The organism is Ruegeria sp. CDSA193 (genome assembly GCF_059611885.1).
The window spans coordinates 113525-228867 of record NZ_JBXWPN010000002.1; the positions used below are offsets into that span (position 1 = coordinate 113525).

The 115343-nt window shown below is 55.6% G+C and carries 99 protein-coding genes, 1 tRNA gene and 4 pseudogenes (2 of these 104 running past the window's edge); 64 read left to right on the forward strand and 40 right to left on the reverse strand.

Annotated features, from left to right (window positions below):
- Nucleotides 1-312, reverse strand: partial view of a lytic murein transglycosylase gene (locus AC2FLG_RS03570; protein WP_496705035.1) — the 5' portion only. 924 nt of this gene lie to the left of the window's left edge; only the first 312 of its 1236 coding nucleotides appear in the window; its start codon is at nt 310-312; the stop codon falls past the left edge of the window.
- A gap of 183 nt (nt 313-495) precedes the next feature.
- Between AC2FLG_RS03570 and AC2FLG_RS03575 the strand changes: the two genes are divergently transcribed.
- The 4 genes from AC2FLG_RS03575 to AC2FLG_RS03590 are packed head-to-tail and all read left to right on the forward strand — an operon-like array spanning nt 496 to nt 4493.
- Complete coding sequence (locus AC2FLG_RS03575) at nt 496-1458, forward strand: cytochrome ubiquinol oxidase subunit II family protein (protein WP_496691546.1); 963 nt, start codon at nt 496-498, stop codon at nt 1456-1458.
- On the forward strand, nt 1455-3545 hold the full coding sequence (locus AC2FLG_RS03580; RefSeq protein ID WP_496705037.1) for a cbb3-type cytochrome c oxidase subunit I: 2091 nt from the start codon (nt 1455-1457) through the stop codon (nt 3543-3545). The genes AC2FLG_RS03575 and AC2FLG_RS03580 overlap by 4 nt, the downstream gene beginning before the upstream one ends.
- Nucleotides 3542-4174, forward strand: coding sequence for a cytochrome c oxidase subunit 3 (locus tag AC2FLG_RS03585; protein WP_142639822.1), 633 nt, complete (start codon nt 3542-3544; stop codon nt 4172-4174). Before AC2FLG_RS03580 ends, AC2FLG_RS03585 begins: the two co-directional genes overlap by 4 nt.
- A gap of 10 nt (nt 4175-4184) precedes the next feature.
- Nucleotides 4185-4493, forward strand: coding sequence for a cytochrome o ubiquinol oxidase subunit IV (locus AC2FLG_RS03590; RefSeq protein ID WP_496676890.1), 309 nt, complete (start codon nt 4185-4187; stop codon nt 4491-4493).
- Nucleotides 4494-4509: 16 nt separating this feature from the next.
- Here AC2FLG_RS03590 and AC2FLG_RS03595 read toward each other — a convergent pair whose 3' ends face one another.
- Complete coding sequence (locus AC2FLG_RS03595; protein ID WP_496698343.1) at nt 4510-4872, reverse strand: fluoride efflux transporter FluC; 363 nt, start codon at nt 4870-4872, stop codon at nt 4510-4512.
- The gene (locus AC2FLG_RS03600; RefSeq protein WP_496702680.1) at nt 4869-5366 is read right to left on the reverse strand and encodes a fluoride efflux transporter FluC; all 498 of its coding nucleotides are present in this window, start codon (nt 5364-5366) and stop codon (nt 4869-4871) included. Before AC2FLG_RS03600 ends, AC2FLG_RS03595 begins: the two co-directional genes overlap by 4 nt.
- An 87-nt stretch (nt 5367-5453) precedes the next feature.
- On the opposite strand from AC2FLG_RS03600, the gene AC2FLG_RS03605 reads away from it, so the two are divergent.
- From AC2FLG_RS03605 to AC2FLG_RS03615, 3 genes are all read left to right on the forward strand, one after another.
- The gene (locus AC2FLG_RS03605) at nt 5454-7034 is read left to right on the forward strand and encodes an FMN-binding glutamate synthase family protein (protein WP_496702146.1); all 1581 of its coding nucleotides are present in this window, start codon (nt 5454-5456) and stop codon (nt 7032-7034) included.
- 61 nt (nt 7035-7095) lie between these two features.
- Nucleotides 7096-7635, forward strand: a complete 540-nt coding sequence (locus tag AC2FLG_RS03610; RefSeq protein WP_496702421.1) for an RNA polymerase sigma factor — start codon at nt 7096-7098, stop codon at nt 7633-7635.
- Complete coding sequence (locus AC2FLG_RS03615) at nt 7632-9569, forward strand: vWA domain-containing protein (RefSeq protein ID WP_496705039.1); 1938 nt, start codon at nt 7632-7634, stop codon at nt 9567-9569. Before AC2FLG_RS03610 ends, AC2FLG_RS03615 begins: the two co-directional genes overlap by 4 nt.
- Before the next feature lie 19 nt (nt 9570-9588).
- On the opposite strand, the gene AC2FLG_RS03620 is transcribed toward AC2FLG_RS03615, so the two are convergent.
- From AC2FLG_RS03620 to AC2FLG_RS03635, 4 genes are read right to left on the reverse strand one after another with little or no spacing between them, the layout of a single operon-like run.
- A complete protein-coding gene (locus AC2FLG_RS03620) occupies nt 9589-10221 on the reverse strand; it encodes an ABC-type transport auxiliary lipoprotein family protein (RefSeq protein WP_246097221.1) in 633 nt (210 codons plus the stop codon).
- A gap of 14 nt (nt 10222-10235) precedes the next feature.
- Nucleotides 10236-11552, reverse strand: coding sequence for an MlaD family protein (locus AC2FLG_RS03625; protein ID WP_271949005.1), 1317 nt, complete (start codon nt 11550-11552; stop codon nt 10236-10238).
- A 5-nt stretch (nt 11553-11557) separates the two neighbouring features.
- On the reverse strand, nt 11558-12373 hold the full coding sequence (locus tag AC2FLG_RS03630) for an ABC transporter ATP-binding protein (protein WP_271949003.1): 816 nt from the start codon (nt 12371-12373) through the stop codon (nt 11558-11560).
- A gap of 1 nt (nt 12374) precedes the next feature.
- On the reverse strand, nt 12375-13499 hold the full coding sequence (locus tag AC2FLG_RS03635) for an MlaE family lipid ABC transporter permease subunit (protein ID WP_496691555.1): 1125 nt from the start codon (nt 13497-13499) through the stop codon (nt 12375-12377).
- 191 nt (nt 13500-13690) lie between these two features.
- Here AC2FLG_RS03635 and AC2FLG_RS03640 point away from each other — a divergent pair, with 191 nt between their 5' ends.
- The 7 genes from AC2FLG_RS03640 to AC2FLG_RS03670 all read left to right on the forward strand — a co-directional run bounded on the left by AC2FLG_RS03640 (nt 13691) and on the right by AC2FLG_RS03670 (nt 22396).
- Complete coding sequence (locus AC2FLG_RS03640) at nt 13691-14095, forward strand: SxtJ family membrane protein (protein ID WP_496689252.1); 405 nt, start codon at nt 13691-13693, stop codon at nt 14093-14095.
- A 16-nt stretch (nt 14096-14111) separates the two neighbouring features.
- A complete protein-coding gene (locus tag AC2FLG_RS03645; RefSeq protein ID WP_142636421.1) occupies nt 14112-14261 on the forward strand; it encodes a DUF5989 family protein in 150 nt (49 codons plus the stop codon).
- Between the two features lie 4 nt (nt 14262-14265).
- A complete protein-coding gene (locus AC2FLG_RS03650; protein ID WP_142636420.1) occupies nt 14266-16101 on the forward strand; it encodes a carbamoyltransferase family protein in 1836 nt (611 codons plus the stop codon).
- A gap of 72 nt (nt 16102-16173) precedes the next feature.
- Entirely contained in the window at nt 16174-17706 is a 1533-nt protein-coding gene (locus AC2FLG_RS03655; protein WP_496705040.1) for a sulfatase-like hydrolase/transferase, read from the forward strand.
- 104 nt (nt 17707-17810) lie between these two features.
- Nucleotides 17811-19676, forward strand: a complete 1866-nt coding sequence (locus AC2FLG_RS03660; RefSeq protein ID WP_496705044.1) for a PAS-domain containing protein — start codon at nt 17811-17813, stop codon at nt 19674-19676.
- A complete protein-coding gene (locus AC2FLG_RS03665) occupies nt 19676-20377 on the forward strand; it encodes a response regulator transcription factor (protein ID WP_142636417.1) in 702 nt (233 codons plus the stop codon). Before AC2FLG_RS03660 ends, AC2FLG_RS03665 begins: the two co-directional genes overlap by 1 nt.
- A gap of 252 nt (nt 20378-20629) precedes the next feature.
- Nucleotides 20630-22396, forward strand: coding sequence for an ABC transporter ATP-binding protein (locus AC2FLG_RS03670; protein WP_142636416.1), 1767 nt, complete (start codon nt 20630-20632; stop codon nt 22394-22396).
- 77 nt (nt 22397-22473) lie between these two features.
- Here the strand turns inward: AC2FLG_RS03670 and AC2FLG_RS03675 are convergent, their stop codons facing one another.
- The 5 genes from AC2FLG_RS03675 to AC2FLG_RS03695 form a co-directional block, all read right to left on the reverse strand.
- Complete coding sequence (locus AC2FLG_RS03675) at nt 22474-23784, reverse strand: HlyD family type I secretion periplasmic adaptor subunit (protein WP_496705046.1); 1311 nt, start codon at nt 23782-23784, stop codon at nt 22474-22476.
- Complete coding sequence (locus tag AC2FLG_RS03680) at nt 23768-25915, reverse strand: type I secretion system permease/ATPase (RefSeq protein ID WP_496705048.1); 2148 nt, start codon at nt 25913-25915, stop codon at nt 23768-23770. The genes AC2FLG_RS03675 and AC2FLG_RS03680 overlap by 17 nt, the downstream gene beginning before the upstream one ends.
- On the reverse strand, nt 25912-27135 hold the full coding sequence (locus AC2FLG_RS03685) for a TolC family protein (RefSeq protein WP_496705050.1): 1224 nt from the start codon (nt 27133-27135) through the stop codon (nt 25912-25914). Before AC2FLG_RS03685 ends, AC2FLG_RS03680 begins: the two co-directional genes overlap by 4 nt.
- A 137-nt stretch (nt 27136-27272) precedes the next feature.
- Nucleotides 27273-28067 (reverse strand): SapC family protein, encoded by a 795-nt coding sequence (locus AC2FLG_RS03690; RefSeq protein ID WP_496705052.1) that lies wholly within the window; start codon nt 28065-28067, stop codon nt 27273-27275.
- A 60-nt stretch (nt 28068-28127) separates the two neighbouring features.
- Nucleotides 28128-31958: an Ig-like domain-containing protein gene (locus AC2FLG_RS03695; protein WP_496705054.1), complete on the reverse strand. Its 3831-nt coding sequence runs from the start codon at nt 31956-31958 to the stop codon at nt 28128-28130.
- A gap of 212 nt (nt 31959-32170) precedes the next feature.
- Between AC2FLG_RS03695 and AC2FLG_RS03700 the strand changes: the two genes are divergently transcribed.
- Nucleotides 32171-34222, forward strand: a complete 2052-nt coding sequence (locus tag AC2FLG_RS03700; RefSeq protein ID WP_496705055.1) for a beta-propeller fold lactonase family protein — start codon at nt 32171-32173, stop codon at nt 34220-34222.
- A 12-nt stretch (nt 34223-34234) separates the two neighbouring features.
- Here AC2FLG_RS03700 and AC2FLG_RS03705 read toward each other — a convergent pair whose 3' ends face one another.
- Together AC2FLG_RS03705 and AC2FLG_RS03710 are read right to left on the reverse strand one after the other, a co-directional pair.
- The gene (locus tag AC2FLG_RS03705; RefSeq protein ID WP_496691565.1) at nt 34235-35551 is read right to left on the reverse strand and encodes an HlyD family type I secretion periplasmic adaptor subunit; all 1317 of its coding nucleotides are present in this window, start codon (nt 35549-35551) and stop codon (nt 34235-34237) included.
- Entirely contained in the window at nt 35551-37290 is a 1740-nt protein-coding gene (locus AC2FLG_RS03710) for a type I secretion system permease/ATPase (protein WP_416383920.1), read from the reverse strand. Before AC2FLG_RS03710 ends, AC2FLG_RS03705 begins: the two co-directional genes overlap by 1 nt.
- A 426-nt stretch (nt 37291-37716) precedes the next feature.
- On the opposite strand from AC2FLG_RS03710, the gene AC2FLG_RS03715 reads away from it, so the two are divergent.
- Genes AC2FLG_RS03715 through arcC form a run of 5 tightly spaced genes read left to right on the forward strand, consistent with a single transcriptional unit; the run spans nt 37717 to nt 43663 of the window.
- Nucleotides 37717-39123 carry a YfcC family protein gene (locus AC2FLG_RS03715; protein WP_496705056.1) on the forward strand — a complete coding sequence of 469 codons (1407 nt, stop codon included), beginning with the start codon at nt 37717-37719 and terminating at the stop codon, nt 39121-39123.
- Between the two features lie 9 nt (nt 39124-39132).
- Complete coding sequence (locus tag AC2FLG_RS03720) at nt 39133-40470, forward strand: amino acid permease (RefSeq protein WP_496702706.1); 1338 nt, start codon at nt 39133-39135, stop codon at nt 40468-40470.
- Entirely contained in the window at nt 40467-41696 is a 1230-nt protein-coding gene (locus AC2FLG_RS03725) for an arginine deiminase (protein ID WP_496691568.1), read from the forward strand. Before AC2FLG_RS03720 ends, AC2FLG_RS03725 begins: the two co-directional genes overlap by 4 nt.
- 29 nt (nt 41697-41725) lie before the next feature.
- Nucleotides 41726-42727 (forward strand): ornithine carbamoyltransferase, encoded by a 1002-nt coding sequence (argF, locus tag AC2FLG_RS03730; RefSeq protein WP_496705057.1) that lies wholly within the window; start codon nt 41726-41728, stop codon nt 42725-42727.
- A gap of 3 nt (nt 42728-42730) precedes the next feature.
- The gene (arcC, locus tag AC2FLG_RS03735) at nt 42731-43663 is read left to right on the forward strand and encodes a carbamate kinase (protein WP_496698379.1); all 933 of its coding nucleotides are present in this window, start codon (nt 42731-42733) and stop codon (nt 43661-43663) included.
- Here the strand turns inward: arcC and AC2FLG_RS03740 are convergent.
- Nucleotides 43660-43905, reverse strand: coding sequence for a hypothetical protein (locus tag AC2FLG_RS03740; RefSeq protein WP_496698381.1), 246 nt, complete (start codon nt 43903-43905; stop codon nt 43660-43662). The genes arcC and AC2FLG_RS03740 overlap by 4 nt on opposite strands.
- 25 nt (nt 43906-43930) lie before the next feature.
- Here AC2FLG_RS03740 and AC2FLG_RS03745 point away from each other — a divergent pair, with 25 nt between their 5' ends.
- From AC2FLG_RS03745 to AC2FLG_RS03765, 5 genes are read left to right on the forward strand one after another with little or no spacing between them, the layout of a single operon-like run.
- On the forward strand, nt 43931-44449 hold the full coding sequence (locus tag AC2FLG_RS03745; RefSeq protein ID WP_496705058.1) for a DUF4178 domain-containing protein: 519 nt from the start codon (nt 43931-43933) through the stop codon (nt 44447-44449).
- Complete coding sequence (locus tag AC2FLG_RS03750) at nt 44446-45747, forward strand: DUF4178 domain-containing protein (RefSeq protein WP_496705059.1); 1302 nt, start codon at nt 44446-44448, stop codon at nt 45745-45747. The genes AC2FLG_RS03745 and AC2FLG_RS03750 overlap by 4 nt, the downstream gene beginning before the upstream one ends.
- Before the next feature lies 1 nt (nt 45748).
- Nucleotides 45749-45913 carry a hypothetical protein gene (locus AC2FLG_RS03755; protein ID WP_496689284.1) on the forward strand — a complete coding sequence of 55 codons (165 nt, stop codon included), beginning with the start codon at nt 45749-45751 and terminating at the stop codon, nt 45911-45913.
- Between the two features lie 10 nt (nt 45914-45923).
- The gene (locus AC2FLG_RS03760) at nt 45924-46148 is read left to right on the forward strand and encodes a DUF350 domain-containing protein (protein ID WP_496705060.1); all 225 of its coding nucleotides are present in this window, start codon (nt 45924-45926) and stop codon (nt 46146-46148) included.
- Nucleotides 46145-47686, forward strand: coding sequence for a polyamine aminopropyltransferase (locus AC2FLG_RS03765; RefSeq protein WP_496705062.1), 1542 nt, complete (start codon nt 46145-46147; stop codon nt 47684-47686). The genes AC2FLG_RS03760 and AC2FLG_RS03765 overlap by 4 nt, the downstream gene beginning before the upstream one ends.
- Here the strand turns inward: AC2FLG_RS03765 and speD are convergent.
- The gene (speD, locus tag AC2FLG_RS03770; RefSeq protein ID WP_281995110.1) at nt 47657-48058 is read right to left on the reverse strand and encodes an adenosylmethionine decarboxylase; all 402 of its coding nucleotides are present in this window, start codon (nt 48056-48058) and stop codon (nt 47657-47659) included. The two genes, AC2FLG_RS03765 and speD, sit on opposite strands and share 30 nt — an antisense overlap.
- 326 nt (nt 48059-48384) lie before the next feature.
- Between speD and AC2FLG_RS03775 the strand changes: the two genes are divergently transcribed.
- On the forward strand, nt 48385-49557 hold the full coding sequence (locus tag AC2FLG_RS03775) for an ATP-binding protein (RefSeq protein WP_496705064.1): 1173 nt from the start codon (nt 48385-48387) through the stop codon (nt 49555-49557).
- A gap of 410 nt (nt 49558-49967) precedes the next feature.
- Nucleotides 49968-51989 carry a DEAD/DEAH box helicase gene (locus AC2FLG_RS03780; RefSeq protein ID WP_496693766.1) on the forward strand — a complete coding sequence of 674 codons (2022 nt, stop codon included), beginning with the start codon at nt 49968-49970 and terminating at the stop codon, nt 51987-51989.
- A gap of 382 nt (nt 51990-52371) precedes the next feature.
- On the opposite strand, the gene AC2FLG_RS03785 is transcribed toward AC2FLG_RS03780, so the two are convergent.
- From AC2FLG_RS03785 to AC2FLG_RS03795, 3 genes are all read right to left on the reverse strand, one after another.
- Nucleotides 52372-53973 carry a BCCT family transporter gene (locus AC2FLG_RS03785; protein WP_496698393.1) on the reverse strand — a complete coding sequence of 534 codons (1602 nt, stop codon included), beginning with the start codon at nt 53971-53973 and terminating at the stop codon, nt 52372-52374.
- 29 nt (nt 53974-54002) lie between these two features.
- On the reverse strand, nt 54003-55082 hold the full coding sequence (locus AC2FLG_RS03790) for an extracellular solute-binding protein (RefSeq protein ID WP_496705066.1): 1080 nt from the start codon (nt 55080-55082) through the stop codon (nt 54003-54005).
- 847 nt (nt 55083-55929) lie between these two features.
- The gene (locus tag AC2FLG_RS03795) at nt 55930-56964 is read right to left on the reverse strand and encodes an AraC family transcriptional regulator ligand-binding domain-containing protein (protein WP_496705067.1); all 1035 of its coding nucleotides are present in this window, start codon (nt 56962-56964) and stop codon (nt 55930-55932) included.
- A gap of 332 nt (nt 56965-57296) precedes the next feature.
- Here AC2FLG_RS03795 and AC2FLG_RS03800 point away from each other — a divergent pair, with 332 nt between their 5' ends.
- The gene (locus AC2FLG_RS03800; RefSeq protein WP_496705068.1) at nt 57297-57761 is read left to right on the forward strand and encodes a hypothetical protein; all 465 of its coding nucleotides are present in this window, start codon (nt 57297-57299) and stop codon (nt 57759-57761) included.
- Nucleotides 57762-58446: 685 nt separating this feature from the next.
- Here the strand turns inward: AC2FLG_RS03800 and AC2FLG_RS03805 are convergent.
- Nucleotides 58447-59541 carry a tyrosine-type recombinase/integrase gene (locus AC2FLG_RS03805; RefSeq protein ID WP_058281578.1) on the reverse strand — a complete coding sequence of 365 codons (1095 nt, stop codon included), beginning with the start codon at nt 59539-59541 and terminating at the stop codon, nt 58447-58449.
- A 353-nt stretch (nt 59542-59894) separates the two neighbouring features.
- On the opposite strand from AC2FLG_RS03805, the gene AC2FLG_RS03810 reads away from it, so the two are divergent.
- From AC2FLG_RS03810 to AC2FLG_RS03835, 6 genes and pseudogenes are all read left to right on the forward strand, one after another.
- Complete coding sequence (locus AC2FLG_RS03810; RefSeq protein ID WP_131726293.1) at nt 59895-60329, forward strand: helix-turn-helix domain-containing protein; 435 nt, start codon at nt 59895-59897, stop codon at nt 60327-60329.
- Entirely contained in the window at nt 60329-60916 is a 588-nt protein-coding gene (locus AC2FLG_RS03815) for a hypothetical protein (protein WP_058281576.1), read from the forward strand. Before AC2FLG_RS03810 ends, AC2FLG_RS03815 begins: the two co-directional genes overlap by 1 nt.
- A 573-nt stretch (nt 60917-61489) precedes the next feature.
- Nucleotides 61490-61744, forward strand: a pseudogene (locus tag AC2FLG_RS03820) (IS110 family transposase); the annotation flags it as partial.
- Nucleotides 61738-61824, forward strand: a pseudogene (locus AC2FLG_RS03825) (RidA family protein); the annotation flags it as partial. The pseudogenes AC2FLG_RS03820 and AC2FLG_RS03825, both read left to right, overlap by 7 nt.
- A 4-nt stretch (nt 61825-61828) precedes the next feature.
- Nucleotides 61829-61915, forward strand: a complete 87-nt coding sequence (mobC, locus tag AC2FLG_RS03830; protein ID WP_367575553.1) for a plasmid mobilization relaxosome protein MobC — start codon at nt 61829-61831, stop codon at nt 61913-61915.
- A 125-nt stretch (nt 61916-62040) separates the two neighbouring features.
- Nucleotides 62041-62340, forward strand: a pseudogene (locus AC2FLG_RS03835) (IS3 family transposase); the annotation flags it as partial.
- Nucleotides 62341-62401: 61 nt separating this feature from the next.
- Here the strand turns inward: AC2FLG_RS03835 and AC2FLG_RS03840 are convergent.
- Nucleotides 62402-62827 carry an Lrp/AsnC family transcriptional regulator gene (locus tag AC2FLG_RS03840; RefSeq protein ID WP_496676975.1) on the reverse strand — a complete coding sequence of 142 codons (426 nt, stop codon included), beginning with the start codon at nt 62825-62827 and terminating at the stop codon, nt 62402-62404.
- A gap of 113 nt (nt 62828-62940) precedes the next feature.
- Here AC2FLG_RS03840 and AC2FLG_RS03845 point away from each other — a divergent pair, with 113 nt between their 5' ends.
- The 8 genes and pseudogenes from AC2FLG_RS03845 (at nt 62941) to AC2FLG_RS03880 (ending at nt 70973) form a co-directional block, all read left to right on the forward strand.
- Complete coding sequence (locus tag AC2FLG_RS03845) at nt 62941-64113, forward strand: pyridoxal phosphate-dependent aminotransferase (RefSeq protein ID WP_496676978.1); 1173 nt, start codon at nt 62941-62943, stop codon at nt 64111-64113.
- A 25-nt stretch (nt 64114-64138) separates the two neighbouring features.
- The gene (locus AC2FLG_RS03850) at nt 64139-64885 is read left to right on the forward strand and encodes an SDR family oxidoreductase (protein ID WP_106607289.1); all 747 of its coding nucleotides are present in this window, start codon (nt 64139-64141) and stop codon (nt 64883-64885) included.
- A 12-nt stretch (nt 64886-64897) separates the two neighbouring features.
- The gene (locus AC2FLG_RS03855; protein WP_106607288.1) at nt 64898-65740 is read left to right on the forward strand and encodes a fumarylacetoacetate hydrolase family protein; all 843 of its coding nucleotides are present in this window, start codon (nt 64898-64900) and stop codon (nt 65738-65740) included.
- A gap of 169 nt (nt 65741-65909) precedes the next feature.
- Nucleotides 65910-66638, forward strand: coding sequence for an SDR family NAD(P)-dependent oxidoreductase (locus AC2FLG_RS03860; RefSeq protein ID WP_106607586.1), 729 nt, complete (start codon nt 65910-65912; stop codon nt 66636-66638).
- A 33-nt stretch (nt 66639-66671) separates the two neighbouring features.
- Complete coding sequence (locus AC2FLG_RS03865) at nt 66672-67337, forward strand: RraA family protein (protein WP_106607287.1); 666 nt, start codon at nt 66672-66674, stop codon at nt 67335-67337.
- Nucleotides 67338-67375: 38 nt separating this feature from the next.
- On the forward strand, nt 67376-68524 hold the full coding sequence (locus AC2FLG_RS03870; protein WP_106607286.1) for a fumarylacetoacetate hydrolase family protein: 1149 nt from the start codon (nt 67376-67378) through the stop codon (nt 68522-68524).
- A gap of 12 nt (nt 68525-68536) precedes the next feature.
- Entirely contained in the window at nt 68537-70042 is a 1506-nt protein-coding gene (locus AC2FLG_RS03875) for an aldehyde dehydrogenase (NADP(+)) (RefSeq protein WP_496705071.1), read from the forward strand.
- An 18-nt stretch (nt 70043-70060) separates the two neighbouring features.
- A pseudogene (locus AC2FLG_RS03880) lies at nt 70061-70973 on the forward strand (dihydrodipicolinate synthase family protein).
- Nucleotides 70974-71192: 219 nt separating this feature from the next.
- Here the strand turns inward: AC2FLG_RS03880 and AC2FLG_RS03885 are convergent.
- A complete protein-coding gene (locus AC2FLG_RS03885) occupies nt 71193-72203 on the reverse strand; it encodes a LacI family DNA-binding transcriptional regulator (RefSeq protein ID WP_106607283.1) in 1011 nt (336 codons plus the stop codon).
- Nucleotides 72204-72400: 197 nt separating this feature from the next.
- On the opposite strand from AC2FLG_RS03885, the gene dctP reads away from it, so the two are divergent.
- The 11 genes from dctP (at nt 72401) to AC2FLG_RS03940 (ending at nt 85370) form a co-directional block, all read left to right on the forward strand.
- Nucleotides 72401-73402, forward strand: coding sequence for a TRAP transporter substrate-binding protein DctP (dctP, locus tag AC2FLG_RS03890; RefSeq protein ID WP_496676989.1), 1002 nt, complete (start codon nt 72401-72403; stop codon nt 73400-73402).
- An 81-nt stretch (nt 73403-73483) separates the two neighbouring features.
- On the forward strand, nt 73484-74071 hold the full coding sequence (locus AC2FLG_RS03895; protein WP_496676992.1) for a TRAP transporter small permease: 588 nt from the start codon (nt 73484-73486) through the stop codon (nt 74069-74071).
- Nucleotides 74065-75357 (forward strand): TRAP transporter large permease, encoded by a 1293-nt coding sequence (locus AC2FLG_RS03900; protein WP_496676995.1) that lies wholly within the window; start codon nt 74065-74067, stop codon nt 75355-75357. Before AC2FLG_RS03895 ends, AC2FLG_RS03900 begins: the two co-directional genes overlap by 7 nt.
- Before the next feature lie 148 nt (nt 75358-75505).
- Nucleotides 75506-76771: an FAD-dependent oxidoreductase gene (locus tag AC2FLG_RS03905; RefSeq protein ID WP_496676997.1), complete on the forward strand. Its 1266-nt coding sequence runs from the start codon at nt 75506-75508 to the stop codon at nt 76769-76771.
- A gap of 31 nt (nt 76772-76802) precedes the next feature.
- Entirely contained in the window at nt 76803-77951 is a 1149-nt protein-coding gene (locus AC2FLG_RS03910; protein WP_496677000.1) for a mandelate racemase/muconate lactonizing enzyme family protein, read from the forward strand.
- Nucleotides 77948-78862: a dihydrodipicolinate synthase family protein gene (locus tag AC2FLG_RS03915; protein ID WP_496705072.1), complete on the forward strand. Its 915-nt coding sequence runs from the start codon at nt 77948-77950 to the stop codon at nt 78860-78862. Before AC2FLG_RS03910 ends, AC2FLG_RS03915 begins: the two co-directional genes overlap by 4 nt.
- Before the next feature lie 30 nt (nt 78863-78892).
- Nucleotides 78893-79993, forward strand: a complete 1101-nt coding sequence (locus AC2FLG_RS03920; RefSeq protein WP_496677006.1) for an Ldh family oxidoreductase — start codon at nt 78893-78895, stop codon at nt 79991-79993.
- A gap of 320 nt (nt 79994-80313) precedes the next feature.
- Nucleotides 80314-81561: a sarcosine oxidase subunit beta family protein gene (locus tag AC2FLG_RS03925; protein ID WP_106607585.1), complete on the forward strand. Its 1248-nt coding sequence runs from the start codon at nt 80314-80316 to the stop codon at nt 81559-81561.
- An 11-nt stretch (nt 81562-81572) separates the two neighbouring features.
- Nucleotides 81573-81860, forward strand: coding sequence for a sarcosine oxidase subunit delta (locus AC2FLG_RS03930; protein WP_106607275.1), 288 nt, complete (start codon nt 81573-81575; stop codon nt 81858-81860).
- A complete protein-coding gene (locus tag AC2FLG_RS03935; protein WP_496677010.1) occupies nt 81857-84814 on the forward strand; it encodes a sarcosine oxidase subunit alpha family protein in 2958 nt (985 codons plus the stop codon). The genes AC2FLG_RS03930 and AC2FLG_RS03935 overlap by 4 nt, the downstream gene beginning before the upstream one ends.
- Nucleotides 84807-85370: a sarcosine oxidase subunit gamma gene (locus AC2FLG_RS03940; RefSeq protein WP_142638799.1), complete on the forward strand. Its 564-nt coding sequence runs from the start codon at nt 84807-84809 to the stop codon at nt 85368-85370. Before AC2FLG_RS03935 ends, AC2FLG_RS03940 begins: the two co-directional genes overlap by 8 nt.
- A gap of 453 nt (nt 85371-85823) precedes the next feature.
- Here the strand turns inward: AC2FLG_RS03940 and AC2FLG_RS03945 are convergent, their stop codons facing one another.
- From AC2FLG_RS03945 to AC2FLG_RS04015, 15 genes are all read right to left on the reverse strand, one after another.
- Entirely contained in the window at nt 85824-86030 is a 207-nt protein-coding gene (locus AC2FLG_RS03945; protein ID WP_496676962.1) for a hypothetical protein, read from the reverse strand.
- Between the two features lie 228 nt (nt 86031-86258).
- A complete protein-coding gene (locus tag AC2FLG_RS03950) occupies nt 86259-87260 on the reverse strand; it encodes an ABC transporter permease (protein ID WP_299664546.1) in 1002 nt (333 codons plus the stop codon).
- A gap of 10 nt (nt 87261-87270) precedes the next feature.
- Complete coding sequence (locus AC2FLG_RS03955; protein ID WP_299664544.1) at nt 87271-88026, reverse strand: ATP-binding cassette domain-containing protein; 756 nt, start codon at nt 88024-88026, stop codon at nt 87271-87273.
- 19 nt (nt 88027-88045) lie between these two features.
- Nucleotides 88046-89278 carry an ROK family transcriptional regulator gene (locus AC2FLG_RS03960; protein WP_299664541.1) on the reverse strand — a complete coding sequence of 411 codons (1233 nt, stop codon included), beginning with the start codon at nt 89276-89278 and terminating at the stop codon, nt 88046-88048.
- 75 nt (nt 89279-89353) lie between these two features.
- The gene (locus AC2FLG_RS03965; RefSeq protein WP_299664539.1) at nt 89354-89998 is read right to left on the reverse strand and encodes an AAA family ATPase; all 645 of its coding nucleotides are present in this window, start codon (nt 89996-89998) and stop codon (nt 89354-89356) included.
- Nucleotides 89991-90842: a PfkB family carbohydrate kinase gene (locus AC2FLG_RS03970; RefSeq protein ID WP_299664537.1), complete on the reverse strand. Its 852-nt coding sequence runs from the start codon at nt 90840-90842 to the stop codon at nt 89991-89993. The genes AC2FLG_RS03965 and AC2FLG_RS03970 overlap by 8 nt, the downstream gene beginning before the upstream one ends.
- Nucleotides 90839-91912 (reverse strand): class II fructose-bisphosphate aldolase, encoded by a 1074-nt coding sequence (fba, locus tag AC2FLG_RS03975; RefSeq protein WP_299664535.1) that lies wholly within the window; start codon nt 91910-91912, stop codon nt 90839-90841. The genes AC2FLG_RS03970 and fba overlap by 4 nt, the downstream gene beginning before the upstream one ends.
- 10 nt (nt 91913-91922) lie before the next feature.
- Nucleotides 91923-93410: a family 43 glycosylhydrolase gene (locus AC2FLG_RS03980; protein ID WP_299985811.1), complete on the reverse strand. Its 1488-nt coding sequence runs from the start codon at nt 93408-93410 to the stop codon at nt 91923-91925.
- An 80-nt stretch (nt 93411-93490) separates the two neighbouring features.
- The gene (locus AC2FLG_RS03985; protein ID WP_299664530.1) at nt 93491-94567 is read right to left on the reverse strand and encodes a sugar ABC transporter substrate-binding protein; all 1077 of its coding nucleotides are present in this window, start codon (nt 94565-94567) and stop codon (nt 93491-93493) included.
- A gap of 627 nt (nt 94568-95194) precedes the next feature.
- Nucleotides 95195-96091, reverse strand: a complete 897-nt coding sequence (locus AC2FLG_RS03990) for a sulfotransferase domain-containing protein (RefSeq protein WP_496705074.1) — start codon at nt 96089-96091, stop codon at nt 95195-95197.
- Between the two features lie 633 nt (nt 96092-96724).
- The gene (locus AC2FLG_RS03995) at nt 96725-98299 is read right to left on the reverse strand and encodes a relaxase family protein (protein WP_496677021.1); all 1575 of its coding nucleotides are present in this window, start codon (nt 98297-98299) and stop codon (nt 96725-96727) included.
- Nucleotides 98293-98721 (reverse strand): plasmid mobilization protein, encoded by a 429-nt coding sequence (locus tag AC2FLG_RS04000; RefSeq protein ID WP_082643591.1) that lies wholly within the window; start codon nt 98719-98721, stop codon nt 98293-98295. The genes AC2FLG_RS03995 and AC2FLG_RS04000 overlap by 7 nt, the downstream gene beginning before the upstream one ends.
- A 19-nt stretch (nt 98722-98740) precedes the next feature.
- On the reverse strand, nt 98741-99661 hold the full coding sequence (locus AC2FLG_RS04005) for a hypothetical protein (protein WP_496677025.1): 921 nt from the start codon (nt 99659-99661) through the stop codon (nt 98741-98743).
- 24 nt (nt 99662-99685) lie between these two features.
- Nucleotides 99686-99762, reverse strand: a tRNA-Pro gene (locus AC2FLG_RS04010).
- Between the two features lie 115 nt (nt 99763-99877).
- Entirely contained in the window at nt 99878-100993 is a 1116-nt protein-coding gene (locus tag AC2FLG_RS04015) for a THUMP domain-containing class I SAM-dependent RNA methyltransferase (protein ID WP_496701835.1), read from the reverse strand.
- Between the two features lie 276 nt (nt 100994-101269).
- Between AC2FLG_RS04015 and AC2FLG_RS04020 the strand changes: the two genes are divergently transcribed.
- Genes AC2FLG_RS04020 through nqrF form a run of 6 tightly spaced genes read left to right on the forward strand, consistent with a single transcriptional unit; the run spans nt 101270 to nt 107130 of the window.
- On the forward strand, nt 101270-102613 hold the full coding sequence (locus tag AC2FLG_RS04020; protein ID WP_496705076.1) for a Na(+)-translocating NADH-quinone reductase subunit A: 1344 nt from the start codon (nt 101270-101272) through the stop codon (nt 102611-102613).
- 5 nt (nt 102614-102618) lie between these two features.
- Nucleotides 102619-103827, forward strand: a complete 1209-nt coding sequence (locus tag AC2FLG_RS04025) for an NADH:ubiquinone reductase (Na(+)-transporting) subunit B (protein WP_496701836.1) — start codon at nt 102619-102621, stop codon at nt 103825-103827.
- Nucleotides 103820-104635, forward strand: a complete 816-nt coding sequence (locus tag AC2FLG_RS04030) for a Na(+)-translocating NADH-quinone reductase subunit C (protein ID WP_496705077.1) — start codon at nt 103820-103822, stop codon at nt 104633-104635. The genes AC2FLG_RS04025 and AC2FLG_RS04030 overlap by 8 nt, the downstream gene beginning before the upstream one ends.
- Nucleotides 104635-105288, forward strand: a complete 654-nt coding sequence (locus AC2FLG_RS04035; RefSeq protein ID WP_142636378.1) for an NADH:ubiquinone reductase (Na(+)-transporting) subunit D — start codon at nt 104635-104637, stop codon at nt 105286-105288. The genes AC2FLG_RS04030 and AC2FLG_RS04035 overlap by 1 nt, the downstream gene beginning before the upstream one ends.
- Nucleotides 105288-105896 (forward strand): NADH:ubiquinone reductase (Na(+)-transporting) subunit E, encoded by a 609-nt coding sequence (nqrE, locus tag AC2FLG_RS04040; protein WP_142636377.1) that lies wholly within the window; start codon nt 105288-105290, stop codon nt 105894-105896. The genes AC2FLG_RS04035 and nqrE overlap by 1 nt, the downstream gene beginning before the upstream one ends.
- 10 nt (nt 105897-105906) lie before the next feature.
- Complete coding sequence (nqrF, locus tag AC2FLG_RS04045; RefSeq protein ID WP_281972904.1) at nt 105907-107130, forward strand: NADH:ubiquinone reductase (Na(+)-transporting) subunit F; 1224 nt, start codon at nt 105907-105909, stop codon at nt 107128-107130.
- Between the two features lie 53 nt (nt 107131-107183).
- On the opposite strand, the gene tviB is transcribed toward nqrF, so the two are convergent.
- On the reverse strand, nt 107184-108467 hold the full coding sequence (gene tviB, locus AC2FLG_RS04050; protein ID WP_496705079.1) for a Vi polysaccharide biosynthesis UDP-N-acetylglucosamine C-6 dehydrogenase TviB: 1284 nt from the start codon (nt 108465-108467) through the stop codon (nt 107184-107186).
- Nucleotides 108468-108472: 5 nt separating this feature from the next.
- Nucleotides 108473-109486: a GDP-mannose 4,6-dehydratase gene (locus AC2FLG_RS04055; RefSeq protein WP_281995105.1), complete on the reverse strand. Its 1014-nt coding sequence runs from the start codon at nt 109484-109486 to the stop codon at nt 108473-108475.
- Nucleotides 109487-109645: 159 nt separating this feature from the next.
- On the opposite strand from AC2FLG_RS04055, the gene AC2FLG_RS04060 reads away from it, so the two are divergent.
- The gene (locus AC2FLG_RS04060; RefSeq protein WP_496705081.1) at nt 109646-110416 is read left to right on the forward strand and encodes a metallophosphoesterase family protein; all 771 of its coding nucleotides are present in this window, start codon (nt 109646-109648) and stop codon (nt 110414-110416) included.
- Nucleotides 110417-110419: 3 nt separating this feature from the next.
- Here the strand turns inward: AC2FLG_RS04060 and AC2FLG_RS04065 are convergent, their stop codons facing one another.
- On the reverse strand, nt 110420-110944 hold the full coding sequence (locus tag AC2FLG_RS04065) for a CBS domain-containing protein (protein WP_142636370.1): 525 nt from the start codon (nt 110942-110944) through the stop codon (nt 110420-110422).
- A 363-nt stretch (nt 110945-111307) separates the two neighbouring features.
- On the opposite strand from AC2FLG_RS04065, the gene AC2FLG_RS04070 reads away from it, so the two are divergent.
- From AC2FLG_RS04070 to gpmI, 4 genes are all read left to right on the forward strand, one after another.
- On the forward strand, nt 111308-112333 hold the full coding sequence (locus tag AC2FLG_RS04070) for an FAD:protein FMN transferase (protein WP_496677047.1): 1026 nt from the start codon (nt 111308-111310) through the stop codon (nt 112331-112333).
- A gap of 14 nt (nt 112334-112347) precedes the next feature.
- Nucleotides 112348-112584, forward strand: coding sequence for a (Na+)-NQR maturation NqrM (gene nqrM, locus AC2FLG_RS04075; protein WP_271948901.1), 237 nt, complete (start codon nt 112348-112350; stop codon nt 112582-112584).
- A gap of 66 nt (nt 112585-112650) precedes the next feature.
- On the forward strand, nt 112651-114324 hold the full coding sequence (locus AC2FLG_RS04080) for a sulfatase-like hydrolase/transferase (protein WP_496705082.1): 1674 nt from the start codon (nt 112651-112653) through the stop codon (nt 114322-114324).
- Between the two features lie 103 nt (nt 114325-114427).
- Nucleotides 114428-115343, forward strand: partial view of a 2,3-bisphosphoglycerate-independent phosphoglycerate mutase gene (gpmI, locus tag AC2FLG_RS04085; RefSeq protein WP_496705084.1) — the 5' portion only. Its footprint extends 602 nt past the window's final position; the window shows 916 of its 1518 coding nt (coding positions 1-916); it begins with the start codon at nt 114428-114430; its stop codon lies off the right edge, out of view.

Below are 115343 nucleotides of genomic sequence, written 5' to 3' on the forward strand. Positions count from 1 at the left end.
TCCGACAGAAGTGGCCCCCTGAACCGAACCAGCGTTGAAATAGCGCCCGGGTGATCCGAACTCGGCCTGCTTTTGTTCCTTGGGAACCGCTGTTGCCGTACCCGGTGGAACCAGGTCTGGCAGTTTCCAGTTCAGCGTGACGCCGTTGAAGGCCCTGTTCATCGTGCGTTTTGAAACACCCTCGGATTTCGCCCGCGCCCAGACCGTGTGTTTCAGCCATGACTGAAACTGAGCCTCGATCGCCGCACGATCCTGTGCTGTCGCACTTGTCGACAGGTAGCAAAGTCCAAGAGTAAGGATTAACCAACGCATTATCCTATGATCTCACCCGCGATCTACTTTAAGTCAACCTACCAGAACGGCGTTTCTGCCGCTGTGATCAGGGTGGCAAGATCAAATCTCGGGAAACAGGCAGAGCTGCGTAAAAATCCTTGTGAATTTTCAGGACTCTGCCGATAGTTGTCCCAATCAATTTTGAAATGAGGATGAACAGGCGTGACATATTCCAGACCGTCTTTTGCATCCTTGGTTGTCCTGTCTGCCGCTATCGCAGGTCTTGGCTTTGTGCCGGTTGCCGAAGCCAGCAACAATTTCTTGGACCCTCAGGGACCCGTCGCCGCCCTTCAGAAAAGCCACCTTTTACGTGCAACTGTTCTGATACTGGTCGCAGTTGTTCCGGTTCTGATCCTGGTGCCTTTGATTGCCATACGGTATCGAAGGCGAAAGGAGGGGCAGGCAGACTATCGACCGGAATGGGATTTTTCCGCCCGGTTGGAGTTTCTCATGTGGGGTATCCCGGTTGTTATTGTGGCCATCCTTTCATTCTATTTGTGGAAAGCCACCCACCGGCTGGACCCTTACGAGACCTCATTCGGAGAAGAACCGGCGCTGAAAGTGCAGGTTGTTGGTCTCGACTGGAAGTGGCTGTTCATCTACCCCGATCTTGGCATCGCCAGCGTCGGTGAGATGGGGCTCCCGGTCAACCAACAGGTGGCTGTCACACTGACAACGGATACGGTGATGCAGTCCTTTATGATCCCGGCGCTGGCCGGACAGATTTATGCCATGCCGGGGATGACGACCAAACTGCACCTTGTCGCCGATAGGCCCGAAACTATGCAGGGCGAGAACACGCAATATAACGGGCGTGGCTTTACCAAGCAGAAATTCAAAGCCATTGCCATGGCGCCTCAGGAGTTCAATGAATGGGCCGAGAATGTCCAGGCAAACGGGGTTCCGTTGAGCGCTGAAACATACCGAACGCTTGCCATGCGAACGGACCGGGACGAGGTGCAGGCCATGTTGGGCACTGATCAGATGCCGACTGATGCGCTGTATTTCACGCTAGCCGATGGTGATCTGTTTCAGTCGATCCTGCACCGCTATCACGGGGCAACACCCTTGCCTGCCGATCAGCAACCGGGCACTGCCGAATATGGTCAGGAGAAAACACAATGACCGATGTCGAGACTGGTTTTTTCGGCCGTCTAAACTGGGATGCTTTTCCGATCACCGGGTTGATCCAGTCGCCCAACGCGAATGAGATCGTGGCAAATGCCGCGGCTGGGATTGTGATTGTAGGTGTCATTGCCGTTGTGGGGCTGCTGACATGGTTTCGTCTGTGGGGGCCGCTGTGGCGTGACTGGCTGACCAGCGCCGACCACAAGAAGATCGGCATCATGTATATCGTCTTTGCCATCGTGATGCTGGCGCGGGGGGTTCTGGAAGGCGTTGTCATGCGCGCCCAGCAAGCCGCTGGCCCGGGCGAAGGCTTTCTGGAAGCCGAGCATTTCGCCGAGCTTTTCAGTACCCATGGCACGATCATGATCTTCTTTGTGGCCGTTCCGTTTGTGTTCGGCGCCGCCAATTTCCTGATCCCGCTGATGATCGGCGCCCGCGACGTGGCATTCCCGGTGATGAACCAGATCAGCCTAGGCCTGACCGTGTCCTCGGGCATGATGCTGATGGTTTCCCTGGTGGTCGGAGAGTTCTCGACCGGGGGCTGGACGTCCTACCCACCCTTTACCGGTGCGGCCTTCAATCCCGGCGTTGGGCCGGATTATTGGATTTGGGCCATCGTCGTATCGGGGATCGGAACGACACTGACCGGGATCAACTTTGCCGTTACGATCTACAAGATGCGCGCGCCGGGGATGCAGTTCATGCGGTTGCCGATGTATTGCTGGACGATCATCTGCAGCTCGATCCTGATTGTCTTTGCCATGCCGCCGCTGGGTGTTGCGGCGCTGATGCTGGCCGCAGACAGATATCTGGACTTTCACTTTTTCACCAATGACCTTGGCGGCAACATGATGAACTATGCCAACCTGTTCTGGCTATTCGGACATCCAGAAGTCTATCTGTTGGTCCTGCCCGCCTATGGTATCTATTCCGAGGTTTTTGCGACCTTCTCGGCCAAGCGCCTGTACGGGTACAACTCCTTGGTGATTGCAACGATGTCGATTGCGGTGCTGTCCTTCACGGTCTGGCTGCACCACTTTTTCACTATGGGCCAAAGCGCGCTGATCAATGCGGTGTTTGGGATTGCCACGATGCTGATCGCCATACCGACTGGCGTGAAAGTCTATGATTGGATGGCCACGCTGTTTCGCGGGCGTATCCGGTTCTCGGTCCCGATGCTCTATGGGTTGTCTTTCCTGATGCTGTTCGTGATCGGAGGGTTGTCGGGCGTCATCCTGGCCAATCCGACCATCGACTATCAGGTGCATAACACCCTGTTCCTGGTCGCGCATTTTCACAATGTGCTGCTGCCTGGCGTCCTGTTTGGCCTGCTTGCGGGATACAACTATTGGTTCCCCAAAGCCTTTGGTTTCCGCCTGAATGAAGGCTGGGGACGGATATCTGTCGCGTTGTGGACCGTTGGGTTCATGCTGACCTTCCTGCCGCTTTATTTTGTCGGCCTGATGGGGATGCCGCGTCGATCTTACAGTTGGGAAGATCCCAGCTTTCACCCCTATATGATCGTCGCCGTGCTTGGGTCTATGGTCATTCTCGCAGCGCTTCTGTCGATCATTGTCCAGCTTTGGGTCAGCATTCGAGACCGGGAAAAAACCCGCGTTCCGGTTGGCGACCCTTGGGATGGGCGCACGCTGGAATGGTCAATTCCGGCACCGCCGCCTCCGTATAACTTTGCAATCATTCCGCATGTGACCGACCGGGATGATTTTGCCGCCGCAAAAGAGCGCGGCAACGCCTATCCGTCCCTTGATGCCTATGAAGATATCCTCATGCCACGCAATACGGCGATCGGGTTCGGTCTGTGCGTGCTCAGCGGTATCTGGATGTTTGCCCTGGTCTGGTGGATCTGGTGGCTGGCTATTGCGACGACAGCCGCGATGTTGGCGGCTTTCATCGCCTGGACTTTCAGAACCGACACCGAAGAGGTTATTCCGGCCGAGCAGGTCCGCAAAGAGCATGAAGCCTGGCTTGATCTCGTGCGCGCATCGGCTCCGGTCAATCGCGATCATGAATACGCGCCCGAGAACCGCGGCCTGGCCCGTCCCGATCTGGAGGCCACTACATGAAACGCGCGCCGACACACAGCTATCCGGGCCTAAACTTGGGCCGACGGCATCCGGGTGCCGACAAGGCCAGCGAAGTGGTCACCTTTGGGTTCTGGGTCTTTCTGATGAGCGATCTGGTCTATTTCGGCCTGATGTTCGCGATCTATATCACCATGATCGACGCGCAGGCGGGTGGGCCCGGTCCGCATGAGCTGTTCGACCTGACCAGCATTTTTGCCCAGACCCTGATCCTGTTGACCAGCAGCCTTACAGTGGGCCTTGCGATGCTGGCGTTGAAATACAACCTGCCACGGCCCCGTATCGTGCTTTGGTTCGCGGTAACTCTGGTTCTGGGTCTCAGCTTTCTGGTACTTGAGATACGTGACTTTCTGGCTATGGCGGAAAAGGGTGGCATTCCACAGCGCAGCGGGTTTCTGTCAGCGTTTTACGGGCTTGTGCCGCTGCACGGGCTGCATGTCGCTGCGGGGTGTCTGTGGTTGATCGTTCTGGGTATTCAGCTGCGTGTGTTTGGTCTAACCGACGTTCTGATGTCACGGGTGGTTCGTCTGGCCCTGTTCTGGCATTTTCTCGACCTCATCTGGATCGGCATAATCACGATCGTCTATTTCGGAGGGCTGACCTATGGATAGGCGCAGCGAAATGCACCGACGTGAACGCCGCCGATATGTGATTGGCTATGGCGGATCGCTGCTGCTGACACTGGCGGTCTTTACCATTGCATATACGTTCGGGATCGAGACCAAGGGCGTTTATTTGTCGATCGGTTTGTTGGGGCTGGCGCAGTTGATTGTTCAACTGGTGTATTTCCTGCATATCGACCGTCGACGCAGCAGCCGCGAGGACCTGGACCTGGTCCTGTTTTCCACGATGGTTCTATTGATCATCATTGTTGGGACGGTCTGGATAATGGGGAATCTGGCGGTGCGGATGCATACCTATCCGATGTAGGTCCGGCTGCACCGGATCAGCGCATCGCCATCAGCCCAAGCCACAGCGCGCCCCAACACAGCAAAAGGCTCAGCGCGATATTCCCCGCCGCCGTAGCGATTGTGCGTTCGCGCCGCAGTTCCAGTGACTGGTAGGCAAAGCTGGAGAAAGTTGTGAAGCCGCCACAAAAGCCGAACACCAGGCGCTGTTCCTCCTGGCTGACGCCCGTCGGTCCGCCCAGATACCCGACCCAAAGCCCAAGCAACAGACTGCCAAAGACGTTCACGATCAGCGTTGCAACGGGCAGGTCATGGCGAATTCGAATGGCGATCCAGTGCCGCAGAACCGCGCCCAGACCGCCGCCTAAACCAAACATTGCATGCAGATAGAGATCGCTCACTCTGACGACCTCCGCGGGGAAAAGCGACGCCCGGCGGTTTCACCCAAAATCGCCGCAAAAAGACCCGCCACAATTTCCAAACCCGCTGCGGTTAGGGCAAGCCCGAAACTGACCTCTGCCAGACGTTCCAATTCCGCAACAAATGAGGAAAACGTAGATAACCCGCCACAAAACCCAACCGCGCCCAGATGCAGGACGTGCGCATGTACCCGGTGTCGGATGGCGTATAACCAGCCAAGCACAAAGCATGCGGCTATATTGATTCCAAAGGTCTCGGTCAGGATCGGCAGGCCCGAGATCCCGAGCGACAACGCTTCTCTGACCAGTGACCCAGTCGCGCCACCCGTGAAAACGGCGCAGAACATGAGAGCCGTGGCCAATGCTGTTTGCGATTTTTTCACAGCCAATGATCCTGCCCGCGTTGCCCTGCCATCCGGGATACCGATTGGCGCGGCCGGGATCAACTGCGCATGGCGGATCACAAGTTTCACCATTTACGTGATTTCGGGCGTAAAGGCTTGCGTGCAATCGCGAATTTGTACCACGGTGACTCAGCTAACAGCCACAGTGGGAGAGCACGAATGATTATACGCAGACTCTATTACGTGTTGAGCCTCGTGTGCCTGCCACTGACAATCGTGGCCGGGTTTTTCTGGCCCCCGGCCCATTGGCTGCTGCTTTTCCTGATCCCATACGCGGTGGTCGGGCTATATGATATCCTGACCACAAGGCATAACGTGCTGAACAACTATCCGGTTCTGGGGCATTTCCGGTACATGCTGGAATTCGTCAGCCCAGAGATACGGCAATATTTTGTTGAAACCAACGAAAACGGCCGTCCCTATAATCGCATCATTCGCAGCCTGGTTTATTCCCGTGCCAAAGGGCAGGTTGATACCCAGGCATTTGGAACCCAATACGACATCCAAACCGTTGGATACCACAGGGCCAATCACTCGCTCGCGCCCAAACAGGTGCCGGAAAGCGAAGAACGGGTGATGCTGGGCGGGCCGCAATGTTCCCAACCCTATAGTGCCTCGCGCCTGAACGTTTCAGCGATGAGCTTTGGGGCCCTCAGCGCCAATGCAATCCGAGCATTGAATGGTGGGGCAAAGGATGGAGGTTTTGCGCATAATACGGGTGAGGGTGGTCTGTCGCCGCACCATCTGGCCGAAGGTGGCGATATCATCTGGCAGATTGGCACTGGGTATTTCGGATGCCGCGCACCGGATGGCGGGTTCGACAAAGACAAATTCACCGAAAGAGCCAGGAACGAGGTCGTCAAGGCGATTGAAATCAAGCTGTCGCAAGGGGCCAAGCCCTCGCACGGGGGGGTGTTGCCTGCGGCCAAGGTGGATGAAGAGATTGCGCAGATACGCGGTGTTCCCCTGCATCAGGACGTGATCTCTCCGCCAATTCATTCCGCATTTGACGGACCTACCGGCTTGATGAATTTCGTTCAGAATCTGCGCGAGATGTCGGGTGGCAAACCTATTGGGTTTAAGTTGTGCATTGGTCGTCCGTCCGAGTTCTTAGCGATATGCAAAGCCATGCTGGAAACAGGCATCCTGCCTGATTTCATCACCATTGATGGTGCCGAAGGCGGCACGGGCGCGGCCCCTGTAGAATTCACCAACCGGTTGGGCATGCCTTTGAACGAGGCGTTGATTTTCGTGAATAACTGTCTACGCGGTGTGGGTTTGCGCGATAAGATTCGCATAATTTGCTCGGGCAAAGTCGCCACAGGCTATGACATCATCGAGAAATGCGCGCTTGGGGCCGATATGTGTAATGCGGCAAGGGCAATGATGTTTGCAGTGGGATGCATTCAGGCGCTTCACTGCAACACAAACCGATGCCCTTCCGGCGTGGCCACACAGGATCCGGTACGAGGCCGCGCTGTGAATGTTCCGCAAAAAAGACAACGGGTACATCGCTATCACGACGCGACATTAGAGAGCTTTCGCGAGTTGCTGGGCGCCATGGGCAAGGAAAAGGTCTCCGAACTTCACCCTTCGGACATCCTTCGGCGTACTGCAGATGAAAGAGATCGCTCTTATGCTGAACTCTATTTGCATCTTGAAGAAGGCGCTTTGCTGAAGGCTCCGCTTCCGGATGAATATGCAGAGGACTGGAATCGCGCATCGGCGGATCATTTCTGATTTTTTTGTGTGCATTGCCAAGGATTGATGTTTTTGGTTCGTCTTACCCATTGTGATGCGCATGAAAACATCGGATGAGAATCTGGCAAAGGCCGCTGCTGCAGGGGACGCTGATGCGTTTGCCACGCTATTGGCACGCCACTACGACACGGTCTTTCGGTTGGCTTTTCGACTGACAGGACGCGCGGATCAGGCCGAAGATCTGACGCAGGATATATGCGCCGCCTTGCCGTCAAAGATCGTAGGTTTTCGTGCCGAAGCCCGGTTTACGACATGGTTGTACCGTGTTGTTGTCAATGCAGCCGAGGATGCACGCCGTCGCGCGACCCGTTACACGCGGGCGGCCCACGGCTGGGGGTATGTGGAACAGATGCGCCGGGCCGAGGTGCAGGAAACGGCCGAGGCTGTCGATTGGTTGCAACGGGCCATGCGGTCCTTGCCGCAGGACTTGCAAGACACTCTGGCCCTGACCCTCGAGGATGAGATGACCCATGCAGAAGCTGCAGAGGTGCTGGGTGTTTCCGAAGGGACAGTGTCCTGGAGGATGTCAGATATCCGCAAACGGCTGCGAGCCTTGCGGCAAGAGGAACTGGCACAATGACCGATGAACTGGACAAGCTGAAGATGCTGATGGACGCCGCCACGCCGACCCCGGATGCGTCGCGACGGATTGAAAATCTGAGCCAGGCGCAAAAAAAATTCGATAATATCCAAGGATCGACCTCTGCGCGACGTCCCACTGTCAAGCGCGGCCTCATAGCCCGCCTGACAGAAGGAGCGAAAGCCATGTTGAATGCCCTCTCTTATCGCGGTGTCCTGACCGCTACCACCGCAGTTGCTGCTGTGGCTCTGATTGTGATCTTGCCGCAGACGCGCGACGAGGTTGTTGCGCCACTGCCCTGGTCCGAGGACCGCGCCGACGCACGGCAGGAGTCTGACCTATTGGTGGCGGATATGCCCGAGGCCAATCTCGAAGAACCAGTTGTTGAGGCGCCTGTTGTGATTGAAGAAACAATCGAACCTTCCGCCAAGAGGCAGGGGGCCGTTGCGCAGCTGGGGGCTGCGGACCTTTTACAGCGCGCGCCGGCATCGGCGGTCGGGAAATTTGACCTTCAACATGAGACTGTTCCCGCGCCGGAACAGAATACCGAAACTTTCGCCAACGCGGACAGCAACTCGCTGAAGATCACGACGGACGAACCGGTTTCGACTTTTTCGATTGATGTAGATACCGCCTCTTACGCCATTGTTCGGTCGTCTTTGATGAATGGCCATCTGCCGCCCAAGGATGCGGTGCGGGTTGAAGAGATGGTGAACTATTTCCCCTATTCCTACCCGGCGCCTGATGGGGCGGAACCGTTCCGTTCTACGATCACCGTGACACCGACGCCTTGGAATGAGGGGACGCAGCTTGTTCATGTCGGCATCCAAGGGGTCATGCCCCAGATCGAAGACCGTCCTCCATTGAACCTGGTTTTCCTGATCGACACATCGGGCTCAATGCAGGATGCTAACAAATTGCCGCTGCTGAAACAGTCTTTCAGGTTGATGCTGTCTGAACTCAGTCCGGAAGATCAGGTTTCGATCGTCACCTATGCGGGAAGTGCCGGGCAGGTTTTGCCACCGACCGCGGCAGCCGAAAAGACGACCATTCTCTCAGCCCTCGACAGGCTCGAAGCCGGTGGCTCGACAGCGGGGCAGGCCGGGTTGCAGCAAGCCTATCAAGTGGCAGAAGGTATGGCTGCGGACGGTGAGGTGACCCGCGTAATTCTGGCCACCGATGGCGATTTCAATGTGGGTCTGTCAGACCCTGATGCCCTGAAGGATTTTATCGCCCGCAAGCGCGACAGTGGTACATTCCTAAGCGTTCTGGGTTTTGGCCGAGGCAATCTGGACGATGCCACCATGCAGGCTCTGGCCCAGAACGGAAACGGGCAGGCGGCATATATCGATACGCTGGTTGAGGCGCAAAAAGTATTGGTCGATCAACTTACCGGGGCGCTTTTTCCCATCGCCAACGACGTCAAAATCCAGGTCGAGTTCAACCCGTTACAGATCGCTGAATACCGTCTGATCGGTTATGAAACCCGATCCCTGCAGCGCGAGGACTTTTCAAATGACAAAGTGGATGCTGGTGATATTGGAGCAGGTCACACTGTAACGGCGATCTACGAGGTCACGCCAGTTGGTTCCGATGCGATCAGAAACGGCCCGTTGCGGTATGCTGAACAATCCATATCGGATGATTCAGCGGAAATTGGTTTCTTCAAAATGCGTTACAAGCTTCCTGGTGAAGATCAAAGCAATCTGATGGAGCAGCCTATTTTACCCGGACAAGGGACAGTCACGGATGACATCCGCTTTTCCTATGCGATTGCAGGATTTGGTCAGTTGCTCCGGGGCGGAGAATATCTTGGCGGCTGGTCCTATGCGGATGCCATTGATCTGGCCACGCTGTCCCGAGGTGAGGATTCTTTCGGATATCGGGCTGAAGCTGTCACCTTGATGCGTCTGGCCCAGACGCTGGCTGAGTAAGGCCCGGGCTTGGGAGTAACTAGAATGACCTAGGGTTGTTGGCTGTATGGGTACTAATTCTACGAATGCTCCATTCGACAGCATCCCGCATAGTTTTACCCAGAGCAACGTCAAAGGCAGTAACCAGATCTTCGGTCTGGTTACTTTTGGCAATTACGTTCTCTTGGAACGAATTCGATGCGATGATTTTGTCGTCGAACTCGTCCACGATCTTGATATTCATGCGAACTTCGACGCGTACGGTCGAGCTTTCACCATCCTGGTTAACGACAATGCCCTGAAACTCGCGTAGATCGGGAACAATCACATAATCCGGACGAAGCCCCACGGTCGAACGACCCACGGCGGATACCCGTCCGCTGTTTTCATAGCTTTCGACCAAAAGAGCCTGGACGATCAGCGGCGCGCGATCCACCCATCTGGCACGCGGCAGATATTGAACCTGCAAAGGTGTCGGCTGAACTGCAATTTGATCGGTATTTACCGCGGCAGTCGCGGTTGGCTCTTGGACCACGATCTGTTTCTGGATGCGCGGCAGCGAAGAAGAAAACGTGCTTTTGGGTGTCAGCAGATAGAGATCATTGGGTTCTGAGGCCTGCCGCAGCGTTTCCAGTCCGGTACACGCCCCCAAAGACGCCAAAACTGCGGTCATTATCAAATGCCTGATCATTGACGATACTCCGAGGCTTGGGTCCCAAGAAGGAAACGGGCGGGGTCGCGTTCAACTTTGTCCACCAGACGATCGAGGCTGATCACCAGTCGTTGGGATTCTTCTATGAAACGCGTGAATTGTGGCAGGCCAACCCGCATGAAATCGGACAGTTGACGGCGATTGTCCTGAACGATGCCGTCGATCGTTCCCAAAAGTTCCGAGGCCGATTTGGACGCGCTGAGGATATCGGCTGAAATATCATCAAGCCTGTCTGTCACTTTCGTCACCGTGGACGCCACTTGGTTGGCGGCATTGCGGACATCATCCATGACGACGCCGATATCTTTGTTGATCACCTCATTGGCCGAGTCAAATGCGCGTTCAGCTGAGGTCAAAGTGCCCTTTGCTGTTTCCATCGCACCAGTGACGGAGCCAAGCGTTTTGTTTGCGTTCACGAAAGTCTCGGAAACCGTGGCCAGCGCGACGCGCCCATCTTCGGTCAGGACCGTAAGGTGGTCTGCCAGGGTCGAGGCCCGTTCGATGAAGGGCTGCAGATCCTGCTGCATGATGCGATCTGCTGCGTCAAAAGTATCTTTTGCGCTGTCTAGGGCCGATACAGCCGTGTCGGATGCGGTTTTCAGGCTATTTAATGTATTTGTTCCGGCTTCCAGCGTTGTTTCTGCGGTGTCTGCCAATTTTTCGAGGCGTTTTGAGAAGGCTGAAATTTCTTTAGCTGCGCCACCCAAATCTGAGGACAAGTTTTCGAAATCTGCAAGGGTTTTGTCCAACCTTCCGGTGGCCGAAGATACGTTCTCCAGAATCTGAGATACCTGCTGGCGGTTCTTGTCATCCACCACCTTGTCGATATCCTCGATCAGCGTAATCGCCTTTTCCAACAGTTTAGGGGCACCTTCGAACAAGGACTGGATGGTGCTGCGTTTGCTTTTGATAAGGCTGTCCTGCTCTAGTCGTTTGGCCGATGCCGAACCTCCGGTCAGTTCCACATAGCTGACCCCGGTGACCCCAAGCGATTGTAACTGGGCGACGGTATCCTCGGTCACCGGGATACTTGCGTCTACTTCAATGCGGACGCGCACTTTGGATGGGTGCTCGTCATCCAAGTTAAGGGAGATTACCTGCCCGACTGGCAGTCCGTTGTAACTGACGCCACCTGCCGCAGACAGGCCGGAAACATTGTCGAACAGTACATTGTAATAGGCGTATTGCCGGGAAACCTCGAATTTGGCCAGCCATAGAAAAAAGCCAAACGCACCCAGTATTCCAGCCAGGGTGAATGCACCGATCAGGATATAATTTGCTCGGGTTTCCATGGGTGTTACCTGTCCTGACCCTTTTTTTGTGCTGCGCGCGCCCGGGGGCCGGTGAAATATTCTTGGACCCAAGGATGATCGACTTTGGTCATCTCTTCAATCGGACCATCAACCAGAACACGTTTTTCTGCAAGAACTGCGATCCTGTTGCAAATCGCATAAAGGCTATCCAGATCGTGCGTGACCATAAACACAGTCAGACCCAGCGCTTGCTGGAGCTCGCCAATCAGGTCGTCATAAGCAGCGGCGCCGATGGGATCCAAACCGGCCGTTGGTTCATCAAGAAATACGATCTCAGGGTCCAGCGCCAGCGCGCGCGCCAAAGCGGCACGTTTGCGCATCCCGCCCGACAGTTCGGACGGGAATTTGCCACAGCTCAGCTGCGGCAGTCCGACCAAGCTGATTTTCAAACCGCCAAGCGCCGACATAAGGCTTTCACTAATTCCTGTATGCTCGCGCAGGGGGGCTACGACATTCTGCAACACGGTGAGCGACGAGAAAAGCGCGCCGTCCTGAAAGGCGACGCCCCAGCGGCGTTCGATGCGCCGCCTCTCTTGTTCGGGGCCGTTCAGGACGTCGACGCCCAGAACTTCGATGCTTCCCGCAGCCGGCTTGTTCAGGCCGACGATGGTGCGGAGCAAGACGGATTTGCCCGTGCCCGAGCCGCCGACAATGCCCAGTACTTCGCCCCGCCAGACATCCAAATTCAGATCCTGGTGCACGATCTGCGGTCCGAACCGGTTGGTCAGATTGCGGACCCGTATCACCGCCTCGCGCTGGGTGTCGCCAATCGGCATCTGTTCGCGGGTTACACCGTCCATTTCAGACCCCCAGTACCGAGAAAAAGATCGAGAACATGGCATCCAGCGCGATCACCAAGAAGATCGCCTGGACCACGGACGCGGTGGTTCTTTGCCCAACACTTTGTGCCGATCCTTTAACCTGTAAGGCCTGCCAACAGGCGATGATACCGATGACCAGCGCAAAGAAAGGTGCCTTGATCATACCGATGGCAAATTGCCAGATGCCGGTGTTTTCCTTGAGGCGAGTCACGAACATTCCGGGGCTGACTCCAAGGTCGATCCAGCTCATAAGTCCGCCGCCAATCAAGGCGGCGATATCGGCGATGAACCCTAGGATTGGCAGCATGATCAGCAACGCTACAACGCGTGGAATGACCAGAACCTCGATCGGATCCAGGCCCAGCGTCCGCATGGCATCTATTTCTTCTTGCACCTTCATCGAGCCGATGGAAGCTGTAAAGGCAGATCCCGAGCGACCCGCAACAATGATTGCCGTCAACAAAATGCCCAGCTCACGCAGCACAGAGATCGAGATCAATTCGACCACGAATATCTCGGCCCCGAACTGTTTGAGCTGCGTGGCCCCCTGAAATGCTAGTACAACACCGATCAGAAAACCCATAAGGGCAACGATCGGAATCGCTTTCAAACCGGTTTCTTCCATCTGCGATACCAGCGCAGCCCGCCGCAGACGCCGCGGCATCAAGATTGTGCGGACCAACCGATGTAGCGTCAGGCCCAGAAACTCAAGCAACGACAAGCTGTCTTTCCAGCCACCAACTGTACGCTCGCCGACACGTGCCACCCAATCCAGAAAATCTGGCTTTCCGGGATCAGGGGCGGATTCGTCCGGCATGTTGCGGGAAACCGTTTCGATCAGCGCGGAATGCGCGGCGGTTGCACCGTGCAGCTCGACCTGCCCGCCGCTGGACTTCACCTTGCGGACAAGGCTGGCAATCAGCCAAGCCCCGCCAGTGTCGAGTGCCTTAACGCCTGTCAAATCAACTATGACCGTTCCGCCGTTGGGATGGAAATTTGCGAATTCACGCTCAACCATATCCAGCGATTGGGTGTGAAGATCACCCGATATCTGCAGGTGAACCTGATCCGTATCCAGGTCAGTTGTGAATGTAGGCGGGGTCATGGGGGTATCTGATGTGAATCTGCATGGTGCTGCAACGGGTTTTTGTCACGCTTCAAGTATTTAGCCATCAGGCGATGCAAGATGGCATTCATCGCAAGAATGATGGTGTGAGCTTGCAAAAGGCTTGTTTCGGCAACCAGTAGTGTTATTCTTTGCGCAGGTTTTTTGTTTGGTTATTTTGGTTGTGTTCAATGTCTGATCATCACGCGAAGGTAGAAGTCGAAATCGGGTCCGAACGGGGCTTTGGTTACGTCTTCACCGCTGTCTTCTTAATTATCGCTCTTTGGCCCTTGTGGGGCGGAGGGTCGGTGCGCCTGATCCCAATGGTTATCGCTGGGGTTATTCTGGCTTTGACAGTTTTTGCACCCGCTACTCTGAAGGTGCCGAACCGGCTTTGGTTCAAACTCGGCATGCTTTTGGGTGCGATTGTGGCCCCAATCGTTATGTTTTTGGTGTTTATCACTACGTTTGTCCCGTTTGGGCTGGTTACGCGCCTGTTGGGAAAAGACCTGCTGTCACAGAAACTGGACAGTTCATCAGATAGCTACTGGATTGTTCGTGAAGAGCAACCCGGCAGCATGAAACAGCAATTTTAACAAGGGAGTACCAGGCGTGACATTCGTATCCGAGCTCTGGTCATTTATGAAAGTCAGAAAGAAATTCTGGCTGTTGCCCATTCTGATCGTTTTGGGTGTGTTTGGTGGATTGATCGTGTTGAGCCAAGGCTCGGCGATTGCACCTTTCGTCTACACGTTGTTCTGATCACATGGCATACATTTTAGGTATTTCGGCGCTGTATCACGACAGCGCAGCGGCGTTGCTTTGCGACGGCAAGATCGTTGCGGCCGCGCAGGAAGAGCGTTTTACACGGCGCAAACACGACCCCGGATTTCCGGTAGAAGCCATCAATTACGTGCTGGCCGAATCGGGGGTTGCGCTTGAAGACGTCGACAATGTGGTTTTCTACGACAAACCGTTTCTAAAATTCGAACGGTTGATCGAGACTTACATTGCGGTGGCGCCACGCGGGTTCAATTCCTTCCGCATGGCAATGCCGGTCTGGCTGCGAGAGAAGCTGTTTCTCAAGGATCTGCTTGCAAAGCAGCTTCGCAAAATCGACCCGGAATTCGATCTCGAAAAACTGCTGTTCGCCGAGCACCACATCAGTCACGCGGCCAGTGCGTTCTATCCTTCGCCCTTCGAAGACGCGGTCGTGCTGACTGTCGATGGAGTCGGAGAATGGGCAACCACCACCGTGGGTATTGGTCGCGGCAATGAGCTGACCATGGTGAAAGAGTTGCATTTCCCGCATTCGCTGGGTCTGCTGTATTCTGCATTCACCTATTACACCGGGTTCAAGGTGAATTCTGGTGAATACAAGGTCATGGGCTTGGCGCCCTATGGCGACCCCAAATACAAGGATCTGATCCTTGAGCATCTTGTCGACCTGAAAGAGGACGGTTCGTTCCGCCTGAACCAGAAGTATTTCAATTATACAGCTGGTCTGACCATGACGAGCAAAGCGATGGAAGAGCTGTTCGACCAACCGGTTCGAAAAGCCGAAACCGACCAGCTGACGCAGTTCCACATGGATATTGCCGCCTCGGTTCAGGCCGTGACCGAAGAGATCATGCTGCGGATCACTCGGGACCTGGCGAAAGAGCATGGTATACGCAACCTCTGCATGGCCGGAGGCGTTGCTCTGAACTGTGTCGCGAATGGCAAAATCCTTCGCGATGGCGCCTTCGACAATGTTTGGGTGCAGCCTGCAGCGGGTGATGCGGGCGGGGCGCTGGGTGCTGCCTATGCGGCCTGGCATCAAGAGCTAGCGCAGCCGCGGCAAGTGACCTCGGGTGATCAGATGCTGGGGGCCTATCTTGGTCCGCGTTATGAAGATGACGACATAGCGCAAGAACTGGCGGCGGCCGGTGCGAAGTTTTCCACCTATGAAAATGGTGAGTTGATTGACCAGACGGCGCAGGCGCTGGCTGACGGTAAGGCCGTTGGTTGGTTCCAGGGGCGGATGGAATTCGGGCCGCGCGCGTTGGGTGCCCGCTCCATTCTGGGCGATCCACGGTCAGCTTCGATGCAGAAAACGCTGAACCTGAAGGTCAAGTATCGCGAAAGCTTCCGCCCATTTGCTCCATCTGTTCTGCGCGAAGACGTAGCCGATTGGTTCGAACTGGATGGCGACAGCCCTTACATGTTGATTGTGGCGGATGTGCAGGAAAAAATCCGGCGCAAGATGACCGAGGAAGAAGACGCTCTGTTCGGGATTGAAAAGCTGAACGTCAAACGATCTGACATCCCTGCTGTGACCCATGTTGATTATTCTGCCCGTATCCAGACAGTCCACCAAGAGACCAACCCAGCCTATCACGCGCTGATTTCAAAGTTCAAAGAACTGACCGGATGCTCTTTGGTGGTGAACACTTCATTCAACGTGCGCGGCGAACCGATTGTGTGCACGCCCACCGATGCGTTCCGCTGTTTCATGGGAACGGATATCGAGGTCCTGTCCATCGGGAACTGCCTGTTGCGTAAGGAAGATCAGGATCCCGCACTTAGGGAGAATTACGAGACAAAATACGAGCTGGACTAATCTGTTGCGCAAGCGGCGGAACCGCGACACAGTCTGCCCCTGAGACCTATTTGGTGGAATCGGGGGCAGGGAATGCGGCAGCGCGGAAATGTCTTGTTTGTCGTGATTGACCAGCTTCGGGCAGATTGTCTGACCGGCGCGCTGGCCGAGCATGTCAATTTGCCTAATTTGCGCGCTTTTATGGACGAGGCCGTCACGTTTCAGCGCCATTTCTCGGTTACTAACCCTTGTGGCCCGTCGCGTGCGTCCATCCTGACCGGGCAATATGCGATGAATCATAGATCGGTTCGCAATGGAACGCCTTTGCGGCACGACACGCCAAACATCGCAACCGAGATGCGTAAGGCGGGATATCTGCCCTTGCTCTACGGGTATACCGACACCTCGGCTGACCCACGGGTTTACGATGCCAATGACCCGATCCTGAAATCTTACGAACGTCCCATGGAGGGGTTTGAAGAGGTCGTGGAAATGCGGCTTGAAGAATCTTATCCTTGGCGCGCCGACTTGCTGAAAAAAGGTTACAGGTTCGACACATACTGGGATCTGCACAAACCTGTTTCAACCTCAGGTGAGCCGTCCAAATTGAACGACCCGGCGGTGTACCGCGCCGAAGACAGCGACACCGCCTTTTTGACCAACGCTTTTCTGGACAGTATCGCGGCCTTCGGCGACCAAAGCTGGTTTGCGCATCTGACCTATATCCGGCCTCATCCTCCTTTGGTCGCACCCGCTCCCTATAACGATATGTACGATCCCGTCGCGTTGCCGGGGCCAGTTGGTCATGTCAGCCCAGAAGATGAACAGGCAATACACCCGTTTTTTGGGCCAACGATGGCGCGGTATTCGGCTTCGGATTTCGTTTTGGGTTTTGATGAGGTGCAACCCTCCACGGCCAATATTCAGGCGCTGCGCTCTGTTTATCTGGGCCTTGCAACAGAGGTCGATTATCATATCGGCCGCGTTGTCCAGTTTCTCAAGGACAGCAATCAATATGATGAGACATTGATCGTAATCACAGCTGACCACGGTGAAATGCTGGGTGATCGACATAGCTGGGGTAAGATGACCGTCTATGACGCAGCTTATCACACGCCTTTGCTGATCCGGATGCCAGGCAATCAGGCGCAGGCCGGAGCCGTGGTGACGACACCGACCGAGTCGATTGACATCACGCCAACCATTTTGGATTGGGTGGGCCAGAGTATCCCGAATTCTATGGATGGGCGGTCTTTGATGCCGTTTCTGCAGGGGCAGGGACCCAAGGATTGGCGAAGCTTTTCTTTCAGCGAGCTTGACTTTGCCGAGCCGGATAATCCAACCCTTTGGCAACAGGAATTGGGAACGGGTAGTAGCGATTCATGCCTGTCCATCTTGCGTGACGAACGGTTTACGCTGGTCGAGTTTGCGGCAAACCTGCCACCGCTTTTGTTTGACCACCTGCGTCGCGGCGAAATGGAAAACGTGGCGAGCAACCCGGAATACGCAACAGACCTGGCCAGGTTGGGGCGCGAGATGCTGCGGCACCGTATGCGAAATATGGACCATACGCTTTCCCTGCATTCCATCACCAAAGAGGGGCCAAAATCCAAGCTCAGGCATTAGCCGGGAATGTTGCCCTGTCTCTGCTACACCTGCGATCAATCTGATGTTACGCATAGCTTCAGAGAGGGGGCAGATTGAACATCACAGATAACCAGATAAAGGCAATGACGACAGCTGGGCTGAATCTGATCGGTCAGGCGTTGTCGATCTACGACAGTCAGTTGCGGCTGGTGCTTTGCAACCGGCCTTTTCAGGTGATGTTCGACCTTCCGGATGATCTGGTCCGGCCGGGTGCGTTGTTCCGCGACACAATACATTTTTTGGCGAGCATCGGCGAGTATGGCCATGATGAGGATGTCGAGGACATCGTCGCACATAGGGTCAGTCAAGCCCTCACTTTTGAACCGCACTATATTGAGCGCGTCAGGGCGAATGGGCAGGTGATCTCGGTCGAGGGTGCACCGCTGCCCAACGGCGGATGGGTAACGGTCTATACCGACATCACGGATACCAAACAGGCCGAAGCGCTATTGCGGGCGCGTTCCGAAGAATTGTCGGACGAATTGTTGACCCGGGCCGAGGAAATGGCGGCGACCAACCGAAAGCTAGCGTCGACCATTTCGGCTTTGGAAGAGGCAAAACGTCAGTTAACCGAAATCGAAGCCCGCACCCGGATGACAACCGAAATGATGCCAGCGCATATTGCGCATCTGGATGCCGATGGGCGGTACGATTATTCCAATCGCAAGCTCAGTTCGGTTTTGCCCGGCCGACCCTCTGAGATTCTTGGGATGCATATTTCTGACGCTTTGGGACCGGCCGCATTTGCGCGGATCGAACAGAACCTGAACCGTGCCTACGACGGGGAAGCCACGGTATTTGAATTCACAGAGGGTCAGGATTCACGTCGAATCCGTGTTTCGTTCACGCCCGACAGCGAAGGCGGTGTCTATGTGATGTCAGTCGACATCACTGAAGAAACGCAAGCCCGTGTGGCCCTGCAACAAACACGCCGCCGGGAAATGGCGGCGCAAATGACAAGCGGTCTTGCGCATGATTTCTCAAACTTGCTGACAATTATACTGGGGATGCAGGCCAAGCTTGATAAAATGGACCTGCCGGAAGGCGCACAAAAGCTGGTGGCCGCCACGCGCCAGACTGCTAAACGCGGCGGGCAGTTGCTGAACCGCATAGCAGGCATGACCGGCAATCGAACACCGCATCCCAAAGCCACGGATATGCGTGCTCTGCTCGAGGATTTGCGTATTCTCGCCACGCCGTCACTGCCGCGTGGCATGGGGCTTTCGGTCGTGAATACATTGCCGGATGTGGCACTTATGTTGGATCAGGGGATGATGCAGGACGCAATCCTGAATCTGGTGCTGAATGCGCGAGATGCCTGCGGAGAAACAGGTCAGATCACGATCAGCGCGCATACGATTGGTGGAACCTGGGTCGAGATTTCCGTCTCGGACACAGGGCCGGGCTTTTCGGAAGAAGCGCTTGGCAAGGCACTCAATCCTTTCTTCACCACAAAGGGTGACAAGGGATCGGGTTTGGGTTTGCCCATGGTTTACGATACGGTCAAACTGACCGGTGGAAATCTGAGCCTGCGCAATACACCAAGCGGCGCCATGGTGGTTCTTCGGTTACCATACCGCGCCGCGCCGCCTGCGCTGGAAGGGCTGGTTCTGTTGGTTGAAGACAGCAGCCAACTTCGTCGGAATTTCCGTGATATGCTTGTGGAGATGGGGTTCACCGTGATTGAGGCGACCTCAACCGATGAGGCGCTTTCATTGGTGAACCAGATCGAAGACATCGCATTGATATTGTCCGACATTCGGCTGGAAGGAGCAGAGACAGGGCTTGACCTTTTGCAGAAAGTGAACCCTTCCTTGCCGTGTATTCTAATGACATCGCTGCCTTATTCCGACCCGCTGCATCGTCAGGCACTGGCTTTGGCACCAGTTCTGCGCAAACCGTTCACACAAGCGCAGCTTACTGCCTTAATCCGAAATGAGGCCGCATGATGAACCAACCGCTGGTAACCATCTTAGATGATGAGCCTGAGATACGTCGTATCCTGACCGACACACTGGAAGAGGCGGGGTTCCGCACTCAAAGTTTTTCCCGTGCTCGTGAATTTGAAGCATCGTTGAAAAGAGTGGTGCCCGATGTGTGTCTGGTCGACCTGTCTTTGCCGGACACAGACGGCTTGGCACTTGTTCATCGCCTGGCTTTGGAACAAGGTGCCGCAGTCATCATTATTTCGGGGCGGGCACAGGTACAGGATCGTGTCACCGGATTGGAGCTTGGCGCGGATGACTACATCACCAAACCCTTTGATCCAGCCGAAGTGGTCGCTCGTATCCGGGCGCGGCTTCGATCATCGCGGGCACCAGCGCCTCAGTCAGAGATCGCAGAATTCAACGGCTGGACCGCGTATTTCGACCGCTATGTTCTTGAAGATGGTTCCGGATCAGAAACGCCGTTCAGCCACGCCGAGGCCGAGGTGTTACGTCTGTTTCTAGATAGTCCTAAACGATTGATCAGCCGGTCGCAGATGCAAGAAGCGCTCGGGGGAGGCGCGGGCGACAGCTTTGACCGGGCCATGGACGTGCGAATATCCCGATTGCGAACAAAACTGGGCGAGGACCCCAAGAACCCGCGATTGATTAAAACCATCTATGGGGCAGGGTACATCTTTTTGGGCGACGTCGCCTGGCGATGATGATGACGAAGCTGGGTGCACCTAGCATTCGGTGTGAAACGGGCTCATAAGCTGTCGGAACGTAGGGGCGCTAAAGTAGATATTACGGTCGCCACCCCGTTATTGTCGGTCGCGTGTTGATAATCTGTCGGCAGGCACTGGATTCTCGGCACAGTCAGGCATAACTAACACAACCGCGCGGTTCTTTGGCTAAGGCTAACTTGGGTTGAAACGTGATCAGATATCGAATTCGAAAAGGTTTTGGAGCGTAAAATGATCAAAGAGACCTTAGCGAACTGGCGATCCAGCCATCTCGGTCGACTTTTGAGTGAAAGTCTTCGGAAGCAGGGTTGGTTGTACGGTGTTGCCATGGTGGCGATGATTGTCGTCGCAGCAACAACTGCGGGAACCGCATGGATGATGGAGAACATCGTCAATGCGATGACCACGCCTGAGATGAAGTCGCAAGTCTACCTGATTGCCGCAGCGGTCGTCGGCTTGTTTTTGAGTAAGGCTGTCGCCTCTTATATCCAGTCAATCTTTCTGGCGCGTGCGGGAAACCGGATCATCGCGGTGCAACAGGAAAGGCTTTACAATAAGCTGCTGAAACGCGGTGTTGGTTTCTTTGCTGAAACAGAATCGTCCAACCTTCTTATGCGCGTAACTCATGGCGCTCAGGCCGCGCGGCGGCTTATCGACGTCATGGTGACCAGCTTCGTTCGTGATGCCCTGACATTGGTCGGCCTCATCTTCGTGATGATTTACCAGGAACCTGTACTGTCAATTCTGTTCTTCTTTGTGGGTCCCGTTGCGCTTTTGAGTGTGCGTTACATCCTCAAAGGTGTGCGGTCGATCATGCAGTCAGAAATGAAGGCGCTGTCTGAAATCATCAAGGTTCTGCAGGAAACATCTGCGGGCATTCGGGTCATCAAGGTTTTTGCTTTGGAAGACAACATGACTGACCGTATGAATGGGGCGATCAGGTCGGTTGAAAAACGGGCGAACTCAATTTCCAGATTGCAGTCGATTGCCAGCCCGTTGATGGAGCTTCTGGCCGGTGTCGCGATTGCGGGTGTTCTGATCATCAGTACCCTTGATATTACCGGCGGCGAACCGACTTCTGCAGGTCAGCTGATGTCATTCATCACAGCCCTTTTGATGGCTTATGAACCCGCCAAACGCCTGTCAAAAATGCGGGTCGTGATTGAAACGGCCCTGGTACCAGTGGGGATGATGTTCGAGCTGCTCGATCAGGAAGACCCGATGGTCGAAAGCGTGAACCCTGAAAAGCTGAAATCCGGCCCGGGTGAAATCCGTCTAAACAACGTGACGTTCGGCTATCAGGGTGAGCAAAAAGTAATCCGAGATATGAACCTGACCTTCGAGGCAGGCAAGACGACAGCTCTGGTGGGTCAGTCCGGTGGTGGCAAGTCCACGATTTTTGGGTTGATCATGCGGTTTTATGATCCCGATCAGGGCAAGGTCGAAATCGATGGCCAAAACCTTGTCGATGTAAGTTTTGCCTCTTTGCGCCGGAAGATCTCCTATGTGGGCCAAGACACGTTCCTGTTCTCGACAACCGTGATGGAGAACCTTCGTTTTGCGCGACCTGGTGCCACCGATGAAGAGGTGATTGAGGCCGCAAAGGCTGCCCATGCTGATGTGTTCATCTCACAACTGCCAAATGGGTACGATACGCAGGTAGGCGAAAACGGCGCGTTTCTTTCTGGAGGTCAAAAACAGCGTCTGGCGATCGCGCGGGCAATTCTACGCAATGCCGAGATTTTGCTTTTGGATGAAGCCACCAGTGCTTTGGATGCGGAATCTGAGGCGCTTGTTAAGGCTGCGCTGGACAAGTTGACCGAGAATGTAACAACCATTGTAATCGCACACCGGCTTTCAACTGTGCTTCAGGCAGATACCATTATGGTTGTTCAAGACGGTGAAGTTATCGAACAAGGCAACCTTGATGCGCTAATCGAACATAACGGGACGTTCCGCCAACTGTTTGACCAGCAATTCAAGCTTCCGGGATCCTAAGCTCAGTCCGAATGGGCGGGGCCCCACATAGATTCTGAACGGCATCGAGAAGTAATGGGCGTTGGCCCGGTCAATTACTACTCACGAAGAGCCTGATCTTTGACTTTGACAATCGGCTGCAGCAGGTAGTCCAAAACGGTTTTCTTGCCCGCAAGAATATCCACCTCGGCAATCATGCCGGGAATAATTTCAACCGCTACTCCGTTCCCATCCAACATCGAGTGGTTGGTCCGGATTTCCACTACAAAAACTTCTTCATCGTCCCGCTCAGATCGCGTCACGGTATCAGCCCCGATACGGATAATTTGCCCGTCCAAGGCCCCGTATCGAGCAAAATCATAGGCAGTAATCTTGATCCGAACCAACTGTTCAGGGTGCAGAAATGCGATGTCTTCGGGGCGGACATAGGCTTCGACCAACAAAGACTCATCCAGCGGTACAATTTCGATCAGTTCCTCACCGCTCCGTGCCATACCGCCTATGGTCGTGCGGTGAATGCGATTTACGATGCCGCGTACCGGCGACCTGATCTGCGCCTGTTCCGCTCTGTTTCGTAAGGCTGGCAGTGATGGTTCCAGAGTAGCCAGTTCCGCAGTTGCCAATGCAAGTTCGGTCAAAGCCGCGCTTCGAAACCTGCTTTGTGTCGCCCGAACCCGATCATCGATTTCCTCCAATCCTGTCTTCAGACGGTTGGTAGCGGCTTCAGCCCTGGTCCGGCGGCCTTGCCACTCAGCCTCGCTGCGTCGCAATGACAATAGTGTCGTGGCGGGTTCCATCTGCTGTTCTACTAGGGGGGTAATGATTGCCCGTTCCTCGGCCAGAACTTTCAAGGTCTCGGCCGCGGTCACCGTATCGACAAGCCCTTCTTCGTATTCTCTTAACCGCTGTTTCCGTTGGCTCATCAGAATTGAGATTTCTGCCTGCAACTCTGATCGCCGGCCTTGAAACAGAGCTGTCTCAGACTGAACAACAGTCGGCGCACCTTGGACCAGGATCGTATCAAATGTCAGCTCGGTCCCGTCTATCTCAGCTTGCAGGCGCTGGGATCGGGCTCTCAAGCCATATGCACGCTGTTCCTCTTGGCTGAGCTTGCTGTCGATTTGGGTGGTATCGAACTCCATCAGCAACTTCCCCTTTTCAACAACCTCGCCTTCTCGGACATTCAATGACTGCAGAATGCCGGACTCCGTAGCTTCAATCATCTGAACATCCGCCGACGGCACGATGCGGCCTTCTACACGGGTGACATCATCAAGTTCAGTGAAATGGGCCCAAAACGCTGCTGTCGCCAGGAAAGTCAGGATTACCAAGAGAAGCAATGAACTCCTGACCGGTGACCCGCCTCGCATTTCCCGGGCAAGCGAGGCTAGGTCATGATGATGCGACATTCAGATGCCTCCGTTGCTTTCCGGAATGCTGTGACAGTATGCTTTTTGGTCCATCTACCCGTACTTTGCCGCCCTCTATGACGATAACCCTATCGACAAGTTCCAATAGGCTGGTTCGATGGGTTACGATCAGCATAGTTGTGTCGGGGGTCGCCTTTTTGAGCCGCTGTATGACCTCAGCTTCGGTTTTGACGTCCATGGCACTTGTTGGCTCGTCCAGAAGAAGAACCGGAGGTTTACCAATCAAGGCTCTGGCCAAGGCGATCGCCTGCCGTTGTCCCCCTGACAATCCCTCACCGCGCTCTGCCAGATTTTGGTCATAGCCTCCGGGATGGCGAGAGACAAAATCCTCGACCCCAGCGACTTGCCCCGCCCAAATCAGGTCCTCATCCCTTGGCCTGATTGCGCCGCTTTTGATATTGTCGCGGATTGACCCGGAAAACAGCCAAATATCTTGCAGAACAGAGCCGATATTGCGCCGCAAATCACCTGGATCAATTTGTCTGATATCGACCCCATCCAATTGAACAGACCCGGCGTCTGGATCGTACAAGCCAAGCATTAGCCGCGCGACCGTGCTTTTCCCCGAGCCGATCGGACCAAGGATTGCAACCTTCTCTCCGGGCGAGATGGTGAATGAAACACCGGACAAGACGTTGTCGTGTTTTTCGGGATAAGCAAACTGGATATTTTCGAAGGTTAATCTCCCTTCAAAGTGATCGCGACTGATCCAGCTCCGCCCTTCGGGGCGTTCACTGTCGGCCTGCATTAAGGCATTAAGGTTTTGATAGGCATTTCGGGCCTGATTAACCCGTGTCAGGGTCTGTGCCAGTTGCCCAAGAGGCGCAAGAGCCCGCCCGGTCAACATGACCGAAGCAACAAGCGCGCCCATGCTTGCCTGACCATCCATCACAAGAAAAACACCGTAGAAAACGATAAGGACCTGGGCGGCCTGTTGGGTAAATCCGGTCAGATTCAAGGCAAATTGAGTCACTGCCCTGCTGCGCGCGCCATGTGATGACTGAAGCTGTATGGCAGCCTCCCACCGCGACCTCATGAGCCGGGCCGCCGCTGTCGTTTTTATGGTCTCCAACCCGGATACAGTTTCGACCAGAACCGATTGCTTGGATTGACCATCGATGAAGCTTTTCTCGGCAAGGCGAGAAAGTATAGGTTGCACGATGATGCCTGCTAGCAAAACGACAGGCACAGCCAGAGCTGGAACAAGTGCAAGTGGGCCACCGACCAAGTAAATGACAAAGACAAACAATGCTATGAAGGGTAGATCCACGACTGCCACCAAGGTGGCGGATGTGAAAAACTCACGGAGTGTCTCAAATTCACGAATGGTGCTGGCCATGGCCCCTGTCGAACCTGTGCGCGCCTTCATGCGAATGTTGAGGACCTGGTCAAAGACTCTACGGCCCATCGAAATATCTGCTTTCTGGCCAGCCCGATCTATGAATCCTGCCCGCAGGAGTTTGAGCACGAAATCAAAAAGCAGCGCGATCCCAACACCTGCTGTCAAAGCAATCAGAGATTCTGTGGCTTCGTTTGGCAAAACACGGTCATAGACGACCATGATAAAGACCGAGGTAGATAGACCAAGCAGATTTGCCAACGCCGCCGCAAGCGCAACCTGAGTGTAAGACCAACGATTTGCCGCCATAGCGGACCAAAACCAGTGGCCCGAAGCAGAACTGGACCCCGTGGCTAAATCCTCACGGTGATTGCGCCGCAGCAGGATCGCAAACCCTGTATAGACTTCTGATAGATCGGTTTGCTGAATTTGACCTATTTCCGTGCCAACCTCCGGATCATAGATCAGAACCCGACCATTTGAGGTTCGGCCATGAAACACAACGGATTTTCCCCCTTCAAGAATCAACAACGCAGGAACCAAAGTGTTGTCAAAAGCTGACAAAGCCCTTCTTCCGTATCCCGCCTGGACCCCAACACGCCGTGCCAGTTCCAATGAATCGCGGATTGTAAGCTCTCCGTTCGAGCCTGTTTGAGCCGCGAGAATCCCGGCAAAAGTGATTGGACAGTCAAGATGGGCCGCAGCGTGCATCAGGCATTTTTCAAAGCACGATAACTCGGGCGTTGCGAAGGCAGGTGTCAATTGTTTCATTGAGAACCTTCAACGGAACTGATTGAAATACCAAGGAGATCCAGGATGTCACCAGTCAAACTAAGGATTGCGTAGTCTGTCAGGAAATAGTTCTGTTCGGCTAGGATAAGTCTTTCCTGTGCATTCACATAGTCGCGCTGTGCGTCAAGGATTTCGATCAGACTGCGTCGTCCGATTGTGAATTGCGCTCGCGCCGCTGCAACACTGTCAGCATTCGCCTGCGCAGCTATTCGCGCCTCTCTAAGCCGTTGTGCTCCAGCAATTTGGTCAGCGCGAATTGTGTCCAGCTCTCTTTGTATTTCTCGCGTTAGGGATTGATGAACGAATTCCGCTTCGCGAACTTTGGCTTCAGCCGCGGTGATGGCGGCACGGCGCTGTCCAGTAGAGTCCAGCTCATAATTAAAGGACAGGTCGACCCCGAAATTTGCGTCATTGCTATCATCGCGATCCGCAAATGCCGAAACATTCACGCCGGGTTGACGGCGCGCCAAAGCGGCAGCACGTTCTGCCTTGGCGGCAAGCAGGGCCGCTTCTGAGCGTCGAATCTGCAGGCTTCCCGTTACGATACTATGATCCGATTGTGAGATCGTCGGCGCTTTGACTGGGGGTTGCAGATCACCTGACGGGCTGCCAAAAACTTCACGAAAACGGGCATCGGCGAGGTCCACTCTGGCTTTTGCATCCGCCAGTCGCGTCCGTGCATCGGCCATCCGCGACCGCGCTGTCAATACATCGGCGTTCGAACCAGCGCCTAATGCAGCCCTCTCGGAAATTTGTTGAACGAGCTGTTGGTGGACTTCCACATTTTTCACCGAAATATCCAGGATTTTCCGTAAATCCAAGACCACTATATAGGCCTCAATCGCAGCCAGAGCGGTTGCCGAGGCTGTTGATAACTGGCCGCCGCGACTTTCAAAAACCCGTGCTTTTGCAGCAGTCAAATCACCGGATGCGGCCCCCCCGTCATAAACGAGCTGTGAGATCCGCAGATAAGGGGTCACGTTGGCTGTGTCCGAGTCTACCCGCTCGGATCTGGCGTTGATTCCAAGTGAAACCTGCGGAAGAAAGGCCCCTTTTGCCGCGTCATGGTTGGCTACTGCCACATCCAGCGCGGACATAGATCGCGCCAGGTTGGGGCTGGTCTCGACGGCGTGCCGTACGCGCTTGCCAAAGGAACTGGTGATCAGTTTCTGAGATGGTTCATGTGTGCGGAAACCCACGGCCCCGGTCGAAAAAGAAGCCTTGACCCCGGCAATGTCAGGTGGCTGGGTACAGGCCGATACTATGCTGAAAGAGAGAGCAGAAATCAGAAAACTCAAAAAGCGACCGCATGTGGGCATTTGTCATTCACACTTCATTAGGGCCAGATTACGTCATCGGTTTGGGCTTGGGCGAATGCACTCATGAAACCGGTAAGTTCTGAATTTTCGGTGTATTTTACAGATGCACCGGCCTGGGAAATCTGCTTTTGCGCCTGAAAAAGCCATCTGAGATTGGATAATGAAGCCTGATGGCCATAGATCAGGCGTAAGCCTTTTGTTTCGACCAGTTCAAATTTGCGTTTTGCCGATAGCTGTTCCAGGCGTGCAGAGTTGATTTGCAACCAGTTATGTGCAGAGCCTAATTCCAAATTGCCGCTCAAAGGCTCAAACAGCCCAAATGCGTCTATCATCTTGCAAATTTCGGTTGTTCTAATCTGAGAGGTTGCGCGCGCTTTCAGGAAGTTTTGAACTTCTTTCAATTCAGTGCCGAGCGTATCCGGAGCTGAAAAAAAGGGATTGTCAGAACACTCTTCGGTCAACAGGCCCGAACCTTCATCTACGACCAGCTGAAAGGTGCTGCCGCTATCCAGCCGGCGGCACGTAAAAGGATGACTACGCAGTTCGGACGGAATATAGCTGGCCAGCCAACGCCCTTCTGTTGAAACAAATGGCGAGGGTTCACCAGCAAGAAGTGAATATACCGCAATCGGTTCAATTTCTGGGCCGGTCCTGCGAAACACGATCGGAAAAGTGGCTGCAATCTGGAGCACCTCTTCTTCCACGATCACGCTCTCGGTGCGTTCAGCTGCAAAGTCATAAGATGTGAAACGCTTCCAATACCGATGACGGTGACGGTTGAAATTGATCGGAACTAGGCCATTCTGTGCCATTTCTACCTCTTGAAAATCGAAAGTACTGCCACCCGCGTAGGGCGGCAGCGTAGTCGAGCGTCAGGCACTGGCCCCGGTTGGATCGGTATGCAGAATATTGTCAGCAGTAAGCCCGCTGAGGTCATCCAATCCGGTGAAATGGGCCACCGTTTCGACTGTCGCCGCATCGGATGCGGAATAGTCGACCTTGACCAGCACACTGTCAGTTCCATCCGTAGCCAGGACATAGATCTCGTCACCTGCTTCGGCGCCGGTAAGGCTTTCGACCGCTGTCTCGATGGTTTGAGCCGTCAGATCGCTCAGCTCTGTCGTCAAACCAACCACTCCGGTGTCCGCGCCTAGTGCATCCCCTACTGAAAGCGTTTCCACACCGGTTCCGTCGCCGCGCAAGCTGCCGACATCCAATCCACTGAACATGATCGCATCAGCGGTGTCAGTCGCGGGTCCAGTCGTGAAGCCAGTGATCGTATCAACGCCATTTGCTGTTGGGTCCGGCTCGAACACGACAATGTCCCGACCAGCACCTGAGACATCCACTGTGTCATCGCCGTCCTGGCCACGAATGACGTTGTCGATGTCGGTTGCAATCAATGTGTCGTCGCCTGACGTCCCGATCTGCAGCACCGATGGACCACCATCCGGAGTCGTCAACGTCAGAACAATCGGTTCAGAGGCATCTAGAACTGTCATCGTGAATGTGACGATGGGTTGGGACAGGTCGGAATAGGTGGTCGCCGCGCCAGCAAAACTGACGGCTGATCCACTCACCGGGTTCGTCAGGAACAAATCGAATGCCCCATTCTCGACATCTGATCCGGTGTCAAACGTCACCACTGAGGGATCGAAACCCAGTTCGGCTGTGATCGCCAGGCCGCTGGACAGATCCGTATCAGGATCTGCGTAGATTTCAAATATGACCGTTGATCCACTTTGTCCGGCTTCAGTGATCACATAGGCTGCAGGTTCATGGGCCGTGTTTTCATCCGTAACTGGCAAAGGGTCGGGTCCACCTGCCACAGATACCGTTGCGCCAAAGTCCAGATCATCTCCCGCCTCGACCGATGCAAAGGTGGCCGCACTTACCGCCAGTGTCCAGGTTCCGTCGGCGCCGACCGTAGCGGTTCCAACTGACACGGAATTCAACGTCACATCTACAGCCTCGCCTGCGGCAAGGCCTATTGACGTGCCAGAGACAACGACTCCTGAGTTTTGGGCGTCATCCAATGAAACGGCACCGTTTGTTCCGGTGTCATTGATTGTCAGGACAGGCCGGAAATCCGTGGTTAACGGGGTGGCGGCGGCGGTAGAGATGTTGCCGGCGGAATCCGTAACCGTCGCTGAAACCTGGAAGGTTGTGCTGTCTGCCAACGCTCCCAAGTCACCTGACGGAACGGTTGCTGACCAGGTGCCACTTGAGGCGGTGCCGGTATAGGATTGCCCGTTCAGTGTGACTGTAACCGTTTCCCCATCGGCGGCATCTGTTGTGCCGGTGATCGTCAGGTCACTATCTTTTTCGGATACATCCAGCTCTGACCCGACCGAAAGAGGGTCGATGGTGACCGCTGGTGCTGTATAGTCTGTGTCAAAACTGGTTGATGTCGCTGTTGTGTTCCCAGCCGCATCCGAAGCAGATGCCTCGACATCGTAGGTTTCGCTATCCTGAAGTCCGGCCAAATCCGCGGCTGAGGCGGTATAGGTCCAGGACCCGCCCATTACGGTCGCCGTGCCGGTGACGTCAACTGTGCCATCCTGCCGAACGATTTCTACGGTCACAACCGTGCCGTCTGCCGCATCGGAAGTTCCGGACACCGTAAGGTCGGTTCCTTGTTCTGCTGCGTTCATGACAGCACCATCCGACAACCCGGTGATGGAAACCGCCGGTGCTGTGAAATCCGTTGTGAAACTGCCGCTGGCCTGCAGGGCCGGATTGCCAGCCGCGTCAGAGACATCTGCGGTAACATTGACGGTTGCTGCATCGGACAGGGCAGCAAGATCTATCGCCGGGACGGTCGCCGACCAGGTACCGCCAGAGGCGGTTGCGGTGTAGTCCTGCCCATTCATGGAAACGGTTACGGTTTGACCATTCTCAGCATTCGTCGTGCCAGAGATCGTCAGATCAGTGCCCTGTTCGGCTGCATTCATGACAGCGCCATCAGAGAAGATGTCGATGCTGACTGTTGGCGCACTGGCATCCTTAGACAGGGGCACACTTGCCTGCGGCGCTGACAGGCCGTCTGTGTCAAGCACATCCGCCGTGATCGTGAAATCGCCCCCATCTGCCAGCGATGCAAGATCGCTTGCAGGGACGGTGACGCTCCAACTGCCGCCGCTGACCGTACCGGTGTAGGTTTGTCCATCCAGGGTGACTGTCACCATCTGGCCGTCCTGAACGTTTCCTGTCGTGCCAGAGATTGTCAGATCAGACCCGGTTTCGGCAGCGTTGAGGACCGCACCAACGGACAATGGCGCGATATTCACCGAAGGCCCCGTCAGATCGACCGGTACCGAAGCCGTGGCCGGGACCGATGGGTTGCCTGCCACATCGTCAACGACAACACTTACCGAGGCCGGATTTCCGGTGGAGAGCGAGCCGAGATCGCCGCTGGGGATGGTAACACTCCAAGTGCCACCCGATGCGGTGCCGGTATATGTCTGGCCATCGAAAGTCACGGTGACCGTCTGCCCGTCTGCGGCGGATGTCGACCCGGTGACAATCAGGTCAGAGCCGATGTCCCCCAGGCCAATCGAACCGCCAGAGACCGGATCAAGCGTGATCGTTGGAGCGCTAAAGTCTGTGTCAAAGCTTGCGCTTGTCTGTATCGCCGGATTTCCTGCGCGGTCGTCGACATCGGCAGTCACTGAAACGGTCACCCCGTCAGGCAGGGCGGCCAGGTCTGTGGCCGGCACGGTAACACTCCAGTGGCCGCCGCCATTCACTGTCCCAGTATAAGTCTGCCCGTTTACAGATACCGTTACTGTTTGACCTCTCTCGGCGTCAGAAGTGCCCGAGATTGTAAGATCAGTCGCTTGCTCGGCGGCATTCAGAATGGCCCCGTCCGAAAAGCCCGTAATGCTGACCGTCGGTGGAAGAGTGTCCACATCGAATCTTACCGTTTCGACCGATACTTCCTCACCCGCTCCATCCAGGTTGCGAACGGTGACTGTTGTCACACCTTGAGGAAGGCTAGCCGCCTCAACCGCCGTAAGGGAAATACTCCAACTGCCATCTGGATTGGGCGTTGCCGTCTTGGTCAGTGACCCGATTGTCACCTCGACCGTTGTGGTTCCGGTCGGCGCCATCAGGTTTGCGCTGGCGCTGTTCAATGCGTTCGCTTGCAGACCAGCAAGGTTCAGGCTTTGGAAATCCGGCGCAGGCGACGGAGCCTCGTCATTTCCACCGCCGCCGCCACCACCTCCTCCTGCTGCGGCTGCACCCGCCAGACCAAGGCCCCCCAAAACAGCACCGGCGCCGCTAACGCCACCAGCGGCTGCTGCGGCTCCCCCGGCTTCGGCGGCCAGTGCGAATTGCGCGACTTCCGCCGCCGCATCTTCGGCAATCATGATGGAGCCGCCGTCCAGGATATGAACATTCTCTGCCGAGACCAAAATCGTGCGCCCATCTTCCAGTTTGAGAAGAACATCGCCATTTGCCAGTAGCTTTGCGCTGTTAACGCCGGGAATCGCATCAGCGAATTGGAAGGTGTCCAGTTCTTCGGTCGTGGCCTGTGCCAACGCAGGAAGGGCAAGCAAGGCCGAACTTAGGCTGCCTGCGATGCCGCGCCCGACCCAGCGGCGCATTTTGTTGTCGATCCACTTGCGTATCTGTTGCCGCTGACCCGCATCGGGCCGGGTACTTGCAGGATTGCGTGTCATATCAGGTGTTTTGGTCATCTTGCCCTCACATGCTGTTTCCGCGCTGAAATCATGGGCAGCGACGTTTTGTTCATGTGTGTTGCCCATCGGATGTTCATGCGGTCGGACCAGAAAAAATTGTGTTAAACTGAAACCGAACTCCTCGTTTTCACCACAATCCCGCTTTGGTATTGGACCGGGCATCAGATCATCCTGTTCAAGAGCCAGATTTTGGCGTGGGGTGATTTGGTATGATGCTTCAGTTCGGCGGAGTAGTTGCAACAGGGAGCGCAGCGCTCGATTCAGGTATCGGCGATACGGCTTTAGAAACGTTTAACGGGGAAACGTATCTGTACAGCCTGACCGGACAGGGAGGGGGCATTGTTGTATGGCACCTCGTCGAAGGCGCGGTTCCCCAGCAGCAAGACATAGAATATTTCAGTGGTACAATCTCGGGCACAGTTGGACGTTCCGGGGTAACGGTTTCTCTGTTGGGGGGCGATCACATCGTTCTGGATGTCAGGTCCGCAACCGGCCTTGTCAGCTACGAAATCCTTCCAGACGGAACTATCGGAGAATTACAGGAAACCGGGACCCTGAGCGGTGGGGGTGGCTATTCGGCCTTAGTGCAGGTTTCCTTTGGATCGGTCGACATTCTGGCCGTGGCGCAAGAGGGCAGCGGGTTGATTTCGACCTATACGGTCGGCTCAGACGGCTCACTGACCTTTGCGGGGGCCGTTGCAGGTCAGGCCGACTCGATCCAGACCGCTTACTCCGGGTCGGATCATTTTGTCGTCGCAACCGACGCTACCAGCAATTCGATAACGACCTATTTGGTGGACAGCAGCGCGGGAACCTTGAGCCTCGCAGATTCTGGCGATGGGGTCTCGACTTTGGGCATTGGCGCCCCAACGGCCGTCGAAATTGTGCAGGCGCATGGCCATTCCTGGGTCATCGTTGCTGGCAGCGAAAGCAACACGATCAGCGTCATGGAGCTGTCTGGTGATGGCCGGTTGATACCCACCGATCATGTGCTGGATACACTGAATACCCGCTTTGAATCGGTTCAGGACCTGGCCGTGGTCGAAGTGAATGGTCAGGTGTTTGTCGTGGCCGGGGGAGGCGATGATGGGGTGACACTGTTTACCCTGACACCGGATGGTCAACTGGTCTATCTGAACAGTTTTGCCGATACGTTGAGCACCGGGCTGCAAAATGTCGAATCGCTCAGCGTGGCCCATGTCGGGGACGAAATTCAGATCTTTGCCGCCTCACAAGAAGAGGCCGGGTTGACGCAGCTTACTTTTTCGGTCGCTGACCTGGGTATCGTCGCGGACGGTTATGGGACAGTCACTGGCACCGCGCAGAACGATATGCTCAGTGGCAGCATCCTTGATGCCTCTCTACTTGGCGGCGGCGGCGATGACATCCTGATAGCGGGGATTGGGGCCACTACGATGACCGGCGGTTCCGGGTCTGATATCTTTGTGATGCAGACCGGAACCGCGATGACAACGATTACCGATTTTGAAGTCGGATCGGACAGGCTGGATCTGTTTGACTATCCATTTCTGCGCTCACCTGGACAGCTCACTTTTACGTCCACCGCGCAAGGTGCGCAGATCGAGTATCTGGATAATGTGGTTCAGGTGTTTTCGGCGTCAGGTGCTCCGCTGACCAGTTCAGATGTCTTCGGCGCCGGATTTGGCGGGCCAGACCATATTCCGGTGGATTTGAACGGTTTGGGCGGGCTCGACCCGGACAGTTCGGCAGGCATTCAAGGGGATATTACCATTGATTCACAAGCTGCAAATCCCGGCCTGTCAAACGCTGAAATACGTTTCAACCCGGAAGGGGGCGGCGCGGTTAGTGTCCAAGCCGACGATGAAGGGAGGTTCGATCTGGATCTGCCTTCGGGCACATTTATCGGTGAACTGGATATCATAAAGTCCTATTCGGCTGGGACCGGCGAGATCACCGCTCTGGACGCATTGCAGGTCTTGCGACTTTCCGTGGGACTGGACCCGACATGGGGGCAGGCAGCACCGGAAAACCTGATTGCGGCCGATATAAATCAAGATGGCCTCATCAACGCTCTGGATGCGCTAGCTATCTTGCAGATCGCCGTCGGATTGCCCACAGCGCATGAGGCAGAGTGGGTGTTTCTGGACGCAGATGCCGATTTGTCGGGGATCACAAGTTCAAACGTGACCTACGAAACCGGTATCGATGTCGTCGCGGTAGACGGAGTGATCACGACTGACATGACTTCGATCCTGTTGGGCAATCTCGAAGCGGTTTAAAGACGACGGAATCTATTCCCGGAAGGCCCTGTTAAAGTAATCGGCCATCGGTTTTATCAGATATGAAAACGGGGATCGCTCGTCCGTCTTGATCATCGCTTCGACTGGCATGCCGGGTACAAGGCGTTGCCCGTTCAGGCGCTCGATCTGGTTGGCATCAGGTAACATTTCAGCGCGATAAAATGTGTGTCCGGTGTTCTCATCAGTGAACGTATCGGCAGAAATCGTGACAACATGCCCTTCGATTTCGGGGGTTTCGCGTTGGTTGAAGGCGGGAAATCGCAGGAGGGCGGGCTGCCCAATATACACTTGGTCCACATGAATCGCATCTACGCGAGCGGCAATCAGCAGAGGAATTTCCTGTGGTACGACATACATCATCGGTTCTGCCGGTTGTACAACCGAATGCAGTGCAAACACCTGGCTTCCATAGACAGTACCGGAAACCGGCGCCCTAATATCCAGCCGCGATAGACGAACAGCAAGCGAGAGCCTGCGTTCAGACAGTTCGGCGATTTTCGATTGCGCATCGCGTAAGGCGGTGATTGCTTCTTCGCGGCGTGTCGCCTGCAGTTCTACAATCTTGATCTCGGTTGCCGCGATTTGGCCTTTGAGCCGCGCGGCAGCCGCTTCGAGCCTGCCTATTTCACCTGTCAGGCTGGCTTCTTCGCGTTGCAAGGCGGAGACCCGACTGGCTTGTGTCAGACCGCGTTGAAGCAGGCTTTGCTGGTCCTGCAGCTCCTCTTGTATCAGATCGACCTGACGGCGCAGCGAGACCAGTTGCGCCAAGGTGCCCTCGATCTCGCTTTCTATCTGAATGCGTTGCTTGCTCAACTGCTGAGTCTGCTGATTTAGGGTATTCAGACGTGCCTCGAACAGGCGTTGCTGGCCGGCGATCAGCTCAGGGTCAATGTCTTCTTGTTTCTGTACGTCGTTCAGCGCGGATGTCAAAACAATCAGATCAGTGCCATCGCGTTCGGCCTGAAGCCGCGCCTTTCGGACGAGTAATTCAAACAGCTGCGCCTCAACGATGGTCTTTTCCGAGGTCAGAAACGTGTCATCCAGACGTAACAGAATGTCGCCGCCGGTGACGGAGTCACCGTCGCGCACAAAAATCTCGCCGACCACGCCACCGTCTGGATGCTCGACTACCTGGCGGTTGCTTTGAACTTCGATGACGCCCTGCGATACAATGGCGCCTGCCAGCCTGGTCTGCACCGCCCAAAAGCCCAACCCGCCGACTAAAATAGCCAGTGCGAGAAACCCGACCAGAGCAGGAAATGTAATGCGCCAAACAGGGCGCGTGTCATTATGATTGGGCTTTTGCATTACTCACCCACCCGTGCCAGACCTTTTTTGATCGCATTTGCGTTCTGAACCATGGCGCTTAGCACCTCATCGCGGCTGCCGGATTTCACGACCTGGCCATTTTCAACAACAGCAAGATCGTCGCATTCCGAAATGGCCTGTGGTCGGTGCGTCATGATGATGGCTGATTTACCCGCGGCCTTCAGTTCTCGGATCGCGGTGTTCAATGCCTCAGTGCCATCAGCATCCAGAGCCGAGTTCGGCTCGTCCAGGATCAGTAGGACAGGATCTCCATACAAAGCGCGCGCCAGAGCAATACGTTGCTTTTGACCACCCGACAGTTGACTGTCATTGCCTTCCAGAAACGTGTCGTACCCCTTTTCCAACGTCAGGATCAGGTCATGTGCCTTGGCTTTTTTGGCTGCAGCGATGACCGCTTCCGAATCCGGGTTTTGGGACATCCGGGCGATGTTTTCGGTCACTGTTCCGTTGAACAAAGTGACTTCCTGCGGCAGATAGCCGATGTGTTGGCCCAAATCATCAGTGCCGTATTGATCCAGCGTAGCGCCTCCAAGCCTGATTTCGCCAACGGCCGGTTTCCACAATCCTAACAGGGCCTTGGCAAGCGTGGATTTTCCTGACCCGCTTTTGCCGATCACGCCCAAAGCTTTGCCCGGTTCTAGTTTCAGTGAAACGTTCCTGAGTGTCGGTAAATCGGCGCCGGGTGGTACAACGGTCAGTCCTTTGGCGATCAGGCGCGCATCTGGTACAGGCAATTTGGTCCGGTCCGGCTCGGGCGGGGTGGTGTCCAGGAATCGGTTCAGTGAAATCCACGCAGATCGCGCACGCTCCACCAATGCCCATTGGCCCACCGCCTGCTCGACCGGGGCCAATGCGCGCCCAAGCAGGATGGACCCTGCAATCATTGCCCCAGGGGACAGTTCGTTTCTTAAAACCAGCAAAGCGCCCAATGCCAGCATGGCAGATTGCAAGAACAGCCGCATCGACTTGGTTAATGAGGTAAAGCTTCCGGTCCAATCGCTGGCCGAGATGGTCTGTCTCAGCGCATCGGTCCTCTGGGTCAGCCAGCGTTGCGAGATGTCGTGCTGCATTCCTTGCGAGCGGACAACTTCTGCGGCTTGTCTGGCATGTTCCGAGAATGAGCCTGCCCGCGCCGAGGCCTGCTGCGCAGCGGCAACCTTTCTATGAGTGAGCGCCTGATTAAGCAGAGCGATGACAATCAGGATCGCGCCACCCGCAACCGCAAGCCATCCAAGCATCGGGTGGAATAGGAAGATTGCTGCCAGAAAAACCGGTGTCCAGGGGATATCCATTACGGCCAGCAAAACAGGTGAGGAACACAGGTTCTGGATTGCCTCAAGGTCGCGCAAGGCAGTGGCTGGGGCTGCACGGGCCTGCGGAACAAGAGATTTTCGCAGCGTTGCCTCGAACACCCGCTCGTCCAGTTGCGACTGGAACCTCGCTCCGAACCGCGCAACGATACGTCCTCGCGCAAAATCCAGCATGGCCATAAGGCTATATAATAGAGCGACAATCAGAAACAGCGCCGTGAGGGTTTCAACCGCCCGAGAGGCAAGGACCCGGTCATAAACCTGCAGCATGAATAAAGGCCCCGTCAGCATCAGCAGGTTGACAAAGATGCTGAACAGGAAGGCCAGTGCCAGAAATGACAGCCCCTTGTTGCGCACCTTGCGCAACTCATGTCTGGCAGGCAGGGACCTGGGAATTTCAGAGCTCACGTTGTTAGCCTTGGGTTACTGTTCGATACGGGCATTTGCGCCTTAATTTCTTGCACATTAGCCTTTGGTAAGCCTAATGCAAATGTGCGACTTCCCGGTTCAGGGAAATGGGCTGATATGTCAACATGATCACCACAGTCTCAAGCGGGTTTCTGCCAGACTGGGGCGATGGATCGCAAGGTGCTAAACGTTGCACTCAAATGAGCAACTTACGATCTGTAGGAAAGCAAAAACTGACCAACCTGAATCCGGCGTCAGCCTGAATTCTATTGATGCAGGTCAATGCGCAGCGCCAGCGAATGGCGTTCATGTAGAACCGTTCAGGTCGCCTCGGGGTCATTCATCCTTTGAAATCTCATATTGAGACTGTATGAAGGGACCGGAAGTTTCGAAACCCAATCTCAGCTCTTTTAGGAGTTTGATGACATGAAGCTCAAGTTTCCAACTGCATATACAATTCTGTTTGCGTTGATAGCACTGGTCGCCATTGCAACCTGGTTTGTTCCCGCTGGCCAATATGACCGCGTCGCTAACAAAGCCCTGGGACGCGATGTTCCGGCACCGGGCAGCTATCAGGTTGTCGAGCCCAATCCGCAGGGGTTCTATGATGTCGTACTGGCCCCTATCGGGGGGTTTTATGACCCTGTCAGTTATGAAGCGCGGGCGATTGATGTTGCACTTTTTGTGCTGGTGATTGGCGGTTTTTTGGGAGTTGTAACGCGAACCGGGGCGATTGACGCCGGGATTGCGCGCGCAATGGTGCGTCTAAAGGGGCGCGAGAAATGGATGATCCCCATCTTGATGGCCTTCTTTGCTGCGGGGGGCACAATCTATGGCATGGCCGAAGAGTCACTGGCTTTTTACGCGCTGATCATCCCAGTGATGATTGCCGCGCGCTATGACGCGGTAGTGGGTGTGGCCATCATCATGCTGGGGGCGGGGGTTGGCACGCTGGGATCGACGATTAACCCGTTTGCCACAGTCATCGCCTCGGATGCGGCGGGGGTGCCCTTCACCAATGGCATAATGCTGCGCTTTGCGCTGTTGCTGGCATGCTGGTTGGCCTGTGTGGTCTTTGTCATGCGATATGCAGCCAAGGTCAAAGCCGATCCGGATCTGTCCATCGTTGCCGACAAGCGCGAAAGCAATGAGGCGCATTTCCTCAAAGGTGGCCGCACGGGCGGTGAAGCTCCGACCTTTACGAGTATGCATGGGCTGATCCTTTTGATCTTTGCGGCCAGCTTTGGCGTGATGATCTGGGGTGTCGCGGCAGGAGGCTGGTGGATGGCCGAGATGTCCGGCCTGTTCATTGTGTCCTCGATAGTCGTGGGATTGATCGCACGGATCGGGGAAGAGGAATTCACCTCGACCTTCGTTGACGGTGCCCGGGATTTGCTGGGCGTTGCGCTGGTGATCGGGATCGCACGCGGGATCGTAGTGGTCATGGACGCAGGAAACATCACCGATACCATTTTGTATTGGGCAGAAGGTGCCGTGGATGGTTTAGGCAAAGTGGCCTTTATCAATGCGATGTTCGCCTTGCAGGGGCTGTTGTCCTTCCTCGTCCCGTCATCTTCGGGCTTGGCGGTTCTGACGATGCCAATCATGGCGCCGCTAGCAGACTTTTCCGGCGTAGAACGGTCTTTGGTCGTGACGGCCTATCAGTCAGCCAGCGGTTTGGTGAACCTGATTAACCCCACCTTTGCGGTGGTCATGGGCGGGCTTGCCCTGGGGCGTGTGCCCTATGAACGCTGGCTCAGTTTCATGTGGCCGCTTTTACTGATCCTGATCGTCATCATCATGGCCGGGCTCAGCCTTTCCGCGTTGGCATGAGGTCGCATTATGCCCACCGACACCCGATCTAAACCCAAAGGAACCCTTGGGTTCTGGATGTGCACCGCGCTGGTGGTGGGCAATATGATCGGGTCCGGTATTTTCCTGCTGCCGTCTTCTCTGGCCGCGTTCGGGCCAATCTCGATGGCGGGATGGGTTCTGACCGCAGGAGGCGCGATTGTTCTGGCGTTAATCTTCGGGCGACTGGCGCGATTGTCTTCAAATACCGGTGGGCCATACGCTTATGCGCGCGAGGGCTTTGGTGATTTCGCGGGCTTCCTGATTGCTTGGGGCTATTGGATCGCGCTGTGGTCTGGGAATGCCGCCGTTGCCGTCGCCTTTGCTGGCTATCTCAGCTTTATGGTACCCGCCATCGGGGAAACTGCGCTGGCGGGGTTGGCGGTTTCTCTGGGAGCGATCTGGCTGCTCACCTGGGTCAATCTGCGCGGCGTGCGGCAGGCCGGGATTGTGCAGGTGGTGACCACGGTGATGAAACTGGCCCCGCTGCTGGTGCTGATCCTGCTGGGACTGTCCCATGTCCAACCGGCCAACTTCCAGCCGGCCAACCTTAGTGGAATGTCGAACATTTCGGCTATCTCGGCCTGCGCGGCGCTGACGCTTTGGGCCTTTGTGGGGCTCGAATCCGCAACGGTTCCGGCGGACGATGTCAGGAACCCTACCAAAACGATCCCTCTTGCGACGATTGTCGGAACCTGTGTTGCCGCATTGGTCTATATCGCCACGACCTATGTGGCGCTTGGGGTAGTGCCATCCGGCACGCTGTCCGGAAGCAACGCACCGCTGGCGGATGTTGCGCATGTGATGTGGGGGTTTGGCGGTGCGGTATTCATCGCGGCCGGGGCCTGCGTTTCGACCTTCGGCACGCTCAACGGATTTGTGCTACTTACCGGGCAAGTGCCACTGGGCGCTGCCCGCGACGGGTTGTTCCCGGCCGGTTTTGCCCGGGTGTCACGGACCGGTACGCCTGCATTTGGCCTGATCTCCTCAAGCCTGCTAGCCAGCGCTTTGATCGCTATGAACTATACCCGATCCCTGGCTGAACAATTTGAATTCATCATTCTGTTGGCCACCCTATCCACGCTGGTTCCCTACCTGCTGTGCGCAGGTGCCGAGATAATGATCCGCGCAAAACGCAAAGAACGCACCCGCCTGCCACCGCAGGCCTTTGTGCTGGCGGGTCTCGGTTTTGTCTATTCATTCTGGGCGATTTTCGGCGCTGGAAAAGACGTCGTTTTCTGGGGCGTCCTGTTGCTGTTGGCTGGGTTGCCCATCCATGTCTGGCTGCGTTGGCAGTCCGGCGCGATTACATCAAAGGAGATATCATGACTGGATTTGGCACACATTCCGAGATTGGGAAACTTCGAAAGGTGATGGTCTGCGAACCGGGTCTGGCCCATTCCCGCCTGACCCCTGGCAATGCGGCTGAGTTGCTATATGACGATGTCCTTTGGGTGCACAAAGCCCGCTCTGACCATGCCGATTTCCGCATGAAGATGGAGGATCGCGGGGTTCAGGTTTTAGAATTCCAGACGCTGCTTGCAGAAACGCTGAAGGACAAGGGAGCCCGTAATTGGGTTCTGGACCGCCGCATTACCGAAAATCAGGTGGGCGTCGGTATGCTGAATGAGCTGCGCGGCTGGTTGGATGAGATGGCGGCCAAGGATCTGGCCAGATATCTGATCGGCGGCATCGCGGTCGAAGATATGCCGTTCAAACCCTCAGGTATGTTCGGCAGCTATCTGGGGCCATTGGGCTTTGTGATTCCACCGATTCCAAATACGCAGTTCACTCGTGACAACAGTTGCTGGATCTATGGCGGCGTGACGGTCAACCCGATGTACTGGCCGGCGCGGCGCCCCGAAACCCTGTTGGTGACCGCGATCTACAAGTTCCACCCCGAGTTCCGCGACGCAGATTTCGAGATCTGGTGGGGTGACCCAGACAAGGATCACGGCGCGGCCACGGTCGAAGGCGGTGATGTCATGCCCTGGGGCAATGGCAGTGTGTTGATTGGCATGGGCGAACGCACCAGTCCGCAGGCGGTTGGTCAAGTCGCCCGCGCTCTGTTTGCCAAAGGCGCGGCGGAGAGGGTTGTTGCCTGTCAGATGCCCCGCAGCCGCGCGGCTATGCATCTGGATACAGTGTTCAGCCATTGCGACCGCGAGACCGCGACTGCCTATGTTGATGTCTGTAACGACATCCAGTGCATCAGCCTGCGCCCCGGAAACAAAGAGGACACGATCGACTTCCGGCGCGATGACAAACATCTGTTCGATGTGGCCGCCGAATGCCTGGGGATCAAATCTCTGAACATCGTTCAGACAGGCGGAGACGCATTCAATCAGGAACGCGAGCAGTGGGACGACGGCAACAACGTGGTGGCGTTAGAGCCCGGCGTGGTCGTTGCCTATGACCGCAACACCTATACCAACACGCTGCTGCGGAAGGCGGGGGTCGAGGTGATCACGATCTCGGGCTCGGAACTGGGGCGTGGACGCGGCGGCGGGCATTGCATGACCTGCCCGATCTGGCGTGACCCCGTGGACTATTGAACCCGATTACTGAAAAAGGAGATTGACCAATGGCATTTAACATCAAGGGCCGCAGCTTTCTGAAACTGCTCGATTTCAACCAGCGTGAGCTGCGTTATCTGCTGGACCTGTCGCGCGATCTGAAGCGCGCAAAATATGCGGGGTCTGAAATCCAGCATCTAAAAGGCAAGAACATCTGCCTGATCTTCGAAAAATCCTCGACCCGGACCATGTGCGCCTTTGAAGTGGCCGCGATGGATCAGGGTGCCGGTGTCACCTATCTTGGGCCCTCGGGGTCACAGATCGGGCATAAGGAAAGCATGAAGGACACTGCCCGCGTGCTGGGCCGCATGTTCGACGGCATTGAATATCGCGGTTTTGGGCAGGAACTGGCGGAAACTCTGGCCGCCAATGCGGGCGTGCCGGTCTATAACGGGCTGACCGATGAGTTCCACCCGACCCAGATGCTGGCCGATCTGCTGACCATGCAGGAATATGGAGAAAAGCCCCTGCATGACATCAAATACGCCTACGTGGGCGACGGGCGGTCCAATATGGGCCATTCGCTGATGATCGCGGGCTGCATGATGGGGATGGACGTCCGCATCGCCGCCCCACGTGATCTGTGGCCGTCCGACGAATTCCGCGGTCCGGCAGAAGAAGCCGCCGCGCGTTACGGCGCGACGCTGACCATCACCGATGATCCTGCGGCCGCCGTGGATGGCGTGGATTTCATCCACACCGATGTCTGGGTCTCGATGGGCGAAGCACCAGAGGTCTGGGACAGCCGGATCAAGCAGCTGACCCCCTATCAGGTCAATAGCGCGCTAATGACGGCGGCAAACAATCCAAACGTCAAATTCATGCATTGCCTGCCCGCCTTCCACAATACCGAGACTAAAGTGGGCGAAGATATCCACGAGAAATTCGGCATCACCGAAATGGAGGTCACCGAAGAGGTATTCGAAAGCCCCGCCGGTATTCAGTTTGAACAGGCTGAAAACCGGATGCACACGATCAAGGCGGTTCTGGTCGCCACATTGGGGGCCTGAGCCATGCGGATCGTCGTCGCCCTTGGGGGCAATGCGCTGCTGCGGCGCGGTCAGGCCCTGACCGCCGAGAACCAGCGTGAAAACACGGCCATCGCCGCTCAGGCGCTGGCCACCATTGCCGAGGGGAACGAGTTGATTGTGACCCACGGGAATGGCCCTCAGGTGGGATTACTGGCCCTACAGGGCAACGCCTATAAACCGGATGAGGCCTATCCGCTGGACGTGCTTGGGGCGGAAACCGAGGGCATGATCGGGTACATGATCGAGCAGGAGTTGGGCAACCGTCTGCCGCCCGAGACGCCTCTGGCCACGCTGCTGACCATGATTGAGGTCGATGCCAAGGATCCCGCCTTTGACGACCCCACAAAATTCATCGGTCCGGTATATGACAAACCCGAGGCTGAACGAATGGCCGCCGACAAGGGCTGGCAAATTCGTGCGGATGGTGACAAATGGCGACGGGTTGTTGCCTCTCCGCTGCCGAAACGGATTTTTCAAATCAGGCCGATTAAATGGCTGCTGGAACGGCAAACCGTGGTGATCTGCGCCGGTGGCGGGGGCATTCCCACGGCCTATACTTCTCCGGGTTATCTGGAGGGGATAGAAGCGGTGATCGACAAGGATCTGGCCTCGGAGCTGCTGGCCCGAGAGGTCGGGGCCGATTTGTTCATTTCGGCAACGGATGCTGATTGTGCCTATCTGGACTGGGGTACCGATACTCAGCGTGGCATAAAAGCCGCCTCACCAGAGGCCATGGCCAAGTTCAATTTCGCCGCCGGTTCGATGGGCCCAAAGGTCGAGGCCGCCGCCCAGTTTGCGCGGCTTACCGGCAAATCCGCAGCCATCGGCGCACTGGCCGATCTGGCGGATATCGTTGCGGGCAGGAAGGGCACAACCATAAGTAAAGACGCAGCTGAAATCCTATTTCACGACTAACTCAGATGATTGCTGGGGCTGACGGCATCTCTAACATAACCGCCAGCATGTTCAGTCCCACCTAAGTGGTTCTGTTTGAATTCTGGCAACAAGGGCGAGGCGGCACCGGGCGTGTATTCTCCAGAACCAATAACGGCTTGAACTTTCATTTTCTTTGCGCGACTTGAAAGCATGAAGACTTTGAACTGTCCAAACTGCGGTGCGCAAACCCCGATTGCGCTGAAAGGGATAAAGGTTGCCACCTGTGCGTCCTGCGGTACGACGTTGATGATCAATGATGTCCAGGTTCAATCGGCGGGCCAGCAGGGTGAGATGCACGATGCACCGCTTTTGTTCGGGATAGGCGATCAAGTGCAACTGGGTCGAACGTCGACATTGATTCTTGGTCATGCGCGCTATTCCTACGGGCGGGGGTTCTGGGATGAGTTCTGCGGTGTCGATGGTGATGGCCGCACCTGCTGGATATCGCTCGATGAGGGAGATGTCGTTCGGCAGAAACGCTTGACCGAAAAGGACACGCCGAAATTCATGCCTCCGTTCAAGCTGGGCGAAACGCTGGATTTCGACGCGGCCACATTCACGGTTACCGAAGTTGAATATGCCGAATGTATCGCGCTGCGTGGACAATTCGATGAGGTGCTTCAGGTCGGGGAAAGCCATGAATTCGTGAACGCTTCCGCCGGGGACGAGGCTTTGTTGTCCGGCGAATTCTGGCCCGGTCATGCGATCTGGTTCTACGGTCGGTGGTACGACGCATTTGACGTGAAGGTTCAGCGGCATCCATGACCCGAGATCCAAGTCTTCTTTCGATCAACTGCACCTGCTGCGGCGCCGGTCTGGATGTACTGGGCGGTGGCCGGGTGATCGTGCAGATATGTTCGTATTGCGGGGCCGAGCTGGATGCACAGAACAACTATCGGACATTGCGGCAGTTCAAGGATCAGAAACGCCCGGAAACCCCGCTTTCGATTGGGATGAGTGGGTCGTTGTATGGTGCCGAGTTCACCATAATTGGTCTGATCGAACATGCCGAGCGCTGGGGCGGACGGGTCTACCAATGGATAGACCATCAGCTCTATTCGCCAACTCACGGCTATGCCTGGCTGACGCTTGAGGCGGGGCATCTGGTGTTTTCCAGACGCTATCGCGGATCGGCCTGGATGTCGGAGCGGTGGGTTGAAACAGCGGAATCTCCTCCCTCTGTGACGACCGAGGATGGGCGCTTTGTGTATTACGAGACCACCACAAGCGCGGTCACCTATGTCGAGGGCGAATTCACCTGGACGCCTTCACTGGGCGAAAAGACAACGACGATTTCAGCGATGTCTGATACGGCGATGCTGGGGTTTTCGACCACTGGGTCCGAACGCGAGACCTATCGCTCGTTCTATGTTTCGAAACAGCAGGCCGAAGCAGCTTTTGGGGTTTCATTGAACCTGAACCCACATCGGGTGCATCCGCTGCAACCTTTCATCGAGGGCCCAAACTATAGATTTTTGCTGGTCGTATCATTCGTGTTTACGATCCTCTGTCTTGTGATGGCGGTCTCCTTCTCTCAACGATCAGGAGAGAGGGCGATAGAGCGTCAGGCGCTAAAACGTGGCGACTTCCCGGCCGAGATCACAATCCCGCTTGAAGCCAATAGCCAACTGACGAAGGTTTCCTTTTCGGGCAATGTTGAAAACAGTTGGATCTATCTGGACATCGAGCTGCTTGATCCGGACGGAGAGCCGGTGTTCCAGGCGGGTCGGACGATCGAATATTACACCGGCCGCGACTCGGACGGCACATGGCGTGAAGGCAGCAAATTTGCGAGCCTGACGTTTCGGCCAGATCGCACGGGTGACTACACATTGGCACTGGACGTGCCAGAGCAGGGGCTTTGGACCGGGTCGGGCGTAGGCCATGTACCGGGGCAGCCGTTCAGCCAGTTGCAAGTCAGAGTTATTACCGGACTGTCCAGTGGTCTTTGGTCATTCGCGCTGGCAGGGATGTTTGGGGCACTGTTCCTGTTCCAGTTTGGGCGCCAATGGTTACATCAACGCGCCCGGTGGTCAGGAACAGACTGGGTAGATGAGGATTAAAGTGACAGCCTTCAGGATCATTTTCATCGTCATTTCAACCCTGGCCGTGGCCGCCACGGGTTATGTCTCGTGGCATGGGTATTGGGCCGAAAGCCGTGACTTGGACACTTCGGTTCGGGTCGGCAGCGGTGGCGGCGGGTACTATCGGTCAAATCGGATAAAATAGTGAGGAATCAATGGATTATATAACAACAATTCAGATTGCAGAAATCATCAGCACGATCTTTTATACCCTTCTGGGCGTCACACTGATGTGGGTTGTTTGGAAGGTGATCGACTGGATGACACCCTTCTCGGTCGTCCACGAAATCGAAAAGGATCAAAACATCGCGCTGGCGATCCTGATTGGGCTGCTGTTTGTAGCGGTGTCCATCATCATTGCGGCCGTCATCTTGTCATGACCCCGCCCCGCGCGGTTGAGGCGCGCGCCGCGTGGTTGCTGCTGGCCACTTTTCTGGTGGCCGTCGCCGGGCTTATCTACGAGCTGATTGCCGCCACCTTGTCCAGTTATCTGCTGGGGGATTCCGTCCGCCAGTTTTCACTGGTAATTGGCATCTTTCTGTCGGCGATGGGAGTAGGTGCTTGGCTGTCGCGCTTTGTCTCGGATGCGTTTTCCGGTTTTGTCTGGGCGCAGATCCTACTGGGCATCGTTGGCGGTTTTTTGGCGCCGGTGCTGTTTCTGAATTATGCGTGGTTGGGGCAGGTGGCCTTGCCGCTTTACGGCGCTTTGATTGCCATTGGCATCCTGTCCGGGATGGAGATCCCATTAATTGCCCGTGTGCTTGAACAGATCGGGGCGCTGAAGTTCCGATTTGAGAACGTGCTGAGCGTCGACTACATCGGAGCGCTGGTCGCCTCATTGGCTTTTCCACTATTGGTGATCCCGTATCTGGGGCTGATGTCGGCGAGTCTGGCTTTTGGCGGTCTAAACCTTGCCGTGGCTGGCCTGTCTCTGCTGGTGTTTCGGGAATGGGCTACGCGGGTCCAGGTGGCAGTCTGGGCGGTGGCCTTTGTGGCAACGCTGGGCGCACTGTGGCAGTCCGAACGGCTGGTCTCGGTCGCCGAGGCCGAACTGTTCGAAGATGATGTCATCCTGTCCGAGGCCACGTCGTATCAGCAGATCACCGTCACCCGGTACCGCGACCGGGTGCGCCTGTTTCTGGATCATTCGATCCAGTTCGATTCCCTTGACGAACACCGCTATCACGAGCCGCTGGTGCACCCGGCCATGGCCCTTGCGCCGCGCGCGCTTGACGTTCTGATCTTGGGGGGCGGAGACGGCATGGCCGCGCGCGAGGTGCTGCGCTATCCCGAGGTGCAGTCTGTGACGCTGGTGGATCTTGATCCGCGTGTGACGCAGTTGTTTCGCGACCATCCAGATCTGTCCAAGCTGAACGACAATGCTCTCAGCGACCCGCGCGTGACGGTTGTCAACGAAGATGCCTGGAGATTTCTGGAGTGGGAAACCCAGATTTACGACGTGGTGATCATTGATCTGCCAGACCCCAAATCCATCGCCTTGTCCAGACTATACACCAAGCAATTCTACGGCTTGCTGGCCGAACGGCTAAGCGGGCAGGGGGTCTTTGTCACCCAGGCCGGATCACCGTTCTTTGCTCGGCAGGCCTTTTGGTCGGTGGCCGAAACGATCGAGAGCAGCCGCAATCCGCAAAGGCCCGGACGGGGACTGCAGGCGGTTCCCTATCACAGCTACGTGCCGAGCTTCGGCGAATGGGGGTTTGTTCTGGCTACATTTGAACCATTGACCGACCGTAGAATCGAACTGCCGGATGGGTTGAGCTATCTCGACGATGATGTTTGGCGCGCGGCACAGATTTTTGGCGGTGATACCGACCGGGTCGATGCCGAACCTAATACACTGCAATCGCACGCATTGATGGGATACTACTTAGACGGTTGGGACTACTGGTTCCGGTAAACCGCGGTTGACGCGCGTAATTTCAACTCGGGCAGGGCGCAGGTGCTTCTCAAGATATGCGACCGCTTTGTCCGGTTGCGTTGTGCCACACATGAAGATGTCGATGGCGGCATAATCATTTTCCGGCCAAGTGTGGATCGAGATATGGGATTCTGCCAGCAACAACACTCCGGTCACACCGCCATGCCCGCCAAATTTGTGGAACTTGCCCGACAGTATCGTTGCGCCAGCCTCCCGCGCCGCGCGGGTCAGTGCCTCTTCGATGCGCATAACGTCGGTTAGGTATAGGCTGCCGTAATGATCGACCAGAATATGCATTCCCGAGCCAGCCAGCGTGCCTGTGTCAGCGTTTTTGATTGCCGGTATGGTCATGATCCTGGTCCTTTCTGCGATTTGATTTTTCGCAGATTCTTAGGGGTTTGTGCGCGGCAAGTACCTAGTTGGCTTCGCCCTTCAGGGCAATGGAAATGAAATTGAGGGACGCAAAGAGGACTCTTCGAATTTTTTAGTTAAGAAAGAAGAACGTACTCAGGTTAAATTTTCTCTTGATCAAATGGGACGCAGCTTTCCACGATTATGCTCGACCTAAGGTCCAGACTTGCGTGTCATGGTTTTGGGGTGAAGGGCCGAGACGATAGGGTTTCACTGGACAGTAATTTGGAATTTTATCCTTGTAAATCTTCCACCAAATGGAATAAATGCAAGGTATGATCAAGCGCGGTGATAGAAAGTCAGTCGAAGACTCTCTCGAGAACCAGGCGGGCGTAGTCCTGCTTGGGCCGCGGCAAGTTGGGAAGACAACCCTCGCGCAGGATATCGCTGAAAGCCGTGACGCTGTCTATCTTGATATGGAGAGATCTGCTGATCGCCAGGTGCTCGAAGAGCCAGACCTCTATCTCGACGAGCAGGTTGGACGCTTGGTGGTGATCGATGAAGTTCAGCTTATGCCGGGCCTGTTTAAGGCATTACGCGGTCAGATTGACCGACGACGAAGACAAGGGTATCGGACTGGGCAATTCCTGCTGCTGGGGTCGGCCTCGAACACGCTTCTGCACCAAAGTGCAGAATCCTTGGCTGGCCGGGTCAGCTATCACGAGCTGACGCCTTTCATTTTGTCGGAAACCGGAGCGGACTCGATCTCTGCGCTGTGGTTGCGGGGTGGGTTTCCAGATAGCTTCCTTGCCAAGAACGACAAAACCAGCCTGGCATGGCGCGAGGATTTCATCCGGACCTATCTGGAACGCGATGTTCCGGCTTTTGGGTTGCGCATCCCGGCGGAAACATTGCGCCGGTTTTGGACGATGCTTGCCCATGAACAGGGCGGGCTACTCAACGCGGCAAAACTCGCGGGAAACCTTGGCGTATCGGGCCAGAGCGTTGCGCGCTATCTTGATTTGCTGGTCGACCTGATGCTGGTGCGCCGTTTGCAGCCCTGGCATTCCAATGCCGGAAAGCGTCTGGTCAAATCTCCCAAGGTTTATATTCGCGATTCCGGGCTGGCCCATGCACTTCTTGGGATCGAAACACAGGAAGACCTGCTTGGGCACCCGGTTGTCGGCGGCAGTTGGGAAGGATTCTGTATCGAGAACCTGATCGCCGCGGCACCGCGCGGAACAGAAGCAAGCTTCTATCGCTCTTCAGCAGGGGCTGAGGTGGATTTGTTGTTGAAACTTCCCCGCGGCGGCCTCTGGGCCATAGAGATCAAGCGGACGACATCAGCGAAAGTTACGCGTGGGTTTCACATCGCGACAGAAGAATTGGACGTCTCAGAGCGCATCCTTGTCTATGCCAACGACAAGGAAGTGCCGGGGCAGGGAGGTGTACGGGCTATGCCTCTCATGAGCGCGATGAAACGGCTGGCGTCTGCATAGACGCAACAGGGACCGCGCCATTGGCTCAACGTCATGCTCTAAATTCGAAGAAAACGTGGTCGTAGAAGCTATCGAATCCGACTGCTTGTAGTAGATTTCCCGAAGGAGTAGTCACGTTGACCGCCAGCCCGACAGGGACAGCTGGTTTACAGACGGTTGAAAGCTCTACAGAAAAACGCCTGTTTTGATTATTCCAAGCCTGCGCTTCTGCCGCGTCTCAACAAATTGAACCGAAAGCGGCGAGGGTCTCAAGCCGCTACTGAAAGGGAGCAGTACGGACAGGATACGGGATTTTCAGCGCATCTGCCCCGGTTCGTGGCTATACAATAGTCAAGACACTCGTTAAGGGGCTGTCTTTACCCATGGATGATGCATTGATTGCAATACCGCACAATCCCATCTCCTGACCGATGAAAAGAACCACCGCTGTGAAACAAACCATTGCAAATGCGCTGGCTCGCAAGGGCTATGACACCTTAACCCAAGTTCAGCAGGCTGTAACCCGGCCCGAACTGGAGGGGAAGGATATGCTGGTTTCGGCCCAAACCGGATCGGGTAAAACCATCGGATTCGGTCTGGCGATTGCGCCGCGACTTCTGGGTGACGCTGAGACTTTCGAAACCTCGGGCGCACCGCTGGCACTTGTTGTAGCACCAACAAGGGAACTGGCGCTGCAGGTCAAGCGTGAACTGAGCTGGTTGTTCGCCGATGCGGGCGCGTTTCTGGCGTCCTGCGTGGGAGGCATGGATATTCGGGATGAACGCCGTGCGTTGGCGCGTGGCGCGCATATTGTTGTCGCCACTCCGGGACGGCTGCGGGATCATATCATGCGGGGCTCGATCGACCTGACGGCCATTCGCGCCGTGGTTCTTGATGAGGCCGACGAGATGTTGGATCTCGGGTTCCGAGAGGATCTGGAATTCATTCTGGATGAAACACCATCAGACCGTCAGACTTTGCTGTTTTCTGCCACTGTCCCACGTGCGATTGCCAATCTGGCGACACGGTATCAGCGCGATGCAGAACGTGTGAGCACCGTCAGCGAAAAGACGCAGCACGCCGATATTGATTATCGTGCTATGTTGGTCGGCCCGCGCGACGGCGAGAATGCAATTATCAATGTGTTGCGCTATTATGAGGCGCCGAACGCCATCGTGTTCTGCAATACCCGCGCGATGGTGTCACGTCTGACCGCGCGCCTGTCAAACCGGGGCTTTTCGGTCGTCGCCCTATCCGGAGAATTGACCCAGAGCGAACGCTCGAACGCCTTGCAGGCCATGCGCGATGGGCGTGCCAGGGTCTGTGTGGCAACGGATGTTGCCGCCCGCGGTATTGATTTGCCTAACCTTGATTTGGTGGTCCATGCGGAACTGCCAAACAGCCATGAAACACTGCTGCACCGCTCGGGTCGAACAGGCCGGGCCGGGCGCAAGGGCGTTAGCGCACTAGTGGTTGCACCCGCGTCGCGGAAAAAGGCGGAACGTATTCTGAAATTCGCCAAGCTGACCGCCGATTGGGGGACAGCCCCGTCAGCCGAAGAGGTGACCGAACGCGATCAGGTGAGGATGTTCGCATCGGATGACTGGCAAGCAGAGATTACGGAAAGTGAACGCGCAGCAGTTCAGAAAATGGTAGAAAGCTTTACCCCTGAGCAGATTGCAGCAGCTTACCTGCGGCAGTACAAGCTGCGTCATTCCGCGCCAGAAGAGTTGTCGACGGTCGATCAGCAAAGCCAGAAACCGCGCGCGGCCTTTGGCCCCAGCGTCTGGTTTTCGCTGTCCGAGGGGCGCAATCAAAATGCGTCGCCGCGTTATATGCTGCCGATGATCTGCAAGTCAGGCAATCTGACGAAGGATGACATTGGGGCCATCCGGATTGCCGATGATGTGACCTATTTCGAGATCCGTGAGCCCAGCGTCGAAGGGTTTCTGACAGCCGTTGGGCCCGAGATGAAGATCGAAAAGGTCAAGAATCTCGTGCGTCTGGACACGGCACCGGACTTTGCTGCAACTGGCCGGACCAAGCCCATCGGAAAGCAAAAAGGCAAACCGATTACGAGCAAACGAGATACGACTCCGACCGAACGGAGCGGCACTGCAACCTATGGACGTCGCAAGCCTGAACCCGAGGGCCGGGCACCTTCCAGCCCTGCAGAACGTTCCACAAGGGCCGTCAAATCAGCCAAAGTAGAACGCCAGCGTGCTTCGAAAGACGAGGCAGATGCCTTGTTCAAACCGGTTGGTGCAAAGCCAAAGGCACGTAAGGGCGGTAAATCTGAAGCCAAAGGCGGCGATATCAAATCTGCCCGAACAGCATCAAAGGGTCCACCTCCACCCAAAGGTAAGTCAAGCAGCAAGAAGAACCGAGCGCGAGTCGCAGCGGCCAAATCTACAAAAGGTGGCGATTCTGTCCCGAAACGGCGGAAGACTTAGCCTGCATTCCATTCCGAACCTGGTTTTTTGGCTCTGGGCATTACCTTTAAGGGACAATGGAAGGCATGGGCGAAAGAAACCGCTCCATCACGACCAGGATCGGACTATCCCCCACAATGTACCTTTGGTTCACGGGTCGAGATTGTGTGAGAGGCTCACCATGGAGAGCCGACAAGCCTATCCAGTTGCTGTACCACGCGGGTAGCAGAGATGCTGGTGGAAACCATTAGGCAGAGGTTCTTTCGTATTCGTTTGCTCCCAGAAAGTTTGGCAAACTTCACATCAGAACGAAGAAAGCTTCGCGGACAGGTCGAAACCCAAGTCTGTAATTGTCGAGAGGCAGATGTAACTGCCTCTCGACAAATTGAACCACAATGGCTGCCTATCTGTTGAGGAACTCCATTTCGTACTTATCCTCAACATCGGGCACTGGATGCTCAGCGTGAAGCGACGAAACAATACCATAGATCATGAACAACAAGATCACAGCGATTGGTAGCCCTGCGACGATGGACGCTGTCTGTAGCGCGCTCAACCCACCGGCCAGCATTAGGACACCGGCAACAACGCCTGCGGTAATACCCCAAAACACACGGAACTTGATTGGCGGATGCTCGTCACCCATCGACAGCATTGTGCACATCACGAGTGTCCCCGAGTCAGAAGACGTGACAAACCACGAAATCAGCAGAACCGTAATCAACACTGTGATCGGGTACACCAACCATGTGTAGCCAAATCCTTTGACCGTTTGGAATACGCCAGCGGCGTAGTCATTGTTGACCGCCTCGACGACACCTGCGTCGTAGAACAGATCAACCCCGGCTGCTGCGCCACCAAAGACACCCATCCAGAGCATCACGACTGAGGTTGGAATAAGAAGAACGCAATAGCAGAATTGCTTGATCGTCCGCCCCTTTGATACCCGCGCAATGAACAGTCCAACAAACGGGCACCATGCGATCCACCAGCCCCAGTAAAAGATCGTCCACCAGCTCTGCCATTGGTTTTCGGGCTCACCGTTGATCCAGAAACCCATGGGTATCACCGTCCAGAGGTAATCTCCAAATCCGGATATTGTTATGCCCAACAGGAATGCTGTTGGTCCCAGAATGATGAACAGGAGCAGCAGGCCAACACTTGCCATAACGTTGGCTTCAGACAAGATACGAACGCCTTTGCCAACACCAGATGCAGCAGAAGCCGTGCCAAGACAGGTGATGATTGCGACGAGGATCAACTGATTTGTCTGGGTGTTTGCCATCCAGCCAAGATCCTCAAGACCGGCGGCGATTGGTGTGACGCCCAACCCCAATGAGGTTGCGAGGCCAAAGATAGTACCAAATACGCCAATCAGATCGACGAGATGACCCCAGGGACCATAGATCCGTTCCTTCAGAACAGGATAGAGAGCGGTGCGCAAAGTCAGAGGAAGCCCATGGCGGTACGAGAAATATGCAAGGCAGAGGCCAACCAGCACATAAAGGGCCCAACCGTGGAAACCCCAGTGGAAATTCGTGATCGTTACCGCAGAAACCGCGGCGTCAACCGAACCCGGTTCAATTCCCGCCCGCTCTAGGAATGGGCTGCCTTGGATATGGAACATCGGCTCTGCAACGCCCCAATAGATCAGACCAGATCCCAAGCCCGCACTAAATAGCATGCAAATCCATGAAAACGTTGAAAAATCTGGCTCATCATCATCCTTGCCCAGCTTCACGTGTCCGAACCGGCTGATCATTAGCCAAATTACAAAAAACAGCGCCGCGTTAACGACCAGTACATAGAACCAGTCCAGGCTACCGATGATGAAGTTTTTACCTGTCGCAAAGATCGCACTTGAAGCTTCAACATCACGGATCGTGAAAAACACAAACCCCAATATCATCACCATCGAAGCGATACCCATCGTCGGATTCATACCTTTGAACAAGCCGCTCTTTGCTACAAGATTGTCAGGTTTCTGTGTTGATTGATCACTCATTTTGCACCTCTTAGACCTGTTGTTTCGGCTTACCGTGTTGAACCCGCAGCGCCCTGACGGGCGGAGGTTGCGAGCCAGGACTGGAACGCCTCTTCCAGGCGCCCGTGGTTGGTGGCCCACCACTCGGCGTCCGACAGAATGTAAAGATTGTCTTCATACGCCGGACCGTTCGGGATGCGCTCCAAAACGTCATCCGACAGGAGTGTCATCGAAGATTTTCGGGTTGGACCATTTGGCAGGTACCCGACCATATCGGCCAGCGAATTTGAGCTGCTAGCAAAGCGAATAAAATCAATAGCTTCTTCTTTATTCTGGCTTCCTTTTGGTATGCCGAACAGATCCAGCTCAATCACACGGCCGTCCATGTTGACCGTAAAATCGGAACCGTCTTCCTGGGCGGCCGTTGCACCGGTAGTGGCCCAGATCGATGACATAGCAATGTCGCCAGAGTTCAACAGGCGTACGGGTTCACGCCCGGTTTCCCAGATTTGTAGGCCGGTTTTTATGTCGTCCATCTTTTTCAGCGCGCGCTCAACACCTTCTTCGGTTTCGAGCGCTGGATACACATCATCGCGGGCTACGCCGTCGGCCATAAGGGCCCATTCCATGATCACTGTCGGATCATTTCGGATGGCACGTGGCCCAGGATAGGTTTCTGTGTCGAAGAAATCCGAAATGGTTGATGGAGGCGTTTCTGCGAATTGAGAATTGTTATACGCATATGCGGTGCCCCATACGATGACTCCTACGCCACAATCATTCAGGGCACCTTCGACAAAATCCTCGCGAAATGGTGTACCATCGATGCCATCAGGCAGTTCTATGTCAGATATGTTCTCCAGCAAGCCCTCTTCGCAGGCGCGCAGTGAATCTGCTTGCGTAAGGTCGACAACATCCCAAATCACATTTGCGCTCTCGACCTGATCGCGGATTTCCGAGATGCCACCATTGTAATGTGCAACATGCACATCGGCGTTTTTGGCTTGCTCATAAGGGCGCACAAACCCAAGCATCTGACTTCGCATGTAAGGGCCGGTCCAGGATGTGAAGGTGATGGACGGCCCGGGCTCTGGGATTGTGGTTTCGCTCTCAGAGTTACTTTGCGCCATCGCATTACTCAAAGAGAGAGTAGAAAACAGCGCAGCTATCATTATCCGACAGCCCCTGACCGCCTTTAGCCTATAGTACATCATCAAATTCCTCCCTAGTCGCTTCTAATTTTGTATAAGCGCTTTGTTTGGGTCGTCCTCCTGGTCAATTCCCAGCACATTCAGCAAGAATACATCAAATTCACCCTGATGATCAGCAATAATCAAAAATTGCGAAAGCTAAATACGACTATTCCGCCAGACAGAGCGACAGATTTGGCAGAGCCACCAAGAAACAAGGCTTGCGGTTACAGGCTGTTTTCCAGAAGCCCGCGATACAGAGAAACCGGTTCCTGTTCATCGACCACAGTTAATTACGGACCTGATCTTGGGGCCTATCTCACCTTCGGCGAAAGAGTCTCAGGGGCGTGTGCGGGCGCTGGAATGACGACGCCCACGGGCGTAAAGTTGATGTTTTTTCTCAAAATCTTGATGTGTCATCGCAATAAATCTGACCGACAGATCGCCAAATTGAATGCGCACACAGCGTTTCAAACACGCTCAACCGAAAGGGACCAAGAAATGAAAAAGGCACTGATTTCCTCCGTCACCGCGTTCGCCATTGTTCTGAGTGCTGGAATGTCCATGGCGCACCCGTTGGATGGCTACGACCACCAAACTTCCAAAGCGGCTGGCCCTGGCTTCCATTTGAACTCAGAACTATCGAGTTCCGACCCTTGTGATTCATGCACTGATGCATGGGGATGAACTTTAACAGCGGATGCTTTGGACTGCGTTTGAGACGATGAGCTTCCGCTTTCTTGCCCCAGCCTGCAATGTTAACCGATTTGCACATCCTGAGGTCGACCTAAGCGGTTCGAGCACTGCCCGGAGATTGGCCCGTCCAAGTCTTGTAGGCATTGCTAAACGCCGCTTGATCAGAATAACCAAGCGCAAAAGCAATCTCAGACAGACTTAGCTTGGGGTCATCAAGATACTGCTCTGCCAGCCTTGCACGGATGTCCTTTAGCAGTTGTTTGTAAGTTGTGCCTTCCTTGGCAAGTTTGCGCCCAAGTGTGCTGATGCTCATCCCCAGTGTCTTCGCGATATCATCTTGTGTTGGAGCGCTAAAAGACAGTCGCGACATTATCTCGCTCTGCACCAAAGAACTTGTTTCACCTATTACTGGCGGTAAATCGTTCATCAACGTTTGCACATGTTTTTCAAGGTGCAGAAGCAATGCGGGATCCGTATCTTTGATCGGGATATCCATCACTGCTTTATCGAACAAGATACCGGGAACTCTTTGTTTCTGCTTGATATTGACTGACAATGCACTGGAGATTTGGGTCCGCTTTTCTTCGGTCAATTCATGCGGAAAGCGTAGTTCAAGGACTGGCAAAGGCGTCTCAGCCGCAATTTGAAGGCTGGTCAAAAAAGCAGACATTCGAAACTCATTGTGAGCTCCATCAGAACGCATCAGTTCAGCGATGGAATCTATCTCCAGAAACATGCCACGTTCTTCTTCATAGAAGGACAGTTTGGCAAAGCCCCGAGCCAAGCGAGCATAGTTCACTGCCTTCTCGATTGCCTCGCCAACGGTCGGAGAGTTCAAAACGACATAGCTGAGGAGTGTAGTCTTTCTGGGGTTGAAGGTTTTTCCCGCAGTGATCGCAAACAGGGGGTCTCGGGTCTCTTGCACTGCAAGCTCCAAGAGGCGGAGCTCATTGCGAACATCAACAAAATCCGGCGGAGTTTTGTGACAATCAACGGGTAAGTTGGTCGATCTCAGAAGCGCAACAATATCTGAACCACGGTTTTCCAGAAGCCTGGCTAAGTGATGCACACCAAAACCTGGAACACTCCAAGATTGGCCGTCAGAACTCACCTTGTCCTCTTTCATGCTCATATGCCGCCCGAGACTGAAGTGCCCTGCTAATCAGGGCGTTTTGTGTTTTAGGTAACAATACGCAGGGTCCAAAAGCCATGCCAAAAAATCGTTTAAGTGCTGCCACAAGGTAGGCAGTAGCGACCCAACACAGGGCAACCAAAGCCCACTCTTCCTTAGCTTAATCTGTCCGACGAATAGGCGTGGCTCTATGCAGCTACGTTGGTCGACCTATCCGCGGCTTGGCAACTTGAAAGAAAATGCCAAAAAACTGAGCTCTTCTCACAATATCCAAAGCTGTCGCGTTCCTAGGTTTGAAATGTATCGGCAACTTAAGGAGATCAAGAATGGAACGTATTAACATCATCAAAAAGCTCATTGTTGCACCAACCCTGGTGATTGCCCTGTCCACCGGAACGGCCATGGCAGAGCCGGGCCACCACTCGGGTACCGGCGCCCATCATAGCGCCCATATCACTCAGACTGGGATGTCTCGGAACGCCACGCCTGAAACAACGGAATTCCCAACCGTTACCGGCAAAATTGTTAACCGAATAACAAACCTTTCCCCGTTGGAGGCGGCGCAAAATGTGGGAACATCCCAGGATTCTACGACTGTTACCGGGAAGATTCTTAACCTCATAGCAAACCTCTCGCCGCTTGAAACGACGCAGAATGTTGGAACATCCCACTGGATCGGAAGCAGCGACGGCGTTGCCGCCAACAATACAATAAACATCAATTCGGATGCCCATTTTATCGACCATGTGCCCACAGAAAACCAAGGCGGCACGGATTCCTCAGCTCCATAGTGTCACCGCGGGGCGTTTAGACAAGTTGAGGACCAACCTTCGCCCCGCATTACAGCCATTTGTTAGCCAGCAAAACTTGGCATACTTTTTTGCTGTTTTGGGCTCACCGCACGAGGGACGACACATAGACCGGCGAAACTTCTGTAAAGGTTCGAAAAGAACTTCATCGATCAGCTTGGGCGTTGCGTATGTCCGCTCAAAAGTCCCAACTGCAAAAGGGCTCCGACCGGCCTTGCAATTTGATACAATTTATCTTGCCCCGACGCGCCTCCGGCGACGATCGTTGTCTGAACTTTTCCTGATGGCGCGACAGAGGTTTCTAGAGGCTCGCAGGGCCTCATTCCTTGCGCCGAGCCGTTTCAACGCTTCATTGTAGGCCAACCAGTTCGTCATTTTGACTTCGTGGGGTAAAGCTGTTCATACCACACAGCTATCACCTTGGATTCATGCAGTGAATCCTCAAACCAATTTGTGCGAAAAAGTAGGTTACTTGGTCAAACAGCAAAAAATCTCTGCAGTTGAAACCTTGCTTTATTGGTCGGAGTGAGAGGATTCGAACCTCCGACCCCTGCCTCCCGAAGGAACGGGCCTGACTTTAACCCATTGTAATTATTGTAATGTACTATCATTTCACTGTTCCTTTGTTCACGTTTGTACCGATCTATATCCGGAAATGATCTGGATATCAGATTGCATCCGCCGCTCCTCTCTGGTGATCAGGGTGATGATGCCCATAGTTCTTCTCAAGCGTTTCGTGGGTCATACCCAGGAAGCCGCAGGCGTCCCACTTGGGCGCCCCCTTTTGCATTAGCCAGGTCGCACAGGTGTGCCGCAGAGTGTGTGGAACGACTTTTCGGTCCCCCTCGGTCTCCAAGCCTGCCGCCACAACGGCAGTCCTAAATGCGCGTTTGACGTTCTGCAGTGACTTGCCGCGATGGGTGACTACGAATTCGTCTACCGGAAACCGCCTTCGTCGGCATAGCAGGTGCTTCTTCAGACGCGCAGGCAGCCTAGAACTCGGGCGTTCCTTTTTCGTGCGGCGCCGTCCAACGGGGTTCCAGTAGATGATGTTGCTATGAAAATCGATATCAGACCAGCGCAAGGATAGGATCGCCTCCTTTCGCTGGCCGGTCAGCAATCCGATCCTAAGAAACAGAGTCAGGTGCTCAGTCTTTGACTCGGTCGGCACGCCATCCTCCAGAGGCGTATCGAAGCTCCGCGATACCCGGATTAGCCTTAGCGCTTCATCACATGTCAGGAATCGGATACGACCCTCGGGTTTCGGAGGTAGTCGGACCGTTATTTTGCGCGTGATTAGCTGATCTTCCTCGGCACGCCGGATAGCAGTGGAGAGCAAACTGAGCTCCCTTCGCAAGGTGCCGTCCTTCAGCCCCTTGTCTCGACGGCTCTTCCGGCGTTTCTGGCAGTATTCTTTAATGAGCACATCGTTGATATCGCCCACGGCATAGCCATCAAAAAACCTGATGATTGGCTTTGCTGCATTGGCCAAACGCTCCGGGTCAGTAACGTCGTCAAATCGCTTCGCCAGATAGTGCGAAACTGCGTCAGTCACATAGAATTCGTGTGGCTCGACCGCGCGATCCGGCCTGAAGCGCCTTAGCTTCCATTCTGCGAAGTAGAGTTCAGCCTGGTCGCGATCCCCAGTGCCAGTCGAGTGCTCACGGCTGCGTCCCCCTTCGGTCCAGTAGATGTACCAATTGCCATCGGCGAGGCGTTTTCGGTCGCGTGCAAGGCGGGGCGGGGTCGGTTTGCGGGGCATGCTTTCACCGTAAATTGATCGAGGTATCGTTCCCACGCACCATTGGGAATCTTGGGGTTTCGTCGGCCTGGGGCTGTATAAATATGATCCAGCATGTCTTCGCGGATTAGATAGCGAACGTTTGAAACGGGGATGCCCACTCGTTCAGCTAATTCCCTTGGTGTCTCGAGAATTTTTTGCAATTTCAACTCCTCAATGACTGCACACATATCGAGGCAAAATTTTCGTTTTGCGTTCAGATCGAAACAAAACTACGATAATGCTACCTAAAACGAACTAAATGCCTCTATGAGCGGTTACATTGAATAGAGATAACCATAATCGTGGTCAATGCAACCACAAAAAGGTACATCATGACTGTTCCTGACCTAGGGGTGCGCCTTGCGGCTGTCCGAACCGAGGCGCGTCTGTCACAAGAAGAAATGGCGCAACGACTTAGCATCAGTCGAAGTGCATATCAGTACTATGAACGTGGCCAACGCGACCTAACCGCCACCCTACTTCTGAAGGTTTATGAAGAATTCGATGTCGATCCGCTCTGGATGCTCGAAGGGGACACTGCTGAAGGCAAAAGCCGCCGACATTCGGAAATGGCGCATGCCTATCGTAAACTTGGAATCGCAGTTGAGCACAGAATAATTAATCGCGGCCTTGTTGTAGCACCCGAAAAGAAATGGGACGCTATAGATTTTCTTTTCAAAGAAGCTCTGAGCCCCGAAACGATTGAGGGCCTTAACCAAGTGCCCGATATAGCCAGAATTGACACCATCTTAAGGTTAGTCGCTTGATGTTAGAGAACGAAGTTTTGCGAAAAGCCGAGCAATTGAGGCCGCGCAAAGTGGGCGTGTTGGGCAAGGTAGATAGCATCCTAGAAGAGACCCAACTTGATGCACCGTACCAACCTGGAAGCTCCAACGGAGTTAGGCCGACTAGAGGTTGCCCGAATGCCACGGAATGTGAGGCCTGCGGAGGGATTGAGTATCTTTCTAGAGAGTTTTGTCGTTGCGGCCATTATTTACGTGGCCAACTAGAAGACGAGTACTTGTCATGGGTGCGTAGGCTGGAGCATGAGGTTGAAGAAATATCTACGGATTATTTGCAGAAGCAGAAGAAGTTGAAAAAAGGTTTGATGCTTACAATTCTTCTTCTCACCCCTCCGATAGCCGTTCAAGTTACCAGCCCAGATCTACTAGGGCTTTTCGCGTACCTTTGGATACTAGCCGGGCTTGTTGTTGTGTGTATTCTTGCGTTTATAGAAGCAAGACTTGCGCGCCCAACCAATGATGCTACTGAATTTCTGCAAAACTCCTCTCTCCAAGTCTATCTGGAACACAGAAATCTAATCTTGAACTCAAGTCCGGATGCTTCTGGATAGACTGGTTCCCTCAAAAGTATGATGGAAGCATGAGTTTTAGTTCTATCGATTTATTTGCAGACTGCTGCGGCCTTTCGCTCGGGCTTAGGATTTGCATTCCCTGGAACTTGTACTTCAACATTTGGTTGCAGCGCGTGTTTGTCCTGTTAGGATCATTGAAAATAAGAGATTTTTTCAGGCTAATATTCAGCGCCTCGACAGGCTCGTTGAGCCCGTTCCTGCCGTTTAGCGAGAGTCGGTCTTTCGCATATGCGGTAGGTCAAAAACCGCACATTCCGGACGTTCAAATTCCAGTGTCGGATGGCAAGGCTGCGGACTCTCCAGACATTGGCCTTTGGGCATGTTGCTGACGCAGCATCCGTTTGCATCTGCGGCACGTTCGATGTGGCAGCGCAGCGCAAATCACCGAAGCAGCCGCTCGACAGCGCGGATTTGGCTGAGACCGAAACTGTAGTTTCGCCGCAGCCTGGTCTGACAACTCAGACGCGGATGGGGTGGATGGCGCCTGCAGCCAACCGTCGCGCTTTGCGGCATACTGTAGAAGTCATCTTCTGACAGGAAAGGAACCCCACCATGGAAGTTACAACAGTTGGACTGGATCTTGGTAAGGACGTCTTCCAAGCTCACGGCATCACCGCAGACGGGGCGATTGTTTTCAATCGAACAATTCGACGCAAGCAGTTGCTTAAGTTCTTCGAGAAATTGCCGAGTTGCCTTGTCGGGAAAGAAGCCTGCGGGTCGGCCCATCACTGGGCGCGCGAGCTGACCGAAATTGGTCATGATGTGCGGCTCATGCCTGCGGCCTATGTCAAACCGTATGTCACGCGCCAGCCCGTGCCTGCGGCGAAGCCAAGCTAGCCCGTGCAGAACTTGGGGTCGAGTTTATAGTGGACGCGGCCTACGATTGATCTGTTGCGGGTTTCGGCTTCGCTCAATCGCACCGGCAACAACGTCAACCAGATTGCGCGGCGCTTGAACGAGGCGAGCGGTGTGCTGTAAGCGAAGTGCTGCGATTTTGTAGATTGGCGCACCTGTCATCAGATTGGGACCTTCTCAATCTGATGACAGGAGGTTCCGATGGTGGAACATTATGTACCCGCGCTGCGCAAGTGCTTTCTCGAAGACATGCGGACCGCGGGGCTCAATACCTGTCGATCAAGTATTCCGAGCGCCTTGACGAGGCGAAGGTCGGTGCCTCGGTCGGCAGTAGCGGGGACAGTTACGATAACGCCCTCTACAAGGCTGAGGTCATCGAACACGAAGGCCCGTGGAGTGGCAAGAAAGACGTGGAAATGGCAACCCTCAATTGGGTCAATTGGTGCAACGAAAAGCGCCTCTTCGGCCCGCTCGGGTATATCTCACCCGCACCAGCAGAAAGGAACTTCTACAACGCAGATTGCGCGGCTAAGATCGCCGTAGAATGACAAACTCAAACGTCTCCGGTAAACTCGGTCTGGTTCAGTAACCATAGAAGCCGGTAGTCGTTTAGAACTCTTTGGAGAGAGCCATGATCGTCTCGGTACGCTTGACACCATCGATTTTATAGATCTGCTCCAGCACGAGATTCAGACGCGGCTTTTCGATGGGATTGATGAGCAGCGCGAAGTCGTGGTCTCCTACGATTCTTAGACAACTTGCAACCTCTGGCATGGTCGCAAATTCGCGTGCTGCTGCTTCCCCCTTGCTGCGGATTTCCATGTTTATCAGTACAATTGCCCCTATGCCGCCTGTTTCAACGGTCGAAGGTTCCTTGATTGTGTAGCCAAGAATCTGCTGAGTTTGCTCCAGTCTTGAAAGCCTTGCCTGCACCGCAGTGCGCGAACGGCCAACCTTCCTCGAAAGATCGGTGACGGGCACACGCGAGTCCCTGCGCAGCGCTTCAAGTATTTGCTCGTCGATCTTATCACGCATTGATATCCAAGCCCGTCCCAAATTGCAGATTGCCTAGTGTATAGGCATATTGCCTATGATTTCAATCGATTTAACAATCGACAGGACGGGCCGTTTTGACTGACATCTTCGTTATGGACAACGCAACACTATTGAACTCGATTTCGTCCCGTGCGCGGGCTTTGGAAGCCTCCAAGATCCGCGAGGTTGCAGAGCTTGGCATGAAGCAAGACGGCGTGTTGCCGCTCTGGTTCGGTGAAGGCGCCTGGCCGACCAATTCACTGATTGTGGACGCTGCAATTGCCGCGCTCAAGGCTGGCAATCATATGTACCAGCCGAACAATGGCGCGATGGCGCTGCGGCAAGCGATTTGTGCTTATAGCAACGAACTTCTGGGCAGCCGTCTGAAACCGGCTCAGGTCACAGTCACCCCTTCCGGAATGCAAGGCCTCATGCTGACGGCTGAATTTCTTGTGACTCCCGGCGACCGGGTTATCGCAGTGGAGCCGGGCTGGCCCAATATCATCGGTGCTTTCAAGGCGACCGGTGCAGAGATTGCGAGCGTGGCAATCGTGCCGAAGGGCGGTCATTGGGCGCTCGACGTGGAAGAGCTGATCGCGGCGCTGACACCGGGCACCAAAGCGGTGGTGATTAACTCGCCCAACAACCCCACCGGCTGGACCATGTCGGCCGAGGAGCAGCGTCTGGTGTTGGAGCATTGCCGCCGGCACGGCATCTGGATCGTTGCCGATGACGTTTATTCCCGGCTCTACCGCCATGGGCGTCACGCGCCCTCATTCCTGTCGATTGCAGAGCCTGAGGATCAGCTGATCTCTGTGAACTCGTTTTCAAAATGCTGGTCGATGACCGGATGGCGGCTTGGCTGGATCGTGGCTCCCGCCGCGTTCGAGGGGAAGCTGGGTCAGTTGACCGAGTTCAACACGTCCTGCACAGCCGGCTTTGTCCAGGAGGCGGGTATTGCAGCCCTGCGCGGCGGCGAAGAGGAAATTGCCAGCCTGTTGAGCAAAATCCAGGCAGGGTATGAAATCACGGCAGAACGCCTCAACGCTTTTTCGCGGGTGGAGTTCATTGAGCCTGATGGTGCTTTCTACTGCTTCTTCCGAGTTGACGGGCTGACTGACAGCTTCGCTGCGGCTGGTGAAATCCTTGAGCAGACCAAGGTCGGGCTAGCGCCGGGCGTGGCGTTCGGTCCGCAGGGAGAAGGTTATTTGCGGCTCTGCTACGCGCAGCCGGCAGAAGTGCTGGAAGAGGCCTTCAAGCGGCTCGAGCCGTTCCTCTCGAAGTGATGCCTCAATATCGGGGAGGAAAGACATGACGTATCAACTCAGCCTTGAGGGTAAAACCGCGCTGATTACTGCCGCTGGGCAGGGTATCGGGCGTGCCAGCGCCGAGGCCTTTGCCCAGGCTGGCGCCTCGGTCATTGCCACAGACATCAATGAGACTTCGCTAGCTGAGCTCAATGCGATTGACGGCATTACCGCATGGAAACTGGATGCAACCGATCCCGAAGACATCAAGCGGGTACTGCCTGAAGCTGGTAGGCTGGATGTGCTGTTCAATTGCGCTGGATTTGTCCATACCGGCAGCATCCTGGATAGCACCGAGGAAGATTGGGACTTTGCCTTCGATCTGAATGCCAAGGCCATGTACCGCCTGTGTAAGGCAGTCCTTCCGGGCATGCTTGAACAGGGCAAGGGGTCGATCATCAACATGTCCTCGGTGGCATCCTCCTTGAAGGGCGTTCCAAACCGCTTTGTTTATTGCGCGTCCAAGGCAGCGGTCATCGGCATGACCAAGGCGATCGCTGCTGACTACGTAACCCAAGGCATCCGTTGCAATGCGATCTGCCCTGGCACCGTAGATAGCCCATCGCTGCACGACCGGTTGCGGGCCACGGGCGATTACGAGGCGGCGCGGGAGCAATTCATCGCGCGCCAGCCTATGGGGCGCGTTGGCGATGCAGACGAAATTGCAGCGCTTGCAGTTTACCTTGCCTCGGATGCCAGCGGATTCACCACGGGCCAGGCCCATATCATCGACGGCGGCTGGGCCCTCTGAACGGAGACTATCATGAAACTTTTGCGTTATGGCCCGAAAGGGCACGAAAAACCCGGTATCGTCGACGCTGACGGTGTTGTCCGCGATCTGTCCGGCTTGGTGGATGACATTGCCGGTGAGGTTCTGACGGATCAAGGCCTGGCCGGCATTGCCGAAGCTGACCTGTCGTCGCTGCCTGCCGTTGAGGTCGACCGTTATGGGCCCTGCGTCGGCGGTGTTGGCAAGTTCATCTGTATTGGGCTCAATTACTCCGACCATGCCGAGGAAAGTGGGCTGGAGGTGCCGCCGGAGCCGGTGATCTTTGCCAAGGCGACTTCGGCAATTTGCGGTCCCAACGACACGGTAGAAATCCCCCGCGGCTCGAAGGCCACCGACTGGGAAGTTGAACTGGGCGTCGTAATTGGCAAAGAGGCAAAATATGTCGATGAGGCAGAAGCTCTCGAACATGTTGCGGGCTACTGCGTGATCAACGACATTTCCGAACGTGATTTCCAGAACAAGCGCGCAGGGCAGTGGACCAAGGGCAAATCTGCCGACACGTTCGGTCCTATTGGACCTTGGCTGGTGACCCGCGACGAGGTTTCTGACCCGCAGAATCTGCCGATGTATCTGGAAGTGAACGGAGAGCGCCGCCAGGACGGAAGCACGAACACAATGGTGTTCGGGGTGGCTCACATCGTCTCTTACCTGTCACAGTTCATGAGCCTGCAGCCAGGCGACATCATCTCCACCGGCACACCTCCGGGTGTGGGCATGGGGATCAAGCCTGAGCCCGTATACCTTAAGGCGGGCGACAAGATGGAACTCGGCATCGAAGGCCTGGGCGTGCAGCGCCAGGACGTTGTGCAGTGCTGACCTTCTCCCCGGCGCCAGGCCGTTCACCCCATTGGCGCTGTTCCTGGGCCAGCTATATTGGTTGCCCGGTCCATCTTTTCCCGAGGCCTACATCCATATCGGTCTCAAAAGGCAAGCCCAGTGAATGAAGGCTGCCTGTAGCCGTGATTTTCATCAGGAGGACAAAGTGATGGAAAACCAAGTTGCAATCGTAACCGGCGGTGCGCAGGGAATAGGCCTGGCTGCGGCTCGGCTTCTGATCGAAAAAGGTGCGAAGGTCGTCAGCTGGGACATTGATGCAAGCAACGGGGACGCAATGGCTGCTCTGGGCGGCAATGCTTTCGCGGTGGACTGCGATATCACCGATCTGTCTTCGGTGGAAGCGGCCTACAAGCGTACTTGCGAGGCAGCGGGAATTCCTTCGATTTTGATCAACAGTGCTGGGATCGCAGGTCCCAACGAACCGCTGGACACCTACGATCCCGAAGCTTGGCGCAAGATCATCGACATTAACCTGAACGGCACATTCTATGTGAACCGCGTCTGCGTTCCTGGAATGCGAGAGCAAGGCTATGGACGCATCCTGAATGTCGCGTCCATCGCAGGCAAAGACGGCAATCCTAATGCTTCCGCCTATTCGGCTTCCAAGGCCGCGGTGATCGGCTTGACTAAGTCCTTGGGCAAGGAACTGGCTGGCTACGATATTGCAGTAAACTGCGTGACGCCGGCTGCGGCCCGGACCCGGATTTTCGACCAGATGAGCCAGGAGCACATTGACTATATGCTTTCCAAAATCCCTCGTGGCCGGTTCCTGGAAGTCGAAGAGGCCGCGAAGATGATCGTTTGGGCGGTTTCACCTGAAAACTCCTTCACCACTGGAGCTGTATTCGATCTGTCTGGCGGCCGGGCCACCTACTAACTCTTGTAAATTAAGTCACTTGGAGGAAAACCCATGACAGATAATGACAAAAAAGCCGCTCTCACCGAACGCCTTGCAAAATGCTACAGCGGTGCAGTTTATGACGCCCTGCGCGAGAGAGGGATAGACAATACTGTTCTGCCCAAAGACATCCGGCCGATTGACGATACTCATGTTCTTGCTGGTCCCGTTTTCACAATTTCAGGAACACCAAAACCTGGGATTAGTGCTGATGATGCTCTGCTGGCTTGGACGGGTTTCCTTTCAACAGCGCCGTCTGGCCATGTCGTAGTTTGCAATGGCCACACTGACGACATCGCGATGATGGGGGAACTGTCTGCCGAGACGCTCCAGATGCGCGGTGTGCGCGGATATGTGACCAATGGCGGGTGTCGGGACAGCAATTTCATTCGTAACATCGGTTTCCCCGTTTTCCATCGCTTCTACACCGCCCGCGATGTGGTGGGCGCATGGTCGGTCGACAAAATGGAAGTCCCTGTGCAGATCGGTGACGTTGTCGTTAAGCCCGGGGATTTTCTGATTGCCGACATTGATGGGGCCATCCTTATCCCAGGTGAAATCGCAGAAGAGATCGTGGTTGAGGTCGAGGAAGTGATGAACACCGAGAACAAGGTCCGCTCGGCTATCCGTAGCGGGACGGATCCGAAAGAAGCCTACCTGACCTACGGGCGCTTCTGAGCGGTCAAACTGGCGTAACAGCACTTGGAGATACGAATATGCATATCGGTTTGCCTGACCAGGGCTGTTTTGTTTTGCGGGTCTGGAATCCAGCGGTTTCAGGGCCTTCGGTTTGCCACTTGCGCGACGGATGCATTGTCGATGTGACCTCGCGTGAAGTGGCAACAGTACGCGACCTGCTTGAGCAGGACGATCCGGCGGGCTGGATCAAGTCTGCCTCAGGCGAAGCAGTTTGCACGCTGGGCGAGCTCGAGGAGAGTTCCGTCGAACGGCCTGATCCTAAATTACCCTATTTTCTGGCGCCCTGCGATCTGCAGCCAGTTAAAGCATGTGGCGTGACCTTTGTATCCTCAATGTTGGAGCGGGTGATTGAAGAGCAGGCACTCGGTGATCCTACCAAGGCCAAGGTGATCCGCGGGCGCTGCGAGACTATTTTAGGCGATAGCCTGACCGGGATTGTTCCCGGGTCAGACCAAGCAATTCAATTGAAGAACGCGCTTCTCGCCGAGGAAGCCTGGTCGCAATACCTTGAAGTCGGAATTGGCCCGGATGCAGAAGTTTTCTCCAAGGCTCAAGCGCTGTCTTCGGTTGGCTGGGGTGCAAGCGTCGGCCTGCATCCAATGTCGCGCTGGAATAACCCGGAACCGGAGGTGGTTCTGGCGATAAACAGCCGGGGTGAGGTCAAGGGTGCCACGCTCGGCAACGACGTGAACCTTCGCGATGTCGAAGGCCGCTCGGCGCTGCTGCTTGGAAAGGCAAAAGACAACAATGCTGCCAGCTCGGTAGGACCTGCCATTCGCCTCTTTGATGGAACCTATTCGATCGCGGATGTGCGTAAAGCGGAACTTGATTTGCGGGTTACCGGGGAGGATGGCTTTGTGATGGACGGTCACAGCACAATGGCCGAGATCAGCCGCGACCCGCTTGACCTGGTTGGGCAGGCTTATGGTGCGCACCACCAGTATCCCGATGGTTTCATGCTGATGATGGGAACCCTTTTCGCTCCAACCCAGGACCGTGATCACCCCGGGGGTGGTTTCACGCACAAAATGGGCGACGTCGTGACCATTTCAAACTCTGATCTGGGTGCTTTGGTCAATACCGTGCGCCTTTCTACCGAATGCCCGCCCTGGGACTTCGCAGCCTCGCATCTGATGCGCAATTTGGCCCGCCGTGGCCTGCTCTGAACGGAGACACTCATGCTAAACGGAAAACATCTGATTGCCGGCGAATGGCTAGGCAGCGCCAGCACTTTTTCATCACAGCCTGCTCACGGCTCCGCCCATAGCTTTGCTGTCGGAACGGTGGATCTTGTCGGACGTGCCTGTGAGGCGGCTGAAGAGGCTTTCTGGTCCTATGGCTACTCTGGCGTGGAAAAACGTGCGGCGTTCCTGCACCGGATTGCGGATGAAATTGACGCCCTTGGAGATGAAATCACTGAGATCGGAAGCCAGGAGACAGGTTTGCCCGAGGCTCGCTTGACCGGTGAGCGCGGTCGGACTGTCGGCCAGCTGCGCTTGTTCGCAGAGCATATCCTGAAAGGCGATTATCTGGACCGTCGCCATGACAGCGCCTTGCCTGACCGGCAGCCGCTGCCGCGGCCTGAGCTGTATATGGTTCAGCGGCCCATTGGCCCGGTTGCGGTCTTTGGTGCTTCGAATTTTCCACTGGCCTTCTCGACCGCAGGGGGTGACACCGCAGCAGCATTGGCCGCAGGCTGCCCTGTAGTGGTCAAAGGCCACTCAGCGCACCCGGGAACGGGGGAGCTGGTGGCTCAAGCCATCGACAAGGCCGTGAAGGCGATGGATCTGCACCCTGGCGTGTTCAACCTGATCCAAGGAGGCAAGCGGAACGTAGGAGCTGCGCTGGTTCAGCATCCATTGGTTAGGGCGGTTGGCTTTACCGGTTCGCTGGGTGGCGGGCGGGCCCTGTTCGATCTGTGCGCATCCCGCGAAGAGCCTATCCCGTTCTTTGGCGAACTTGGCTCAGTCAATCCGATGTTCCTGCTGCCACGATCTCTCTCCTCCCGTGCTGAGGCAATGGGCGAGGGCTGGTCCGGCTCCTTGACTATGGGAGCCGGCCAGTTCTGCACCAATCCAGGGATTGCCGTCGTGCAGTCGGGCGCAGATGCCGAACGTTTTGTTGCGGCAGCTACCAAGGCATTGGAGCAGGTTGGCGCGCAGACAATGCTGACTGACGGGATCGCCGCAGCCTATCGCGATGGGCGCGACCGGATCCGCGCCAATTCCAGCGTGCAGGGAATCCTCACCACCACCTGCGTCCTGCGCAATGCAACGCCGTACCTTTTCCGCGTCACTGCGCGTGAGTGGTTGGCAAATGATGCGTTGGCCGAGGAAGTCTTCGGTCCGCTGGGCCTGGTTGTCGAAGCAGAAGATGCGGCCGAAATGACTGCTGTTGCGAAGGGACTTAAAGGGCAGCTGACCTGCACCGTCCATATGAGTGAAGACGACACCGCCCAGGCGCAGGCCTTGATGCCAATCCTTGAGCGCAAGGCGGGGCGAGTTTTGGTCAACGGCTTTCCGACCGGCGTCGAAGTATCTGACACGATGGTCCATGGCGGCCCCTATCCGGCCTCGACAAATTTTGGTGCGACCTCGGTGGGTACTCTGTCGATCCGACGTTTCCTTCGGCCTGTATGCTTCCAAAACATGCCAGAGGCACTGCTGCCTCAAGATCTGAAATGAACGTCCAAGGATAATATTATGGCTAAAATGTACAAAGGCATCTGGCCGGTTGCCCCGACCCCTTTTCATGACGATGGAACACTCGACCTTGAGGGTATGAAGCGCGTGCTCGACTTCATGATCGATGCGGGCGTCGATGGCATCTGCATCCTTGCGAAATACTCCGAGCAGTTTGTGCTGTCTGATGAAGAGCGCGAAGTGCTGACTCGATTGTCGCTGGAACATGTGGCGCACCGGGTGCCGGTGATCGTGACTGTCAGCCACTTCGCAACCCAGATTGCGGTGGAGCGCGCGCGTCTCGCGAAATCGCTTGGCGCCAGCATGGTGATGCTGATGCCCCCTATCACGGGACAACGCTGCGGGGGACGCCGGAGCAAATTTTTCAGCAGTTTGAAGCGGTCGGCGAGGTGGGCATCCCGATCATGGTGCAGGATGCGCCGATGGCCGGCAATGATCTGACTGTGCCGCTTCTGGTCAGGATGGCCCGCGAAATCGAGATGGTGAAGCTCTTTAAGATCGAGTGCATTCCGGCAACCGGTAAGCTGCGCGAGCTTATTGCTGCAGGCGGTGACGCGATTCAAGGCCCCTTCGACGGTGAAGAAGGTATCACATTGATGGCCGACTTGGATGCCGGAGCTACTGGCACCATGACCTCTGCCACAATTCCCGACAAGATCAAGCCCATTCTGGCTTTGCACGCCGAAGGCAACCGCGAAGGTGCATCCGAAGTCTACCGTCAGGTGCTGCCGGTGATCAACTTCGAAAACCGCCAGTGCCTTTGGCGCGCCTCAAAGGCCGCGATGATGGAGGGGGGGTGATCAATTCCGACTGCTGCCGCCACCCGATTGCACCGTTGCATCCTGAGACCCTTGCGGGGCTCTTGGATATTCTTCGGCCGATTGATCCGCTCGTCCTGTCCTGGGGCAAGTGAAGTAAGACTGGGCGGTTGCATCGTTGAACCAAAAACATAGGCCGCAACTGCCCCGCTCGGCCAACTATGGCATGATGAGAACAGTTCTTGGATTGGTGCCTTGCGGGAGGAGCCGGTGATTTTCACGTTCGCGACATAGGCCGCTCCCACATTCTTCTCAACCCAACGAGACCGTATACTGCACTTGGTCGAAATCAATACGATAGAACGCGACATACTTTAACGATGTGAGCTAACGCTATCAGTCAGGATCAATTCTGTCGGGACGAGAGTGAGTTTAGTTGGCGCTGTCGGATCCGAGATACGGCTTAGCAGATGTTGAATGACAACTCTCCCCATCTCTTGCAGATCAATGCTTGTCGTACTCAGCGGCGGATTGGTGTGTTGCAACTCATCGATCCCCTCGTTCGCGATCAACGAGAAATCTTCTCCGATTTTTTTTCCCAACCTCTGCAAACCGGCTTTCAGTCCAAGGGTGACGATAGCATTATATCCGATGGCAGCAGTCGGCGGATCTTCGACATCCAGAATTCTCGCCGCTGCTTCGTATCCCTGAGCACGAACAGGGCGGCATTCGAAAACAAGCGCACGATCGAACTCTTGACCCGCTTCGTCAAATGCTTGCCTGATGCCTTTCATGCGACGGTTAAATGGGGAAATATTGACTGTGCCGCCAACAGCGGCAATGCGTCTGTGACCAAGGTTAAGCAGATGTTTTGCCGCCGTGTAACCCGCAAGTGTCTCATCAGCCACGACTGAATCGATGGGATAGCCACTGATCTCTCGCGAGACACACACTATTGGGGGGCTGAATTTCTTCATCTCTTCCAGGTCGGTCGCCTGAGTTCCAATCGCAGGAACCAGGACGATGCCATCTGCATTGTACTCAGACATTTTCCTGATGAATTCGGATTGTCTCTCCACTTTTTCATCCGTATTGCACAGGAAGACCGTTTTTCCTACTTTGGCAAGTTCACCTTCAATCGCTCCCAGAATCTCGCTGAAGGACGGGTCGGACACGTTGTTAAGCACGATACCCACCGTGTCGGTCTTTGACTTCCTCAATCCTGCCGCGGAACGCTGATAGACATAGCCAGATTCGCGCAGCGCTTCTTTGACCCTGGCGCGCGTCTGGTCCGAGATTCGGCTGTTTTCCTTCATCGCCAAAGAAACAGTTGCAGTGGAAAGTCCTAACTGTTTTGCGATTTGACTAAGGGTCGGCTTCTGCATTCTTATTATTTTTCCTATGGTTATGGTTGCCTAGGGTAGTAATTTCCAACGTTCTTTCGGGCAAGTTGCCCATGAGAAGTCAGAGTTAATCGATTTAATTTGATTTGTAAAAGTTAATCGATTAACTTGAAGCGGCACCGACGGAAAGCAGTTTACGCATTCCGGAGCGCAAGCGCAGTTTCAACGGGAGGAAAACTATGAAACTCGGAAAATATGCATTCGGCATAATCTCGGGTCTGGCGTTGTCAGGCCTACTTGCAACAACAGCCCTCGCCGACACGGTCAGGCTGAAATTGGCCGGGACCTATCCAGTCAACCACTTCGGCCATGAGATTGTCGAAAACATGATCAAAGAGATTGAAGACGCAGACGTAGGCGTGAAAATCTCCTATTTCCCGGCCTCACAGTTGGGATCCGGCGAAGAACTGATCGAGGATGCCATTCGCGGCAATATCGACCTTGTACAAGCGTTCATCTACGCTCAGGCCGATCCTCGGCTGGAAGTCATGAACCTGCCAGGGTTGGTGACGACTTTTGACGAATTGAAAGCGGTCTACGGCAACCCGGACTCCAAGTTTAACCAGATCCTGGCCGGGATCATGGACGACCTGGGGCTGGTCTATCTTGCCAATACCGGCGAAGGGTTGGTCGGTATTGTCGCGAACGAAAAACCTACCGATTATGCCGGTTTCGGTGATAAGGGCGTGAACATCCGCGTCTGGAGTTCAGAGGTCGCCAAAAAGACCACCGAAAGCCTCGGGTATCGGACGACAACGATGAACTGGGCGGAGGTTCTGCCAGCGCTTCAATCTGGCGTCATCGACGGAGCGATCTGCTGTACGCCGGAATGGGCCTATTCGACCTTCGCGGCCGCCGGCGTGGGGAAATACTTTATTCCCGTGAACACGGCTATCGAAGCGTCATCATTCTATGCCAGTGGCAAGTCCTGGGAGAAGTTGAACCAGGAACAGCGCGACGTTATCCGGGCTGCCGCCGAGAGAGCCGCCAACGTTGCGATCAACACATCCTGGGACCGCAATCAAGGCTTCGTCGAAAAGCTGAAGGAAGCTGGCTGGGAAATTCTTGAGTACAGCCCTGAAGAGCGCGCTGCGATGGTTGCCCACATCCAGGAAAACGTCTGGCCGGAACTGGCGGACGTGGTTGGGCAGGACCTTATCGACGAGCTGACCGCCAAGTAACCAAGATTTTCTTTGGTTGCTCATTAATTGGGGATGCCGTGATTGTCTGGCATCCCCCTCTTAACGGGGAGTGAACTTTCGATGGTACTATTTGAAGATGCATTGCCACCCGGTCTGAGCCGGTTCGTTCGGCTGATGGTTTGGATCAAGTCGGTCCTGGTGAGCGTCGCTCTACCGATACTGCCGATCACATTCTTTTTCGTTGTGCTGTTTCGCTATGTTCTGGAACGCGATCTTTTTGCCTACGAAGAATGGCTCATGCCGATCTGCTTCTGGATCTTCTTCTTGGGCAGTGCGCTTGGCACTTACTACGACAAGCAGATCAATGCTGATCTTCTTGATACAGTCACCGAAAATTCAACACTGCTGTGGCTTCGCAAGCTCGTGATCCAGATCATCGAGTTGTCGATAACGCTGGTACTTGTTTACTGGGCCTGGCTGATGATTGCGGATGAGATCGCGGCATATCCTGGATGGAAAACCACCATCGCCCTGAAGATTCCGTTTATTGTTCCACGCTTTGGAATTTTCGTGGGGTTCGTGTTCATGGCGTTCTACAGCGCCTTGTCGATCTTCCTGATGCTGCGCGTGGGCCCCGATCGATATGCCGAGGCCATGGAGAATGCGCGACGGGCAGAGCCCGATGAGGAGGAGGTTGTGACATGGTAATCCTCATCGCCATAATCCTTATCTGCGTTCTGCTGGCAATCGGCGTCTCGGTTCCATTGGCCTTTGGCGGTGTGCTGATCCTTCTGGCCTATACCGGAGGGTACGATGTCTCTGGGTTCTTCGCGACGGGCCACTGGAAGATGAATTCAGTTATCCTGCTGGCCATTCCTCTTTTCATCATGGCTGGCGATATTATGCAGCGGGGCAAAATTGCAAAACCGATCGTTGAGATTGCCGAGCTCATGTTCGGCCATCTCCGCGGCGGGCTAAGTGCTGCCTCGGTCGTGGCCAGTGCGATGTTCGGCGCAATCTCGGGCAGTGGTGCGGCCACATTGACTTGCATCGGTTCGATCATCATGCCGCATCTGCGCAAGGCACGGTATCCCGCAGGCATTTCCGGCGCATTGGTGATCTGTGCAAGCCCCTTAGGCCTATTGATCCCGCCAAGCGGCGCGCAGTTGCTCTATGCCTGGGTCGGTCAGTTGAACGTTCTTGAATGTTTCCTCGCAACGGTCGTACCAGGGCTGATCCTTACGACCCTGTTGATCATCGTGAATTTCGTGATCCTTCGGAAGGATACCGAAATTCAGGTTACCGAAGTTCCGGACCGTTTCTTCCGTGCACTTGCTGGTAAAACAGCCATCGCAACACCGGCGATCCTGATGCCACTGATCATTCTGGGCGGCATTTATGGTGGCATCATGACGCCCACCGAAGCCGCTGGCGTCGCCGTAATTTATGCCATTCCGGTGGGCTTCTTCGTCTACCGCGGCCTGACACTCAAAACCTTCTATGAAAGTATGAAACACTCGGCGATCACGATCGGCGTGGTCATGGTCATGATCTTCACAGTCTTAATCGCCAGCCGCTTCCTGATTTTCGAAGATATTCCCGGTCTCGCCGAGGATCTGATCTATTCCATTTCAGATAACCCAATAATGATTTTCCTGATGCTCAATCTGGTCATGCTTCTGATTGGTATGCTGATGGACGATATCAGCGGAATCATCCTGAGCGCATCGCTTCTGCTACCCATCGCTGTTGGAGCTGGAATGGATCCAATCCACTTTGCCGCAGTTCTTGGTGTTAATCTTGGCATGGGCAACATCACGCCGCCAACGGCACCGCTTCTGTATCTCGGATCGCAAGTGACAGACGTGCCGGTCCGACAACTGATCTGGCCGACACTGATTTTCATCGTGTTTGCTTGGCTGCCAACTTTGCTGATCACCACATTTATCCCTGGGATCGCTCTTTGGTTGCCGAACATGTTCTTCGGCTCCTAGCAACACGAAAACACCAGCCAGAATAGAAAGAAGTTGGTATGCAAAACTCTGTTCCTTCAAACCGGGCGACGGTTGTCGTGGCTGAAATTCTGGCTCCGAAAGCCAATTTTGATTTCGCTGCCCACGCTCATATCACGGACAAGTCGTGATGGCGGACGCGCTCATAATCGGCGGTGGGCTGATTGGCATCACAACGGCCCACCGATTGGCCAAACGCGGCTGCTCGGTCGTGCTGGTGGAGGCCAACGAGGATGTCGGTCTTGGTGCCAACTTTGCAAACGGTGCGATGCTGGTGCCTTCACAAACTATGCCATGGAATTCGCCAGGGATATTGTCCACGCTTTTGAGGTCAATCGTGACACAAAATTCCGCAGTGCGGATCAAGCCGAAAGCTATCCCGTCCCTGTTCAAATGGGGCCTGCAATTTCTCAAGAACTCAAAGCCGCATCTGCACGAACTCCATACGCGCCGATTGCTCGAACTGGCGCTCTTTTCCATGGATGTCTTTGAGGAATACTACAAAGGATACGCAGACCAATTCGAACCCAAAAAATGTGGCACCATCAAAATCTACCGCGACCAACCAGGTCTGGAAGCCCAGATCAGATCCAATCGTCACCTCAGTGAGGTTGGGCTAGATTGGGAGGCACTAACGCCTGATCAAACTGTTGAGGCTGAGCCGCACCTTCAAGCGCTGGCCCCGCAGCTGGCAGGCGGAATTCGTTTTTCCGCTGATGTGGTGGCGGAATCGCGAAAATTCTGTCAAATCCTCCGCGATGACCTCGTCGCTTCCGGTCAGATAATACATGTTAGTTGCCAAGCCAATGAACTGCTGATGTCAGGCGAAAAGGTCATCGGCGCGCGTACAACAATCGGAGATATTCGGGCGAAGAATACCATTCTGGCCCTTGGGGCCAATACAAGAAAATTGGCTGCAAACGACGCAAGATCAATCTTGGTGCGCCCCGTGAAAGGGTACTCGGTCACATACGATACAACCGGCGTCAACGACCTGCCTTCGTATCCCGTTATCGACGAAGGGATGCATGTCGGGATTGTTCCAATAAATGGCAAATTGCGCGCTGTTGGAATTGCCGAGTTCGCCGGGCATGACGACACTCTAAGCCCCAAAATAATCCGGCAACTCGATCGCCTGACCAAATCCGTTTACCCCAACCTTGCGCAGACGCTTGACGGCTGCAAGCGCGAGCCGTGGACTGGATTCCGCCCGATGAGTGCTGACGGTTTGCCCTATATCGGCGAAGCATCCAGCAAGGGGCTTTGGGTCAATACCGGGCACGGCCATCTGGGTTGGACCCTCGCCACCGGGTCGGCAGAGTTGCTTGCTGACCTCATCATGGGCAAGCCAACAGCCTTGGACGCATCCAGCTATGCAGTAACTCGATCACACTAGACAGAAGATAAACCTAATGGAAGACAAGGTCATGAAAATAAAAGATATTCGCCTCACACGGCTCTTTTCCAAGTTCAAGACGCCCTATGTCTGGGCCATGGGCAAGAATCTTGGTCAAACAACAATCCTGATTGAGGTCGAAACGGATGCGGGCGTCGTCGGCTACGGCGAAACCGCCCCGACGATGACGTCCCCAGAGGCGATCCATGCGCTCTTACTAACCGCTAAAACGGTCCTGATAGGGCAGCCCATCACTCAGATCACCGATTTGATGAAACAGCTCTTTACGCAAAATTTTGGACATCACTATGCCAGCCAATCTCATCCAAGAATAGGCAATTTTGCGTTTGCAGGTGTTGAATTGGCCCTTTGGGATGCACTTGGCAAATCGTTGGATCTGCCGGTTCATGCCCTGTTGGGTGGGAAGATCCATGACACGGTGAGTTTCATGGGGTTTGTCCAGGGAGACAGTACGGAAGAGGTTGCAGCACATGCCGGTCAGTTGGCGTCGGACGGCTTTGAAGTGATTTACCTCAAGGCCGGATACACCAACGATAAAGATATGGCCAATGTCGAAGCTGTCAGAAAGGCAATTGGCAACAAGCGACTTCGGATCGACCCGAATGAGGCCTGGGACTTGATGGAGGCCCAGGTGATGATCAATAAGCTCGCCAAGTATGATCTCGAGATGGTTGAACAGCCGGTGTCGGCGATTGCCGGCGTTCCGGCATTGAAGGCATTGAAACAATCCTGCTCAGTCCCAATTGCCGCCGACCAGTCCGTGTACACACTAGAGGAGGCTCACTCGATGTGCTCCAGCGGTGCGGCAAGCCTGCTGACTGTGGGTCTGCACGAAACTGGAGGTATTCTTGGGTTCCGCCGCGTCGCTGCGATAGCTCAGGTATTCGACATCAACGTGTGTATTCACGGTGTTTGGGAGACCGGAATTACCACCTGCGCCTCGATACAAGCTGCGTCGGGTGTTCCGAATTTGGATGATGGCAATCAGATCATGTGGCAGCTCCTGCAAGAGGACATCGTCGAAAGCCCGGATCTGACGCCAAATGCCGGGAAAATTCCGGTCATGTCCGCCCCTGGCCTTGGATTTACCCTGAACGAGGACGCCGTTGGTCGGGCCGCAGAAGCCTACGACAAGAAGAATGGTTTGGAGGTAACATGATAGCATTGCAAGACAATTCACCTGCGGTCGTATCGCCCGGCATTTATCCAATGCTCTATGCGTTCTTTGACGATCGCGGTGTATTGCGCCAGGATCCGTTTCGGCGTCAGGTGGATGCGGCTTTGGGCACCCAGGCTGCCGGAGTTGCGATTCTGGGGTTGGGTACGGAGGTCTCGAAGCTCTCATTCGATGAGCGCGTCGAGGTCCTTGAAGTCGTCGCGAAGCGCATTGATGGACGCAAGCCGCTCTTAGCGACCGTCTATGGCGATACGATCACCGAGCAGATTGAGTTTTCGAAGCGAGCAATTCAAAGCGGTGCGTCGGCGCTGATGCTCCAGCCTCCCTCGCAGAAAATGGACGATGCAAAGCTGGCGGGCTTCTTCTCCGAGATTATCTCGGCGGTCGATTGCCAGATTGGGGTCCAGAATGCGCCGGAGTTCCTTGGCTTCGGACTAAGCAACCAGAGCTTGATCGCGCTTGCGAATGACCACAAAAATTTCACCATCGCGAAACTGGAATGCAACGCCGTCGATCTTGAGTCTGTTGCGTCAGAGCTCGGGGATAGCGTGATGCTTTTCAATGGCCGCTGCGGACTGGAATTACCTGACAACCTGCGCGCGGGTGCCAGTGGGCTGATCCCGGCGATTGATACGGTAGATAAGACCAGCGAAATTTTCGCTGAATTCACTGCTGGGACCGAAGAGCGGGCCGATAAGCTATATGCCGATCTATTGCCGGTTCTCTGCTTTATCATGCAGGGAATTCCACATTTCCTGACCTATGGAAAGATGCTGGCCGCAGCGCGTTTGGGAATTGAGCTTGGCGGCAGTCGAGAACCCTCATTGCCAGCGACTGATTTCGGCGCAGCATGCATCCACCGGTTCTCGAAACACTTGGGACCGTTGAATTGAGATATTCCGCAACATCACCAGCCATGAACAATGGCCCAAACACCAAAAGAAGAAAGTCATGAAAAATACTGCGCTACACATTTCGATTTCGTTCCGTGCCCGGCTGAGGAGGCTTTTCTAATGACCGTCGTAAACCTATCGCTAAGTGAGATACATGATCTCGCACTAGAAGCATTCACCCAAAATGGATGCGACCCTCAAAACGCCGGGGCCCTGACCCGGACGGTTGTTGCTGCTGAGCGAGACGGGTCTCATTCCCACGGCTTGTTCAGGGTGCCCGGATATGTGGCATCCCTACGTAGTGGGAAGGTCAACGGCGCCGCCGATCCGCAGATTTCCAACAAATCACCTGTAATTGTTAACGCGAATGGCGACGATGGGTATGCCCCCTTGGCAATCGAGCGAGGTATTCCAGCGCTGGCGAAAGCAGCGAGTGAGTTCGGTATCGCAGCAATGACTCTTACCCACACGCATCATTTTGCCGCCCTTTGGCCAGAAGTTGAGGCATTGGCCGAACAAAATTTGGCAGGGATGGCTTGTGTAAGTTATATGCCAAATGTCGCACCACATGGTTCAAACAAGCCTTTATTTGGTACCAATCCGCTCGCTTTTGCCTGGCCACGGAAAAACAAACCACCATTTGTATTCGACATGGCAACTTCCGCAATGGCCGGCGGCGATGTAGCAATTGCCGCAAGAGATGGCCATTCGGTCCCCCTTGGAACCGGATTGGATGAAAATGGCAATGAAACCACCGATCCGGCAGCAATCTTGAAAGGCGTTTTGCTTCCCTTCGGAGGGCACAAGGGTTCTGCTATTGCAACGATGGTTGAACTCTTGGCGGCTGGTGCGACCGGTGAACGGTTTAGCTATGAAGCGCAAGATGCCGACAACGGTGATGGTGGCCCTCCCCGTGGGGGAGAGTTTTTCCTGGCATTTTCGCCATCACTACTGGCCGGTGAAGGTTGGGAGGGCCATTGCGAAGAGTTTTTCGAAAAATACGAGGCAATTCCGGGATCTCGTCTGCCGGGCGCAAGGCGCCACAACAACCGCAATGATACAACCAACCGTGCCATAGATGCGAAACTTGTCGCCACCATTCAAGAGCTTTGTAGTCGTCCCGATTCGTGAATCAGGCACAAGATCGCCATTTGGTTGCCTGAGTTGTCTTTTGGAGGGTGTCGCATTTGATCGCGTTTACCCGCCCGATACGCAAGTATCGGGCACGCGTCCGCCCACCCGGGCGAACGCCCAGCACTGTAAGCGATACTTGAACTGCGACTCCTATTGGCGTTGAAGGTGATTGACGAATTGGAAGTTAATCGATTAACTTATGAGCATTAAGCGTTCCAGAACATGGGATTCGGCATTGCCCACATCAGCGTTGAAACTGGCCGGTTCCACGAACTGGGTGCCAAATGGGCACCCATGCCATAAAGGAAAAGAATGCCATGAGGTACTCAGGGCTAAGAGTCATTAGAGAGGCCTTGAATGGCCAAAAAGGTTGGAAGCCTGCTTGGCGCAATCCGGAACCCAAACCCAATTACGACATCATTGTCATTGGCGGCGGAGGCCACGGGTTGGCGACTGCACATTACCTAGCGACGAAATATGGTGAGAAAAGCATCGCAGTGGTCGAAAAAGGCTGGATTGGGTCCGGCAATGCCGGGCGTAACACGACAATTGTGCGTGGTGACTACACTTTGCCTCCAAATACCCGCTTCTACGATCACAGTGTTGGCCTGTGGGAAAAGATGGAGCGGGAGTTGAACTTCAATGTCATGCACTCACAGCGTGGCTTGTTGTTCGTGCACCACAACGACTCAGAGAGGGACGACCACTATCGCAAAACCAACATCATGCGGATGCAAGGCACAGATGGCGAGATTTTGGGGCCTGAGCAGGTGCGCAAGATGTACCCCTCGATGAATTTCGACGGACGTTTCCCTATCACGGGTGCCTATCTTCACCGGCGCGGTGGCACCGCCCGCCATGACGCTGTGGTCTGGGGATATGCGCGGTCGGCCGACAGGCGCGGAGTAGATATCCTTCAGAATTGCGAAGTTATGGGGTTCCGGATTGAGCAAGGTAAGGTCCTGGGGATTGAGACAACCCGCGGGTTCATCGGCGCAAGGAAGGTTGGTGTCTCGGTAGCTGGAAATACCAGCCGAGTGATGGACATGGCGGGCATTCGTACCCCAATCGAAAGCCATGTTCTTCAGGCTTTCGTGTCTGAAGGGCTCAAGCCCATCATTCCCGGCCAAGTCAATTATGGCGCAGGTCACTTCTATATTTCGCAGTCGGACAAAGGCGGCCTGGTTATGGGAGGCGACCTGGATCAGTACAATTCCTGCGCCCAGCGGGGCAACCTGCCGGTCTTTGAATCGGTGATTGAAGCCGCTGTGACCTTGTTCCCAATGCTGTCGCGCGCTCGTCTTTTGCGGGCATGGGGCGGTTTGCAGGATATGTCCATGGATGGCCATGCGGTGATCGACGAAACGCCGATCAAGGGTCTCTATTTGAACGGCGGCTGGTGCTACGGCGGATTCAAAGCAACACCCGCAGCCGGCGAATGCTTTGCTCATCTTCTAAGCACAGAACAGCCGCATGAACTTGCCAAGCCCTATCGTCTTGACCGGTTCCGGACCGGCTACCTGCTTGATGAAAAGGGCCAAGGCCCGAACCCGAACCGGCAGTAAGGAGCGGTCAAATGATTATCAATCACCCTCTTTTGGGGCCGCGTGACCGGCAGGAATTCACCTATCTCGGCGATGCTTGCCTGATTGACCGTCCCGACTGGCAGGCCGGGAACGCGATGGATCAGTTTTACGAATACGTCTACCTGCGTGATGATCCAGCCGGGGAGCACCGCGAGCTTTGGTATCACGAGCATGGCGACCGCTCGTGGCTAGTCGTAACACGCAACACGGTGACGCATGAAATCACTAATGTCGAACTGGCCAGCGATGTGGCCCGCAAGCAGGGGCGCAGCAAATGACCCAATCCAACCGTTTGAATGGCGGCCTGATCAACCGCGGAAAGCCACTGAACTTCAATTTCGATGGGCGTGCCTATCTGGGGTATGAGGGCGACACGCTGGCGTCTGCCCTGATGGCCAATGGCGTGCGTTTCCTGGGTCGATCGTTCAAGTATCACCGTCCGCGTGGTATTTTCACCGCTGGCTCCGAGGAGCCAAACGCGCTGGTCGAATTGCGCAGTGGAGCCCGGCAGGAACCAAACACACGCGCTACAGTAGCGGAGCTGTACGAAGGGCTGGTTGCTTGCTCACAGAATTACAAGGGCAGCTTACGTTACGACCTGCTTGCCCTGAACGATTTGTTCTCGGATATTCTGAGCGCCGGTTTCTATTACAAGACGTTCATGTGGCCGGCGGCTTTCTGGGAGAAAGTCTATGAACCCATCATCCGCTCAGCTGCAGGCCTTGGTCGCCTGTCTGGGGAAGATGACCCGGATGAATATGAAAAGGGCTTCCTCCATTGCGATCTGCTGGTGATTGGGGGTGGGCCCGCTGGCCTGATGGCGGCACTGACCGCGGGCCGTGCAAGCGCAAACGTCATCCTCGCGGATGAAGATAGCCGTTTTGGCGGGCGCCTGAACGTCGAACAGGAAGATGTCGACGGAAAGCCTGCGGTCGAATGGGTTGAGCAGACTGTGGCCGAGCTAACCGCGATGGACAATGTGCGCCTGATGCCGCGAAGCACGGCGATGGGGGCCTTTGACCACGGGGTTTACGGTGTGGTTGAGAGGGTGCAGGACCATCTGCAAACCCCTGTGGCAGGGAAGCCGCGGCAGACATTGTGGCGGGTTTATTCAAAGCGCGCGATCCTTTGTGCCGGGGCAACCGAGCGTCCAATTGCTTTCCCGGACAACGACCGTCCGGGGGTGATGCTGGCAGGATCGATGCGGGCCTATGCCAACCGCTGGGCTGCAACCCCCGCGCGGAAGGTGGCGGTCTTCACCAACAATGATGATGGCCATCGCACTGCGGTAGACCTGATGGCAAAAGGTGTTGATGTCACAGCCATCGTCGATGCCCGGCTGGATGCGCCGACACTGACGGATGTGCGGCTGATCAGTGGCGCGCATGTTATCGGCACCAAGGGGCGGCATGGCCTGAGCAGCATCCGGGTCCGTCAAGCGGATGGCCACGAGGAAACGCTAGCCTGTGGCGCCTTGGGCGTGTCTGGCGGCTGGAATCCCAACGTCCACCTGACCTGCCACCAGGGCGGCCGTCCTGTCTGGATTGAGAGTATTGCAGCTTTCGTTCCCGGCCGGAACATCCCAGTTGGCATGTCGGTGGCGGGTGCGGCCAAAGGCCTGTTTTCGACTGAAGACGCATTGCGCAGCGGGGCGGAAGAAGCTGTGGCTGCCCTGGAAAGCCTGGGTATCGCCGCCAGCGCATTGAAGCTGCCGCGCGCCGATAACGGCGCCTATAACCTCCAGCCACTTTACCATGTGCCCCATGGCAAGGGCCGGGCTTGGCTGGACCAGCAGAACGACGTGACCGTCAAGGACGTTAAGCTGGCACATCAGGAGAACTACCGATCGGTCGAGCATCTCAAACGCTACACTACTCTCGGCATGGCCACTGACCAGGGCAAAACTGCTAACGTCAATGCTTTGGCAATAATGGCCGAGCTGACCGGCAAATCGATCCCCGAAACGGGAACGACGATTTTCCGGCCGCCCTATACACCGGTTGCACTGGGCACAATCGGCGGGCGCACGGTGGGCAAACACTTCCACCCGACGCGCGAAACCCCGACTGACAAATGGGCCAGGGAACACAATGCGCCCTTTGACACTGCTGGCGACTGGATGCGGGCGCGTTGGTTTCCGCAGCCGGGCGAGACCCATTGGCGCCAGTCCGCTGACCGAGAGGCCTGTAACGTGCGCAAGAATGTGGGCATCTGCGATGTGACCACACTGGGAAAAATCGACGTTCAGGGCGCGGATGCCGCGTCATTCCTGAACAGGGTCTATGCCAATGGTTTTGCCAAGCTGGCAGTGGGTAAGGTGCGCTATGGCATCATGCTGCGCGAAGATGGCGCCTGTTACGATGACGGCACCGCTGCACGGTTGGCGGAAGAACACTTCGTCATCACGACCACTACAGCCAATGCCGGGGCGGTTCTGAGAAACATGGAATTCGCCCGTCAATGCCTGTGGCCGGACATGGACGTGCAGCTGATCTCAACCACCGAGGCCTGGGCGCAGTTTGCTGTTGCCGGACCGAAATCGCGCGAGCTGCTGCAGCGGATTGTGGACTCTGAGTTCGATATCTCAAACGAGGCATTCCCGTTCATGGCCTGCGGTTCCGTGACGCTGTGCGGCGGCCTGAGGGCACGTCTGTTTCGGATCTCATTCTCGGGTGAACTGGCCTATGAATTGGCTGTTCCCACCCGTTATGGAGATGCGCTGTGGCGCCGAATGCTAGAGTTGGGGCAAGATCTTGGAGTAGCTCCCTATGGTCTTGAAGCGCTCGACATCATGCGCATTGAAAAAGGCCACCCGACGGGTCGCGAACTCGACGGCAGGGCCACCGCACTGATGCTGGGTATGGGGCGCATGGTGTCCCGCAAAAAAGACAGCATCGGCAGCACAATGGACCAGCGGGAGGGGGTGACTGATCCCAATGGATTGCGCCTTGTCGGTCTGAAGCCCGTGAACCAAAGCGAAGTGATAACCGCCGGTTCCCAGTTGGTGAATGAAACTGCGCCTGTTCATATCGACAGCGAACAGGGGCATGTGACATCAGCCTGTATCTCGCCACATCTGGGGCACTCCATCGGAATGGCCTTTCTCAAAGGCGGTGATCAGCGCATGGGCGAGATTATCCGCGTAGTCGATCCCGTGCGGGGAACCGATGTAAAGGCTCAGGTCATTCCCACACATTTCTTTGACCCGGAAGGAGGGCGCCTGCGTGCTTGATCTTCAATCCATCACCCCGCTTTGGGGAGAAACGCCGCGTGTCGACCGATTCAATGGGCTGACAATCACTGAGGTTCCGAACCGGGCGCTTGCCTCGCTTGCATTGCGTAGGGGGCGCGAAGACGAAGGCCGGAAAGCGGCCGAGGCCATGCTGGGATTAGCTTTGCCTGCGGTCGGGAAGCACGCCGCAGCGGGCTCATACGCGGCTAGCTGGTTTGCGCAGGATCAGTGGCTGATCTCCGCAGAAATCCCGGAGCATGAACTTATGTCCTACCAACTCGCGGATGCCGTGGAGGGCCTAGCCTCGGTAACAGAGCAAACAGACGGCTGGTGCCGTTTTGATCTGGAGGGTGCGTGCCGGGGTGTGTTTGAACGTTTGAGCGGCGTCAATCTGGCTGCGATGGAGCCCGGGAGCGCCACACGCGCGCTGCTGGAGCACCTTAGCTGTGTGATCATCTGCTTTGAAACTGCCAGCCACTACGCGGTTCTTGGCCCGCGCTCTTACGCGCGCTCTCTGCACCATGCTTTGGAGACTGCCGCCCGTTCGGCCCTTTGAAATATCGGCTTACTTTCTGAACTAACCCGCCGCTACTGCGACCGCGGCGGAACCACGTACAGGAGACTTCCCATGACAACTGCTTGATCTTTTGGCCCTAGGTACCAAAGCTTAGGGTTAACCACGCAGTTGTCCAGTTTCGGCTTCGTCCGCGACTTGTGAATTCCACGTGTGATTCTCGCTGCAGCCTGTATGAATGACCGTTGCTTCCGCTGCATAGCGGCACCGAACTTGTTGCTCACTTGGCATTCCTGACGCTGCGAGTGCAAGCAGCGAGAAAATCCAAGGAACAGGTTGGGCTCGAAGCAGTCATTCGCTGCAACTTGCTTGAACGACTGCTACGCGGGACTTTGCTGCCCTACATGATGACCGATCAAACGTCTGCTTTTGCAGTGCTTTAGAAACATCGTGACACAATCGTTCAGTAATCAAGGGCACTGTGACCGCGGGGATTCACTCTTTAGACTCTTGATCTGACGCCTCGTCCGGCCAACCAGAAAGGAAAAACTGCCAGGTCGCGATGGTCCCAATCGCGCCAAACAGAATGGCCCAGAACAAGTTCCCGGTTACAAGCTCCAAGATCGCCCATCCAACGCTCAAGAGTGTGACGGCAACCCGCCGCCAGAGCGGAAGAAAGAAGGGTACGCGAAGTTCGAACATGTTCATCCGGGGATCACTCCAACGCTGTGGAACACGCGATGTTAGACCTCTGGCATGATAGTTGCGCCGGTAAATGCAATCAACTAACGTCCTTCCCCACGGTTACATGTCTCAGGTTCTGTGCACACCATTGACCGTTGCGATTGTCGACGGTGCACGCAGCCAATATTTGATTCCTCGGCATCGTAGCGCACAGCTCCGGCAGCCACACCACGATGTCATTCGCTGTCACTTCACAACGTCTACCTTGCTTCTGTTTAGCGAAATAGCGATTGCAGCAATCAGCAAAACACCCAAGGCGACCTGGCTCCACGAAGGGGGTACGCCCGCGATTGTCAGCCCATTGCGGACGATTGTCAGGGTCAATGCCCCGATGATTGTTTTGACCACACTGCCATAGCCACCTGTCAGCGGCGTACCACCAAGCGCAACCGCAGCAATTGCGTCGAGCTCAATCATCAGACCCGCCTGGGGCGTCGCCGCTCCTGCCCTTGCCAGGTTGACGCAAGCCGCCAATCCCACCATCAGCCCTGCAGCGGCAAAGACCTTGATCTTGAACGTCGTGACATTGATGCCGACCAGGCGGAGAACCTTCTCGTTGCCTCCAACGGCTCGCAACTGTTGACCAAAAACAGTCCTCTCATAAAAGGCCCACATAAACAGCGCGACAATCGCCGCGAGGATGAAGATCGCGGGGAATTTGCCCATCGACAGAAGCCAAGGTGCTGCGACAGACGAGATGTTGGTGCCGCCTGACACGCTATCGTCCGTTATATAAATCGCCGTGCCGTCTGATGCGATAATCACAACGGCGCGCACGATGATCAGCATTGCCAATGTTGTCACAAATGATGGGATCTTGAGCAGTGAAATAATCAGGCCGTTGACCATGCCAACAAGGCCACCTGCGACAATTCCCAGGATCAAGCCCACATCCCCGAACCAGAGCATTCCAAGTGCACCCAGAAACGCCGAAAATGCCAGGCTTGACCCGATGGAGATATCAATTGAACCAGTTGTCACGATCATCAACTGCGCGAATGCCAGTAACATCAAGACAGGCGTTTGCTGCGCAATGAACGTCCAGTTGCGCATCGACATGAAGCGGTCGCCCGAGATCGCCCAGAACAACAAGATTACCAGAACAATGGCAATGAAAGGCACATAGTCTCGCAACATTTCGGCGCGTTTGGGCGTCAGGAATGGGCGGGAGGCGGTTGTTTCGGTCATGTCGTTCTCCTCATTCGCCGAGAGTTATGGCCTTCACGAGCCGGTCCGAGGTAATCTCGTCGCGTTTGAATTCGCGCGATGTGACCCCGTGATGGGTCACTACGATACGGTCAGCCAGGCGGCGCACCTGATCGAGATTGTGGCTTACCAAAAGGAATGACGTGCCCTGCTTGTCGCGCACATCCTCAACCAATCGCTCAACTTCCGCCGTTTCATTCGGTCCAAGTGCGGCGGTCGGTTCGTCAAGGATTACGATGTCGCTCCCCCAGGCAATTGCGCGCCCGATCGCGATACTTTGTTGTTGTCCTCCGGACATGGAGGAGATTGGTTGCGACAGATCCTGAACGGTGGTGACATTGAGCTGCGCGAGGGCTTCACGGGTTTTTTCGCGCATCTTTCGTTCATCCACAAAAATCCCCCATTTGCGGGGGATGCGCCCCAAAAACAGGTTGTAGGGCGCCGTCATATTGGGAACCAGTGCCAGATCCTGATAAACGACTTCGATCCCGCATTCCTGCATATGCGAAACACTGTGCTCAGCCCGGGATACTTCCTTGCCATTGATGATGATCTGTCCGCCGTCCGGAACATGGGCCCCAGCCACAACCTTCATCAACGTTGATTTTCCGGCACCATTTCCGCCCACGATCGCGACAACTTCACCGCGATGAAGATCAAAGGAGCCGTCACGCAATGCCTGGACACCACCAAATGACTTCGAAACGTGTTTCACCGAAAGAAGAGGTTGAGCCGTCTGGTCATTCATAGTGGGTTCTCCTTCATTCCTATCCGCTTGCTTCAGCAACAAGGGCTTCTGGCTCGGCTCTGGGAGAACCGAGATAGGTTTGTGCAAGTACGTCCAGAAAGGCCCCGCGCAGCACAGTATCTTCACTTTGCTGGCTCAGCTCGATGTCGACGGCATCGTAGATGCTTGGCAAAACCGTCGCTTTTACATGGGTCTTGATGTGTTCCAGAAACCTTTGACCGAACCCGGCATATTCATCTCCGATCACAACCAAATCCGGATTGACGAAGTTGATGCAGTTGGTGATGCCTTGCGCCAGATAGCGTGCAACCCTGTGCACCTCTTCGCTGGCAAGCCCGTCTTCCGCTGCGTATGCGTCAAGGACCTGAGAAAAATCAGCGTCTGAAGTCAATGTTGTACTGCTGACGTTCTCTGCGCGCTCCCGTATGGCACGCAGTAGCGCAATGCGCGACGTGAAGAGTTCCAGACAGCCTCTATTTCCACATTTGCACTGCTCGCCATCAACGCTGATGGACGTATGCCCCAATTCACCTGCAAGACCTTGCGCACCCCGGTGCACATGGCCATCCACGACAAGCGCCGAGCCGATCCCCTGACCGGCAGACACGTACAACATGACCTTGGCCCCCAGCGCCCGGCCATGATGGCGCCATTCAGTCAAGGCTGCTGCCTTGGCGTCGTGTGTGGAGTGAACAGGAATGTCAGGATAGCGGGAGCGCAGCTCGGGGATCAGATCGAAGCCCTGCCATTGAGGGCTTTCAGTCATGAGGATGACACGTTCATCGCGCTCCAGGAACGGGCCAGGAACAGCCACGCCAATGCCATCGACCTGTTTCAAATTGCCAATCTGGCGATCCAGTGTCTCGGAGATCTCCTTGAAAGTCTGCTTGGCGGACCCGTCCCGTGCGATGGGGAATTCACTGGTCTCCAGCAGGTCACCGCGCAGATTAAATGCAGCAATGGAAAAGCTACGGCGTTGCAATCTAAGACAGAGGATGTATCGCCCGGAACCAACAAAGCTGAGGTTGATCGATCGCCGACCACGCCCCCCACGAACAAGTCCCACTTCCTCAACGATGCCATTGTCAATAAGTGGTGCTATCGCACGTGTGACAGTCGCCTGATCCAATCCGGTGGCTACGCTGATTTCCTTGCGCGAGCATTCTCCCATGTCGTGCAAAGCTGCAAGGATGGCGCGCCTGTTGTGGCCTTGAATACCTTCGATCGACAAGCCTTTTTGAGCAAGTTTCATGTCCGAACCCCAATTTTTTCAATTTGGCTCAAACATAGCGAGTTTTGCTTGCAACCTGCAATCAACTCTCGGGTGCTACGCATCGACGCCCTCCTGAAACAGGATGTCGGCGAATGTAGCACTTTGTCGGATCCTCTCCGCGTTGGGCATGTCGGTCTTGGTGATCTTTTCCCGCGTCTCGACTTCACCTCTGCCGCCACGCTCGTGGCGTCGCTTCAAGCGCTGCTTCAGGAGTTCATCCGGCGTGTCTACAAAGATACGCAGGTCGAAATGCGATGCCGCTCGAATCCAAGGCGCTTCATTCATCAGAATGTAGTTGCCCTCGACTATGCAAAGGGCCTCGTTTCCTTCGATCCTGGCGCCTTCTGGGACCGGGTCATGTATGTGCCGGGAATATCGCGGCCACCAAAACGCATCTCCCCTGGACAAACGTTCCACCGCGTGGGCAAACGCGTTGCCATCAAACGTATCGATACGGCCTTTCACGCTTCTAAGCCCTTCGGCCTCAAGCTGGGCGTTTGTTTTGTGAAACCCGTCCATCGGGCAGTAGGCAGCGATGTGCCCGGCAGCGCGTAGATCCTCGGACAGCCGCTCGGACAGCGTAGACTTACCCGTCGCCGGAGGCCCTGCAATTGCTACAATGAGCGGCGGTTGACCTGCACTTATCCGCTTTTCAATTGCGCCCAGAAGGCTGGCATAGTCGGCGAGGTGCTCAGGCATCCATCCAACTCCGCGTACCCGCATGGGTGCATGACTTACCCGCGATCTGGTTGGCGATATTCAACGCATCTACAAATGACCCGGTCTCGAGATACGCGTGGCAGAAAGCGCCGTGATAAATGTCTCCTGCGCCCAAGCTATCGACAACGTCCACCTCCAAAGCGGGTATCTCGCCCCGTCGTCCCTGATCATGCCAGACGACCCCAGCGTGACCCCGTGTCATTGCCCAGCGTTGGATGTCCAGTTCCTCACACATATTGGCAAAGGCGCGCAGTCCCTCGGGACAAAACACGTCGCTGACAATTGGAATATCGGCCAGCTTTAGAAAATCCGGTGACCAGTCTTTCCAGCCGCCGCCATCCAAAATGATTGGCCCTTCAAACGCACGTAAGGCGTCAGCGTGCGCCGCAACAAAATGCCGTTCGTACTGGTCGATCTGAATCAACCCGTATCCTTCCGTCAGGATCAGACCCTCTTGAGAACGCACCTTTTCGCACTCATCCCCTGCGCCATTGACAATCATCCTGGCCCCAAGGCTCCGGGTTGAAACAACTGTCGAAAGAGGGATGCGATAGTCCGGGTCATTACTGATGTCGTGCACCGTAACGTTCCTGTCCTTCAGATCGGACGTCAGCATTGTCTTCATTGGGCCCGGCGCGCCCAGCGATGTGGCCAGCGCCGCCGTTCCACCAAGATGGGCGAACGTAACGGCAGCGTTCAAAGCAGACCCGCCCGGGATCACATCATTGCTCAAAGCCTTGGTCTTCCCGTCCGGACCCGGAAAATCCTCAACAAGCGCGGTGACATCCATCACCGAGCGGCCTATGAACAGCGCCCGGCTCACGCGGCCTTCCGGGATGGATCGAGCCCGCCATCAGCATACCGCTTTGCCATTTCTGCAACTGGGATCGGCTTGATTTTACGCCCGTGGCCCGCCACCCCGAACCTCTCGAACCTGTCACGGACCAGCGTTTCAAGCTCCGCCATCCCGGCCAAGATAAACGCCCGAGGATCGAAATTCGATGGGTTGTCCCGGGAGAAGCGCCGCATTGCGCCGGACATGGCCATGCGGCAATCGGTGTCGATGTTGATTTTTCGAACACCATGCCGGATCCCGCGTTCGATCTCTTCGACGGGGACGCCCCAGGTTTGTGGCATTTCACCGCCAGAGGCGTTTATCAAGTCCTGCAAACCCTGTGGCACAGAGCTCGACCCATGCATGACAAGATGGGTATTCGGCACGCGACGATGGATCGCCTCAATCTGGCTGATGGCCAGGATGTCGCCATCCGGTTCCCTTGTGAATTTATAAGCGCCATGAGACGTCCCACAGGCTATCGCTAGCGCATCGACCTTGGTTGCAGCAACAAACTCCGCTGCCTGATCGGGATCGGTCAATAGCTGATCGTGATCCAGTTTGCCCTCTGCCCCGGACCCGTCTTCTTCACCCGCCTCGCCGGTTTCAAGCGATCCAAGAACACCCAGCTCTCCTTCGATTGAGGCACCCGTCCAATGTGCGATCTGTGCAACGCGAGCCGTGATATCGACGTTGTGGGCATAGCTGGCGGGTGTCTTGCCGTCGCCCATCAGGGAGCCATCCATCATGGCCGAGGTGAACCCCGCAGCGATGGCGCTGACGCAGGCCTGCTCATCATGGCCGTGGTCCTGATGCAGACAGATTGGGTTGTCGGGATACATGGACGCCAGTGCGTTCACTATAGCGACGATCATCCGATCTCCGGCATAGGCCCTGCGAACATTCAAGCTGGCTTGCAGGATCACCGGTGCATCGCAGGCGCGCGCAGCGTTCATGATCGCAAGGCCCTGCTCCATATTGGAGATGTTGAACGCCGGCACACCAAATCCTTGATCCGCCGCATAATCAAGCAATTGTCTGAGGGTTATGAGGGGCATGGCGAGGCCTTTACTTGCGGAAGTTGAGATTGTGGAATTTCGCCGAGCCTTCCTGAACAAAGAGACCCCAGGCATCGGTATTGGAGATGTCATAGACCCTGAAGGATGCAACAACCTGCCCGGCCACAAAGCACTCGATGGCCGACCCGTTGCGCAGGATCTGGACCCGGTAACACCCATCCTCCGGTGTGAAGGCGAGCGGACGCTCGACCAATGGGCTGTCGATCTCCTGACGGACCTCAATGCCATGCCGCTCATTGAGCACCAGGCTGTCCCAAAGTGGATCCATCGCGGCAGGCCAGCGATCAAACAGGACGCGCTCCTTCATGGGCTCGATTGAAAGGCTGTAACCGCTGTCCAGATGATCGCCGCCTCGGGGTTCGATGAGAATACCCACAGCTTCGGTGGCGGGATCAGGTTCAATCACTACATCGAGCAACACGTCATCCCGGTTCGGACCGTCGATGAACGCGTATCCGTATGATCCTGTCGCATCACACCGAGGGTCTGCATCGCCGGTCCAGTCTCCCAACATGGGGCGCAGCTTGTGGGGCACGGTCTCTGCGTAACTCTGGTCCACGTTATCGGGCAATTTGCAGGTCAGCGTGCCGTCTGGCAGCGAGACAAGTTCGCGCGGGCTGCCCAGTTCTCCGCCCCAAACCCAGCTGCGCTTGGGGCCATGATGCTTGCGGAACGGTATCCATGCGAAACTCATGCGACGGTCGCCATCGCTGGCCGATTTGGCAGCGTAAAATCGACGCCCGTCAAGACTGTCGAGCTTGCGGCTTTCCCAAGGACCATCCGGGGATTTTGACACCCGATACACTGTTTGCATTCGTTCCGAGTAGCGGCTTTCAACCAGATACCACCAGTCGCCCAACTTGAAGATTTCCGGGCATTCCGGGCAATGCGTCAACATCGAGGACGCCAGCGGCGGGCCAACCTCCCAGCTTTCCAGATCATCGGACGTGGCAACGGCAACACAGCCCCGGCGAAACTGCGGACCTTCCTTGAGGCGCGCTGAGATCAGCATCTTGAAGCACCCTGCCTCTTCGTCGCGGTAGACAAAGGGGTCGCGCCAATCGACGGTTTCGTACCAGCGGGGATCGGGGAAGATCATCGGGTTGGATCCGGATTTCTCCCAGGACTTGAGATCAGTCGATGTTGCCTTGCAAATTGACTGCGGTGAAGCAGATTGACGATTGTAACCTGTGTAGAAGAAGTGAAACACGCCCTTGTGCTCAATGACAGAGCCGGTCCAGATCCCATCGCCGTCGCACTCACCGTGCGCGCCGGGGCCAAAAGCGTCGGGCATCACCTCCCAGTTTACGAGGTCATCTGACCGAAGATAAGCGGTCGAGACGCGCGCCCGCTCAACATATTCCCACGCGCCCACAGGGGGTTGGGAAAAAAACAGATGCCACGTGCCATCGTGGTAGAATGGCATTGTATCACCAGCGGCAGCACCGCGCTCCGGAGCGTATCCGAAAAGTCTCATCTGCGGACCTCGAAAAGAGTTTGATTTTTTAGTCCCCCGACCCATTGAACCGGGGGAGGGCTCGCTGCGTGCAAGGGGAGTTATTGCACGTAGTCTTGCCAGTTTGCCTGCCACGCGTCGATGAAACCGGGCAAATCAGCGTCGGGATTATGGACCTTGCTGAGGCTGCGAACGGTTTCCGGTGAAAGAATACATCCGTTCAGAAGACTGTTGGCATAGGTATCCACATTGTCGGCTGTTACCGGAATGAGGCCGACCCGCGGCTGGGTGTCTTCAATCGGGTGACCGTGCAAGTAGTCATAGAGTTGGATAAGGCCGAACCCGCCAACCATCCAATGGCCACCGATCGAGAAACTCAGTTTGCCATCCTTGATGAATTGAGCGACCTGCTCGTCAATGTCGGTGGTTATGATGGCGATGTCGTCACGCCCTGCCTGTTCCACCGCAAATTGACTGCCGAGACCGGCGACCGCGCCAAGCACGATGATCGCGTCAATCTCGCCGGGTCCGAAGCGGGCAATGAACTGCTCGGCATATTTCTGGCCATTCTCCCGGTTCAGACGATCCCAACTTTCAGCGATCACTTCGACCCCTGCCGCGTCCAATTCCGATTGAACTCCCGCCCAGATTTCTTCCGCAGAAGTCACACCTTTCTGGTTCCAGACCATCGCGACTTTCTTGTGTCCGAGATCTGCGGTGGCTTTGCCGATTGCCTGACCCCAAGTGTCATTGTTCTGGGTCACCTGCGCGATGAAATCCTCACCTTCATAGTCATCGTCATAGCTGGACACCACCAGTCGACCGACGGCAATACCAGGAATATCATTCTCTTCGAGAAGACGCGCGACCTGGATACCGGCCGGCGACGTCAGCGGGTTGAAGATCAGCCCGTCCGGGCCGCTTGCGATGATGGATTCAGCTTGCGCCGCGTGCTGTTCTTCCGAGTTCTGATCGTCAAACTCCTTCAGCTCGACACCCAGCGCTTCAGCGACGCAGCGTTCAAAACGATGGCGGTTGATAACCCAAGGGTTTGTTTCCGGCTGGCCAAGGTCAGCGATTACCAGATCGGTACGAGCTTCGCTTTGAGCCGTTGCCACGCTCGCAAGCGGCAACATGGCTGCTGTCACAAGCAAAGGCTTGAGCATCTTGTAGGTCATGATCTCCTCCCTGGAGAGTTTTTCGCGTTGATTGCGGAGAGGTAAACTCCTATTTAATGCGTACTGCAATTAAATGCAGTTTGCAAGTATATATCCAATCCGCTGAACCAACCCGGGAACTTTGAGGTTGCGAAGTGGCAAAAATCCAGGCTTTACGGCTCAAGCAGTCAAGGCATCAAGTTCCGCGCGAACCACGCGGTACGGCAGGACCCGGTGTCCTGACTCAGGTTCCGAGCGGTGTGGATGCCCTGGGCGTGGTCCTCGTAACGATCGGCGTAGTCGTTCACAAATCCGCGCAGATGTCGTCTGCACCTGTCAACGGCGACTGAAATCGGCCATTCGCTGCAACCTGAAGAACGAGCAGGTTGGGCTCGCACCGGACTTTCTCTGCGACGGGCCCGAATTGGTCGAATGAGCCCTGAACCGCCATTGATCACACTTCAGCCTTTCGCTCATGCAGCAGGTCGCGATCCGCGCAAACCGGACATTTCCTGTCTGGTTCGTGGATGGCTGTGACGCGGACTAAGCTGCCATTCGCTGGCCGCGTTTCATAACAATGCTGAGCGGGACGACGTTTCTGTTAAGCGTTTGTGTATAACCGAGGCGTCAAATCAAATGACGACAGCCTCACGGTTCTCGCTGATCCCCCCAGTTCAACCAGGCAGCGTCCTCGGGCGACAGGAGCGAAGCGCAACGTTCATGGTAGCGTGCGAGTTCATTGTCACTAAGGCGGCCTTCCCACTTGTTGGATGTGCCGGAAGCAAAGAACTTCGCTTGGTCCACGAAGGGCGAATCTTTGTGAAAGCGTCTTTCGCTGGCTTCGACTACCTTGCGCATATTGGCAAACGTATTTGCCTCTGTCAGCGCAGTCAAAATTTCCGGTGGCAGATCGATTTCCAAAATTCGAGCAAGCCGCGCAATCTGTCCGTGCAGGTCTTTGCTCAGATCGGCGTAATGGAAGAAATGCACGTTCCCCTTGCCCTCACGCACTCTGGCCTGCTGGTAGTGACGTATAATGGAGTGCACTGTAAGATCATCTGTGCCCGTATCGGTCACTGGTTCCTCAACAAATCTGTTGAAGCCTGCCCGGATATCATCAGGGAACATCTCTAAAAGGGGACCAGCGTCTTTCATGTTCTCAACGTGGCTCCGAAAGGAGAAATGGGCATCGATCGGATGACGATACACAACGATATAGGTTGGCTCTAAACCATATGAGATGCCGTCCATGGGTGTATGGCTTTTGAGGCAGCGCCTACGCGTCAAGCTGGCTTGCTTTGCGGCGATTGCTTTTCGGTCGCGAAATCCACAATCGAGCCAAGGTGCTTCTTCTCTGTTGCCGGCATCCGGAACGACCCTGCCATGTATCAGCATCATGACGATATTCAACGTCCATGTCGTGCCGCATTTTGGGGGCGTGCAAACAATCACGTCGTTGGGCCGCAGCTGAAATTCATCCCAAATGTCGGTATTCGTGACCGGGCCAAGATAATCGCGGTGACGTTCTGTATGAACTGTCTGCATTGGACTTCTCCCTCGTCCGTAACTCCACTTTAGCCGTCCATCATCCAACCGCAAAGCTGTTTGAGCGTCAGGAACGCGAGGCGAAAAAATGTCGCCAATAGGCTCGTTGCAGACCTTTGCTGCTAACTTCATGAATATCCGCTTTCCGCGCATTCATACCATCCTTGGTGCTCGGTGCTGCAATCGCAGCGAATGGCAGCTGAGTGGCCATTCCTGCCAAGTAGCCTGTGGCACGGCGATCGAGGGTCATCGGTCTGGATGCACGTTCTTAACGGGATTGGGCGGCAGTTTTATTGGGATTCAGGCGTCAATTCACTGAGAATACGCAGTTGAGCGCTAGGCTAGAACAACTTGGCCTATTTTGATCATTTTCGCATCGACCCCAAGTTCTGGTATCAAGTAGCCGTTTTTGGTCCTGAACACATTCCGCAAATACTGATTTCCGTCAGTGTCCATAAACAGACACCGTAAGTTGTAGCAATCGCCCCAAACCCCTGCAATTGCAACTAGTGGAATGCCTATCGGTAGCGAGTCGACTCTTTCAAATTCTCTGTAGTCAATCCCGCAGGCGCAGGATTGGCGGAAGCTCATGGTGAAGCGTTCGTGATGAGTGGGCATCGTCATTCCTTCAGATCAAAGATGGAAGCCGTAGTCTTGGTCTCGTTCAAGCAGCCCATGATTCAGCTCTCTTGCAGCAGAGTTTCGGCGGCTCTCGCTAGCTTCAAACTCGTCTGCAAGTTCTCTTCCAGCGTGGTGTAGTTCTGTTCTTCGGTCAGCAAGTCGGCCAATGTAGCTACGGACTTGAGATGTGATTTCATCAGCAGCTCGATGCACTGCGTTAAGCCATTTAGCCTGGCCTCGATCCCGGTCGTCGAGCGTTCTTCCAAATTGCGCAATTCCGAGGCGGAGGTCTCGCAAGCCGTCACCAACTGCTCGACGCACGCGAGCAAATCTCGCTCCAAGGCTGTCAGGGATTGGTCCATCTAGTTTGGCTCCACTCTGATGCAAGAAACCAATCGGCTCGCCACCGAACAGGTGCGCATGCTTGATGTTTCTGGCGGCAGGATCAAATAAGTCGCTCCCTCGTGAAGTACCGCCTGGATGCCCAACCTCTCTAGCTGCGTCGAGGCGGCTATCGTTGAGAGTTTCCAGCTCCACAGAAAAGTCAGTCCTAAGGTTGCTGCGATCAACACCATACAGGCCGTTATCACCGCCCAAGGTGAGATCTGAATCAGGAATTTGATCTTGTCGATGTGACTCTGCCAGGTCGTCCCGCTCCAATCCAAAAACGTGCGGGTATCGGCTTCGATTGTATTCCGCGCGAGTGTTACACATGCTTGAATATCGCTCCTGAAGCTCTGCAATTGAGAATCCATCAAGGCGGCGTGCTCTTTTCGGATCTTGTCCAAGTCCGCGTTCAATTTCTCGCTCAGCCGGGTCGGCTTGCCAGTCGTCATGGAAAATCTCTCCTTTCAATCGCCAGCGTTCGCCTGTGTCGGGGTCTTTGGCCGTGATGTAATTTTTGCTTACGCGGGGGATATCGAAACCTGCGTCGGTCAGGGCATCGACCATGCTTGCGCGGTCGGTGATGGTGCCGATGCTGATCTGGTCTAAGATCCATTCGTGGAGTTCTTCGCGGCCCTGTGCCCTAGTTGGGGCCTCAACGGTGGCTTGAACCTCCTGTGTGCGTTCCAGATCCATCGGATCGGCCCAGTCGTGCGTCTTGTTCATTAAGTCGCGCAGACTGTCATAGGCTGTCCGATAGCCAGGTGGTGCGATGTTGAGGCTTTTACCGGTTGTCAGCTCCAAACGCGGTGTACAGAAATGCAGCTCAACTCGGTCTTCGTGGCTGTGCCGGACCCAGAGCAAGTCGAATTGCTCACTGTCCATACCAGCGAATGCCAGTGCCTCGAAGGCGTTCATGACTTCGACCTGCTGGGCTACGGTGGGTGCGTCCTCGCTGGCAAAGCTGATGACGCCCGCGCGGTAGGTCCACTGATTGCGACTGGCGTCGATCAGGGCCTCGGTGCGGGTGGAATCGCCGCGCAGCACTTCAGGCAAAGGATCGCGTATGACCGTCATGGGCTGGCCATCAGCATCGCGGATTAGATCGCGATTGGAGTCATAGGCCAAGACCTCACGCGTGACGAGATAGCCAACTGGACCAGCACCCGCGCCTTTGCCATTGGGAAAGAACTTGATCAGCATTGTCGTGCCTCATCAAGGATCTTGGTAAGCTGGCGTTCAATCACAACCAGTTGTCGGGCGACGGCCAGCGTATCCATGTCAACCCGACCAATCAGAAGCGCCCGATTCACAACCCGCGCAACCTGGTTGAGGTTACCGCCAATGCGCCCTAGTGCCAGGACCAGAGCGGGGTCGACGCGAGGCGCAGGCTTGCGACGACGTGCTTCCGTCAGACCCAAGGCTTCGCGCAAGAGGGTCGCGGCAGACACTCCGGCAGCTTCGGCTTTGGCGCGAAGCTCAGCCTTCTCAGCAACGCTACATCGAAAGACGAAGGTCTCGGTGAGCGGCGCTTTGGCGGGCGGCGTGCCTCCGCCGGTGGGGTTCGAAGGGGAGGCTTGCCACCCCTCGCAAGGTCCCGTGTCAGCAGCGCCAGCGTATGACATGGGTCGCCTTGCTCTTTGCTCAGACCGCATGGCACAGTTCCTGCTTCGATGGTGCAAACAGGGTCCAGCCTTCGGTGATGAGCCAGCTGCGCAACACGGGCCACTCGTTCTTGTTCGTTGGAGGGAACCTGCCGGGGAGCCAGTAGCCGCGCTCGTTGTTTTCGATGGCTTCAGGAAGTACCCGGTCGATCCAAGCACCAAACATTCGTTCGGTGAACTGCTCCCATTGGCGGCAGCCGAAAGATTGGCGCGAGACGAATTCGGGTTGCGCACTGCCCACGCGCGCCGAGTCGGATGGCCCACCATTCGGCAGATCCGGCTCAAGCGCGAGGTTTTGTTCTATGGATTGTTCTTTCTTTATATAGGAAAGATCACCCATGCGCCCTTTGTCTCTCACGGGCGAACCCTTTCGCCCTTCTGAAAGGCTCATCGGTGCATCCTTTTTCCTCCGGCGAAACGGGATGATTTTTGTTGGGGAGCGAAGGTCGTATTCTGTGTGATTGCCTGCGCCACGCCCTTCAGTTCGAAACAGCCAACCGAACTCGACAAGCTGTTTGAGGCAGCGTTTGATGGTTGCTAGCGACATTCCGACCAGGAACTCATCAAGCGTTTTTAGTGAGGGATTGAGTTGGCCGGTCCTGTCGTTGGCGAACTGTACCGAAAGCGCTGAGGCAACTACCTTAGTTGACGAGTTGAGGTCAGCGCATTGCAGAACGGCCTTGAGCCATTCAAAGCGATTGAGCCTAGACATATGCGCCTCCCGCGATTGCGGACCGGCTGCGAATTTGGTATTCTGTTCGTGCGGATAAATTTGCATTACCGTTGAGGTGGGTGGCCGCCCCCTCAGCGGTTTTTCTTTCACTTTTCTTCGGAAACCAGACCCTGAAAACAGAATAATCCGGACAAAATCCGGGTATGCTGCGGTGGCGGCGCAGTTCATTCGTATTTAACTGATTGATTTTATTGGTCGGAGTGAGAGGATTCGAACCTCCGACCCCTGCCTCCCGAAGACAGTGCTCTACCAGGCTGAGCTACACTCCGACCGTGGCGGCTGATTTATACCTGAGGGTTTGGATGTGCAAGAGGGATTCTGGGTCTGGTTTGTGATTAGTAACAGGCTTTGGACAGGCTCAAAATCCCTGTGATTAGCCCCATGTCAGATCAGGCGGTCAGTGCGATAAAGTCGGATTTTTGTGCCGCCGTGATCCACTACCGGCCCTGCCGGAAGCAAAGGAAGGCGTGTGGCATGGGCCAGGGATGGGGTGCTTGTTACGATGCCAACGCGCCAGCCTTTGAAGCGTGACATCAGAACCTTGCCGAAACTCCCATACAAGGATCGCAGACGTTTTTCATCGCCTATCCTGGTGCCATAAGGGGGGTTTACGATCACTAACCCCTCAGCACCTTGCGGGGGCTTCAGATCGCTGACGGAGTGGCAATGAAATGTTGTATTGGTCGAAACACCGGCTTGTTCCGCGTTAGCTTTTGCGGCCTCGATCGCACCTGCATTCCTGTCGGAGCCGAAGAACTGAACCTCGGGGGCAGGGGAGGGTGACCCGGCGCGCATGTCGGACCAGATGTCGGGATCAAAACTCCTTAGGCTTTCGAATGCAAAATTACGCGTGCGACCGGGAAGCAGGCCCAACGAGATCTCGGCAGCCTCGATGACGAAAGTGCCCGACCCGCACATGGGATCCAGCACCGGTTCGGTCCCGTGATAGCCACATTCGCGCAGGAACATGGCCGCCATTGTCTCGCGCATGGGGGCCTTGGCGACGGAAGTCTTGTGACCTCGCTTGTGCAGGGGATCTCCGGAGGTGTCGATCGAGAATGTGCAGATGTCTTTCTCAATCCGCAAAAGCACGCGCAGGGCTGCATCTGTCGAGATTGGAGTCCCCAGTGTCTCGGCCAGCGCTCGTTCGATCCTTTGGCGCGCGGCACCCGCATGATAGATGCGTGATTTGCGGCTTGTCGCCTCGACTTTTACCGGCACTTCCGGGCGCAGGAAATCTGACCACGGAAATTTTCTGGCACGTTTGTCCAGTTGTGCAAGATGGACAGCGGGAAAGCTGCCAATCCGAACCAGAACTTTATTTGCGCCCCGAAGGCAAAGGTTGGCACGCCAGACTTCGGGCCACCCGCCCCGACAAACCACGCCACCAGCAATGACCTTGGCATCGGCGAATCCCTGTTCGGTGGCCTCGGCATGCAGCGGCGCCTCTAGTCCGGGCGTTGCTACCAGAAAAATTTCCAGATCGTTCGTTTGTTCCATCAAGGGTGCTTACACCGGACATGATCGGGGCGCGACAGGCAATTTCAGCGAAAGTGATACAAGAAAGTGAATACCGTGAGGGAATTTTGACGGTTACAGGTTTGCTTTTGGTATCATCCCCGCGTAAAGGGGCCACAATCAGAGGGACGGCCGCGGATTTCAGTCGCAATTCGACGCTTTTGCGACGACTGCTTGGAATTCTCGCGTTATTGTCTGACACTAGATAGGTGTTGGCTCAGCCGGCACAGGTAAAGAGGCTTGGAAGACCGTAGCGACATGCAAACTTTCAAACTGAAAAAAGGGTTGGAGTTGCCGGTGCAAGGCGCACCGGAGCAAACCATCAATCCGGGTCCAGAATTCAAGACTGTTGGGGTTTTGGGGGGCGATTACCTTGGCTTGAAACCGCGAATGCTGGTTCAGGAGGGGGATGACGTTCAACGTGGCACTCCGCTATTCTGTCACAAGGACGCACCCGAGGCGATGATGGTCGCCCCGCTAAGTGGTAAGATCGTTGCCATCAACCGTGGTGCGCGCCGGGTTTTGCAGAGCGTTGTGATCGAGGTTGCGGATGCCAACGACACGGGTATCGATTTCTCGGGTGTTGGTGATGCGGACAGCGCCGAGGGTGTCACCGCCAAGCTATGCGCCGCGGGGCTGTGGACCGCTTTCCGTACGCGTCCCTATTCCAAGATGCCAGTTCCGGGCACCAAGCCAGCAGCGATTTTCGTCACAGCCATGGATAGCGAACCACTGGCCGGAGATGCAGAAATCATCATCAATGACGCGGGCAAAGCATTTGCGGATGGTCTGGTAGCCGTATCCAAGTTGTCCGAGGGCAAAACCTATTTGTGCCAGCAGGACGGTGCTTCAGTTCCGGGTAGCGATCTGCCAGACGTTGAGGCGGCGGCATTCTCTGGTCCGCATCCTGCGGGTTTGGCCGGAACCCACATCCATTTCCTCGAACCGCTTGCGGGCGAAAAGCAGGTCTGGACCATCGGGTATCAGGATGTCATCGCCATTGGCCGCCTGATGCAGACGGGCCATCTGGACCCTAATCTGGTGATCGCCCTGACTGGCCCGGGTGCTCGTCAGCCGCGCCTGATCCGTACGGTGATGGGAGCGTCGACCGAAGACCTGACCAGGGATGAGATTGATGTGGACGGCACGGCACGGATCATTTCGGGCTCGATCCTATCTGGTCAGCATGCGGATGGCCCAACGGCTTATCTGGGGCGTTTTGCAAGGCAGATGACCATCATCCGTGAGGACCACGACCAGATTCCGATGGGCTGGATCCGCCCGATGCCTTCGAAATTTGCGGTTCAGCCGGTGCTGGGTTCTGCTTTCGCCAAAAAGCTGTACGCGCTCAGCTCGAATCTGAATGGGGGGCGCCGCGCCATGGTGCCCACGGGTACGTTCGAAGAGCTGATGCCGCAGGACTATCTGCCGACGCAACTGCTGCGGGCACTACTGGTGATGGACACCGATACCGCGCAAGCTCTGGGCGCGCTCGAGCTGGACGAAGAGGATCTGGGCCTTGTCGGCTTTGCCTGTCCGGCAAAATATGAATACGGGCTGGCGTTGCGCGACTGCCTGAACAAGATTGAAAAGGAGGGCTGATCCAAATGGGTTTGCGCAGCTTCTTCGATCGGATCGAGCCGAACTTTACCAAGGGCGGCAAGTACGAAAAGTATTTCCCCATCTACGAGATGGTCGAAAGCTTTATCTACACTCCGAAAACCGTGACCTCTGTGGCCCCGCATGCGCGGTCTTACGTGGATATGAAGCGGATCATGACCTATGTCGTGATCGCGACCATTCCCTGTATCCTTTGGGGGATGTGGAACACCGGCTATCAGGCCAACTCGGCTATCGCCAGCCTCGGGCCGGACTCTGCCGCCGGTTGGCGCATCGCTCTGCTGCAGATGTTTGGTATCTCGCTGGACCCCAGCAGTGTCTTTGCAAATGTGATGCACGGGTTGATGTATTTTCTGCCTATCTACATCGTCACACTGGTCGCAGGCGGCATATTCGAGGTCATCTTTGCCACCGTGCGTGGTCATGAGGTGAACGAAGGTTTCCTCGTAACATCAATGCTTTACACGCTGATTATGCCGGCCACTACACCCTTGTGGCAGGTGGCTTTGGGCATCATCTTCGGTGTGGTTATCGGCAAAGAGGTATTTGGCGGCACCGGCAAGAACTTCCTTAACCCCGCGTTGGTTGGTCGTGCGTTTTTGTACTTCGCTTATCCTGCGCAGATGTCGGGTGACTCGGTCTGGACCCCGGTTGACGGGTTCTCGGGTGCAACCGCGCTGGCGGTGTCAGCGGCCGAGGGCGTACAGGCTCTTGCTGCCGAAGGGATCACATGGTCCAGCGCTTTTTACGGCACCATTCAGGGCAGCTTTGGCGAGACCTCGACCTTGGCCTGCTTGATCGGTATGGCCTTCTTGCTGATGACCAAGATTGCCAATTACCGCCTGATCGTTGGCTGTCTGACCGGGACCATCGGATTTACTCTGCTGCTGAACCTGATCGGGTCGGATACCAACCCGATGTTCGCGATGCCGTGGTATTGGCATGTGGTTCTGGGTGGGTATGCATTTGGCTTGGCCTTCATGGTGACCGAACCGGTTTCCGCCAGCCACACCAACCTGGGCCGCTATATCTATGGCGCCTTGATCGGTGTGATGGTTGTGATGATACGCGTGATTAATCCGGCCTTCCCCGAAGGCATGATGCTGGCCATCCTGTTCGGCAATGTCTTTGCACCGCTGATCGACTATTTCGTCGTGCAGGCCAATATCAAACGGAGGGCGCGTCGCCATGTCTGATCCGCAACCTCAAGAACCCAAGGGCGCATTGGCTCGCTTTCTGGCCGCCTCGCCGGATTCGGTTGGCAAGACGATCTTCGTCGCCGTTGCCGTCTGTCTTGTTGCCTCGATGGTGGTCTCCGCTGCTGCGGTCAGCCTGCGCCCGGTGCAAGAAGCCAACGCGCTGAAGGACAAACAGGTTAACGTTTTGCAGGTGGCTGGTGTCTTCGAGCCGGGCATAGACGTGACCGAAGCCTTCGCTGCGTTCGAGCCGCATGTGCTCGAGCTTGCCACCGGCGAATTTGTCGACGATCAGTTCGATCCGGCCACCTTTGATGACCAGGCCGCTGCAAGTGATCCTGAACTCAGTGTAGTATTGGACACTGACCCGGCGGGTATTGGTCGTCAGGCCAAGTACCGAGTGATCTATCTGTTGCGCGATGATGCGGGCGATTTAGACAAAGTGATTCTGCCGCTGCATGGTTATGGCCTGTGGTCGACGCTATATGGTTTTATCGCTCTAGAAAATAACGGCAACGACATCTACGGCCTGCAGTTCTATCAGCATGGTGAGACCCCCGGCCTTGGCGCCGAGGTGGACAACCCGCGATGGAAAGGTCTGTGGAATGGCAAGAAATTGCGCGACGATGCAGGCGAGCTGCAGATTACCGTCGCCAAGTCGCAACCCGCCGCCGGTCCCGATTTCTATGTCGACGCGCTTGCTGGGGCCACTCTGACCTCAGTTGGTGTCGATAACCTGGTGAAATTCTGGATGGGTGACGCGGGCTACGCCCGGTTCCTGGCCAAACTGCAAGCAGGAGAGTTTTGATGTCTCAGACCAAGAAAGAGATGCTGGTCGACCCGCTTGTCGACAATAACCCGATCACGCTGCAAGTCCTGGGCATCTGTTCCGCGCTGGCCGTGACTTCCTCGTTGCAGGTGGCCTTTGTAATGGCGCTGGCTGTGACCTTCGTGACCGCCTTCTCGTCGATGTTCATTTCGATGCTGCGCAACCAGATACCCGGCTCAATCCGGATCATCGTCCAGATGGTGATCATCGCATCGCTGGTGATCCTGGTGGATCAGGTTCTCAAGGCCTATGCTTTTCAGATTTCGAAGACCCTGTCGGTTTTCGTCGGGCTGATCATCACAAACTGTATCGTGATGGGCCGTGCCGAGGCATTTGCGATGAAGAACCCCCCAATCGCATCTTTTATCGACGGTGTTGGCAACGGCATGGGCTATGGGCTGATCCTGCTGCTAGTCGGCTTTATCCGCGAGCTGTTGGGCGCCGGGTCGCTGTTCGGTGTCACCATCTTGCAGACTGTGAACAATGGCGGCTGGTACGTACCTAACGGTATGCTTCTGTTGCCGCCTTCGGCGTTCTTCATCATCGGCCTGATCATCTGGGCCTTCCGTACATGGAAGCCGAACCAGGTCGAAGAACGTGAATACAAAATCCAGCAGGTAGAGGCACACTGATGGAAGGGCTTATCTCACTGGCCGTAAAGGCCATCTTTGTCGAAAACCTTGCGCTCAGCTTTTTTCTTGGCATGTGTACCTTCATCGCCGTGTCCAAGAAAATCTCGACCGCGCTGGGTCTTGGGATCTCGGTCATGGTCGTGCAGGCGATCACCGTTCCCGCCAACAACCTGTTGCTGACCTATCTGCTGAAACCGGGCGCGCTGGCCTGGGCCGGGTTCCCGGATGTGGACCTGACCTTCCTTGGCCTGATCTCATATATCGGCGTGATCGCGGCGATGGTTCAGATCCTCGAGATGGTCTTGGACAAGTATTTCCCGCCGCTCTACAACGCGCTGGGTATTTTCCTGCCGCTGATCACGGTGAATTGCGCCATTCTGGGTGGGTCGCTGTTCATGGTCGAGCGAGATTACAACTTTGCCGAGGCGACAACCTATGGTCTGTCTTCCGGCTTTGGCTGGGCGCTGGCGATTACCGCAATGGCGGGCGTACGCGAAAAGCTGAAATATTCGGACATTCCCGATGGCCTACAGGGTCTGGGGATCACCTTTATCACCGCGGGTCTGATGGCGATGGCCTTCATGTCCTTCTCGGGCGTGAAACTGTAAGGGGGCGGCAATGGAAACCTTTAGCCTTGGCGTCGTTCTTTTCACGCTGATCGTTCTGGCGCTTGTCGCCCTTATCATGGCCGCTCGGTCACGGCTGGTGTCGACGGGCAATGTCAACATCACCATCAATGGTGAGAAAACCGTGTCCGTGCCCGCCGGTGGCAAGCTGCTGCAAACGCTGGCGGCTGAGAAACTGTTCGTACCGTCCGCCTGTGGCGGCGGTGGCACCTGTGCGCAATGCCGCGTGCGCGTGCATTCCGGCGGTGGGTCGATCCTGCCTACCGAGGAAAGCCATATCACCAAGCGCGAGGCCGCTTGCGGTGACCGCCTGTCCTGTCAGGTTGCGGTCAAGCAGGACATGGATATCGAAGTCCCTGAAGAGGTCTTTGGCGTCAAGAAATGGGAATGCACGGTTCGGTCGAACGAAAACGTTGCCACCTTTATCAAAGCGCTGACGCTGGACCTGCCCGAAGGTGAGGATGTGAATTTCCGCGCTGGTGGCTATATCCAGATCGAAGCCCCCGCCCATGCGCTGAAATACACTGATTTCGATGTCGAGGAGGAATATCGCGAAGATTGGGATCGCTTCAATCTGTGGCAATACGACTCGGTCGTTGCCGAACCCATCGAACGCGCCTATTCCATGGCCAACTATCCGGACGAAAAGGGCATGATCATGCTGAACGTCCGGGTTGCCTCACCGCCTCCGGGTTCCGAAGGGATACCGGCGGGCCAGATGTCGTCGTATATCTTCAACCTGAAACCGGGTGACAAGGTCACGATCTCGGGTCCATTCGGTGAATTCTTCGCCCGCGAGACCGGAAGAGAGATGGTCTTCATCGGTGGTGGTGCTGGTATGGCGCCCATGCGCAGCCATATTTTCGACCAGCTCAAACGGCTTGAGAATCGCGACCGTAAGATCACCTTCTGGTACGGTGCCCGGTCCAAGAAAGAGATGTTCTTTGTCGAGGATTTCGACAGCCTCGCGGAAGAGTTCGACAATTTCGAATGGCATGTCGCCCTGTCGGATGCCCAGCCCGAGGATGACTGGAAAGGCTATACCGGCTTTATCCATAACGTGCTGTTCGACGAATACCTCAAAAACCACCCCGCTCCAGAGGATTGCGAGTTCTATATGTGTGGCCCGCCGATCATGAACCAGTCAGTCATCAACATGCTGCTGGATCTGGGTGTGGACCGCGAAGATATCATGCTCGACGATTTCGGCGGGTAATCAGTTATCCGGCGCCCTGTGGCGCCGGTTTCATTTTAGGCCTTTTGGTTTGATTACAGGCGCAGGTCGCTTGCCTCGCGTGGCAGGCAGGATTTGATGTCGAAGACTACGCTGTTTTCTTTGCCATAGGCTCGAAACTGCAAAGGATCGAGTGCCCGATATTCCGCATGCGCGACGGCAAGGACGACCCCGTCATAGAACCCTGGCTCAGGTTGGTCGATCAGGGCCAGGTCGTATTCTTCATGCGCGGCTTTGGGGTCGGCATGAGGGTCGTGGACATCGACGCTGATGCCATAGCTTTGCAATTCTTCGATAATGTCGACGACACGGGTGTTGCGCAGGTCGGGGCAGTTTTCCTTGAACGTCAGGCCCATCACCAGAACACGGGCGGCGCCAACATTGATACCGCAACGGGTCATGCGTTTAACCAGTTGTGACACCACATAGCTGCCCATTCTGTCGTTCAGGCGGCGCCCTGCCAGAATGATCTGGGGATGATGGCCCATGGCCTCGGCCTTGTGCGTCAGGTAATAGGGGTCAACGCCGATACAATGCCCGCCCACCAGGCCGGGGCGGAAGGGCAAAAAGTTCCACTTGGTTCCTGCTGCGCGCAACACTGCTTCAGTATCAATTCCCATGCGCCCAAAAATCATTGCCAGCTCGTTCACCAGCGCAATATTCAGATCGCGCTGGGTGTTTTCGATCACCTTCGCGGCCTCAGCCACGCGGATGCTTTCGGCCTTGTGGGTTCCGGCGGTGATGATCCGGGCATAGAGCGCGTCAACCAGATCAGCGACCTGCGGGGTTGAACCAGCGGTGACTTTGCAGATGTCCGCGATGCGGTGGGTCTTGTCACCGGGGTTGATCCGCTCGGGGCTGTAGCCTGCAAAGAAATCCGTGTTGAAGGTCAGGCCCGAGGCGCGTTCCAGCACCGGAACGCAATCTTCTTCGGTTGCGCCGGGATAGACGGTGGATTCGTAGATCACCAAATCACCGGGTTTCAATACGTGGCCAACTGTTTCCGACGCGGCCAGAAGGGGGGCTAAATCAGGCTGCTTACCTGCGGTGATCGGCGTGGGGACGGTTACGACATAGGTATCGCAATCGGCAATCTCCGAGGGGTTGGTTGTGAATTTCAGGCCGCCCGCCGCGCTCAGATCATGTGGCTCAACCTCATGCGTTGCATCTACGCCAGCGCGTAGTGCCTCGACCCGCGCCGCATTGATGTCAAATCCGATCACCTTGCCAGTTTTGCCGAAGGCCACGGCCAGGGGCAGGCCGACATAACCCAGCCCGATCACAGCAATCTTTCGGGAATTGGGGTCGGTTTCAAGCATATGCGTCACTTACCATGATAGTCGCGGAACCATTCGACAAACTGGGCGATTCCATCTTTGAAATTTGTCTGCGGACGATAGCCGGTCAGCTTTTGCAGCAGATCACTATTCGCCCAAGTGGCAGGAACATCACCCATCTGCATAGGCATGTAATTGCGGATGGCTTTCTTGCCGATAGCTTCCTCAATGGCTTCGATAAAATCCATCAGCCGCACTTTGTCGCCATTGCCGATATTCACCACGCGCCAGGGCGCCGCCGGCGACAGGCTGTCACCTTCTTCAATCTCATCTGCGCTGTCCGGCCGCACCGGAGGGACGTCGATCAGCAGTCGGATACCGCGGACAAGGTCTTCGACATTGGTGAAATCCCGATACATGTCGCCGTGGTTATAGATATCGATCGGGCGGTCATCCAGGATGGCGTCCACAAATTTGTAGAGCGCAAGATCGGGTCGCCCCCAGGTTCCATACACGGTGAAGAACCGAAACATGGTCGTGGGCAGGTTCCACAAATGGGCATAGGAATGGCCCATCGCCTCGTTTGCCTTTTTGGTTGCGGCGTAAATCGTCAGCGGTGTGTCGGCCTTTTCGACCTCAGTAAAGGGCATGACCTCGTTGGCGCCATAAACCGAGGATGTCGAAGCCATCAGAAGGTGGTCTACCTTATGCTCGCGCGCGATTTCCATGACGTTGAACGTGCCGACCACGTTGGAATTGATATAGCTGCGCGGGTCCTCAAGGCTATAGCGGACACCAGCCTGCGCCGCGAGATGCACGATCACCTCGGGCTGGAACTCCTCAGCGACCTTTGCAAGCTGCTCGTAGTTTTCCAAAAGATCCTCGGTTGCGGAAAACCCAGGGGATTGCAAGAGCATCTGATGGCGGCGCTGCTTGAGCGAGACGTCGTAATAATCCGTCATCCCATCGTAGCCGTGAACCTGAAACCCCTCGGCCAGTAGTAGTTTTGCCAGGTGAAAACCGATGAACCCTGCTGTGCCTGTGACTAATACGCGCTTCATTTAACCCTCGACCCAAACCAAAACCGTTTGAAACATCAGGGATACTTTCAGCCCCTCAAGGTCAAGGGGATTTTCCCACAAACCGCGCCATTGGGGCAATCCGGAACCCGAATTCACTTGCGGATTGTTGTTGCCCGCCAGTCAGGGTAGGAAATTGCGATGGTGTGGGATTGGATCAAAACCAGGTGGAAAAAACCTCAGGCGGCGCAGAATTCAGTTTCTGACATCGCGCCTGACCAGAGGTTTTATGCCGTGGGAGATATCCACGGGCGATTGGATCTGTTGCAAACTTTGCTGGCAAGGCTGGATCCAGATTGCCCCACGATCTTTGTCGGGGACTACATTGATCGTGGCAATTACAGCGCCCAGGTGCTGCACCAGTTACGGCACCTTAGCCGGGTCCGGGGCAATGATTTCATTTGCCTGCTGGGTAATCACGAGGAGATGCTGTTGCGGTTCACCGATGACCCAAAACGGGTCGGCAGGCTTTGGCTGCAAAACGGTGGCCTGCAGACGCTCGCCTCATTTGGGATAACCGGTGTGGATGAAGACACGGTCGGCACGGATGCCATCTCGGTGGCTGACAGATTGCGACGCGCGATGGGCGATGATTTGCTGTCTTGGCTGCACGACCGTCCCCTGACCTGGACCAGCGGCAATGTCACCGTGGTGCATGCAGGGCTGGACCCGGGCAAGCCATTGGATGAGCAGACACGCCAAGTCCGCCTGTGGGGCCATCCGAATTTCTCACGGCAGATGCGGGAAGATGGCCAGTGGGTTGTCCATGGTCATACGATCACGTCAGAGCCCCGCGCTGAGAATGGCGTTGTTTCGATCGACACCGGCGCCTTCTTCAGTGGCAGGTTGACCGCCACTGATATTCGCGCCGGCGAGGTCCGGTTCATCGCAACCGACGAGCAGCCGGAATAGCTGTCAACCGACGATCATCTGCTTCATGCGAAGGGCTTCATACTCCAGCTCTTTGAGGCGGAAATGCACGACATCACCGATCGTGATCACGCCACGAAGATGGCCATCGCTGAGGACGGGCATGTGGCGAAAGCGCCCCTCCGTCATGGTTTTCAGCACATCGTTCAACAGATCCTCGGGCGCGCAGGTCTGTACGCTGCGGGTCATCAGATCTTCGACAGATTGGGGCAGGGTCTGGCCCGGAGTATCGGCCATACGGCGCACAATATCACGCTCGGACAGGATACCCTGAAGCGTACCATTCTGATCTGTCACCACCACAGCGCCGATCCGCTTTTCCTTGAGGATATTCACCACCGAATGAATTGTGTCTTTCGGGCGCACGGAAAAAACCGCGTCCCCTTTGCCAACAAGCAGCTTTTCGACTGTTGTCTGTGTATGAGAAAGGTTCGATTCAACCGACTGGCTATGCGAGGCAGCCGCGGCCTTGTCGCCGCGTGTCGGTGGCTGGTAAGAGCTTGGGGCCATGGGCAATCTCCTCTTGCTTTGCTTTTCACCTTACCGCAGCCATATGACCTGTATAGGGTACAAATGCCCAATCCGGGGAAATCTGCCAAAAACCAAGGAAATCCGGCCCGTTGTCCAACTTTTATCTGACCCCCCCTGTTGCCGTGCTGATATTTTTTGCGGTTGTCGTTTGTGGCCATAATTTTCGCATGACCTGGAAACAGCAGGCCCCGGGATGGCAGAAGAAAGCATGGCTGTTCGGGGTGCCCGCCGGAATCGGTTTGTTGGCGCTAGGCTTCCTGCCGCTGAAAGCCTGATGCAGGTTTGACTCTGATTGGGGCCGCTGTCATATGCCGGGCACGCTTTTCCTCAGGAGGGACCCATATGCGTTTCTTGCCAGTCCTGGCTGTCGCCACACTTATTTCCGGCTGCTTGTTCGACAAAGAGCCCGAGGTGGTACGCCTGTCAGGCGAAACGATGGGGACGACATTCAACATCACGGCCATCGGTGTCGATGTTGATGAAGAAGCGCTGGCGGGTGCGGTCGAACAGACGCTGGCCGAAGTTAACGCAAAGATGTCGAACTGGGACCCGAATTCCGAGGTTTCGACCTTCTCGGACTCGGGCAGCACTGAACCTGTTGCCGTTTCGAATGAATTTGCGCTGGTGCTTGATGCCGCGAATGATGTGCACGAGAAATCCGGGGGTACATTCGACGTGACTCTCGGCCCGCTGATTGAGCTTTGGGGCTTTGGTCCGCGCAAACCGGAAGATCCGGTGCCCGCAGATGCTGACATCCAGGCGGCTTTGGGCAAGGTCGGACAGGCCAGATTGCTGCAACTGGATCGCGATGCCGGAACTTTGGCGAAGGCCGATGCCGGAGTCGGCATTAACCTGTCCGCCATTGCCAAGGGGTATGGCATCGACGCCGTGGCCGAAACGCTGCGCACGGCTGGGATTGAAGACTATATGGTCGAGATAGGCGGCGATCTGGTCACAAGAGGCGAAAACGACAAGGGTGAGACTTGGCGGATCGGGATCGAAAAACCCCAGGCCGATGCGCAGAATCTGCAGTTGATCGTACAACTTGATGATCTGGGTATGGCGACATCCGGCGATTACAAGAATTTCTTTGAACAAGATGGTGTGCGGTATTCGCATATCATTGACCCAACTACTGGCCGCCCGATCACGCATCGGACCACTTCGGTCACGGTACTGGCCGAAAATGCTATGATGGCAGATGCTTGGGCGACAGCGATGTTGGCCTTGGGTCAGGAAAAGGGTTTGAAACTTGCCGAGACGCATAAACTTGCCGTGTATTTCATCTCGCGGGATGTGACAGGCGGTGAGGATGCCTATATCACGGTACACAGCACAGCGTTCAAAGAGGCGTTGGGCACCAACTGACGGGTTGAGCTGAGATGAGCACTTTTATTCTGGCCTTCATTCTGCTGCTGATCATCATGGTTGGCATGTCGCTGGGTGTAATGTTGATGGGTAAGACCATCAAGGGCAGCTGCGGTGGCCTGAATGCGATCTCGGGTGCGGATAAATGTGTGGTCTGCCAAAAGGACGTGGACCCTAACAGCCCCTTGCGCGACAAGCTTCAGTGCAAACGCGCCCAAAAGATGCTTGAGCAGATGGAACGGCAGGCCTAATAACTTAGCGCTTCGTTTGGCGGTTGGAATTGGCTAAGCAGGTCCCTGAATAACGGGGGCGCAGATTTGGCCAAAGCAAGAAACATCCTGTTCATCATGTTCGACCAGCTGCGCTGGGACTATCTGAGCTGTTACGGACATCCGCATCTGCACACCCCCAACATAGACCGCCTGGCTGCGCGTGGTGTGCGGTTCGACAGGGCCTATATCCAGTCTCCTATTTGCGGTTCCTCCCGTATGTCGACCTATACCGGGCGCTATGTGCATTCGCATGGGGCTTCTTGGAATGGAATCCCGCTGAAAGTGGGTGAGATGACCATGGGTGATCATCTGCGCAAAGCTGGGATGGACTGTTGGCTGGTGGGCAAGACCCATATGCGTGCGGATGCCGAGGGAATGGCGCGGCTGGGGCTGGAACCGGACAGTCTGATTGGTGCGCGCGTGGCCGAATGCGGGTTCGACGTGTTCGAGCGTGATGACGGAATGCTGCCCGAAGGGCCGGATGGGTATTATGACCCGGACGGGGCCAAGGAATACAACAAATACCTATCGGCCAAAGGATATGACAGCGACAACCCCTGGCATGACTTCGCCAATTCAGGTCTCGACGCTGAGGGCAATGTTCTGTCGGGCTGGTTTCTCAAGAACTCTTCCCAGCCGGCGAATATTGCCGAGGAAGACAGCGAAACGCCCTATCTGACCGGGCGCGGGATCGAATTCATGGAAACCCATGACGGCCCCTGGTGTTGCCACCTGAGCTTTATCAAACCGCATTGGCCCTATGTGGTGCCAGAACCCTATGCCTCAATGTACGGACCGGAACATATCCTGCCCGTGGTCCGGTCTGAGGTGGAACGCCAGAAAGCGCATCCGGTGCTCCGAGCATTCATGGACACCAAGGTTGGCGAGGCGTTCTCGCGGCAGGATGTGCGCGACGCCGTGATCCCCGCTTATATGGGTCTGATCAAGCAGGCCGACGACCAGATGGGCCGGCTGTTCGCATGGCTGGAAAAGACGGGTCGGATGGAGGACACAATGATCGTGTTAACCTCGGACCACGGGGATTTTCTGGGCGATCACTGGATGGGTGAGAAGACCTTTTTCCAGGACGCATCGGTCAAGGTGCCGTTGATCATCTATGACCCATCCCCCGAGGCTGAGGCGACCCGTGGCACTGTGAGCGACGCGCTGGTCGAGTCCATCGACCTCGCCCCAACATTCTTGGACATAGCCGGAGGCGAAGCGTCGGGTCACATTCTGGAAGGTCACTCCTTGTTGCCGATCTTGCGTGGCCATCAGGTCGAGACACCTCGGGATGTGGTAGTCAGTGAGTATGACTATTCCGCCTCGCCCATGGCGGAAAAGCTGAATGCCTCGGTTCGGGATGCAGTGATGTTCATGGTGGCCAACAAGAATTGGAAGCTGATCCATTGCGAAGGCGGGCATCGGCCACTGCTGTTCGATCTTGAAAACGACCCGAATGAACTAACCGACCTTGGCAACAGTGCTGAACACGCGGATATCATCGCCAAGATGTATGACCATCTGTTCACTTGGGCGCGTCGCCCGTCGCAGCGCACAACACGTTCCGAACAGCAACTGATCGAAATGCGCACCAATAGTCGGGGCAGAGGGGTGGTTATTGGAATCTATGACGAAAACGACGCGCCACTGGATTTGACCGTGAAATACAGAGGCCGCAAAGCTCGCCCCTATCTGGACCATACCGGCAAGGAATAGCCTTTGTAACATGAATTCTGACCTGATCAGGGCAAAAGGCGGTTCACCCTGCGCGGGGCAGGCGATACAAGACCAACCAAGAGCAACAAACCCGGAGAGCCGAATGACCGCCCCCAAACCCGTCGTCCTGTGTATTCTTGATGGCTGGGGCCTGTCCGAGGACACCGAGGCCAATGCGCCTTACCTTGCCGACACGCCAACATTTGATGCGATCATGGCCAAGGGCCCACACGCCAAGCTGATCACCCATGGTCCGGATGTTGGTCTGCCAAGTGGTCAGATGGGCAATTCCGAAGTCGGTCACACAAATATTGGGGCTGGCCGCGTTGTTGCGATGGATTTGGGCCAGATTGATCTGGCGATTGAGGACGGTTCTTTCTTTGCCAACTCCGCGCTGCAGAACTTTATCGGTAGGGTAAAGGCTGCAGGTGGCACCGCACATCTGTTGGGGGTGGTCTCGGACGGGGGAGTGCATGGCCACCTGAACCATATCATTGCTGCGGCAAAGGCGATAACGGATGCTGGTGTGCCCGTTGCCTTGCACGCGGTTACGGATGGCCGGGATGTGGCCCCGAAATCAGCGCTGACCTATATCACAGAGCTTGAGGAACGCTTGCCCGACGGCGCCCGTGTTGCCTCGGTCTGCGGGCGCTATTTTGCCATGGACCGCGACAACCGATGGGAACGTGTCAGCGAAGCCTATGGTGCAATGATCAAAGGGCAGGGGCGCAGCGCTGTTTCGGCGCGCAATGCCGTGGATCAGGCCTATCAGCAGTCGGAAACGGACGAATTTATCGTCCCGACAGTTCTCACCGGGTATGACGGCATATCAGACGGAGACGGTTTCTTCTGCCTCAACTTCCGCGCCGACCGGGCTCGTGAAATCCTGCGAGCGATTGGCGAACCCGGCTTTGACGATTTCGACACCGGCCCGCGCCCGCAGCTTTCAGCCCTGCTGGGCATGGTCGAATACTCCGACGGGCACAGCGCCTATATGACCACGATGTTCCCCAAGCGCG

Bases quoted from the DNA above. Each gene is read 5' to 3' on its own strand.
- AC2FLG_RS03590 (WP_496676890.1), top strand. From the start codon at position 4,185: ATGCACCGACGTGAACGCCGCCGATATGTGATTGGCTATGGCGGATCG.
- AC2FLG_RS03905 (WP_496676997.1), top strand. From the start codon at position 75,506: ATGGCGGACGCGCTCATAATCGGCGGTGGGCTGATTGGCATCACAACG.
- AC2FLG_RS03870 (WP_106607286.1), top strand. From the start codon at position 67,376: ATGCATATCGGTTTGCCTGACCAGGGCTGTTTTGTTTTGCGGGTCTGG.
- AC2FLG_RS03600 (WP_496702680.1), bottom strand. From the start codon at position 5,366: ATGGTGAAACTTGTGATCCGCCATGCGCAGTTGATCCCGGCCGCGCCA.
- AC2FLG_RS03805 (WP_058281578.1), bottom strand. From the start codon at position 59,541: ATGCCCCGCAAACCGACCCCGCCCCGCCTTGCACGCGACCGAAAACGC.
- AC2FLG_RS04030 (WP_496705077.1), top strand. From the start codon at position 103,820: ATGTCTGATCCGCAACCTCAAGAACCCAAGGGCGCATTGGCTCGCTTT.
- AC2FLG_RS03950 (WP_299664546.1), bottom strand. From the start codon at position 87,260: ATGACCGAAACAACCGCCTCCCGCCCATTCCTGACGCCCAAACGCGCC.
- AC2FLG_RS04060 (WP_496705081.1), top strand. From the start codon at position 109,646: ATGGTGTGGGATTGGATCAAAACCAGGTGGAAAAAACCTCAGGCGGCG.
- arcC (WP_496698379.1), top strand. From the start codon at position 42,731: ATGCGGATCGTCGTCGCCCTTGGGGGCAATGCGCTGCTGCGGCGCGGT.
- dctP (WP_496676989.1), top strand. From the start codon at position 72,401: ATGAAACTCGGAAAATATGCATTCGGCATAATCTCGGGTCTGGCGTTG.
- AC2FLG_RS03775 (WP_496705064.1), top strand. From the start codon at position 48,385: ATGCAAGGTATGATCAAGCGCGGTGATAGAAAGTCAGTCGAAGACTCT.
- AC2FLG_RS03925 (WP_106607585.1), top strand. From the start codon at position 80,314: ATGAGGTACTCAGGGCTAAGAGTCATTAGAGAGGCCTTGAATGGCCAA.
- AC2FLG_RS04005 (WP_496677025.1), bottom strand. From the start codon at position 99,661: ATGAACTGCGCCGCCACCGCAGCATACCCGGATTTTGTCCGGATTATT.
- AC2FLG_RS03780 (WP_496693766.1), top strand. From the start codon at position 49,968: ATGAAAAGAACCACCGCTGTGAAACAAACCATTGCAAATGCGCTGGCT.
- AC2FLG_RS03910 (WP_496677000.1), top strand. From the start codon at position 76,803: ATGAAAATAAAAGATATTCGCCTCACACGGCTCTTTTCCAAGTTCAAG.
- AC2FLG_RS03745 (WP_496705058.1), top strand. From the start codon at position 43,931: ATGATCAATGATGTCCAGGTTCAATCGGCGGGCCAGCAGGGTGAGATG.
- AC2FLG_RS03935 (WP_496677010.1), top strand. From the start codon at position 81,857: ATGACCCAATCCAACCGTTTGAATGGCGGCCTGATCAACCGCGGAAAG.
- AC2FLG_RS03860 (WP_106607586.1), top strand. From the start codon at position 65,910: ATGGAAAACCAAGTTGCAATCGTAACCGGCGGTGCGCAGGGAATAGGC.
- AC2FLG_RS04020 (WP_496705076.1), top strand. From the start codon at position 101,270: ATGCAAACTTTCAAACTGAAAAAAGGGTTGGAGTTGCCGGTGCAAGGC.
- AC2FLG_RS03920 (WP_496677006.1), top strand. From the start codon at position 78,893: ATGGCCCAAACACCAAAAGAAGAAAGTCATGAAAAATACTGCGCTACA.
- AC2FLG_RS03850 (WP_106607289.1), top strand. From the start codon at position 64,139: ATGACGTATCAACTCAGCCTTGAGGGTAAAACCGCGCTGATTACTGCC.
- fba (WP_299664535.1), bottom strand. From the start codon at position 91,912: ATGCCCCTCATAACCCTCAGACAATTGCTTGATTATGCGGCGGATCAA.
- AC2FLG_RS03955 (WP_299664544.1), bottom strand. From the start codon at position 88,026: ATGAATGACCAGACGGCTCAACCTCTTCTTTCGGTGAAACACGTTTCG.
- nqrF (WP_281972904.1), top strand. From the start codon at position 105,907: ATGGAAACCTTTAGCCTTGGCGTCGTTCTTTTCACGCTGATCGTTCTG.
- AC2FLG_RS03705 (WP_496691565.1), bottom strand. From the start codon at position 35,551: ATGCAAAAGCCCAATCATAATGACACGCGCCCTGTTTGGCGCATTACA.
- speD (WP_281995110.1), bottom strand. From the start codon at position 48,058: ATGACCATACCGGCAATCAAAAACGCTGACACAGGCACGCTGGCTGGC.
- AC2FLG_RS03635 (WP_496691555.1), bottom strand. From the start codon at position 13,499: ATGACCCCGCCTACATTCACAACTGACCTGGATACGGATCAGGTTCAC.
- AC2FLG_RS04035 (WP_142636378.1), top strand. From the start codon at position 104,635: ATGTCTCAGACCAAGAAAGAGATGCTGGTCGACCCGCTTGTCGACAAT.
- AC2FLG_RS03625 (WP_271949005.1), bottom strand. From the start codon at position 11,552: ATGGAAACCCGAGCAAATTATATCCTGATCGGTGCATTCACCCTGGCT.
- AC2FLG_RS03690 (WP_496705052.1), bottom strand. From the start codon at position 28,067: ATGGCACAGAATGGCCTAGTTCCGATCAATTTCAACCGTCACCGTCAT.
- AC2FLG_RS03945 (WP_496676962.1), bottom strand. From the start codon at position 86,030: ATGTTCGAACTTCGCGTACCCTTCTTTCTTCCGCTCTGGCGGCGGGTT.
- AC2FLG_RS04055 (WP_281995105.1), bottom strand. From the start codon at position 109,486: ATGAAGCGCGTATTAGTCACAGGCACAGCAGGGTTCATCGGTTTTCAC.
- AC2FLG_RS04000 (WP_082643591.1), bottom strand. From the start codon at position 98,721: ATGTCATACGCTGGCGCTGCTGACACGGGACCTTGCGAGGGGTGGCAA.
- AC2FLG_RS03665 (WP_142636417.1), top strand. From the start codon at position 19,676: ATGAACCAACCGCTGGTAACCATCTTAGATGATGAGCCTGAGATACGT.
- AC2FLG_RS03840 (WP_496676975.1), bottom strand. From the start codon at position 62,827: ATGCGTGATAAGATCGACGAGCAAATACTTGAAGCGCTGCGCAGGGAC.
- AC2FLG_RS03985 (WP_299664530.1), bottom strand. From the start codon at position 94,567: ATGACCTACAAGATGCTCAAGCCTTTGCTTGTGACAGCAGCCATGTTG.
- AC2FLG_RS03715 (WP_496705056.1), top strand. From the start codon at position 37,717: ATGAAGCTCAAGTTTCCAACTGCATATACAATTCTGTTTGCGTTGATA.
- AC2FLG_RS03810 (WP_131726293.1), top strand. From the start codon at position 59,895: ATGACTGTTCCTGACCTAGGGGTGCGCCTTGCGGCTGTCCGAACCGAG.
- AC2FLG_RS03655 (WP_496705040.1), top strand. From the start codon at position 16,174: ATGCGGCAGCGCGGAAATGTCTTGTTTGTCGTGATTGACCAGCTTCGG.
- AC2FLG_RS03630 (WP_271949003.1), bottom strand. From the start codon at position 12,373: ATGGACGGTGTAACCCGCGAACAGATGCCGATTGGCGACACCCAGCGC.
- AC2FLG_RS03845 (WP_496676978.1), top strand. From the start codon at position 62,941: ATGGACAACGCAACACTATTGAACTCGATTTCGTCCCGTGCGCGGGCT.
- AC2FLG_RS03615 (WP_496705039.1), top strand. From the start codon at position 7,632: ATGACCGATGAACTGGACAAGCTGAAGATGCTGATGGACGCCGCCACG.
- AC2FLG_RS03965 (WP_299664539.1), bottom strand. From the start codon at position 89,998: ATGCCTGAGCACCTCGCCGACTATGCCAGCCTTCTGGGCGCAATTGAA.
- AC2FLG_RS03695 (WP_496705054.1), bottom strand. From the start codon at position 31,958: ATGACCAAAACACCTGATATGACACGCAATCCTGCAAGTACCCGGCCC.
- AC2FLG_RS03995 (WP_496677021.1), bottom strand. From the start codon at position 98,299: ATGCTGATCAAGTTCTTTCCCAATGGCAAAGGCGCGGGTGCTGGTCCA.
- AC2FLG_RS03785 (WP_496698393.1), bottom strand. From the start codon at position 53,973: ATGAGTGATCAATCAACACAGAAACCTGACAATCTTGTAGCAAAGAGC.
- argF (WP_496705057.1), top strand. From the start codon at position 41,726: ATGGCATTTAACATCAAGGGCCGCAGCTTTCTGAAACTGCTCGATTTC.
- AC2FLG_RS03760 (WP_496705060.1), top strand. From the start codon at position 45,924: ATGGATTATATAACAACAATTCAGATTGCAGAAATCATCAGCACGATC.
- AC2FLG_RS03855 (WP_106607288.1), top strand. From the start codon at position 64,898: ATGAAACTTTTGCGTTATGGCCCGAAAGGGCACGAAAAACCCGGTATC.
- AC2FLG_RS03790 (WP_496705066.1), bottom strand. From the start codon at position 55,082: ATGGCGCAAAGTAACTCTGAGAGCGAAACCACAATCCCAGAGCCCGGG.
- AC2FLG_RS03865 (WP_106607287.1), top strand. From the start codon at position 66,672: ATGACAGATAATGACAAAAAAGCCGCTCTCACCGAACGCCTTGCAAAA.
- AC2FLG_RS03605 (WP_496702146.1), top strand. From the start codon at position 5,454: ATGATTATACGCAGACTCTATTACGTGTTGAGCCTCGTGTGCCTGCCA.
- AC2FLG_RS03650 (WP_142636420.1), top strand. From the start codon at position 14,266: ATGGCATACATTTTAGGTATTTCGGCGCTGTATCACGACAGCGCAGCG.
- AC2FLG_RS03990 (WP_496705074.1), bottom strand. From the start codon at position 96,091: ATGCAGACAGTTCATACAGAACGTCACCGCGATTATCTTGGCCCGGTC.
- AC2FLG_RS03720 (WP_496702706.1), top strand. From the start codon at position 39,133: ATGCCCACCGACACCCGATCTAAACCCAAAGGAACCCTTGGGTTCTGG.
- AC2FLG_RS04070 (WP_496677047.1), top strand. From the start codon at position 111,308: ATGCGTTTCTTGCCAGTCCTGGCTGTCGCCACACTTATTTCCGGCTGC.
- AC2FLG_RS04025 (WP_496701836.1), top strand. From the start codon at position 102,619: ATGGGTTTGCGCAGCTTCTTCGATCGGATCGAGCCGAACTTTACCAAG.
- AC2FLG_RS03585 (WP_142639822.1), top strand. From the start codon at position 3,542: ATGAAACGCGCGCCGACACACAGCTATCCGGGCCTAAACTTGGGCCGA.
- nqrE (WP_142636377.1), top strand. From the start codon at position 105,288: ATGGAAGGGCTTATCTCACTGGCCGTAAAGGCCATCTTTGTCGAAAAC.
- AC2FLG_RS03750 (WP_496705059.1), top strand. From the start codon at position 44,446: ATGACCCGAGATCCAAGTCTTCTTTCGATCAACTGCACCTGCTGCGGC.
- AC2FLG_RS03875 (WP_496705071.1), top strand. From the start codon at position 68,537: ATGCTAAACGGAAAACATCTGATTGCCGGCGAATGGCTAGGCAGCGCC.
- nqrM (WP_271948901.1), top strand. From the start codon at position 112,348: ATGAGCACTTTTATTCTGGCCTTCATTCTGCTGCTGATCATCATGGTT.
- AC2FLG_RS03640 (WP_496689252.1), top strand. From the start codon at position 13,691: ATGTCTGATCATCACGCGAAGGTAGAAGTCGAAATCGGGTCCGAACGG.
- AC2FLG_RS03620 (WP_246097221.1), bottom strand. From the start codon at position 10,221: ATGACCGCAGTTTTGGCGTCTTTGGGGGCGTGTACCGGACTGGAAACG.
- AC2FLG_RS03960 (WP_299664541.1), bottom strand. From the start codon at position 89,278: ATGAAACTTGCTCAAAAAGGCTTGTCGATCGAAGGTATTCAAGGCCAC.
- AC2FLG_RS03765 (WP_496705062.1), top strand. From the start codon at position 46,145: ATGACCCCGCCCCGCGCGGTTGAGGCGCGCGCCGCGTGGTTGCTGCTG.
- AC2FLG_RS03980 (WP_299985811.1), bottom strand. From the start codon at position 93,410: ATGAGACTTTTCGGATACGCTCCGGAGCGCGGTGCTGCCGCTGGTGAT.
- AC2FLG_RS03580 (WP_496705037.1), top strand. From the start codon at position 1,455: ATGACCGATGTCGAGACTGGTTTTTTCGGCCGTCTAAACTGGGATGCT.
- AC2FLG_RS03675 (WP_496705046.1), bottom strand. From the start codon at position 23,784: ATGTCGCATCATCATGACCTAGCCTCGCTTGCCCGGGAAATGCGAGGC.
- AC2FLG_RS03660 (WP_496705044.1), top strand. From the start codon at position 17,811: ATGACGACAGCTGGGCTGAATCTGATCGGTCAGGCGTTGTCGATCTAC.
- AC2FLG_RS03930 (WP_106607275.1), top strand. From the start codon at position 81,573: ATGATTATCAATCACCCTCTTTTGGGGCCGCGTGACCGGCAGGAATTC.
- AC2FLG_RS03885 (WP_106607283.1), bottom strand. From the start codon at position 72,203: ATGCAGAAGCCGACCCTTAGTCAAATCGCAAAACAGTTAGGACTTTCC.
- AC2FLG_RS03800 (WP_496705068.1), top strand. From the start codon at position 57,297: ATGGAACGTATTAACATCATCAAAAAGCTCATTGTTGCACCAACCCTG.
- AC2FLG_RS04015 (WP_496701835.1), bottom strand. From the start codon at position 100,993: ATGGAACAAACGAACGATCTGGAAATTTTTCTGGTAGCAACGCCCGGA.
- AC2FLG_RS03670 (WP_142636416.1), top strand. From the start codon at position 20,630: ATGATCAAAGAGACCTTAGCGAACTGGCGATCCAGCCATCTCGGTCGA.
- AC2FLG_RS04065 (WP_142636370.1), bottom strand. From the start codon at position 110,944: ATGGCCCCAAGCTCTTACCAGCCACCGACACGCGGCGACAAGGCCGCG.
- tviB (WP_496705079.1), bottom strand. From the start codon at position 108,467: ATGCTTGAAACCGACCCCAATTCCCGAAAGATTGCTGTGATCGGGCTG.
- AC2FLG_RS03610 (WP_496702421.1), top strand. From the start codon at position 7,096: ATGAAAACATCGGATGAGAATCTGGCAAAGGCCGCTGCTGCAGGGGAC.
- AC2FLG_RS03915 (WP_496705072.1), top strand. From the start codon at position 77,948: ATGATAGCATTGCAAGACAATTCACCTGCGGTCGTATCGCCCGGCATT.
- AC2FLG_RS03815 (WP_058281576.1), top strand. From the start codon at position 60,329: ATGTTAGAGAACGAAGTTTTGCGAAAAGCCGAGCAATTGAGGCCGCGC.
- AC2FLG_RS03795 (WP_496705067.1), bottom strand. From the start codon at position 56,964: ATGAAAGAGGACAAGGTGAGTTCTGACGGCCAATCTTGGAGTGTTCCA.
- AC2FLG_RS03900 (WP_496676995.1), top strand. From the start codon at position 74,065: ATGGTAATCCTCATCGCCATAATCCTTATCTGCGTTCTGCTGGCAATC.
- AC2FLG_RS03700 (WP_496705055.1), top strand. From the start codon at position 32,171: ATGATGCTTCAGTTCGGCGGAGTAGTTGCAACAGGGAGCGCAGCGCTC.
- AC2FLG_RS03895 (WP_496676992.1), top strand. From the start codon at position 73,484: ATGGTACTATTTGAAGATGCATTGCCACCCGGTCTGAGCCGGTTCGTT.
- AC2FLG_RS03725 (WP_496691568.1), top strand. From the start codon at position 40,467: ATGACTGGATTTGGCACACATTCCGAGATTGGGAAACTTCGAAAGGTG.
- AC2FLG_RS03680 (WP_496705048.1), bottom strand. From the start codon at position 25,915: ATGAAACAATTGACACCTGCCTTCGCAACGCCCGAGTTATCGTGCTTT.